Below are 85,248 nucleotides of genomic sequence, written 5' to 3' on the forward strand. Positions count from 1 at the left end.
AGGGGAGGCGTGGCCCAGCCATAGCCGCCCGGTGTCCGCGTCAGCACCTGCCCCGGCGTGCCACCCTCCGGCAGGCCAGCGCCGTCCCCGGCCAGGTGTGCGGTCAGGGGGTTGCTCTCGGTGCCGTCCCCGGTGATGGTGATGCCGTCGGTGCTGACGGCGTTCTGGAGTTCGATGCTGATCTGTTTAATGGTCATGTCACTGCTCCTGGGTGTAGGTGATCTGGAGTTTCGGGTTACCGCTGGCCGTGACCGCCCGGAACGCCAGCAGGTCAGTCCTGCCGCTGACCTCCCACACGCTCCCGTCCGGCCAGCGCTCGCCGTCTGCAGGCGTCGGGTCGGGTGCGGCGGTGGCGACGCGAGCCACACCCCCTTCCACGCTGACGCGCGCGCCGGTGGCCCCGGCAGGGATGTTGGGGAGGGCCTGGGCCTGGGCGGTCAGGGCCAGGGCGATGCGGGAGAGGGAGATGGTCTGGGTGGGGGTGCCAGTGCCGCCGCCTCCGGGGTTGCCGCCCACCACCCGGACAGGCAGGGGGGCGGTGTCGGAGACGGGCACGGCAAACTCGGCATCCTCGGGGTCCGCGACGCCGAGAATCGCGCGGTTGTAGCGCCAGAAGTTCAGTAGGTTGACTCTCCAGTTCATAAGCACCTCAATCAGCCAAAGCGAGCGCCCCCACACGCGGGCTGAAGCGCGGGCGGGGGCGAGGGAAGGAAGATCAGGACCAGGTGGCGGTGAGGGTCACGCCGCTGGTCGGCTCGAACGCCGTCAGCAGCACGTGCCAGGTGCCCGCCGCCGGGGTGGGGAGGGTCACCGTCTCGGCGTTGCCCTCCTCCCAGCCCCAACCGTCGGCCACCGGGTCGCCGTCCTCGGGGATCACCGGCGGCTCGCCGTGCCTCACGTACAGGTCCACCTCCCCCGTCCCCCCGCTCGTGGTCACGGTGAGTTCACCGATGCCCTCGGGGAGCGTCAGGGTGTACAGGCGGTCCAGGCCCGGGGTGAGGTCCGGCACCGTCACCGGCACGCCGTTGTCGAGCGTCAGCACCTCCGGTTCCGGCGGCGCTTCCTCCACCGGGGCCAGGGCGCGCAGGGTGGTGAGGGCGGGGCTGTCGTCGGTGCGGGTCCACCGGAGCGTCTCGCCTGCGGCCAGGGTGTGGGGGTAGGTCACGGCCTGCCAGCTCGCGCCGCCGTCCGTGCTCACCTCCACGGTGGCGGGCGGGCCGTGCTGGCCCAGCAGGAGGTAGCCGACGAGGCCACCGCGGCCCTCGGTCACGGGCAGGGTGAGGCCGCCTGCTGGCGTCACGTCCAGCAGGAGGGGATTGGGAATCAGCATGTCTCTCCGTTCAGCCCTCAACGCCGCCGCCCGTCTCGCCCAGCCCGATGCGGGCCAGCAGCAGGCGGGTCATCGGCGCGGAGCAGGTCAGGGTCAGGGGCGAGGCCGCCACCGGCGCGTAGAGGGCGCCCCAGGTGGCGAGGTACGGGTGCCAGCCCCGCGTCCCGGCGTTGCGGCCCAGCGGGCGCACCGTCGCGGCGAGGCCGTTCACAGTCAGGGTGGGGAGCTGGCCCGCCGGGACCTTCGCGCGGAACAGCAGCGCCGCCCGCAGTTCGCGCCGAGTCCCGCCGTCCGGCAGGCGTTCCCCGGCCCAGGTCACGCGCAGGGTGCCCCGCGCGCTGGTGGTGTCGTCCAGCCGCTCCTCCTGTCCCCCCGGCGGGTAGAGCATCGGTTTGGCGAGCGCGGCCAGGGCGGCGGCACTCGGCGTCCAGCCCTCCCCCTGCACCTCCACGGTGGCCGGGACCTGCCAGGGGGGTTGCCGCCGGCCGTCCCTGGCCTTCAGCGGTTCCTCGCCGCGCGGCACGCGGCCGGTCGTGGCGAGCGTGACCCCGAGCGGCGGGCGCAGGGCGGCGGGGGGGCTGAGCGCGTGCCCCGGGGGTGGGCGGCGTTTCGGGCGGCCCGGCCACTCGCGTGGCGTGCTGTCCCGCCAGGCGTCCCAGGCGGTCAGGGCGCGGGCCTCGTCCTCCCCGGTGACCGCCCAGGCCCACTGGGGCGGCCAGACGTTGCTCCCCAGGCCAACCGGGCTGAACTGCCTGAAGGCCCCCGCAGCGCAGCGCAGCCCCCCCGCCTCGAACGCCGCCCGCGTGCCGCTCTCCCGCCGCCCGCCGGGCCACAGCGCGGTGACGGTGCCACCCCGTTCGTGCAGGACCACGGCCTGCCCGGGATCGGGAAGCGCCCCCCCCGGCGTGACCGGCGGACTCAGGCCCGCCCAGGTGCCGCCCGCGAGCGTGTGCCCGTAGGCGCTGAGGGTGCCCGCCTGCGTTGCCGTGCCGGGCGTCCACGTCACCTGCCCGTCCGGGGTGGCCCAGGTGCGCTCCGACCAGGGCAACTCGGGCGGCGGGACCGTTTCGCGGGGCATGGAATTGACCCAGGAACAACTGTAGTCGTGCCAGGGGTAGGGGTCGCCGGAGGTGCGCAGTTGCAGGACGACCCCGACCTGCCACTCGGCGCCCTCCACCCACTCCGTGCCCGTCACGCCCACCGTCCAGTAGCGCGTGCCGCCCTCGGCGCTGGGCCGCTCCTCGCGGTACACCTGGAGGCTGGTCACGTCCCCCGAGCCGGGGTCGTTCGCGCGGGCCTGGAGCACCCCCCGCGTGATCGGGCCGCGCCGCTCGGTGACGATCTCCGGCCCCTGCGCCGGGACTTCCGGCCATGTCCCCACCACCACCCGCTCCCGCCAGCGGGTACCGATCGCGTCGAAGGCGGGCCATTCCTCACCGGTGCTGAGGAACAGGGCCGCGTCGGGGAGCCGCTCCCATTCGAGCAGTGGCGCGGCGGTCTCGCTCCCCCGCGCCCCGGTCCGGAAGCGGATCGCGGGGAAGGTGAGCGGGAGGGTCGCCCCCGGCGGCGGCACCAGGAGGCCCGGCAACGCCCCGAACGGGGAGAGGGCGTCCGGGGTGGGCTGGATGTCGCCGCGCGGGTGGTACACGCCCAACTGGTAGGGGCCGTATGGGTCGTAGGCATAGGCCCAGCCCGCCGGGTACAGCGTGCGCGGCGTGAGGTCCACGGCCAGCGCGCCTTCCCCCACCCGGACCCGCAGCGGCCCGCCGGGGAGGGCCACGCTGGTACCGTCCGGACGCTGGAACGTCGGCGGGAAGAAGGGGCCGGAATCGGGCAGGGGGTCCGCCTCGCCCACGCGCTCGTGGGTGAAGACGCGGGGGGACGGGCCGTCCAGCACGCCGGGGATGAAGCCGGCGCCCCACGCGCCGGGGCGCTGGGGCGAGTCCCAGGAGGGGACGGGGGGGACGAACGACTCATCCAGCACCGGGCGCAGCTTCAGAGGCGGCATTTCCAGCCGCCCCGTCTGCGCGGTGCGTCCTGGCGGCGAGAGCGGCAGGTGACCCGCCAGTGAGGGCACCCCCGTCCGCGACCGGGTCGCCGGCTCCCCCTCCTTGTCACAGCAGCAACAGCAGCCCTCACCCACCAGGTCCAGCAGGGCGCGCATCGTTTCCTGGTCCATCCTCACCCCCCCGCGATCACGCTGCGGCCCGCGTTGTTCGTGGCGATCTCGACCACCCCGCCCACCTCCGGCTCCGAGAAGCCGCGCAGAAGCGTCGCCAGCCGTGGGTGGTAAGCGACGTTGCTTCCCGCCAGATAGGGCACATTCACCATCACCTGTGCTCCCGAGACGCTCACCACGAAGCCGCGCTCGCGGTCGTTCTCGGCGGCCCAGGGGAGGTCGGTCAGCGGCGGGGCGGTGACCTGCGCCGCCGTGAGGCTGGCCGTCCCCTTCGGCCCGTCGGTGCTGATGCTCAGGCTCTCCACCACCCCGCTCACCGGGCTGCTGATCAGCGCCCCCGGCAGCAACCCGCGCGGCACGCTGAGCTGCGCCTCCTGCACGACGCGGGGACCATTCGCGTGGGCGATCAGGGCGGCGAACCAGGGCAGCTTGGTCGGGGTTTCCAGCATGCCGAAGGTCTGCTCGGCTGTCCCGGTTCCCCCACCCTCGACCCGCCACGCCGCGTGCTGCGGCAGGCTGATCTCGTTGCGCAGGCGGCCGTCCGGATCGGTGTCTGCCCCTTCGCCTTCCTCGGGCGTCTGCCCCCGCTTCGGCCACTCCACCCGGGGCGGCTCGTTGCGCATCACCTCGCTGCCCGTCTGCAACGCCCCGGTGCGGACCGTCAGGCGCACGGCCTCCTGCGAGTCGAGATCGTAGAGGGGCACCGTCGCCCCGCCGGTCGTGCCGTAGTGGCGGTGCCAGACGGGGCCGATCTTGCGGTAGACCTCCCCGAGCGTCTGGGTCACGTACTCCCGCGACTGGAGTGGGCCGCGTTGATCCGGCTCATCCTCCGCCCGCGCCTGCTCCACGCTGACCAGCCGCTTCCCGGCGGTGCGGCGGCTCTTGAGGTATCCCGCGAGGTCGCCTTCCTCGTACCAGGCCTGGGTGATGATCTCAGTCTGGTTCTCGACGAGGTCGCCGCCGGGCAGGCTGGCGCTGAACAGGGTGCCGGAAACGCCCACCATGCGGGCCTGGGTGCTCAGGGTGTACCCGAAGCCCCGCTTGGTGGTCTGCTGGCGCACCAAGGCCTCCGGGCAGTCCGGGTGGTAGCTGTAGGTGGTTTTGGTGTCGCTGATCAGCACGCGGTCGAACGTGCGCGTGACGCTGTAGCTGGTCAGCGCCCCCTGGCTGCCGTCCTCGTTGTGGGCATAGATCGGCACCGCCCGGTAGCCTCCGGAGAGGCCGTAGCGGTCGATCTGGTCCGGCGGCACGCCCTCCGTGACCTCCACCCGCCCGATCTCCACCTGCTGCTCCTGACGCAGCAGACCATTCCAGACGTAACCGGTGGAAACCGTGAACCCGTTCTCGGTGGGGGTGGTTTCCTTCCAGGACCGCCGTTTGTCCTCCTCGGTCTGCTCACCCTCCTCCGCTTCCTCCGGGTCCGAGTCGGGATCGCGGGGCACGACCGGCCCCAGCACCGTGCGTTCAGCGGCACTGAGCCGGATGCGGCCCGGCACCTGCGCCCCCTCACCCCGCTCGGTCAGGCTCTCGATCTCGCAGCGCGTGAAGGCGTCGCCCTCGCCGGTCAGGCTCTCGCCCGGGGGCACACCGTACAGCGCGTCTCCCCGCACGATCAGCCGGTAACCCAACGCCCCATAGGTGTCCCCGAACAGGTCCGCCGGGGTGCGGCCGCCCGTGCTGTACTCGCGCCGCTTCTCCTGCCAGGTCTCGCCTGCAAAAGGGTCGGGGCCAATCAGGGAGAAGGGAACACCCGCCGCCGCGCAGCCCCGCCGCACCAGATCGGAGACCCCGACGCGCCGCAGCGGCGGCAGGGGCGGGGGGCTGGCGGGCAGCAGGCCAGGCTGCGTCACGTAATCGCCGGGGTAATCCAGGCGGGGCGAGCGGACCCACTCCACCAGCTCAGGCAGCGCGAACGTCCTGGCCCGCTCTGCCGCCGCGTTGTAGGCGCGGATGACGGTCGTGGTGCCCTCGGTGCGGCTGCGGGTGATCTCGTACTGGCGCCGATCGACCGTAAGGTGCCGGGCGATGGCCGGGGCGTCCCCTAGCGAGGCAAAGACCTTCAGGGTCTCTCCTGGCCGCGCGTCCGTCTTCAGCGTGAGGGTCACCGTCTCCGTCTCGCCGTCGTGCTGGTAGCTGGAGCGCACCGCACGGCCCAGGGGGCACGATAGCTCCCAGCGCTTCGGGATTGCGCCGGGGATAACGTTCACCGGGGTGCCGGGGGGCAGGCCGGGCGAGCCGCCGCTGCTGCCCGGGCGCAGCCCCGCGTAGCTCGTGAAGCGCACCGCCATACGCGCCGTCCGGAGACGGATCAGCGACCCGAAGGCGAAGGGGACATTTTCGGGAGGGCGCACATAGGAGCGGAAGACGAAGGCGGTGCGGCGGGGAGTCAACCGGATTCGGCTGCTGAACTCGAACGGAGCTGCCCCGGCCTGCCTCCTGCGGCCCAGCAGGATGATCGGCATCAGCTCACCGTGCCGACGATGGCCCCGCTGTCCTCACCGCTGATCAGCTCCGCGCCCGCTGTCCATTCCAGCAGCAGCGGCAGGCTCTCGCCGGGGGCCAGCGGCCCCGTGAGCACCTCCCGCTCGGCTTCCTCCAGCAGCACCCCGCCCACGGTCACGGTCAGCGAGGCGGGCAGGGTAGCGGTGTTGCTGACCCGCAGGCGGATGCTGGTCAGGGGCACGTCCCCGGTGTTTTTGAGCAGGCCGGTCTGGAGCAGCGTGCCGTTCTCTGCCAGCTCCCCGGCGTAGGGGGGCAGGTCGGCCGTATCGTCGTCGGTCCTCAGGGTGATGCGTTTCACGGACTCCCTCCCACGATGAGCACGTCCAGGGTGATGTTGTAGAACTCCCGCCCATTGGCGTGGGCCAGGAAGGGCCACACGGGGGGCGACTGCACCACGGCGTTCGCCCAGATACGGAGTTCTGTACGGTCGGTGTAGTTCTCGGCCACCTGCACGACGTCGCCCACCTTCAGCCTGGTCAGGGGCCGGATCAGGCTGAATTCTGCGCCGTTCTCGGTCTGAATCTTCAGGGTGACCCCGCCCTGACGGCCCGGCTGGGCGTCCTGGCGCGTGCTGGTGCTGCTGACGCCGTTTTTGGTCACGGTCGTCTCGGTGGTCACCGAGCCGTCCGGGTTGACGGTCTTCTTGACGTTGGTGACGGTCGTCTCGCTGCTGCCGTCGGCCTTCACCACCGTCTCGGTGGTGCTGGTCTCACTGTTCTGGAGGTCGGGCGGTGGGCACTCGGTTCCGGCCTCGGTCACGCGCGTGAAGGTGGTCCCGTTCTCATCGGCGAACTCCTGCACCTCCTCCGGAGGGACGTGCTGGAGGGTCACGCCACCACGCCGGGGCAGTCGCGTGGCCAGGTCCACCAGCCCGCCGGGGGCTGTAATTCGGCAGACGAGGGGGAACAGCAGGCGGGGGTCAGGACGAAGCATCCTGACCCCCGGACTTCTTGATGATTCCTAGCACTTTTTGACCCCCCAGGTCTTGTGGAGTTTGGCGTCATGGATCAGCTCCCCAAAGACGCGGCGCGCCGCGCGCTCCATGTCGGGGGCTTTGTCGCTTGGCGCGTTGATAGTGGCCTCGAAATTGTAGGTCACGCTCTGGGGCGCGGGCTGAGTAGTGGCGATCGGAGTTGCGGTCGCTGTCGGGATTTTCGCGCCCTGGAGCAGGCGCTCCAGCCGCTCAGTCCCGGCGACGATGGCCCGCGAGGCGACCTGGGCATCTGCAAACGCCGAGAGAGCCTGGGGCAGTGGTTGGGTTCCCTGCACGAGTTTCCCGGCGATCCGGTCCAGGTCCTGCATATTGCCGGCCACACTGCCCGTTCCCCGAGCGGTATCGGATGCATCCTCCTCGCGGCGCAGGTTCTGGCGAGCGCGGTCCTGCGCCGAAGTGGCGTAATCCTCCGCACGGCGGCGATCCTGCCTTGCCGCCTCGGTATCCCTCTCGGCTTTAACGCCCCGCAACGCGGTTTGCAGGTCGCCGTAGGCCCTCTCCAGCGCGCCCACGAGCTGCGCCGTATTTTCCGCGAAGCGGTCAACTCCGTCCGAGAAGGTGATGGCCGCCTGGGCTTCCTTGTCCACCGCCTGAGCACGGCCTTCCAGCAGCGCGGCCTCACGGTCGTACCCGACGCCCAGGTCGTCCAGCTTGTCGGTGAGGGCTTTCACCTCCTGCTGGCCCGTGCGGCTGAACTTCACCCCGTTTTTCTCCAGCAGGTCAGCCTGTTTGCGGTACCGCTCCTCCTGCGCCGCAAGGTCCTGGGTCGCCTGCTGGATGGCCGCCCTGTCCCCACTGTCGATAGTCGCCTGAAGCCGCCGTATGGCCGCGTCACGGCGCGCGGCGATGGCCTCCAGACGCTCCCGCTCCCGGCGGCTGTCGAAGGTGCGCCCGCCCTCGCTATAGACGACCTGTTGGAGCCGTTCGTTCGCCTCCCGCACACCGTCCATCTGGCTGATCGTCGTGCGGTACTCGCCCGCGAGCGCCCGCAGCTCCTTCCGTTGCTCGCGGATGGCCGCCGTGAGCCTGTTCGCTGCGGCGTCGAGCGCCTCCGAGTTCTGGGTGGTCGGGGCCTTGGCCCACATCTCACGGGCGGCGGCATAGGCCCCCTCAGCCTGGGCCAGGCGGGCGCGTGCTGCGCCAACGCGGCGGGTGACCTCTTCGAGCTGTTCCAGGCCAGGGACGCCGCCCTGCACCTCGGCCATGAGACGCGCCTCCGCGCTGCCCAGTTGCCGCGTGACCTCTTCCTCGGCCGCACGGACTTCGGCCACCTTGCGTTCCTGCTCCGCCACCTGGGCCAGCAGTTGGATGCGCTCCCGGAGAATACCTGCCCGCTCTTCCGGGCCTTCAACGAAGACGAGCTGCTGCTCACTGAGGGCCAGTTTCTCGCGGGCCGTCTGCAATTCCTGTTGGGCAGACAGCACCGCGTCTTCGGCCAGTCCCCTGATCTGGAGCAGGGCTTTCGCGCGGGCCTCCGCCGCGTCCAGCAGACCGTTTTCCAGTTCCAGTTGTCGCTTGGTCGCCTCCCGGGCGGCCTGGCGCTGGGCGAGGACGAAATCCTCGGCTGCGCGTGCAGCCTCCCGGGCAGACCCCGAGCGAGCTGTGTCGAGGTCCTCTGCCTGCCGCGCCCGTTCCCGTCCGGCCTGCATCTGGGCGGTCAGTGCCTGGGCAAACGTTCCCCGGGCCTGCGCCTGCCCGACCAGTGCCGCCTGCAACTCCAGCTCCGTTCGGGCAGCCGCGACGCGCTGGTTTGCCAGCAGGAGTTCACGGGCCGCGATCTCGGCGGTGAGGTTGGCTGTGGCCACCCGGTTCTCGCCCAGGCCACGCAGGGCCAGTTCGGCCTGTGCCTGCGCCCGGTAGAGGTCGAGGCGGCGCTGTTCGGCGTCGAGGGGGGCGCTGTTGATCTTGTCCTGAAGGTCCGCGATCTGCCCCAGCAGGCCATACCGCTGACTGATCAGGGCATTTCGTTCCTTCTCCCTCCCTTCCCCCGCGATCTGGTCGTCAAGGTCGCGCACGCGCAACTGGGCCGTCGCGAGCTGCTGGCGCTGCGCCCGTACCCGGTCAGCCTCGGTCCGGGCCAGCCGTTCGGCCAACTGCGCCTCGGCATCCAGGCGGTCCAGAGCGGATTGCCGGACCTCCCGCGCCAGATCGACCTGCTCGCGCAGGGCCGCCGCCTGATCGTGCTGAAGGCCCGCAAGCTGCTGCTCCACCCGCAGGCGCTCCTCAGCAGTGAGGCGCACGCCGTTCAGGCCGTCGAGTTGCCCCTGAAGAGCCGCAATCTGCCCGGCCCGCTCGGCGCTGATCTGCTGGTTGATCCCCAGAATCTCGACATCCGAACGGCTGAGGTCACGCGACCACTCCAGTTGCTGCTGGCGGTTCTGGCTCTGCTCGACGGGGCGATTCGCCTCCTGAATGCGGGCCTGCCGGATGGCCTCGGCGGCGGCCCGCTCCTGCTCCTCCCGCTGCTGGAGGCGCTGGGTGGCGTCCGCCTGGTGCTTGCTGTCCAGGCCGGAGAGGTCGGCGTAAAACTGGGTCCAGATGGCCTGGCGCTCGGTGGCGCTGAGCTTGTCGTTGTCCAGCGCGAGGTCACGAGCATCCGCCAGGCGCTTGCGGTCCTCCGTGTACTGCTTGTCTGCGGCAACTTTGGCGAGTTGGTAACGGTGCTGCGCCGCCTCCGCCTCGATGCGGGCGGCCTCGACCGTTGCCCCGGCCACCCCCGCCCGTACCCGGTCCTGGGCCTGGGCCAGCTGGCGCGACACGCTCAGTTCGTACTGCGCGGCCTGCTGGTCACGGGCCGCCTGCTGCGCGGCGAACTGCGCCGACTGCGCGTCCTGCCAAGCTTTGGCGATGCGCTGGGCGCGCTCTTTCGCGTCCTGTTCGTCCTCGTTTGCCCACTGCTGCTGTTTGGCGCGCTGCTGCTCGCGGGCGGCCTGCTGGACCCGTGCCTGTTCGGCTGGGAAGTCTTTCAAGGTTTTGAGACGCTCACGGGTCTGCTGTTGCAGATCCACGAGTTCGGCGTTACGTTCGGCCCGCTTGCGCGCCTCCTCATCTTTAATGGCGGCGATCGTGGCGTCTCGCGCTGCTTTTTCCGCGTCCAGAACGCTCTTGAGCACATCTTCTCGGGCCTTCCGGCGTTCCCGCGCCTGCTGCTGCTCCAGGGCGAGAATCTGGCGGTTGCCCTCCTGGATGATGCGGGCCTGCTGATCGGGGTAGCCCTCCAGTTCCTTGACCTGATCGCGAAGGCTCTGGCGGAGGTCGTCGAGCGCTGCCCGCCGGGTCGCCTCTTCCTTCGCGTAGCCGTCCTCCATAGCGGCGATTCGGGCATCGCGCGTGCTGCGCTCGGCGTCGAGGATGCGCTTCGCGGCGTCCTCTGCCGATTTCTCCCGTTCTCGGTCCTGCTGCTGCTGGAGGGCAGCCAGCTGCCGCGCCCCCGCGTCCCGGACCCCCGCCTGGGCGGTGGGGTCACCTTCCAGCGCCCGAACCCGCTCGGCGATATCCGTCTTCAGGTCTTCCAGAGCGGCGTGCCGGACGGCCTCTTCCTTGGCGTACCCGCCCCGCATGGCTCCGATTACGGCGTCGCGGGCTGATTTCTCGGCTTCGGCCACACGACGAGCACTTTCGCGGGCGAGTTGCTGGTCCTCCCGCACCCAGCCCTTGCGTTTGGCGGCGATCTCGCGCCGTGCCGCCGCCTCGACCTCCTTCTGCCGAGCGGGGAAATCTGCGAGGGCTTCAACCTTTTCTGCCGTCTCGCGGTTGATGTCGTCGATCTCGGCCTGACGCTGGGCACGGCGCTTGGCCGCGCCCTCCTGCATCGCTTCCAGCTCCGCGCGCTGGGCGGCCAGGGCGGCGTCGCGCGTGGTCTTGACCGCCTCGTCGGCGTACTTTTTCCGAAGCGATGCCTCTTCCGCGAGCCTCTGGGCGTCCAGCCCCGCCAGCCCTTCCCGCAGGGCCGGGGTCTGGGCAGGGTCCATCAGTTTGCCGTTGACGACGAAAGGCTTTTTGAACTCCTGGCGCAGCTTGTCAAAATCCTTCCCCAGCCGCGCCAGGTCGGCTTGCAGGTCCGTCATTCCCGAGAGCTTCAGGTCGAAGGACCGCCCCTCCAGTTCCTCGCGGAGGGCCTTGACCGCCTTGGTCTGGTCCTCCGTCAGGATGACGTTCGTGCGCCCCCGTTTCTCGGCTTCGGTGTAGAGGACGGTCATGTTCTGCCGGGCGGCCACCAGGTCTGCCTGGAGCTTCTTGATGCGCGCCTCGTCGGGCTTGCCGTAGATGCGCTCCCCGAAGATGTTCACGCCCTTCAGTTCGCCCTGCTGTGCGTCGGAGAGTTGCTGCTGGAGGAGGAGCACCTTGGCCTTGGCCCGGCTGAGTTCCGACCCTTCTTTGACCAGCGCCTGGACACGCTGCATTGTCTTCTCGAAGGACTTCTGGCTGGCCTCGTCCGCCTCTTCGTAGATCGCCGTGGTTTTCTTGACCGAATCCGCCCAGTACAGCCCCAGCGCGAGCGCGGCGGTGGCGGCGACCGTATAGATGCTGATGGCCCCCACAAAGGTTTTCAGGGCTGTCCCCGCTCGCATGGTGGCTCCCGCAAAGACGTTGGTCACAACGGCCCCACTGGCCAGACTCCCCTGGTACAACATCGCCTGGGTGTTCGCCTTGGCGTACAGGGCACCCACGTCCATCAGCAGCACCCGCTTGAGAGCCGTGACGACGTTCAGGCGGATGGTCGAGGCCGTCATCGCCCCCTCGACCGCAACCCCTGCCGTCTCTGCCACTGTGGCGGCAGCGCGCGCGGTGGTCAGCGTCTTTACGCCGCCAATCAGGGCACTGACCGGGGCGTACAGGATGCCGACGGCTACCCCGGAGGCCAGCAGCAGCCCCGTGACCCCCTGAATCGGGTCCGGTAGGGCATTGAAGGCGTCCGCGAAACCGACCAATAGGCGGGTACCCAGATTCACGGCGGGCAGGAACGCCTCACCCAACGCGAGCTGCGCCTGCTTGATGGACAGCTCCATGTCGGCACTGCTCCCGGTCAGGCCGTCCTGGCCCTGCTTGTACAGGTCCAGTTCATCGCTCGCGGCGGCCAGCACCAGGTTGTAGGCGGCCTGGGCCTTCTCGGCCTTGGTCAGATCGTCAGACTTCTTCCCCAGGCTCTTGGCGAGTTTGTCGTAGTACGTGCTGAGGTTCTCGGAGATGCCGATGGAGGCCAGCATGGCGCTGTCCCCGGCCTCCACAGCACTCACGAAGTTCTCTGCCCCCTCGGCGGTGGAGCGGCCCGCTAGCTTGGCAGAGGCGCCCGCCCGCACCAGGGAGGCGGCGGCCTGGTCAGCGGTCATGCCCTGGCGCGCCAGGCGGCCCACAAAGCCCTCGGATTCCGCGCTCGTGAGCTTCAGGGTGTCGGCCACTTCGTGGGCAGCCTTCTGCCCCGCGTCCAACGCCACGTTGTTGTTCTTGAGCTGCGTCTCGAACAGCTTGCTGCTGACGCGGGCCTGGTCAAAGCCACGAGCCAGCCCGATGAAGCTATTGGCGGTCGCGCCCGCCTGGGGGCCAAACTGCCGCAGGGCTTCCCCGGCCCCCAGCTTGACCTGCGAGGCCAAACCGAGTCGGCTGAATTGACCATTCGCCGCTGCCGCCGTCTGCTCAGCCGTCCGGGTCGCCATCGCGGCCTTCAGCGCCTCGTTCGACCACTCCCCGAAGGTCTGCTTGGCCTCAGCCCCCAGTGCCTCCATCTCCCCCTTCAGACGGCGCATGTTGGTGGTGAGTTGCGAGACCTCCTCCGGCGTCGCCTCCCCGATACCTGCCTGGAACTCGGCGCGGGTCAGGCGAATCGCGTTGCCGACCTCGTTCAGCCGCGCTCGAAGGGCCGCCCCCTGGGCCTCGAAAGCGGAGGCGGACTGCTGCGCGGCATTGGCCCCGAGCTGGAAGCCGCCGAACATGTCGCTGATGCGGCGCTGCATGGAACTGGGCACAGCCTCTTCGACGGCGTCTCTTATGGCCCGTACGGCCTTTTGAACGTCCTTCCCCGCACTGAGGTCAGCCGTGATCTTGAGGGTACCGACCTTTTTGCTCAACTCCTGAATAGCCCGGAGGTCGGAGAGGATTTCCTGCACGCCTTTGCGGAAGGCGGCATTGTTCAGGACGGCGTCGCCCTTTACGGCGGGCAGGCTGGGTCCGGTCATGTTGTGCGGCTCCTGTCAGGGCGAGGGGGTACGGTAGGGGTGTATGAAAAAAGCTGTTCTTTTGTTGGTCGCCGCACTGCTGTCTCTGGCGAGCGCAGAGAGGCGCACCCTCACGCCAGCTCGGCTCGGGTCAAAGGACATTCCAACGACCGACGAGGCCTTCCCGCGAATGGGTTGGGTCCGCATTTCAAAGGAATGGGTCTACAGCGCCCCTGTGAAGGGACTCCCGACTCAGGCGTTTTTTCAGAAGCAGTGTCGGAGCGCCGTTCTGGAAATTCTGAAAAGTCCGGCCAGTGCCCGGTTCTCCAAGCCCCTCACGACCGACTACAACCTGAAGGGCGGGTTTTATACGAGCAGCGGCACGGTGGACTCTGCAAACAGTTATGGTGCGCTGCTGCGCCGCGACTACATCTGTTTCTCGGTCTTCGAGGGGAACGCCCAGGGCGGGAGGGTGTACTTTACGGCCGATCTGCTTGGCGACCGCTAGCGCAGTGCCGCCCGCACCTTCTCCGCAAACAGCTCCTGCATGCGCCGGGCGGCAAACACCTGCGCGCCGATCACGATGGGACCGGCAATCGTCCAGTTCACCCCGCTGCGGCCCAGCGTGAATGGCTCATGCGGGTTCTGGCGCATCATCGCCATGACCTGCAACATGGCGAAGCTCAGGCCGTCCCGACCGCCCTCAATGGCGGCCGCATAATCCACGTCGTTCCGCACAGTGACGGTGGCCGTGTTCTTCGTGCTGCGGCTGCGGGCGTCCAGGCCTTGACGGTAGTGGCCGGTCCGGACGTACTTCCCTTTCGGCGTCTGGTAAATGTTCGCCTCGCTCCCGATGATCATGTGCCCCAGCGCTTCTGCTCTCGCCTGCGCAGCGATCTGCGGCGTCTCGTCGCACACGCCTTCCAGTTTGACGAGGGCATCCGTCAGCGCCCGCATGTCGAATTCGATCATGCCCTCAGCCCGCCCATCGCCCGCTCGAAGCGCTCGAAGGCGGCCTCCTCCTCCCGCTCACGCCGCCGCACCTGCGCCGTCTCCGAGTAGTGCCAGGGTTCCGCCAGCCGTTCCAGGCGCTCCACCGTTCGCTGGTATGGGCGCAGGCTGTAGTGCGGCTGGCTGGTGTCGGTCTGCCCGTCCGGATGCTCCGGGTCCACATACTCACGGCCCTGGTCCATCCCGTCAGCCACGGCCTGGAGGCGCAGGTGGGCCAGTTGCGCCGCCGCCTCCCGCTGCCGCTCGATCACCACACCGCGCAGGATCAGCCGGTACGGCCAGACGATCACGCTGGCATAGGCGGCGGCCCCGAACTCCCGGAGGACGAGTTCGTCGAGTGTGCTGTCATCCGGCCCCGAATCCTCGTCAGCAGTCTCGCCGCCCGCTGACCCAGGGCCTGAAGTTTTCCCTCGGCCTCCTCAATGTCGTTCAGCACGAACATCGCGTCCAGCAGGCTCAGACGATCTGCCCAGGTCAGCGGGCGCGGGAGCACGCTCCCCGCCTCCAGACTGTGGCGCACCAGTCGCCGGAAGGCCGCCCAGACCTCCAGCTCCACATCCTCGCGCTGGAACTCCGGCCACTCCTCGCGCATGGCCCCCAGGGTGGCCGTGACGGTCAGCAGGTCGGTGAGGTGGGCGTCGGCCACGGTCGCGGGCCACGCCCGCAGGACCACGGTGCCGCGCGTGAGTCGAACCGTCTGGCGAACAGGAATCATGCAGCCTCCAGGGCAAAAAGAAGTCTCGTGTTAAAGGGGCCTCCCCGGAGGAAGGCCCGAAAAGGAGGTCAGGGGGTGGGGGCGACGGCGTCCAGCTTGGCCGCGTCCTTCAGCACATCGAGCAGGGCGTCCAGCTTCGAGGCAGGAATCGTGAAGATGCTGCCCATGCTGCCCACCTGGGTTTTCACGCCCTGCAGCTCGGCGGGGAGCTTGGCCTGATCGAGGAAGCCCTGGATGGCGGCCTTGAACTGGAGCGTCTCCTGGTTCTGGTTGTCCCCCTCGCCGTTGTTCTGGAGGCCCACGCGGGGGTGCCAGTAGACCTTGTACAGCGGGTCGGACTCGCCCGCCGTGGCGCGGTGACGACGAATGACGATCAGGCGGCCCTGGATGCTCATGCCGGGAGCGAAGGGGCTGATAGAAGCGCCCGCGAGCGCCCCGGCCAGCGCCACCGGCACACTGCCGACGTGCAGGGCGCGGATCGTGGTGTCCGGCGTCAGCACGGGGATGTTGTCGTAGCTGGCCGTCACGTCGGTCACGTCGGTTTTCAGGATGATGTCCGGGCCGCCGTAGGGGTCCTGCGCCTTGATGTCGGTGCTGGTGACGTTGGTGTTGATGGCGAGCTTCTCGGCGGGCGGGAACAGGCCGAAGTCGGCCCACTCGTCGGCGGTGAGGATGGCGCCGAAGTCCTCCAGGGGGCTGAACAGGGCCTGCCGACCTTCCTTGTTGAGGTTGGCAGAGAGCTGCGCGGTGGCCGCGTTCTTGGCGTTGAGCATATTGGCTCCTAGACGGCGAGAACGCCGTCGATACTGAGGATTTGGTAACTGGGGCGGCAGAGGGAAACACCCGGGCTGACGAGGCGGGCGGTGTCGGGGAGGGTGGGCGTATAGGGGCCAGGGCAGCGCGGGGAGCCGCACAGGAGACGACGCACCTGCCCTGCCAGCGCGTCGGACTGTTCAGCGGTGGGGGCCAGAGCCGCGACAGGAACCCACCACACGGCGGTCACCCCGTCGTCGCTGATCCCCTGCGCGTCCTCCAGCTGCACGTACCCCCCCGGATGCGCCGCGAGATACCCGCCCAGCCCCCCCGACTGCCCAGGCTTGCGCCCGGCGAGAGGGAGTTCGCGCTGTTCGGGGAGGAGGACGGGGCAGGGCAGGGCGGCAGTGAGGCGGGTGTGGAGGTCGGTGATGATGGCGCGCATCAGAGCACCCAGGAGCAAGCGGCGATTGCCTCCCCGCTCATGGGGTCCAGTTGCGCCCAGAAGTGCAGGGTGAGCCTGCCACCGTCGAAGGGAATGATCGCCCTCTCCCCCGGCGGATCCTCCCCAGGCGCGACGGTCAGGAAGCGCACGTCCTGGGCGGCGAGGGTGGGCATCTGCTGGACCGCGCGGGCGTAGGCGCTCCCCCGCACATCGGCTGCCCAGACGTTGCCCCGGAAGGGGATGCCGGGGGTCGGGGTGAGGGGGTAGGGGTAGAAGAACCCCGCCTGCTCGCTGAAGCCCGCCTGGAACTGCGCCTGGATGGCCCGCATCTCCGCGCTGAGGTCATCCATCAGAGGTCCACCTCCGGCTGGAACACCACACCGCGAGGGCGGGTCAGGGTCCTGCTGGAGGAAGCCAGCCCGCTCAGGGCGAGTTGCTCGGCCTGCTGCCTGCGAACCTCCGCGAGACGGGTGGCGAGGCCCTGTTCCATTTCAGCCCCTGACGCGGCCTTCATCCGCTCGGCCTGCCGCGTGAGCTGCCGCAGTTGCGCCCCCAGCAGCAGGTAGCGTGCCCCCGCCTCCTGCTGGGCAGGAGTGGCGTCGGCGCGGGCCTGGGCCGCCGTGACGATGTGGCCCAGGCGGGCGTCGAACTGGCCGGGCATGTCCCCCAGGTCCTCGGGGCGGAAGTCGAGGCGCAGCAGGGCGGCGAGGTCCACGGCTTACCCCCCCAGCGCCTTGAGAGCGTCGTCGGCGTACTTCTCCCCGATGCCTTTCACGGCGATGAGGCGGTCGCGGGCATCAGCAGGCAGAGAGGGGCGCTGGCGCAGCTCCTCCAGTTCGGCGGTGAGGGCCTTGACCCGCTGCTCGCTCTCGACGGAGAAGGTGGCGTAGCCTTCCTGTGTCTTGTCCATCTGGGACTGAAGCTGGTCCCGTTCCGCCGTCACGCGGTCCAGGTCCGCCTTCAGGTCGTGGTTAGCCTTGAGCAGCTCGTCCGCTTCCGCTACGTCCTCCGCCGGGGCCGCCGCCTTCACCTCCCCGGCCTCGTCCACTTCCTGCCCCTTGCCGTTCACCAGTTGCCCGCCCACGTAGAACACGGGGCGGGTGCTGAGCTTGTTGTCCTCGGACATGGCTTACTCCTCCACGAGCGCGGGCGCGGCGTACACATCTGCCGGGGCACCCTGGGGCTTGGGGCCGAAGTTCAGGATGGCCGCCGCGCCCCGGTTGCTCGCGCCGAAGCCGTGCGAGGCTTCCCAGGTCTGCGCCTTGAGGACCGTGTTGCCCTCCTGCCCCTTGAGGCGCAGGCCGCGCAGCACCGCCTGGGCGGGCACGCGCATCTTCAGGGCGCGGGGACCGTTCAGGTTCAGGCACAGCGCGTAGCCGGGGATCGCCCAGGGCTTGGTCCAGACCGGGATACCCGACGCGGTGAAGCCGATGTGGCGGTCATCCGTGCGCGACACGTCCAGGGCCACATTGGTCTGCACCTGGTTGTTCGGCCCGATCACCTGCGCCACCGTGTTGCTGGCGAAGCCCGACAGAGCGCGGAAAGCGGCGGCATCCGCCTCGTTGATGTAGATCACCAGACTGTTGCCGGTGCTGTGCTCGCCCACCGTCGTGGTGAGTTCGTCCACCGCCGTCTCGCCCAGCCCATCGCTGGCGAGGTAGTGGTTGTGGCCCGCCTCGAACCGCTTGCCGTTCGGCCCCAGCGGGGGCACCTCATCGTCCCCGTTGTAGAGGGGCTTCACCTTGACGTTGGCGAACACCTCGGGGCGCACGAACGGCCCCACCGTCAGCGTCTCGGTGACGGGCCGCTCCTGGGGGTTGTAGAGCGCGCGGGCGAGGTCCTCGCGGATGGCGGTGGTGTGGGCAAGCTGCGCCTGGTCATTCATCTGCATGAAGTCGCGCACGCTGCCCACCAGCCCGAAGTGCTCGGTCCAGCCAGTGGCAACCTGCATGGTTTCCAGTGGGAAGCCCCGCCCCTCGGTGGTCCCGCCCTTCTGGGTGGCCGCGTTGCCGTACTCGTCCGTCCGCACCATGCGGAGTCCGGCGGGGACGGGCGCGGCCTCCACGCGCTCGGTGGTGACTTCCACCAGGCGGGCCAGCGATTCGTTCATTTGCGCGTTGTAGGCCACGATCTGCGCGGTGAGGACCGCCAGCGCGTTGGGGATGCCGAAATCGCCCAGCGTCTGGTCATTGGCGCGCAGGTCGGCGAGGTTGTAGGTGCCGGTCTGCCCGACGCGGGGCAGGTAAAGAGCCAGGGAAAGAATCTTCTTCATGGGGTCTCCTCAGGCCACCGCAATGACTTGCAGGTCGGTCTTGCTGACCGCGCGGAACACCTTCACGTGGGCCGCGCTGTCCACCTCGCGGGCATTGACCGTCAAGCCGTAGAGGCCAGGCGTCAGGGCACCCGCGTCCGAGGCGTGGAAGCGCATGCCGACGCCGAAGACAGTCACGGGCTGGCCCGCCAGCGTCTTCTTCGGGCTGCTGATGCCGTCACACACGTCCCCCGCTTTGGCGACGGTGGCGCGGAAGTTGCCGTTGGCGTCCGCAACGATCTTGACGGGCGTGCAGGGATCAAGGTCCACCAGGGCCTTGAGGCCGGTGATCTGGACGGCAGTGTGCCCCTTGGCGTCGATGTCCGCCTTGGGGCTGATGGTGACTTTGGGCATACGGGAAATCCTCCTGTGAGGGGAATCAGACGGTCCCGGCGCCGACGGCAATCGCGCCCGCGTCCACCTTGAGGGTGGGCTGGACGTTGCTCGTGGTGGCGGGCTGGGAGACGAACACGGGCGTGGTGGGCACAGAGGGGGTCACGGGGGCCGGGCCGTCCGCCTTTTTCAGCGCGGCCTCGAAGCCCTTCACGTCGGCATGATCGGCAAGGGCGGTGAAGCCCGTCTCCGTCCCCTTGTCGTCGCGGGCGGCGATGCCCCAGACCTCCTGTTCCTGCTCGCTTTCCGTGCCGCCTTCGGCCTTGACCTTAACCTTCACCTTGCGGAGTTCCGGCAGACCGCGCTCGTCGCGCAGCACGCGCTGGAGCCTGTCGCTGTCGAAACCAAGGGCACCAGCGGCCTTGCCGTAGGCCACTTCGCGCTCCAGCTTGCCCGCTTTGTCAGCCTCGCTGAACTTCAGCTTGGCGGCTTCCACGCCTTCCTTGAGTTTGGCCGGGTCGATGCCGAGGTCACGCAGGGCGGCCTGAGCCGCTTCAAGCTGCTTGGCCGCGTCGCCGGAACTTCCGGCTTGCGTCTGCAACGTGTTCACGGCGGTATTCGCCTCGCTGGCGGCGGCCTCGGCGTCTTCCGGGTCGGTGCTCAAATTGAGCTTCTTGACCAGCCCTTCGTAGGCCTGCTTGAAGCGGCGGGCGGCGCTGTTCTGGCGCTCGCGCTCCACCAGATCGGCACGCGCCTTTTTCCCAGCGGCGGCAGCGTCCCCGTCCGAATCGGACAGGTACTCGTCCCAGGTCTTGGCGGCGGCAGTGGCGAGGTGGACGGTGAGGAATCGGGTCATACGGACCTCCTGCCCGCGATTCGCAGGCATAGGCGAAAAGGCCCCGGCGAATCGCGGGGGCGGGCGGAGCATCTGGGCTTACGGGGAACTTCCCCCGCCACATGCAGGTCAGGGTTGCGGCTTGGGTTGGGGCGGGGAAGTGCCCCGCTCCCGGTCGATCTGCTGCTGCTCGGCGTCGGGGTCCGCGATGCCCGCCAGGCCGCGCAGGGTTTGGAGGCTGATAACCCCTGCCTGCTGGAGAGCCTGGTAGGTGGTGATGGCGTCGGCACTCGGCTCGAAGACACGCTGACGGCAGGTGACCACCGGGCGCAGGCCGTCGTACCTCCCCGGCCTCCCCTGCACGATGGCGCTCACCCGCGCGGCCAGCATTAGCAGGGCGCGGATAAACGCCTCCACCGTCACCCCGTAGCGGGCCACCGCCCGCAGATAGGAGCCGGTGGCCACCTCGCGGCTGCGACCCGACACGGTGGCCTGGTCATCCATCAACATGAAGCGCTGGCGCAGAATGGAATAGATGTTGGCGGTGGCCTGGTCAATCGCGGCCTGGATAGCCTTCGGCTCGGCGGGGTCGAGTTTGTTCACGCTCGCGCCGGGGTACATCCGCTCGCGGGAGACCTCCACCTGCTGTCCATCTGGCCCGGTTTGAGTCTCCACCTCGCGGGCCACGCTGGGTTGCAGGTAGCTCTCCGCGCCGGGGCCGGTGAGGGGCTTGATCCGCCCGTCATCGTCCAGAGGCGGGTCCACTCCCAGCAGGATCGTTTTCTCGAAAGCGGCCCAGCGTGTGTTGCGGCTGAGGCTGGTCAGACCCACGTTCAGCGCGTCCTGGTTGGCGAGCACGTCGCGGGTAACCGCGCCCCGCGCGAAACGCAGCTCCAGCAGCCAGAGCTGCCCGCCCAGATCGAGTGCCCCGCTGTCGGTGCCGTCCCCGTCCGGCGTGATGCTGCGGACGATGGTGCGCCCGTCCTCGTCGAGCCGGGTGAGTTCCCAGCCGTCGCGGGTGCCGCCGCCCGGCACGGGAAGACTCAGCCGGGTCAGGCCGTAGTCCTCCAGGGTATCCGGGTCGGTGTAGATGCCGCTGTCGGCCACGTCTGGGAGGGTGAGCCACAGGCCGTCCAGAGATTTCTCCGGGGGCTGCTGTTTCAGCCGCCCCTCGCTGTCGCGGAAGCGGTCCGGGATACGCGGGCGAACCGGCTGCCGCCCGTGGGCGATGGCCGTAACGAGTGCAGTCTGGAGCAGGCCGGGCAGGTCGCGCCGGTCCCACCAGGAGGTCAGGATGCCTTCCAGTTCCCGGATCAGGGCCTCTTCGTCTTCTGTGGGCTTCTCGTCATCCCCCAGCGGACGGGACACCGTGAAGCCCCAGTCCGGCTCATCCGCGCCCACGCCGTCCGCCAGCATCTCCACGCCCTCAAGCGTCACGTTGCGGAAGACGAAGGACTTGCGGAGCGCCTGCACCTGTTTGCCATAGCGGGGGTCGCTGGAGGGCAGCAGATCACCCGTCCAGTAGCTCACCTGGCCCTCGAAATCCGTGGAGAGGGGCTTCCCGTCGGCGCCCAGCACCGCCAGGGGATTCTCCGGGCCGAGCTGGTGGCCGCGCAGATAGTCAGTGATGCGGCGGGTGAGGGGATTACTGAAGGTGACCACGAATCTCCGGAGAGTGGCAGACGTCAGGTTGTCGATGTCCACGGCACCTCCTCCAGATCGCCGCCTCTATGCAGCCGCCAGGCGCGCAGCACGCCGCCTGTGATGATGGGAAAGTCGAGAAAGGCTGCGCCGGTGGTCTCCAGCGCGGCGTGCCAGTCGGTCAGGTCCACCTCGCTGGGGTGCTGGGGTGTCCCCGCCGGATGGGAATGCCAGTAGCCGAGGTAGCCCCAGCCCTGAGCAGCAGCACACTCGGCAGCAGCCAGGTGGCCGGGATCAGCCATGACGAGAGAGTGGGTGCCGCGCACATCGCCAGGCAGAGGGCCGGTAGCAAGGCGCACCTCACCGGGGGGGCCGAAGAGCAGGCCGCCCTGCTCAAGTGGGTCATCGAGACAGTAAGGCAAGGGAACACGCAGGGTGAGCATCAGGCCACGCTCCGCGGGCGAGTGGTGGTGCGGGTAATGGGAGCCACTTTCCCAAACCCATCCGCGTACCGGGCGGCATACCTCAAGCCGTCTTGCCCGTGGTCGTTCTCCTTCACGGGATGCTCCTTCAGCGTCTCCCCGTTCGCGCCCTTCGCCCACACGTACCCGTCAATCTCCTCTTCGGTGCAGGTGGGTCGGTCACTCAGCCCCGTCTCCTCATCGACGAGCAGCGGGTCACGCTCGACCAGAGCGCCCTTGAACAGGAACAGACGGGGCCGACCATCATCGGCGGGCACCAGGCGGTCGTTGACACCCTGAATACCCCGGCTCACCGCCTTGTCCGCCGCGATAGTCCGAATGCCCAGCTCCTGTTCCAACGTTGCGCGGTCCTCCGCGTCGTGGTCGCACACCCACGCCTCGATATGTTCACTGCCGGTCAAGGCCCTGATCTGGGCCGCGTGGTCCCGGACGGTGCGGCGCGTCCGGTACAGCTCGCGGTAGCGGTACATCCGCCCGTCGCCGTCCAGTGCCCACCACTGGCACACGAACGGATTGGTGAACCCGAAGTCAATGACGACGAAGCGCCGCCACTCCGGCGGAACCGTGAACGGGTCGATCAGATGCAGGTCGTCCCGCCAGGCGTCGTAGACCATGCCCTCAGCCGCCGCCCACTTGCCGTTACGCAGGCGGTCACGGCGCGGCCCCGTGAGCTTGTCGAGGCGGGCCAGGTAGGACGTGCCGAACGGGGTTAGCTCTCCCCTGCTGGTGAAGAGCCGGGGGTTGTCCTCGTGGCGCGACAGGATACGCAGAGTCAGCCCCGCGTCCATCCGCTTCTTCAGCCAGTGGCTGGGCGGCCCAGGGTTGCAGTCTCCGAACAGTTGCTGATACGGCACGACGCCGTTGCGGAGGCGGGTAGAGAGGAACTCCCAGTCATTCAGGCTGAGTTCGGTCGCCTCCTGCACGTAGATGGCGTCGAACTCGGCGGACATGAGCTTGACCGGGTTGTCGATTCCCGCCACCACGATCTCTGAACCGTTGGGGTACTGGTAGGACTGCCGCACGCGCCGCTGCTGGTTGGCTGTATCGCAGCGCGGCTTGACGTGCTGCTCGAAGGTCACCAGAGCCGTCTCGGTAATGGCCGCGCGGAACTTCCGCACGATGGCGAGGCGGCAGCCGGGGTACTTCTCGGCCAAGGCGTTGAGTTTTTCCAGGCAGACTCTCGATTTTCCCGTGCCTGCCGGGCCATCCAGCATCCACTCGTCGGCCTTGCAGCGCAGCACGTCCAGGGCCGAGCCGCGCGGGAAGTACACGCGGGCGCCGGGGGGGAGCTGGGCCGCAGTCACAGGTCGTCCTCGGTCAGACCCGCGATGTACTTCACGCCCAGGTCCACACTGCCCGAGTGTTCGGTGCGCTCTGTGAACAGTTTGTGGTGCTTGCCGATCAGCGTCAGCGCCTCGACGCTGCTCACCCGTTTCCACTTCAGGCCGTGCTGCCCGTACTCGATGCTCTCCAGAGCGAACAATACGCCGTTCTCGGCTGCGGCCTCTAGCGAGGGCACGATGCGCGTCCTGGTCTTGCTGCCCACCTGCTTCTGGTAGGTGGCGTCGGGGTTCTCGGCCAGCTCCACTTCCAGCTCAGCAATTTGCGCGTTGAGACTCTCGATCTTCCCCTTCAGCAGTTCCGGGTCAATCCGCAACATCTGCTCGACGCGGTTCTGGAGGCGGGCCATCTGCTCCGCGAGGGGACGCGCCTCGTAAACCGGCACCTCGTACTCCTCCTCACAGGTGAACTGGTCGCCGGTGACGCGGGCGTAGGCGCTGAGGCGACCCAGCACCTCGTTTGCGGGCATGCACGCCTCGGACATGCGGGCCTGAATGTAGGCCTGTACATCCAGGCGCTTATAGACACGGTGGGCGCTGGCCTTATCGCTGTACCCGGCCTGGCGGCCGGCAGCGGCTACGGTGAAGTTTTGGAGGAACGCCTCGACAAATGCGCGCTGCTTCGGCAGGAGGGCCGCGCCCAGTTCCTCGGCGGTCGGTGGTTGCTTTTCGGCTTCGGTGGTCATGGACGCAGGTCACCTCCCTTCGGCAGTCAGGTGTCGGGAAAACGGTGGGCGCGGATAATCGGCACCGGCTCCCCCCGCGCCGGGCAGGTCTGCCAACACTCGCGGGTCAGGCCGAGGTCGGGGAGGTACCACGGCTGGGGATCACGCTGGCGCCGCTTCCGTGTTCTGGCCTGCGCCTGACGTTCCTGGTGGGCGCGGTAGTCGCGTCGGGCAACAACGAGACCGCACCCCTGCTGCTGTCGCCTGCTCATCTCAGAACACGCCCAGCGCGTTCAGGATCGCCAGTTCGTCACCCGGGTTGAGGATGTACTCCTCCGGCGGTTCGGGGGGAGGCTCCGGCAACTCACATTCGTCAGGCATCGGGGCCTCCTGGGGGAAAGAACGTCTGATGTTGTGGTTCGGAAAAAGGACCGTGCCCGCCCCGGAGGAAGTGGGTAAGCGGGCGCGGCCAGGTCCAAAAGAAGAACCCCCAGCACTTGGCTGGGGGCACTGCTCTGAACTTAGCAAAAGCTTAGCTTTTCCTAGCTCTCAACGCAACTGGATTGCGCCTCCTGTCGCCTCAGAACGGCCTGGGCATAGCGCAACGGTCCCTCTGCCTCAGCGTCCCCCAGCGTGACGGCCAGTGTCAGCACGGCGACCGCATAGCCGGCCGTACGTGCTGCGGGATAGCTCCAACCGCCACCCTCCCGCAGCAGGGAAACGGGAGCCGTGAGACTGCCCCGCACGCGCTCCAGCAGCCCCCCGGCAGCGTGCCGGTCAGGAACGGGTGAGGCGACCATGCTGCTGATCGCGCGCGCCACCTCCGTCTCTCGCAGCTCCCCGATGGGCGTGAGGAGGGCTGTGGGCAGGTCGGGGCCGCCTTCTCCCATCGTGCTGATCGGCTCGAAGCCCCGCGCGAAGGCGTAGCTCATGCGGGGCACCGGAACGGTGTGCTGCCGAACGTCCCAGCCGCGCAGGGCGCGGTACCACACCTCAGCGTAGGCGCGATAGTCCTGCGCCTGCTGGCGAGCCTCCTCGCGCTGCTGACGGGTGGGCAGGCGGTCACGGGGGACGGGACGGGTACGGCGAGGCTCGTCAGGCAAGGGGAACACCTCCAAGGGCGAGAGGACGGCGGGCAGCTCCCTACAGCTCTCAGGAGCGGGGCGGGTGAGGGTGAGGGTCACAGCGTCGCCTCCAGTTCGGCGAGGACCTGCGCCTCAATGGCGGCGGAACGGGCCTCACGGGCTTGGTACCACTCGTGCCCACCGAACACCAGATCGAGCGAGACGGGCGGCGCGGCCTGGTGCAGCTCGCAGAGCCGGGCATTGGCATAGTCCCCGGCCTGCTCGAACGCCTGCTGCCAGTCGTCCGTGCCGCACCCGGACCAGCGCGCCAGGTGGGCGCGGCCCTCGGGCGTTCGAGAGAGCTGGCGGATGCGGGTGTGGAGGCTCACGGCTGGGCCTCGAACAGCGTGCTGGTGATGGGCGTGATCTGCACGACCGCGCGCCCACCGCGCTCCACTGGGCCGCGCGTGATGGTGAGCCGGTCAATCTGGGAGTCGTCGCCGTAGACGCCCCCGTGGGTCAGCAGGTCGAGACAGGCCTTGACGTAGTTGTCGATGTCGCGGCGGCGTCGGTCAGGCGGGCAGACGGTCAGGACAACACTCAGTCTCACGCTGTCGGGCCAGAGCGTGTGCGTCTGGCCTTCCAGGGCCTCCAGTCCTGCCTTACGGTACGCGCGGCCCGCTGCGCTGAGGATGTTGCGGCCGTTCACGCTGCGCCAGAGACGGTTCGTGCTGGGGGGGAAGGGCAGGACAATCACACCTCCCCCTCCCCGCCCGCCTGGGCCTGGGTGGGTGGAGCGTAAGCATTGGGGTCAATGCCGTTGAAGGTAAAGAACATCTCCGCCAGGCCGTATCCAGCAGCCTCTTCATGCCATTCGCGCATCGTGCGCCAGCCGGTAGCACGGAGTTGCGCTATCGGCACACTCACCCTATCCACTCCCGCCTCAGCCTGCGCTGGCGCGGGGGACTGGAGGAGGAGGATGGTGAGGTCGTCATACTCGCGCAGGGCCGCAGGGAGGTACTTCTCTTCCAGGGCGTCCTCTTGCCAGTTATTCAGGTCCACCAGCGTCTCTCGGAAAGCAGCCAGACCCGCTCGCAGCCCATCAGCCGGTACCGGGGCAGCAGGCTGGGCGAGGGCAGCGGCGAGGTGGCGGCGCACCGCTCCGACGAGATTGGTAGCCGCGTCCCGGCGCTGACCATCGGCCAGCCGGAACTCCGGTCCAGTAACCGCCTGAGTGCAGAGTGCCTCGGCGTGGTCACACATCTCCAGGTAGTGCGCCAGTTCAGCAGCCGGAGCGGGGGCGGGAGCAGCAGGGTGGGGGGTGGGAGTGATATCAGCCCACTCCGTCACCCGCACCCCGTTCTCGCGGGCGTAGTTGATCTCCCGGCGCGTGCTTTCGCCCGCCTGAGCTTCGCCGCCCACGATCACGACCTCATCCGCGATGTCAATTTTCCGCAGGTGCAGTTCGTCAAGGTGCCCTTTCGCCGCCTGCGCCATCTCGGGGTCGCCTCTGAACACGCCACAGGACAGGACAATGCAACCTGCGAGGGTGTAGTGAGCATTGGCGCGGCGGTATCCCTCCCTGAACCGGGTAGGCCCGCACAGGCAGATGATGCGGGGGTTGTCCGCCACAGCAGCAGCGGGCGCAGGGCTACTCACGGGACACCTCCGGGGCGAGAAAGTCAATCAGGGTCGTGAGGTCCGCAGGATTCAGCGCCTCCAACGCCTGAGAGGCCAGATAGCGTCGTGCAATGGCCTCTTTCAGGTCGTCGTGCCTGAACGGCCCGCGACGCACGGCCGCTTCCACGGTGTCGAGGTGCGCCGACGCCTCCACGAACTCCCGCAGCAGGGTCAGGTGATGGACAGCACTGCTCAGGAGGGCGTCCCGTCCACAGGCCGCGCACCAGACGTAGTCGCCGTCCTCGCTATAGACGGCGCAGTCGGTGCAGGTGACCTTCCCGCAGTCCTGGCAGGTCTGGGGGTCGTCAATGGGGCGCTGGCAGGTGGGGCAAAGGGCAGCAGCGGGGGCGGTCGGGTCAGGGGTATTCGGCATGGTCAGGGGTCTCCTTGCGGGTGAGGGGCTTGAGGCGGGACGGGTGGACAGCAAACTCTCGCCACCGTCCGCTGACATTCACAGCGATGAGCAACCGTCCCTCAGCGCTGGCGCGGCGCAGGACGCGCGCAAATCCACGCGGCTCGCCCAGGAACTTCACCAGCTCGCCGGGCTGGAATCCGTACAGGTCGTCCATCAGCGGGCCTCCTGGGGGGCGAGGGGCTTGAGGTTGCTCTCTCCGCACACGGGGCAGTAGTAGACCGGGCAGTACGGGGCGCTTCTCCGCGAGCGGGGGGAGTCAATCACTGGCATGACCTTGGTGTGATCGGTGAAGCTCGTCTGCCCCCAGCGGATGAGCTTCACCTCATCACCCAGCCAGCGCATGTGTTCGCACATCTCGTCCGGGGTCTTGAACATCATCTGCTCACTCATCACTCCACCCCCTTGCCCTGGGCGCTGGCGAGGGCGGCGCGGGCCTGCTCAGCGCACCGCTTCAGCGCATGGGCCTCGCTGATCTGACACTGGGCCAGGGCTACGTTCTCCGGCGTGGAGTCATCGGGCAGGTTCCAATACAAGCGCTCTGCCTCGGCACTCCATGCGCTTGCCAGTTGCCGCATCGTCTCCTGTGTACGCCGGAAGTTATTGGCCTCCTGGAAGGCCGCTGCCACATTGGCCTTGAAAGATTCGGCAGGCACATAGCGCACCCCCGAGTTACCGTGATGCTTCGCTTCCTCCCCCAGCCCCCGCACCCGCTCTAGCGCCGCCTGCTCCCGCCGTTCTGCCGCCTCAGCGCGGGCCAGCTCGGCGTCCACCTCCTCCAGCAGGCTCAGTTCCTCCAGTGTGGCCCCGCGTGCGGTGCGCTGGCGGCGGTAGGTGGCGAGGCGGGCCGTCAGATCGGCATTTTTGGGGGTGGGGTCGTCATTCGTCGGCATGGTCAGTTCCTCCCGTCATCGGTCTGGTGCGGGTAAAGGTCGGTGAGCGCGTATCTGAGCTGCCTGTTCAAGAAAAGGACCGCCAGCGCCGCCAGGTGAAAGTCGGCGCTCTCTTTGGTTGCAAAGGCTGGCAGGAAGTTGATGCGGTAGTCGTCAGGCCCGTCGCCGTTCCACCCGGTCTCAATCGCCGCCCAGGTGAAAGGCGGGCACTCCAACTCCATCGGGCTGAGACCGTTGGGCACGTCGTCCGGATTCAGCTCGCGGTAGGCAGGCCATACGGCGCGTAGCCCCGCGAGGTTGCGTTCACGTGCCGCCTTGACCTGCTGGGCATCCGCCCCTTGCAGGCTCTTCAGGTACCCGCACAGCTTTGCCAGCCGCTCACGCTGATAGCTCTCGGGGAACGCGAACGTGTAGGGGTCGCCCGCGACCCAGTGCAGTGCCGGGCGGACGCAGGAGTGGTAGTAGGCCAGCAGCCCGGCGTCCTCACCGTGAATGGTGGGGTCGTCCTGCTTCAGCGTCGCCCACTCGCTGTCCAGTTGGTCGAGGATCAGGGCAAGATTGTTGCGGCTTGCGGCAGACTTAGGGGCTGCTGCCTTGGAAGTGCCCGCGAGGCCCATCAGCGGGCCTCCAGCGGGCTACCGAACGCATTTACTCGGGGAAGTTCAGTGTGTGCTTCAGTTCGGGCAGGTAAGCCCGCACGTACTTGTCGTAGGCTTGCGCCGCCAGTAGCTCGCCTTCTAACTGGGGCGCTGGATCGAAGCTGGCTATAGTCCGCTCCCTGCCCGCCTCGGTCACCAGAGCGACCCAGCGGCGGTTCTTCAGCGTGACCCCGTTGTATTTCGACTTCGGCATGCGTGGCTCCTTCTGACGATTCTAGCCCGTTACATTCCAGGGAGTAACCGGGGTTTTCGCGCTCAGAGCGGCAAAATACCTTCCCAAAATCCCGGTTACACTTTGTGGTCTGAGGGTGGGTCCCCCCTACGGCTCTGCGCGTGCGCATGTGCGTACGTACACCCTCAATATCTATAAAACGTAACTTATAGATATATAGATAAGAGAAACATGCAGCAGGACGGGGAAAAAGCCGGTTACATGTTCCCAGTAACCCCCCCGTAACGAGCCGTAACGCGGGTAACTTCATTGGCGTAGCCTCCGGTTGAACTCTTCGAGCAGGTCGGCGTCACACCGCTCAGGAACCTGGCTGAGGGTGACCCGCTTGGCGCGCACGGGATGGCCCTCGTAGCTTTTGTGCACATCGCCCGCAGCGAAGTAGCTCGCCTGTTCGGCGTACTGCTTCAATAGCGTCGTGTTGGCAATGGCGGCGCGTTCCCGGTAGTGCGCCTGCACGAGGTCCAGGCACGCCTTCGGGCGAATTAGCAGGTCAGTTGGGAGCGCACCGGGCACTACGTACATGCCAGGGCTGGGCACCTTCGTGAGCACGAAGGCGAGCTGCTCTAGGAACAGCTCCAGGTTTGTCACGCCTTCGCTGCCGCCCTCCAACGTGTTGTGGACGCCCTCGCGTAGCGTGTCGAGAATGGCCGTGTCCGGAATAACCTCCAGGTCGTCTTGCAGCACCAGCAGCCCGTAGGCGATGTACGTCAGGGCGTAGCGCAGTCGGGGGTTAGCGGTGCCGCCAATAGCCTGACCGGCCAGGTCAGTTGCACGCTGAATGCGCGCCAGGTGCTCCTTCTCTCCCGTCGTGCGCGCCAGTTCGTGAAGGTGCGCGGCGTAGGCCCACAGTGGGAGCTTCAGGACCTCGCTGTACCCGTCCAGTCCCCCCCGGTCCTGCTTCCGGGTGAAGTACAGGACGCCGCGCGACTTGGTGGCCGCGTCATCCGTGAAGCCTTCCCCCAGCACTACAAGGGGTGCGTTCAGCTCATAAGCGAGGTTCTTGGAGGCCATGCCGGAGCCGCGCCACTTGGTGCCGAGGTCATGGTGCTTGCGGAGCTGGCCGTCGTCGATCTCACCCGGCCGATACTCATCGAGCAGGGCCAGGCTGTTATTCGCGCTGCTATGGGCAATGTCGTACTGGTAGGCCGTCATACCACTCGCCTTAGTCAGGCGGGCGCTGTAGCCGGTCATCAGTTCCAGGGCGATCTGTGCCCCGGAGGTCTTGCCCGACTCGCGCTCCCCAGCCACATACACGAACGGGAGGCGGTTGCCGAGGTGGGGTGTAATGCGGGGGCTGAAGGCACTGGCTGCGCCGTAGCCCAGCAGGGCGTAGGCCACAGCGGGCGTGATCAAGCCAGGCAGCTTCACTATGGCGCGGCGAGCCTCGTCCACCTGTGCCGGGGTGGCGAGACGGGGGGCCTTGAATGCACGGCTACCAGGGTCCACGGGCGTGCCGCTGTAAAAGAGCGGCGGCGTGTCGCCACTGCTGATTGTCCGGTTCTCGAAGACCTCTACCCACTCGCCCTCGTGCAGGTGAAGCCCGTAAGACTTCACGCCACGGGCACCAGGCAAGTCGGGGTAGGTCGCGGCGATGTAGTCGCCAATCTTGGCAATGTCGCTGTTGTTCGTGGTGAAACAGCGAGCCTGATAGCCGCCTACTGTTTCCAGTAGGTCTTTGCGGCTGTTCCAGGCAGAGCTTCCCAGTTGCAGCTCGTGATGCCCTCCTCCCCGCACGATCAGCGTTCCCCGCTCGCCGTAAGTACCGTCGGGGTAGTGCAATTTCAGGTTTGGTTCCCATACCCAGTTGGTGAGCTGTTCGGGGTACCAGTCCACGACCTCGCCGCCTTTTTTGACCGGGCGGTCGATGTAGTAGACACCGTGCTGCACGTAGACCCCGCTCACAGGGGGACGGGGCGCTTCTAGACCCGGCACGCCTGCCGCCTCGCTGCGCACCCGGTCTTTGCCGATGGTGCCCTGCGCAGCGGGCTGCCGCTCAGGCTTCAGCCCCACCCCGCTCAGATCGCGCGGCTCGGCCTTGCCCGCCTCCAGACCAGAGTGCAGCGTGTCCCGGATTTCGCCCGCGTCCAAGCCGACGGCCTCGGCAGCCTCGCGCAGTTGCCGCTCAGCCTCCACCTCGTCCAGAATCCCGGCTCCGATCAGGGTACCGACCGCGAACGCGCTGCGGTTGAGCTGATCGTTGCGGCCCCCCTCTCCCGTCGCCCGGACGGCCTCCACCTCGCGCTGGAGCGCCGCCTGGGCATAGCGCTCCTGGGCCGTGCCGGTCAGCTCGGCGGGCTGGGAAACGGGCGCGGGCTTGGGCTTCTCGACGTATCGGTAGCCTTCCAGCGCGTCGCGTTCAACCCAGGCGTCGGGGTCCTGGTGCCACAGTTCGACAGGGAGCGGGCGCTCCCGATTTTTCAGGTTCAGGGAGCCGGGGAGGCGGAAGATACGCGCCGCGTCCACAGTTTTGGGGTCACCGTCGAAAGCGGCGGCGAGGCCCCGGTTGTACGCCTCGGTATCCGCGAGGTCAGACCGCGCCCGGCGCGCCCAGTACACCTGCAACCCGTGCCCGGTGTACACGACGGCGCGGGGCGGGAGATCGGCAGCCAGGAAGGCGGCGAGGTAGTGCCTGAAGGCGGCCTCGGCGCACTCGCGCAGCTCCTCCGGGGTCATGTTCTGCACGTCGAGCTGGCCGTGAACCCAGGGAGTGCCCTTGAGGTCGATGTCCAGCCAGACGAGGTGCGTGGGGTGGACGTTCTGCGCCGTGCCGTCCTGCTGGTCACGGCGCAGGCTGATGCCGAAATAGGCGTTCTGCTTCTGGGGGATGGCCGTGAACTCGTCGGGGTGTCCCTCGAAGGCGGGCCAGGGCATCCAGGCTCGCCCCTTGCTGGGCAGGAACCGGAACTCGACGAATCCGGCGGGGGGCGTGACCCCCCCGTACAGGAGGGCCACCCACTGGAGGGGTGAGGGTTGAGTCATGTCAGAGGCCCAGCCAATCCGCGCCCGTGCGCTCAGCAGCGATAGGGGGCCGCGTCACCTGCACCTGCTCGACCTGCCGCCGCACCTCGCGCTCGACAACCTCGGGCACCTCCCAGAAACCCTGAGCGCCCCGGCACTCCACCGGCTCGGGCAGCGCAACCACCTGGCTGAGCATCAGGTGGAGCTGGCCGGGAACCGCCCAGGAGCTGCGGCTGGCGCGGGTGGTGCCGCTGATCACGGCAACGGCGACGATGCCGGACACGAGGAACGCCTCCGGGGCGAAGGGGCCTTCCGGCGAGCGGCTGGCGAGGAACTGCGCCGCGCTGCCAGGCAGCTCGCCGCCCAGGTTGGCGCGCATGGCCTTCAGCCCGGCGATGAACTCGCGCCAGCCCTGATTCCGGCCTCGCTTGGGGCAACTGCCGGAGTGGATGGCGACGGGTTCCCCGATGATCTGGGGTAGGCCCATCAGGTCGGCCACGCGGTCATCCCAGTCGCGGTTTTCGATGTCCTTCCCGGCCCACCCAATAGCAAATCCCCAGGGGTGCCGGAGCGTGAGGGCCTTCATGCCACACCTTCCAGGTCCATCAGCCGGAAGGCTGCCTTGATCTCCTCGACGCGGGCCGCGCGGCTCAGCTCGTCCCACTCGCTGACCAGTAGCGGCTCCTGCACGCCGATCTCAGCAGCCAGAGCCTCCATCTCCGCCGGGATGCTGACCGGGTACTCGGGCCAGTACACGCCGTCCTCGGGGCCGTCCCAGGGGTCGGGGGCAGCCACCAACGGCACGCCCAGCAGCGCCTCGGCGGCCTCCACGAACTCCGGGCGGATGTCCAGCACCACCGGCTCGGGCGCAGGCTGCGCCAGTCGCCGCAGCAGGCTGGACGGCTCATCCGGTGCGTCGCTCGCCGCGTTCGTCCACCACGCCACGACGCGCAGCGTGCTGACCACACACAGGTGGTTCTTCGCGCGCGTGCTGGCCGTGTAGAAAAACTTCTTGGCGGTGTCGTCCCGCACCTTGCCCGGCTGCATCACGATCACGCGGGGCCAGTCGCTGCCCTGGGCCTTGTGGACCGTGATCACGTAGCCGAGCTGCACGAACTTCTCGACCTCATCCTCGGGGATGTCCACCTCGCGCCCAGTGATTTCCACGCGCAGATGCGGCATCAGGTCGCCCTGCTCGACTTCCCAGCCGCCGCCGGGTTGCTTGCGCTGGACCAGCTTGGGCTTGCTGACCAGGCCCACCACACGCCCCGTTTGCCCGTTGAAAATGTTCAGCAGGGTGCTGTTCTTGACGACGATGATCTTGTCGCCCTCGCGCACTTCCGCGTGGTAGAGGGGCCGGTTGCGCTCGCCGGTGCCCAGCTTCCACAGCGGGTACTCGAACAGCGGCGTGCCGTCGGGGTTGATGACGGCCTGTGCCCGGAGGTTGTAGCGCTCGGCGTTCTCGTTCTGGTAGGTGATGACCTGCCAGGCCTCGTAGTTGGTCCCGCCGTGCGTTCGCACGAGCTGGTCGAACAGCACGTCGAGGTTGCTGGGGTCCACGCCCAAGTGCATCTCCACGCACTCGGCAGGTGCAGGCCGGGAGCGGTTCAGGATGCCTTCCGCCATGTGCAGGATGCCCTGCTGGTCTGCCTGCCGGTAGTTGCGGGAGAGGTGCGCGCGGGGCGCGCCGTGGTTGATCAGGTCCACGAAGGGGGTTCCGTAGCCGATGGGCGGGAGTTGGTTGGGGTCGCCCACCAGGATCAGGTGCGCGCCGGGCCGCAGGCTGTCCACCACGGCCCACAGCAGCCAGTTGGGGAGCATGGACGCCTCGTCGATCACGATGAGGCCCTCGGCCAGCGTGTCCACCGTGAAGCCGCGTTTCTGGTAGCCCAGCGCCTTGTGGATCGTGGTCGCCTCCGCCATCACGCCGTAAGCGTCGAAGGCTTCCCGCATCCGGTCGGCCGCCTTGCCCGCGAAGGCCATGCCGCGCACGCTGCCGCCCGCGACGATCACGCACTGAGCGAGCGCGGCCACGACATGCGTCTTCCCGCAGCCGGCCCCACCGGTCAGGCACAAGACGCGGGTATGCAGGGCCGATTGCACGGCAGCACGCTGCACGTCATCCAGGCCCAGCCGTTCACAGATGTCGAACTGGGCCTTGGTCAGGGGGGGTAGGGTGTCAGCCAGCGGGGGGAGCTGGCGCATCCAGCGTTCCAGGCCCTTCTCGGCTTCCAGTTCCTCGGGGAGCCAGTACAGCCCTTCCTCGACTGCCACGCCCGCTTCCTTGTGGGTCGGGTCGCGGAGTTCCAGCTTCACGCGCTCGCTGAAATACTCGCGCTCGCCCAGCACGCCGCGCTGTTCCAGAATCCAGCGGTTGCCCGCCTCGTGGCGGCGCTCGTCGTCGGGACCGATGTCGAACTTCTCTTTGGCGATGCGGTCGGCCTTCTTGAAGCCGATGCCGTCCACCTCGACGAGGCTGTAGGGGTTGCGTTCGATCACGACCAGGGCCGCGTCCGGGTCGCCGTCGCCCAGGTCCTCGATGACGCGCTTGTAGAGCTTGGAACCAATCCCGGGCAGGTCCCGTATGGTCTGGCGAGGGTCAGTTCGGTACCACAGGGGACCTTGCTTGCCGTTTAACATGGTGGAACCTCCAGAAGGGGTTAAACAGGACTCGCGCGGATGCTGGCCGGCTCGCACGAGTCCTGTTTTCAGGGGTTAGTAGTCGAGGTCAGGGCTAGCACCAGCAGCCACAGGTGCGGGAACCGGTGCGGGACGGGCGGGGGCCATCTTCTGTTGGGGTGCAGCCGCCGGTGCGGGGGCAGCCTTCATCGGCTTTTTGGGGCCACCCGCCGCCGCGATCTGCATGACTTTGGCGATCTCGTTGCCTTCCTTCTCGCCGTTGTTCCAGATGCCCACGACCAGGCGGCACTTCTTGCCCAGCAGCTCCTGGCCGTCCACCGTGAGGCTCTTGACCTCGGCCTTCTCGGGCTTGCCCTGATCGTTCATGCCCTGGATGTGTTCGACCAGTTCGGCATAGCTCTGGATGAACTCGCCCAGGTCGAGGTCCAGCAGGCCGGCGTTCTCGTTGTTGAGAGCGAGGCCCGCGATTTCCCCGGCGCGCTTCCAGAAGGCGCTCTTCTCGTTCCACTTCATGTTCTTGGGGAAGCCGAGGTAGTCCACCAGCTCGAAGTCCTGGCCTTCGTCGTCGGTCCACTTCCAGATGAACATGATTTTCGGCGCGCCTTCGGCTTGAAATTTGGTGGGTTTACCCATCAGTACCAGAGCCTTGTCGAGCACCATGTCGTAGGTGCCTTCGGGGAAGAGAGTGCGCTCGAAGTTGCTGCTTTCCTTGCTCTGTCCGGTAAGTCCCATGGTGGTGTCTCCTGTGCTGGCCCGGTGCTTGAGGGTCAGGGGCCGTGTGAATGGAGGGGTGTCAGGTCTACGTGCGGTCTCGGCGTGGTAAGGTATGCGCCACCCACCAAACAAAACGCGCTATAATGCGTTATGCCCGAGAAAATCTGTTCTCTTTGCGGGGTTACTAAGCCGCTTGCCGAGTTCTTTGCCGATAAGCGCAAGCCTGATGGGAAGCAGTCTCGGTGTAAGCAGTGCGATACGGCGAAGTACGCCCATACCCGCGCTGGCAGTCAAAGAGCTTGGCGAGAGCGCAATCCTGACAAGGCCAAGGAAACACGCACTTACGAGAGCAGGCGTGAATATTTCGAGGCGCAACGCGCTGCCCCCGGCTACAAGGATTGGAAGCGGGAAAAGGACGCCGAGTACCGCGCTTCTGCCAAGGGTCGTGCGCGGGTGATCAGGAATCGCGCAAAGCGGCGATACCCCAATGGAGTTCACGAGTTCACTAAACTTGACTGGGAAGCTACTACGCGAGTATTTGGCCGCGTCTGCGCTTACTGCGGCGGTAGCGAAGAAGTGCATCACGATCACTTCATTCCACTGGCGCAAGGTGGGCAAACGGTGCGAGGCAACATCGTTCCTTGCTGCCTGACCTGCAATTCGCTCAAGGGGGATACTCCCCCCGATGAATGGTGTGCGCCCGATGTTTTTGATCGGATTTACGCCGCATTGGTGAAGCTCTGAGAGGCGGCTCATTTCTGCCCCCTCTCGAACATCCCCGCCGCTCCCGCGATCCCCGCGAGGAAGGCCAGGCAGCAGACCAGCAGCAGCAGCCGGAGGGCCTGCGGCATGCCGGCCCCGTAATCCGGGCAGATCAGGTAGGCCGTGAGGTAGGCCGGGAGCGAGAGGCCCAGCAGGTAGGCCGCGCGGTTCATGCCGTCACCTCGTACCGGAAGCTCCAGCCCCGGCCCCGCCGCACCTGTGGCCGCGTCAGCCGCTCCAACACCACCGCGAGCGCGACGATCAGCACCACGACGGCCAGCGCCCAGGCCGCGCGCAGCAGCCCGCTGGCATCCGGGCCGAGCAGTGGGGTGATCTCCCAGAGCGCGTACAGGCTCAGGAGCAGGGAGAGAGCAGCGCGGATCATGCGGCCCGCCTCTCGGCCCAGCGGCGGTACAGGGCCGCGTCGTGCCGTTGCAGGGCGTCCTGGCCCGCCCAGGTCAGGCGGTAGGTGTCCCCGTCACGCTCCACGTAGCCGATGGCGCGCAGGGCCTTGAGCCGCATATAGGCCGTCTCCGGGCGGCAGTCACCGGCGGCGGCGACCTCGCTCACGAGGGTGCAACCGCGACGCAGGGCACGCAGGGTGGTCACGCTGGGCTGGCTGAGACCGCGCATCAGCGCCCCCCCCGCATCCGGTAGTGCCGCGTGGGCACGGCGTCCACCTGCTGCTGGACGTAGGCGGCGTGGCGCTCACGGTTGCGGCGGTCGCGGGCCAGCGCGTCCCGGGTGTCCAGCCAGGAGGCCAGGGCGAGGAGGCCGAGGGCCACGAACGCCAGCACGGTGACCGCCACGGCGAGGATGAGCAGGGGGTCAGAGGTGGGGGTCACTGGGGGCCGCCTTCCGTCGCCACGCTTTGGGTGTGGTAACGGCGGAGGAGCTGGCCGCAGGCGTCCCCTGCGGCGGCCCGTGCGGCGTCCCATGCGGCGTCCCATGCGGCGTCCCCTGCGGCGGCCCCTGCGGCGCCCCATGCGGCGCCCCATGCGGCGGCCAGCTCCTCCGCCGTTACCACACCCAAAACGTGACCCCGCGCCGCTTCAATGGCCTTTCGGGGGCGGTCGTCGTTCGGGTAGTCCCGCTCGTACAGGGGCAGCACCATCTCGGCGCAGTCGGCGGCAAACAGGCGCAGCACGCGCTGACCATCCGGGTGGCAGGCGTCAATAACGCGCAGCACATCCTCCAGGGCCAGCACCTCCATCGCGCGGTCCAGAGTGACGACGTGTTCGGTGTCCGACTGGCGCACCTTCAGTTTCCGGAGTGCGGAGGCAACGCCTTCCCGGCACAGCTTGCCATCAGGGTTCTTCTCGGTCCGCTTCTGCGCGACAACTTGTCCGACCGTCACCCGCAGATCAGCCGTCAGGGCAGGCGGGGTTGCCAGCAGGCGGGCGTGGGCCTCAGCGATCAGGGGAGACAGGCCGCTCATGCCGCCCCTCCCTGCGCCCGGAACACGCCGGGACACTGGCCGTCCGGTGCGGCGTAGTCGTCGTTGTTGCAGGACCAGCCGGCCCAGTGGAGTGTCCGCACGTCGCCGCAGCAGGTGCAGGTGGCGTGGGTGTGGCCCTGAGCCTGGAGACGGGCCAAGCGGCGGGCATCACGGGCATCCTGGCGGGCCTCGAAGGCGAGGACGGGGTCAAGCTCGGGGCGGGTATCTGCTACAGTCATGGGGAACCTCGAACGTTCGTGAAGGGCCGCGTCTATCTCACGCGGCCATGCTTTTTGTCAGCCAGCCAGACGGCTGGGCTGCCGGACGCCCGAACGGGCGGGAACGGTGATGGGGAGCGTTACAGCGGCTGTAACGGCACAGGGCGCGGCTGAAGCGGCGTTTGCCCAGGTCTGAATTGCGTGGGTGGTACGGTACATGGGACTCCCCTTCAGCTCGGGTGCCCTGTACTGATCCGTCGTTTCCAGGCGGGTGGATCAGTCAGGTCAGGCGGTGGTCAGCGTGGTGCTGGGTGGTGATGGAGGCGCGAGGGGAGTGGTGCTGATGGCCTCGCGGGTAAGCCGTGCGGCGTGCATCCGGGCCAGCAGGTCAGCGGCCCAGGCCAGCCGGGACGCGGGGCGGATGGGGTGGGGGGTGGAGGTCATGCAGGCACCTGCTCAGCCTTTACCCGCAGACCCATATCCTCAATCGCGAAAAGCTCTTCCATCGTGATGCCGAGCGCACGGGCGAGCGGAGCGGCCACAGACACGTGTGTGTCGTGGTTTCTCCCCTGCTCGTGGGCCTGAATCAGGGCGGCAGACACGCCCGCCTCACGGGCCAGGGCTTCACGCGACAGGCCGCGCGCCTCCCTGTGTTCTCTGAGTCGTTTCATCTGCATACCCATAGTCTAAGGCTCTTCGGGTGATACGTCAATAACACTACGGGTCTGCCGTTAGACTATGTGGGAACCCATGAGGGAGTATTGACGTATGGGTATGCCGATATGCTCACTCACGTATCAGCAGGCAGACGGCTAATGCCAGAGGCGCGCCTCCCTCGCAGCCGCTCGAAGGCCAATCTCCCCACGTGGGCTGCCGCGTTGCGTGTCCGCCGCGCTGAACTGGGGAAGAGCCAGGAGCAGGTGGCGCTGGACAGCGGCATCCTGAACCAGACCACGGTGAGCGAGTTGGAGGGCGGACGGTATGACCTCGCCAATTTGACGATTGCCCGACTCGCAGGGCTGGCGCGTGGGCTGGGCTGGACCTTGGCGCAGATGGAAGTCGCGCTGGGGGTGGATTTTGGCCTGAGCAGCTACGAGGGAGCCATGCCCACCCCCCGCAGTCGCCCCCAACGCCCCCGAGCCTCTGCCGCTCTTTCCGCCGCTGCCCAGGGATACCACGCGCCCCCTGAGCCACTGCCTATCCCGGACGCCCTGCGGGAGGCAGCAGCGACGTTCGGCCAGCAGCCAGAGTTTGCCCCGCTGAGTGAGTTGCGCTGGCAACGATATCTGGCCGAGATTCCCTTCCGTCGCACCCCGACCACACCGGGGGAATGGCTGGTTGTGTACCTGAATCGCCGGGATGAGGTGGACCCACCGGAGCCGGAGCGTGATTGACGACGTGATCCATAGCCTGCTGCGCTACACCGAGGCACGCGGCACGGAAGCGGCTCCTAGCGCCGACATGCCCGCCCTGGCGGATGGACTGGGCTACACGCTGGCTCCCCATGAGCGGAGCTTTTTTGATCCCCTCACCGGCACCGCCTACATCAAGCGCACCCGCGACCCCCTCCAGTACAACAGCGACGCGGGGCATGAACTCGCGCACGCCCTGGCGCTAGAAGCGGCCCCTGGCTCGCCCAGCTATCGCGACGTGGTGCGCCGCTACCACGCCCAGGTGCCTGACCTGCTGGCCCACGAGGAACGCCTGACTGACCATGCAGGCGACGTGCTGACCATGCCTCCCGATCTCGTGCGGGTCACCCTGGACATCTGCGGGGTGAACGCGATAGCGGTCTGGGTGCTGCATCAGGCCGCCCAGGTGCGCCTGCACGAGGCGCTGCGCCGCGTGGTGCATTTCAACCTCGATGGCCGTGCCGGGGGGTTCATCGGCTACGGCGGCAGAATCACCCACGCCAGCTCGTACCGCTACCGCCTGCCCCCCTGGGTAGGTGATCCGGTCCCGGATGAAGACGAGTTCCAGGGCGAGGGCGTGAGCCTGTTTCAGGTGCCAGGGAGACGTAACACCGTCATTGGTCTGATCGTCATAGAGGAGTGATGTCATGAAGAAACTGCTTGCCCTAGCTATGCTGTCGGCCTTTCCTGCCTCCGCTGCTCCGCTCTATACGGTGACGGTCAATCTGTCCCCAAAGAATGTCAACGCTTCTATCTTTCTCATTAACGACTCCAAAAACGCACCCAAATCAGCCTCCTGCGCCAAAGAAAAGAGCGACAAGCTTGTCTGTAGACTGCCAGCCGGAAATTATTCGCTGTCAGTATTTGACCCTCTTGATGGCTCTGTAACTTTCCCAAAGGTAGAGAAGAAAATAAAGGTTACTAAAGATACTATTATTAACCAAATGGTAGCCGCCAAGTTTAAAAGTATCCGCCCAATGCCAGCCGAGGGCGCTGATGCTTTTAATTCAATAGCAATTTCTGTTAATGGAGAGGTGTACGACTGCAAAACATATGTCATGTCACGTCTATGTGCCATAACGCCGCTAGATGTTCAGAGCGTAAGAACACTCATTAGCCTAAATCAAAACGTAAAACAAATTACCGCTTGGGAGCGAGCGGATGTATTTGTTATGGGAAATTTTCTCATTGGCAACCGCACGTACCAGATTCTTCTGAGTTCTCGTTCAGATGATGGGACTTTGATCCAGTTCGCACTCCCATGACCCCGCGCGCCTTCTCCTATGCCCGCGTCTCCGGTCGTGACCAGGCCGACTCCGGGTACAGCCTGCCTGCCCAGCGCGAGCGCGCCGCCGCCTTCGCGCAATTCCACGCCCTGCCGGTCCCCATTCACTTCGAGGATCCCGCCGTCTCTGGCAAACGGGACGCCCGCCCTGCCTGGGTCGCCATGATGGGACAGGTCCGGGCCGGGGATACGGTGCTGGCAAAGGACCTCACACGCATCGCGCGCGGCGGCATCGTGCAGACGCTCACCCTCATCCGCGACATTGAGGCGCGGGGCGCGCGGCTGGTGTTGATCGACCAGAGCCTCGACACCAGCACGCCGTTCGGGCGCGTGGTGCTGAGCATCCTCGCCACGCTGGCCGAGTACGAACTGGAGCAGACCCGCGAGCGGTCCATGATCGGGCGGACCTTCGCGGCAAAGGCCGGCATCTGGCCCCAGGGCAGCGTGCCCTACGGTTACCTGCGGAATGCGGAGAAGCGCCTGGAGCTGAACCCCGCCACCCGTGAACCGGTGCGGGCGGCGCTGCTGGCCCTGGTCGGTCGGTCCTACCAGGAAGCCTCCGAGGAATTGCGGGGGCAGGGCATTCCCTCCCCCACGGGCAAGCCCAACTGGTCCCCGGCTCGTTTGCACGCCCTGGCGCAGCAGACCGCGTACATCGGGCGCGCGGTCTTCGTGAGCGGCGGGGAACGTATCGAGGTGCCCTGCCCGCGCCTGCTCTCCGATGAAGAGTGGGAGGCGCTTCACGCAGGCCGCCGTGCCTTCAGCGGTGGAGAGCGGCGGCCGGACCGGTACCCCTTGGTCGGCCACCTGCGCTGCCCCCATGGTGCGCCGATGAACGGGCGACAGGAGAGTCACCGGAACGCGGGCATGGTCAGCCGCTACCACGTCAGCGGGCGGCTGAAGCGGCACTACGGCTGCGGCTGCCCCAGTTTCCGGGCTGCCCAGGTGGATGATGCCGCCCGTGACCTGCTGGCCCGCGTGCTGACTGACCCGACCGACCCAGCCCACCTCGCCCTGCTGACTGGGGCCACGCCCCTCTCCGACGGGCGGGAGCAGGAGCGGCAGGAAGTTCAGGAGTCTCTCTCCAACCTCGCCCGCCTGCGCGTGCTGGGCCAGATCGAAGAGCGCGACTATCTCAGCCTGCGCGAGGAGCTGAAGGCCCGGGAACGCGCCTTGACCCCGAAGCCCCGCCAGGTGACTGAGGTGCCGGTGATGAATGAACTGGCCGCAGATGTGCGGGAGGCCAGCTCGGAACACCTGGCGGAACTACTGGACCTGCTGGATGTGCGGCTGCTGATCCAACCGGACGGGACGCTGGAACTGCTGGGTTTGCGACCGTTGGACACGGTACAGCAGGCGGTCTAGGCTGCCCGGAGAACCGTCCTGCTGTCGTTGGCGACCAGGATGCGGGGCCGGTCGGCGGGGTGGGCGTCAGTCATGCGGGCAGGGTAGCGCGGCCCGCCGCCCCCCAGCTTCCGGACGGGCGGGCGCTTCATGGCAGGCGCTCCACCCTGACGCCTGCGCTCTAGACTCTGGGCCATGAAGGCAGCGCGGGAGACGCGGGCGGCGTGGCGGGTGGCGCTGGGCAACATCATCTTCAACGCCGACACGCCTGCCGGGCGCGTGTTCGACCTGGGTCTGATCCTCGCCATCTTCGTCAGTGTGCTGACGGTGATGCTGGACAGTGTCGCCAGCGTGGGGCGGCGGTACGGCCCACTGCTGAATGACATCGAACTGGGCCTCACGGCGCTTTTTACGGTGGAATACCTGCTGCGGCTGCTCACGGCCCGGCACGCCAGACACTACGCCCGCAGTTTCTTCGGTGTGGTCGATATCCTCTCGATCCTGCCGAGCTACCTGGCATTGCTGCTGCCCGCCGCGCAGTTCCTGCTGATCGTGCGGGTCCTGCGCCTGCTGCGGATTTTCCGCATCTTCAAGCTGGTGCGCTTTCTCAGCGAGGCGAGCGTCCTTCAGCAGGCGCTCCAGGCCAGTCTGGCCAAGATCACGGTCTTTATCGCGACCGTCCTGACCCTGGTGACCATCATCGGGACCCTGATGTACGTGATCGAGGGGCCGCAGAACGGCTTTACCAGCATCCCCACCAGCATCTACTGGGCCATCGTGACCCTGACGACGGTGGGCTACGGCGACATTGCCCCGAAGACGGGCCTGGGCAAGACGCTGGCCTCGCTCGCCATGATTCTCGGCTACGGCATCATTGCGGTGCCGACCGGCATCGTGACGGTGAGCCTCGCCCAGGCCCAGCGCGGCGTGCAACCGGACCGGGTGTGTCCGCGCTGCGGCCTGCGTGGACACACCCGGGACGCCCTGTACTGCTCGCGCTGCGGCGAGAAGCTGCCGGGCAGCCTAGGCCAGATGCCGTAGACCCGGCACAAACATTTGCCGCACCGCGACCGGCGGCGGTCGGCTACAGTAGGGGTATCCCATGACGCGACTGTCTTTTCCCTTCCCGGCGCGTCCTCCGGCGCGCGGCCCTCTGGACCCGCCGTGACCCGTCCCCTCCGCCTGCTCCTGATCGACGACAGCATAATGGACCGCCACCTCGCCGAGGAGGTGTTCGCCGAGTACGGGCACCTGTGTACCGTGACCACGGTCGGCAGCGGTCAGGCCGCCCTCAACGCCATGCTGGCCCCCAAGGCCCCGCTCCCCGACGTGGTGCTGCTCGACATCAACATGCCGGGCATGTCGGGGTTCGAGGTCCTGACGGCCATGAAAAGCCACGCCCAGCTCAGCCGGATCCCGGTGGTGATGCTGACCACCTCCAGCCACGATCAGGACATCACCCAGGCGTATACGCTGCACGCCAGCTCGTACCTGATCAAGTCGGTGAATTTTCAGGACTTCGTGGCGCAGGTCGAGGGCTTCCTGGACTTCTGGACCAAGGCCCGCCTGACCACCTGGCCGGAGGCGCTCTCGCCCTGAGGCGGGGTCAGCCGCCACCTTCCTCGGCGCCGACCTTGCCCTCGGCCTTGGCACTGGTAGCCTGGGCGGCCCGCTCCACGTCCTCTTCGCGGATCTCGCGCTGTTCGGTGTCATGCTCGAAGAGTTCCCGGCGGGCGCGCAGTTTGGCCTCGGGCTGCTGAAGGTCGCCGCCCCGGCCCCGGTGGACCTGCTGGAAGAACACCAGGGCACCCCCGGCCAGCGCGAAAGCCCCGGCGAAATACAGCGTTTCCAGCGGATCTTCCCAGCGGATGAAGTGTTCCAGAAAGGTCACGCCCAGAATCACGACGACCACCGACACGACCTTCTGTTCCAGGTCCGATAGGCTCTCGACCCCCAGCGCGCTGGTCAGGTTCAGCGGCTTGATGAACAGCGAGTACAGGCCCACGCCGATGATGTAGAACACCACCGCCTTGAGCATGGTGCTGACCACCTCCAGAAACTGGACCGACAGCGAGCCGGTCTGGGTATCGCCCCCCGCCGCGAACAGGTCACGCCACGTGCTGTAGATGGTTTGCAGGGCCAGGATGGTGCCCTGGAGGAACAGGCTGAAGGCCACCAGCAGCACGGCGATCACCGCGATCAGCACCACGAAGCGGGTGCGCCCGATCAGATCACTGAACCACTCGCGCTTGCTGGATTCGGTGCTGGACTGGAAGCGGGGCCGGGTCACGCGCCCATCATGACGGGCCGGCTGGCCCGAGGAGGCGTGTATGAAGACGCTTCCCCATTCCCGTGAGTGGGCGGCCCCGCTGGCCCGACGGCCCCGGCCCGGAATCACCTTCGACGCACTGCTGGGGTCAGGGGTGCGGGTCCTGGAGGCGGTCAGAGTGCCCGCTGGGCCGCCCACGACCGCCAGACCGAACTTGCCGGACCTCGCCCGCTGGAAGGCACCCACACCGCATTCCGTCTGCGGGACGGCCACGGGAATGATTTCGCACCTTCCCGCTGCCACCGCGCCGAGCAGGTCATTCACCACGTGTCCGTGCGCACCTGGGCACCTACCTGGGAAGCCCGGGCCACAGCACTGGGCCTCCCCTCCCACGAGGAACGGCAGGTGATGCAGGCCGGAATGAGCAAAGGCGGAAGCACCCGGCCTCCGCCCCTGTCAACTGCCCTGGTTACTCGACCGTCACGCTCTTGGCCAGATTCCTCGGCTTGTCCACGTCCTTGCCCAGCGCCGTCGCGGTGAAGTAGGCCAGCAGTTGCAGCGCCACCGCGTTCACCACCGGGCTGACCATCTCGTGCGCCCGGGGCACGTACAGCACGTCGTCGGCGTGGCGGGCGTTCTCAGTGTCGCCGTCGCTGAGGAGGGCGATCACCTGGCCGCTGCGGGCGCGGACCTCCTGCACGTTGCTGATGGTCTTTTCGAGGAGGCGGCTCTCGGTGGCGACCACCACGACCGGCAGGTTCGCGTCGATCAGGGCGATGGGGCCGTGCTTCATCTCACCCGCCGCGTAGCCTTCGGCGTGGATGTAGCTGATCTCCTTGAGCTTCAGCGCGCCCTCGAAGGCGGTTGGTGCGTTCACGCCGCGCCCCAGGAACAGGTAATCGCGGGCGTGGGCGTACTTCTCGGCCACCCGCTTGATCTGCTCGACGCGCTCAGGCGCCAGCGCCTCTTCCACCAGGCGGGGCAGTTCGCGGGCGGCGTGCAGGAGGTCGCGTGCCTGCGTTTCGTCCAGCGTGCCGCGCGCGCGGCCCAGCCAGAGGGCCAGCATCACGAAGGCACTCACCATTGACGTATACGCCTTGGTGCTCGCCACCCCGATTTCCGGCCCGGCGTGGATATACAGCGTGTCGTCCAGCTCGCGGGTCATGGAGCTGCCCTTGGCGTTGATCACGCCGAGGGTCTTGGCCCCGCCCTTCTTGGCTTCGCGCAGGGCTTCGAGCGTGTCGATCGTCTCGCCCGACTGGCTCACCACGACGGCGAGGGTCTGTTCGCTCACGATGGGATTGCGGTAACGGTACTCGGAGGCCACGTCCACCTCGACTGGAATCCGCGCGAGCTGCTCGATCAGGTACTCGCCGACCAGCCCGGCATAGTACGCGGTGCCGCAGGCGATGATGCTGATGCGCTTGAAGCTCTGCGGGTCGAGGCCGATATCGAGGTTCACCTCGCCGGTGTCGTCATGCAGGCGCCCGATCAGGGTGTTGGTAAGGGCCTGCGGCTGCTCGTAGATTTCCTTGAGCATGTAGGTGTCGAAGCCGCCCTTTTCCGCTGCCTCAGCGTCCCAGTCGATGTGGTCGATGGGCCGCTCGACCGGCTGGCCCGCCAGATCGGTGATGCGGAAACCGTCGTCGTGCAGCACCACCATGTCGCCGTCGTGCAAAAAGACCATGTTGCGCGTGTAGGCCAGCAGCGCGGGCACGTCGGAGGCCAGGAACATCTCGCCCTCGCCCACGCCCATCACGAGGGGACTGACGGTGCGGGCCGCGACGATCTCGCGGTGGTCCACATGCGTCACCACGATGCCGTACGCGCCGCGCACCTGCCCCAGCGCCACGCGGACCGCCTCGTAGAGGTCGCCCGCATACGCCTCCTCGATCAGGTGGGCCAGCACCTCCGAGTCGGTTTCCGACTTGAAGGTGTGGCCGCGCGCGATCAGCCCTTCTTTCAGCGAGAGGTAATTCTCGATGATCCCGTTGTGGATGATGACGATCCTGCCGTCCTCGGTCGCGTGGGGGTGCGCGTTCGTGTCGTTGGGCAGGCCGTGGGTGGCCCAGCGGGTGTGGCCGATGCCGAGGGTGCCCGCGAGCGGCGACTCTGCCAGCTCCCCGCTGAGGTTGGCGAGCTTCCCGGCCTTCTTCTTTACCGCGATGCAGGCCCCGTCGCCCACCGCGACGCCCGCGCTGTCGTAGCCGCGATATTCCAGTTTGGCGAGGCCCGAGATCAGAACGTCCTGCGCCTGCCGGGTGCCGATATAACCGACGATTCCGCACATAGGTTCTCCTGACCCGCACCCGGCGCACAGGCCAGGGCAGGCGGTGTCTGGATTTGGGTTGTGGCACCGCGCGGCCTTATGTCCACGTCACCGTGGGGGTTATCGCCGCGCTTCCTTCCACCCGCCCGTTGAAGCGGGGGAAGTCGGGGAGGCCCGTGCCTGGGCCTGGAGGCATCCGCAGAAACTCGCTCACCTCCACCTCGTCTTCTGCTCTCCGCAGCACTGCTCAGGAAAGGGAGAACAGACCTTGCGCTTCCCGTTTTGCGTGAACCGGACACCAACGGCTCGGGGAGCAGGATAGCACCTCCGGCTTGAGTGCCGTGTGCAAGATGCTCACGCGGGCCGAGGGCCGTTCTCCGAATAGCGTGGGCAGATGACGTGGGCAGGGAACAAGAACCCCGCCCACACCCTGCTCCGTCCTGCTCGTTGAACTTCACTCGCTCCGCCCGGACAGAAGGTGCTTCTTCTTTTTTCCATTGCTTCAGGGCCAAAAAGCAGGGGCAGGAACCTTCTCAGCCCGCTGCCCCGGGCCTCCGGGTTACCTTCCCGCGCCCACCGGCACCTTTTCCAGCGCCCCCAGCACGTCCCGGATCAGATCTTCCTGATCCTCGACGCCCACCGAGAGGCGCACCAGACCGGGCGTGACGCCCTGGCGCTCAAGCGTTTCCTCGCCCAGCAGCTGGTGGGTGGTGCTGGCGGGGTGGCTGGAGAGGCTTTCCACGTCGCCCAGGCTGACGGCCTGCGTGAACAGCTGGAGGTGGTCGAGGAAGGCGAAGGCCGCCTCCTGCGAGCCGAGGTCAAGGCTCACCAGACCGCCGTAACCGCGCATCTGACGCTGGGCGACCTCGTGGCCGGGGTGATCCGGCAGGCCGGGGTAATGCAGGGCTTTGAGGGCCGGGTGGCCCCGCAGCGCCTCCGCGAGCGCCTGGGCATTGGCGCAGTGGGCCTCCATCCGCAGCGGGAGGGTCTTGAGGCCGCGCAGCAGCAGATACGCCTCGAAGGGGCCGAGAACCGAGCCGACGTGGCGCAGGCCGTGCAGGCGCAGTTCGGCCACCAGTTCCGCGCTGGCCGCCACCACGCCCGCGATCACGTCGCCGTGTCCGCTGAGGTACTTGGTGGCCGAGTGCATCACCAGGTCGGCCCCCAGGTCCAGCGGGCGGGTCAGGTACGGCGTGGCGAAGGTGTTGTCCACCACGACCAGCGCGCCGACCGCGTGCGCGACCTCGCTGGCGGCCTGGAGGTCCACCACCTTGAGGGTGGGGTTGGTGGGGGTTTCCAGCCACACCAGCCGCGTCCGCTCGGACACGACCGCGCGCAGGTCCTCCACGTCACGGGCCTCGTGGACGGTCACGCCGAAGCGGCCCAGGATGTCGCGCAGCAGCCCCTCGGTGCCGCCGTAGAGTGGGCCGACAAAGGCCACCTCGTCGCCCGTCTTCAGGAAGGTCAGGGCGACGGCGCTGGCCGCGCCCATGCCGCTGCCGAAGGCCACCGCGTCCCCGGCTCCCTCCAGGCTGGCGACCTTTTCCTCGAAGGCGCGCACGGTGGGGTTCGAGAGGCGCGAGTAGAAGTAGCCGCTCTCCTCGCCCGCGAAGAGGCGGGCGCCGCGCTCCGCGTTGCCGTAGCCGAACGTGGAGGTGGCGTAGATGGGGACGGCGTGTGCCCCCGTCACCGGGTCGAGGCCATGCCCCGCGTGAACGGCACGGGTCCGGAACCCCTGAACTTCCTGTTTAGACATGGCTTCCATTCTACCGCGCCTCCCCCTGCGGTGAAGCCCCCCTCACTCGCCGGGCAGCCGCCGCACGGGCAGGCGCACCCAGCGCCAGCGCGAGAGCCAGCGCAGCAGGATGACCGTCAGCGTGCCGCCGAGCTGGGCCTGAAAAGGCGGGAGATAGGGATGGAGCAGATAGACGGCGGCGGCTCCGGCAGCGGCGGCGGTGGCATAGAGCTGTTCGCGGCGGTACATCACTTCGGGCACCTCGTTGGCGATCAGGTCGCGGATGATGCCGCCGCCCACCCCGCTGAGCATCCCCGCGAACACCACGCCCAGCGGCCCCAGCCCGAAATTCAGCGCCCCGACCGCCCCCGACGCCGCGAACAGCCCCAGCCCCAACGTGTCGAACACGCTGAGGGTCCGCTCGAAGCGGGCCAGCCGTTCCCCGAAGGCAAAGGCCAGCACCGCCCCCGCGAGCGCCACCCACAGGTACGTCTCGTCACGCAGGAACAGGGGCGGCGTCTGCCCGGTCAGGGTGTCGCGGATGGCCCCGCCGCCAACCGCCGTCACGCAGCCCAGCACCAGCACACCGAACAGATCGAAGCGTTTGCGGACCGCCAGCAGCGCCCCCGACATGCTGAAGGCCAGCACGCCCAGCAGGTCGAGCAGGTGCAGCCCGGTCGCCAAGGTCACCTGGGGCACGCCGAGTTCATGCATCGGTCGTCATGCTACCGCGCCCTTCCTGACCCGCAGCTCACCGTGCTATACTCCCCGCTGTTGTCTCGCCCGACCCATGTGTCACCTTACAGGGGGCACGCCTGGGGGGCAGAGCGCGCCCCGGCGACCCAGCGCCAGAGAAACAGCACGCGCCGCGTGGCCCAAGGAGAGAAATCATGGCGAAGCACCCCGTTCCCAAGAAGAAGACCAGCAAGAGCAAGCGCGACATGCGCCGCAGCCACCACGCACTGGTGGCCCCCAACCTGAGCGAGTGCCCCCAGTGCCACGCCAAGAAGCTCCAGCACCACATCTGCCCCAGCTGCGGCTACTACAACGGCCGTCAGGTGCTGGCGGTCTGAAGACCGGCAACTGAAAAAGGCTCCCAGACGGGGGCCTTTTTTTGTTGGATTTTTGTTGGAAACGGGCAGGAAGACCGCCCACGCTCCGCCTATACGGATTCCGTTCAATTCCTTCCGGGACAGCGCCGGACGTCAAGCCCTCTCCCGAAACTCGTATCCCCTCCTTCTCGCGGCCGCCAGGATGGGAAGCACGCCGTCAACGATTCCACCGGAGTGCGTCTTACCCCTTGTCCCCCACATGGATCGCCGCGATGCCGAAGGTCAGCAGGCGGAAGCGGGTGCGGAAGCCTGTGGCCCGCATCAGCCCCGCCAGCCGTTCGGGGTCCAGAAAGGCGAGGGTGCTTTCGGGGAGGTACGTGTAGGCGCCCGGGTTCCCGCTGACGAGCGCCCCCACACGCGGCAGCACGTGCCGGAAGTAGAACCGGAACAGGCTCCCGAACAGCCCCGGACGGGGCGGCGGAAACTCCAGAATGACGAGGCGGCCCCCCGGAGCCAGCACCCGCCACATCTCGGCCAGGCCGCGCGCGTAGTCCGCGAAGTTGCGAAAGCCGAAGGCGCAGGTCACGGCGTCGAAAGACCCGTCCGGGTAGGGCAGGTTCAGGGCGTCGCCCTCCTCCAGCACCAGGTCGAGGTGACGGGCGCGGGCCTTCTCGCGGGCCAGGCCCAGCATCTCCGGCACGAAGTCGCTGCCGACCACCTCGGCCCCGGGCGCGCGGGCTTTGAGTTCCAGGGCAAAGTCCCCGGTGCCCGTCGCCACGTCCAGAAGGCGCGCGGGGTGCAGCGCCAGCGCCTCACGGGCCGCCTCCCGCCGCCACACCCGGTCTATCCCGAGGCTCAGCACGCGGTTGAGCAGGTCATAGCGGGGGGCGATGGAGGCGAACATCGCCTGTACCTCGCGGCCCTTATCGCGTGAACTGGGCTGGCGGTCGCCGACGGGGGGCATGTCTGGGGGCGGCGTCACGGGCGGGGGGGTCATGCCGACGATGATAGGCGGCCAACCTGGGACAGAGGCGGGACAGAAGGTTCAGGCCAGAAGATCAGAAGCTTCAGCCCAGCCGCAGCAGTCCCGCTGCCGATGCTCCCCACCGCTCCCCCTCATGGGCCGTGACCCCGCCTTGCCTGGGGGGGCTGCACGCGGCCTGTCGTCCCGTTCGCCCAGGGCGGCCGGGTCCACCCCGGCCCGTAGTCCTCGGTCAGCCACCGATGACACCCAGCGCCCGCCCCACCCGCTCATAGGCCGCCAGCGCCTGATCCAGATCCTCCCGGGTATGCTCGGCGGTCACGATGTTGCGGATGCGGGCCTGCCCCTTGGGCACGGTCGGAAAGCCCAGGCCGACGGCGAAGATGCCCTCGTCCAGCAGCCGTCGGCTGGCCTCGAAGGCGGCCTCCGGCTCCCCGAACAGCACCGGCGTGATGGGCGTCTGGCTGCCCATGGTGTCGAAGCCCAGGCGAGCCAGTTCGGCCTTGAAAGAGCGGGTGTTCTCCCACAGCCGCTCCATGAAGGAAGGGTCCTGCTGCACCAGTTCCAGCGCCGCCGAGAGGGCGCCCACGACGGCGGGCGGCTGGGCGGTGCTGAACAGGTAGGGCCGGGCGCGGTTGATCAGGAGCTGGCGCAGGTCGTGGTGCCCGGCGGCGTACCCGCCCACCACGCCCCACGCCTTGCTGAGCGTGCCGACCTGAATCACGTCATCGGCATGTTCATAGCCGAAATGGTGCACGGTGCCGCGTCCCGCCTCGCCCAGCACGCCCGAGCCGTGGGCGTCGTCCACATAGGTCACGGCGCCGTACTTGCGGGCCAGCTCGATCAGGCGGTCCAGCGGCGCGATGTCGCCGTCCATGCTGAACACGCCGTCGGTCACAACCAGTTTCAGGCCGTCCGTGTCGTTCTCGGCCAGGACCCGGTCGAGGTCGGCGGGGTCGGCGTGCTTGTAGATCTTCTTGGTGGCCTTGGTCAGCCGCAGGCCGTCGATGATGCTGGCATGGTTCAGCTCGTCGCTGACGACCAGGTCGCCGGGCTGGAGCAGGGTGCCCAGCACGCCCTGGTTGGTGGTGAAGCCGCTGCCCAGGACCAGCGCGCTGCCCGTGTGCTTGAAGCCGGCCAGTTGCTGTTCGAAGTCCTCGTGGATTTGCAGGGTCCCGGCGATGGTGCGGACGGCCCCGGCTCCCGCGCCCCACTCGCGCAGGTAGGCTGCGGCCTTTTCCTTGAGGACCGGGTGGTCGGCAAAGCCGAGATAGTTGTTGCTCGCCAGGTTCACCACGTCACGCCCGTCCACGCGGGTGCGGGCGCGGTTGGCGCTTTCCAGCACGCGCGGATGAATCAGCAGGCCGGACGCGCGCAGGGTTGCCAGTTCCGCGCCCAGGCGCTCAGAGAGGGAGGTTGCCATAGGGGCAGTCTAGAGGCTCTGTCCCCGGGCCGCCCCGGAGGGCCAGGCGCAAGGAACCGCCGGGCGGGCCAGGGCGGCCGCGTCCGGCCAGCGGAGACAGCACGGCTGAGACAAAAGTGTAAGCGGCGGCCTCCTATACTCTCCGCAGGTTTCCCATGACAAATGCCGTGTACACCCTGATCGTGCGCGCCCTGTCCGGCATCGTGTCCGAACGCGCCGCTGAAACCCTGCTGCGCGCCGCCCTGCGCGAACAGGGCCTGACCCCCGAGGGCGTGCAGGCCCAGGACATGCAGCGTGTCCTGTCCGGCCCGCTGCTGACCCGCCTGTCGGGTGTGCTGCCCCCAGAGCGCGCCCGGGCTGAACTGCAGACCCTGTCCGGACAGTTGCAGATGCAATATCCCAAGGCCCCCACCCTCTTTGTCGGTGCGCCGCTCGCCGCCTGGGACGAGACAGCGGGCATGACCAGCACGAGCTGGGGCGATGCCCAGCAGTTCAGTGCCGACGACTTCGAATTCGACGACCCCGAGTACACGGCGGCGCCCACCGAGCGGCAGTACGCGCTGGGCAGCGCCGCCGGGCAGGACGCCCTGATCCGGGACCTGGGGCGGATGCAGGGCGTGCAGGGGGTGATGGTCTGCCGCGCGAACGGCGAGGTGTTGCGCGAGCGCGCGCTCTCGGGGGCCACCAACCTCAGCAGCGTGATCGCCGCGACCGCCCTGCTGTTCCAGAAACGCTCGCTGAACCTGATGTCCGCCGACATGGGCGGGCAGACCGTGTGTATGCGCCCCCTGGGGCCGTACTGCGTGGCGGTGGTGGCGGGGCCAGGCGTGAATATCGGGCGGCTGCTCGCCGAACTCCAGCAGGTCCGGGAGGCGGCGTGAGACACGCGACCCGCACCCTGACGCTGCTCGCGGCGCTGGCCGCCGGGTCCGCCGGCGCACAGGACCTCGGCGCCTACCGCACGCTGGCGCAGAGCCTGGATGCCGCCGCGCAGGCCCGGCCCGCCAGCGCCGAGCGCGCCCTGACCGAACTCGACCGGGCCGAGGCCGCCTACGCCCAATTGGCACCGACCCTCCAGAACAAGCAGCTTCTGGGCGGCCTGCGTGACGCCCTGGACGGCGCGCGCGGCGCCCTGGCCCGCACGCCCGCCGAGGTGCAGGCGCAGGTGCTGCTCGCGCGCGGGCTGATGCGCCGGGCGCTGTACGACCAGACCCTGAACCAGCTCGCGCAGACCGCCGGGACGCCGGCAGCGGGGGGCAGCGCCGCACAGGTGAAGCTGCTCGCCCGCGAGTTCGGCCTGACGGGTGCCCCGGCCGCGGCCCTGGTGGGCGACGCCGGGGCCGGGCACCTGGAGCGCGTCGCGTGGCGGCTCCAGCGCGCGGCGGCGCAGAAGGTCGGCGCGGCGCTGAACGTGGTCCGGCCCGAGCGCAGCCCGGCCTCCTACGTGAACCTGGCGCGGGCGACCGGCTGGTTCACGGTGGTGCAGGATGCCGGGGCGCAGAATCTGAAGGTGGCGCAGTTCACGGCGGCCCTGGGACAGCTCACGGCGGGCGATGTCCCGGCGCTGACCGCTTCCCTGGGCACCCTCCGGCAGGGCGCGGCGGCCCTGAGCCGGTCGCTGTCCACGCCGCCCGCGTCGGTCGGCCCAGCGAAGGCTGCGGGGGCGGCACAGTCCCCGGCCCCCCGGCCTTCGGAAGCCCAGACGCCCGCAGCCCAGACCCCTGAAGCCCAGACGCCCGGCACCCAGACACCAGACGCGCAGACCCCAGAGGCGGCGTCGCCGGGCACCGTTTCCACGCCTGCGGCCCCCGCCTCGGGCGGTGTGGACGCCGCCTATACCGCCCTGGGCCGGGCGCTGACCGCCGTGGGCCACGGCGATCCCGAGGCCGCCCGCAGCGAACTGGGCCGCGTGCCCGCCGCCCTGGCCTCGGCCCCGGCGGCCCTGCGCCGTGCGGGCGGCTACGACACGCTCACGCAGCATCTGGCCGCCGCGCAGGAACGCCGGGGCTTGCGGCCCGGTGACGTCCAGGCGCTGATCGCGGAACTCGGCGGCCTGGAGCGCAGCGTAGCCGGAGAGGGGCGCAGTACGGTGGACACCCTTTCGGCCGGGGTCGCACGGACCTTCAGCGGGGGGCTGCGGGCCGTGGTGTTCCTGCTGCTGGCCCTGCTGGGGCTGGTGCCGCTGTACCTGCTCAATCTGGCCTTCGGGGGACGCAATCCCTACTGGCGGGCCATCACCGCCGCGCTGGTGCTGTTGCTGCTGCCGGTGTTCCTGGAAGGCGTGTTCGGCTTCCTGGGCTGGGTGGGCGACCTGAGCGGCGTCACGTTCCTGCGTGCCGCCCCCAGCCTGACGCTGTGGCAGGGCGTGTACGGTCTGCCGCTGCGGGCGCTGTTCACGGCGCTGGCCATTGCGCTGGCGTCCTACGGGTTCCGGGGGCTGTGCGTACAGTTCGGCCTGCTGGGCCGCCAGAGTGCCGCCCGGAGTGCCCCCCAGCCCAGCCTGGACTGGGACGAGGAGCCGTCATGAGCCGGCCCTGCTCCCCGAGCCTTGACGCCGGAGGCCGCGCGTGACCGCGCCTGGCCCCTCCTCCGAACCCCTGTACCGCCTGCCCGTGCGGCTGCTGGGCGACCTGGTCTCGCCCCGCGCGCTGGAACGCATCCTGCAAGACGCGGCGCAGGCCCGGGGCCGGACCCCGGAGACGCTCGACGCGCCCACGCTGGAAGACATCCTCAAGCGCGAGGTGTTCAAGCGGCTGCAACTGAGCGTGCCCGCCGCGCTCGCCAAGCGCCGGGTGTCGGACGTGATCCGGGAACTGCTGGAAACCACCCCGGCCCCGCCCACCCAGGGCGGCGGGGAACAGCCCCTGAGCGTGCTGGAAGACGGCGCGCGGCGCTTTACCCTGTACTTCGACTGGCCGGAAACGCAGCGGCTGCGTGGCGTGCTGGGCGTGGCCCGGCAGCAGCAGCAGGCCGGACAGGACATCACGCCGCTGGTCCGCGAGGGCCAGGACCTGATCGCGCTGATGGAGCGCCGCCTGCAAGAAGGGCTGGTCGCGCAGGCGCAGGACCTGGCCGAGTTGCAGGCCGCCTTCCGGCGCGTGCAGGGGATGGGCGGCAAGGACGTGCGCCGCCTGGAAAGCCTGATCGCACAGATCGACGAGGCGCAGGGCCAGAGCGTGCTGCTCCCGGCCGAGGTGGAGCGCGCGCGCAACATCACCTTCACGCTGCGCAAGCTGCTGGAATCGTCGGTGGTTCAGCCGCTCGCCTCCGGCGAGGCCCCCACCCCGCTGGACCCCGAAGCCCAGGCGCGGGTGCTGGCGCTGGAACAGGAACACGTGGCCCGGCAACTGGCCGACCTGGCCCGCGAGTTCGGGCCGCTGCTGCGCGCCCGCCCCGACCTGGAAGGCCAGGTGCAGGCGGTGCGCGCCGAGCACGCCAGTGGAACGGTCCGGGCCGACCGGGTGGACGCCTGGCGCGCCGAACTCGAAGCGGCCCGCGACGCGGCCCTGACCGAACAGCGGGCGGACCTGGCCGCCATCGAGGCGCACCTGGGGACCCTGCCCGACAGCCCCGAGCTGGCCGAGGCGCGCACGGCGCTGGACGTGGTCCGGCTCACGCTGGCCGGGGGCGGTCTGGCGACCGACGAGCTGCGCGACCTGCACGGCACGCTCGCGGCGCTGGAAGCGACGCCGGAAACCGCCGCGCGCCTGCTGGCCGGACAGCGAGAACTGGCCGAGGTCGAGCGGGCCGCCCGCGACGTGCCCGGGGCCAGCAGCGACCTCGCCCCGCAGCTTGCCGCCGCCCGGGCCGCCCTGGGCCGGGGCGAGGACGTGGACACCGACGCGCTGTGGGCCGCCCTGGAACGCCGCATGGGCGAGGCCGCGCAGCAGCGGCAGGACTTCGATGCCCGCGCCGACTTCGTCATCCGTGAGTACGACACGGTCCGGCACCTGGCGGGCGAGACCACGCAGAAGCTGGGGCGGCTGGCCGAGACGCTGCGTGCCCAGCGCCGCCTGGGGGCGATGTCGGCCGACGCGCGCGAACGCTACGCCCAGACCCTCACGGACGCCGAGGCCCTGCTGGCCGAGGCCCACGCCGAGTACGAGGCCGCCCAGGAAGTCACGGCCAGCTTCGGTGCCGACGCCCTGAGCGGCCTGCTGGACGTGTTCGACTACGGGAGCGGCGCGGGCGGCGACCTGTTCGGCGCGGCGGCATCTGCCGAGCCGCCAGCCACCCAGAACGACTTCCCCGACGACACCTGGCAGGTGCGGGGCGGCCGCGTGACGGCGGGCCGCGAGGAGCCGGCCGCCCGTGGTGTGGCGACCCTGCTGGAACAGGCGACGCTGCTGGGCGCGCTGTCCCTCCGGTTCGAGGACGAGCGCGGGGCGTGGGCCGCCCGGCAGGACGGCGCGGGCGGCTGGCGGGTGGCGCGCGGCCCGAACGCCGGGACCCTCGACGACCGGTTCGGCGGGTGGCTGGCGACGGGCGAGGTCCGGCAGTAGCCTGCGGGCGTGACCGCTCCTGATCTGCCCCTCCTTCCCGGCGAGACGCGCCCGCTGCACGGCCCCGGTGAGCAACGCGCCCTCGGGGCGGCGCTCGCCCACGCCCTGCCGGCGGGCGGGGTGCTGTTTCTGGAAGGCGAACTCGGGGCCGGCAAGACCACGCTGACACAGGGGCTGGTCGCCGCACTGGGCTTTAGCGGCGCCGTGACCAGCCCCACCTACGCGCTGATGCACCCCTACCCCACCCCGGCGGGCCGCGTCCTGCACGTGGACGCCTACCGCGTGCGGGACGTGCGGGAGCTGTACGACATGGACCTGGAGGACCTGATTGCAGGCAGCCGCCTGAGCGTGATCGAGTGGGGCGCGGACCTGTATGCCGACTACCCGGACGCACCGATTCTGCGGCTGGAGCATGTGGCGGGCGAGCCGGAGGTGCGGCAGGTCACGCGGCTGCGCTGATACGAATTCCGGTTGAACAGTGACAAAAACTGTTCAACCCGAGCGGAGCGAGCCGGAAAGAACCGGTTGCCGGGAAGGCGTTATCGAAGCGGCGCTTTACCGATTTGAGAACGGATTGGACGGAAACCGTATGACCCGTGCGCCCACCCGGGGCGTTCTCCCCTGCCTCCCGCTCCCGCTTGCGCCACAATGGCCCCCATGTGGACGCTGGTGGTGAACTGCGGAAGCAGCAGTCTGAAATTTGCGCTGCTGAATCCTGCCTCGGGAGAGCAGCCGCTCTCGGGCCTCGCGGAGCGGCTGGGGTCGGACCTGGCCTCGGTGCGGGTGGACCGGAACGGCGACCCAGTGACCGTGCCGCTGCCGCGCGGCAGCTACGCGCAAGCGTTCGGCGTGCTGCTGGCCGAACTGGACGCGCTGGGCCTGCGCGGGGCCATCCGCGCCATCGGTCACCGGGTCGTTCACGGCGGCGACCGCTTCAGCACACCGGTCCTGATCACGCCCGAGGTGGTGGAGGTGATCCGGGCCTGTGTGCCCCTCGCGCCGCTGCACAATCCGGCGAATCTGGCCGGCATCGAGGCGGCGCTGGCGACCTTCCCGGACCTGCCCCAGGTGGCGGTCTTCGACACGGCCTTTCACCAGACCCTCCCCGAGATCGCCTATCGGTACGCGGTGCCGGCCAGTTGGTACACGCAGCACGGCGTGCGGCGCTACGGCTTTCACGGCATCAGCCACGCCTATGTGGCCGGCGAGGCGGCGCGGAGGCTGGGCCGCCCCCTCCCGGAGCTGAGCCTCATCACGGCGCACCTGGGCAACGGGTGCAGCGTCACCGCCGTGCAGGGCGGGCGCAGTGTGGACACCAGCATGGGCCTCACGCCGCTGGAAGGGCTGGTGATGGGCACCCGCAGCGGCGACGTGGACCCTGGCCTGCCCGACTACCTCGCGCGGCAGGCGGGCCTGAGCCTGACGCAGATCACGGCGGCGCTGAACCGGGAAAGCGGGCTGCTGGGCCTGTCGGGGCTGACCAACGACATGCGCGAGCTGGAGGAGGCCGCCGGGCGCGGGAACGAGCCGGCCCGGCTGGCCGTGGACATCTTCGTCTACCGCCTCGCCAAGACCATTGCCGGAATGGCCGTCGCGCTGGGCAGGCTGGACGCCCTCGTCTTCACGGGCGGCATCGGGGAAAACAGCGCCGGCGTGCGGGCCACGACCCTCGCGCGGCTGGGGCTGCTGGGCTTCCGGCTAAACGAGGCGGCCAACGCGCGCGCGGTGCGTGGCCAGGGCGGCCCCATCACCGCCCCGGACAGCCTGCCTGCCCTGGTGGTAAATACCAACGAGGAATTGATGATCGCCCGCGAGACGGCGGAAGTCGCAGGGGAAGTTGTGGGGCGTGGGTTGTAGGACAAGCGGAGCGGCAGCCCGGGCAGGTGCCTTGGCCCCCACACTCCACACCCCGTAGCCCACCCCCTCCCCGAAGGAGAACCCATGAAAACCCTCTTCGTCGCGCCCACCCGCAACGGCGTGGGCCTGACCAGCACGGCGCTGGGGCTGCTGCGCGCGCTGGAACGTCAGGGCCTCAAGGTGGCCTTTCTCAAACCCATCGCCCAGACGCACGAGGCGGCCCCCGACGACTCGGTGCATTTCGCGCGCACGCTGGCGCACGCGGTCACGCCCGACCCGATCGGGCTGGCCGCCGCCGAGGAGCAGCTCAGCCTGGGCCAGGAGGAGGAGCTGATGGAGGGCGTGATCGCCCTGGCCCGGCAGGCCGCCGCGGGGGTGACGGGCGGCGCGGACGTGCTGGTCGCGGAGGGCCTGGCCCTGAACGAGCGCAACGGGTACGCCGGGCCGCTGAATGCCAGCCTCGCACGCAACCTGGAGGCGGACGTGGTGCTGGTCAGCAGCCTCGCTGGGGTCACGCCCGCCACCCTCGCGGACGAGCTGGAAATCGCGGCGCAGGCGTTTCGCCGCTCGGACGGCTCGGGCCTGGCCGGGTACGTGCTGAACTTCGCCCCACGGGAGCTGGACTTCGGGGGCCTGCTGGCGGAGCTGCGTGCCCGCAGCCGCGTCCTGGCGAGCGGTGATCTGCCGCTGCTGGGCGTGATCGCGCAGTCCCCGGCCCTGGGCGCGCCGCGCACGCTGGACGTGGCCCGGCATCTGGGGGCCGAGATTCTCAACGAGGGCGAGGCCACCCTGAGGCGCGTCGTCAGCACGGTGGTCACGGCGCGCAGCGTGCCCAAGATGGCCGACCTGTTCACCTCCGGCGCGCTGGTCGTGACCCCGGGCGACCGCGAGGACGTGGTGATGGCGGCGGCCCTCTCGCACCTCAGCGGCGTGCCCCTGGCGGGGCTGCTGTTCACGTCCGGCAGCGCCCCGGAACCGTCCATCGAGAAACTGTGCCGCGCGGCCCTCGGCAGCACCCTGCCCGTGCTGCGGGTGGAGACCAACTCCTACAACACGGCCTCGCGCCTCTCGCGGCTGGACGCCCGCGTGCCGCACGACGACCTGGAACGCATGGAGCGCACGCTGGACTTCATCGCGGACCGGCTGGACACCGTGCCGCTGGGCACGCGCCTGCGGACGCCCGAGGTCGAGGGCGAACGCCGGTTGCCCCCCAGCGCCTTCCGCTACGAGCTGATTCAGAAGGCCCGCGCCGCCAACAAACGCATCGTGCTGCCGGAGGGCGAAGAACCGCGCACGGTGCGCGCCGCGATCCGCTGCGTGGAAAAGGGCATCGCCCGCTGCGTCCTGCTCGCCAACCCTGAGAAGGTGCGGCAGGTGGCCGAGAGCCAGAGCCTCACGCTGCCGCAGGGCCTGGAGGTGCTAGACCCCGCGAGCATCCGCGCGAATTACGTCGCGCCGATGGTGGACCTGCGCAGGAGCAAGGGCCTGACCGCGCCCCAGGCGGAGGCGCAACTGGAAGACACGGTGGTCCTGGGCACCATGATGCTGGCGCTGGGCGAGGTCGACGGGCTGGTGTCGGGCGCGGTCCACACCACGGCGAACACCGTGCGGCCCGCCCTGCAACTGATCAAGACGGCTCCCGGGGCCTCGCTGGTGTCCTCCATCTTCTTCATGCTGATGCCCGAGCAGGTGCTGGTGTACGGCGACGCGGCCATCAACCCCAACCCGGGCGCGGAGGAACTGGCCGATATCGCCATCCAGTCGGCGGACAGCGCGCGGGCCTTCGGCATCCCGCCACGCATCGCCATGCTGAGCTATTCCACGGGCGAGAGCGGCGCGGGTGCGGACGTGGAGAAGGTCAAGACGGCCACCCAGCTTGTGCGTGAGCGCCGCCCCGACCTCCCGGTCGATGGCCCCCTGCAATACGACGCCGCCTCGGTGCTGAGCGTGGGCCGCCAGAAGGCCCCAAACAGCCCCGTCGCGGGCCGCGCGACCGTCTTTATCTTCCCGGACCTGAACACCGGCAACACCACCTATAAGGCCGTGCAGCGCGCGGCGGGCGTGGTCGCCGTCGGGCCGATGCTCCAGGGCCTGAGAAAGCCCGTGAACGACCTCTCGCGCGGGGCGCTGGTGGACGACATCGTCTACACGATCGCGCTGACGGCGATTCAGGCCACGCAGGAGAGGTTGTAGGGCATGGGGCGCGGGGTAAGAAGCAAGAGAGGCCCCGGCTCCACTTGTTTCACCCCCGCCAGCCCACCCCCTTCAGCCGTACAGGTCCGCCCGGCTCGGCGGCAGCGTCACGTGCCCTGCCCCGTCCGGTTTGGCGAGTAGGCTCTGGAAAATGGAGAGGTGGCCGTCCCGGAAGTAGGGGACGCAGGCGGCCAGATACAGCCGCCACAGCCGGAAGCGCGGCTCACCCAGCATGGCCCGCGCCTGCTCGCGGTGGGTTTCCAGATTCCGTGACCAGCAGGCCAGCGTCCGCGCGTAGTGTTCGCGCAGGTTCTCCACGTCGCGGACCTCGAAGTGCGCCTTCTCGGCGTGCTGGAGCGTTTCCCAGATGGGCAGCAGCTCGCCGTCCGGAAACACGTACTTCTGCATGAAGTTGCCCGAATACAGCGCGACCAGCCACGCCGGAAGGTTCGTCTTGTGGGTGCCTGCCGCGATGGCGTGGTTCATCATCAAGCCGCCGGGCTTGAGGGCCGCGTAGGCCGCGCGGAAGTAGGTGGGCATATTGCGCCGGCCCACGTGTTCGGCCATGCCGACGCTGCTGATCTTGTCGAAGCCGCCCTGGCCCCCCGCCAGCACGTCGCGGTAGTCGCGCAACTCCAGCGACACCCGGTCGCCCAGGCCCGCCGCCTCCACACGCGCGCGGCCCTCACGCAGCTGCGCTTCCGAGAGGGTCACGCCCAGCACCTCCGCGCCGTAGTGCTGGGCGGCGTGGATCGCCAGCCCGCCCCAGCCGCAGCCGATGTCCAGCAGCCGTTCGCCCGGCTTCAGGCGCAGCTTGCGGCAGATGTGGTCCAGCTTGGCCTCCTGCGCCTGGTCGAGGGTCTCGGTTCCGGTCGGAAAGTACCCGCAGGAGTACACCAGACGGCGGTCCAGCCACAGTTTGTAGAAATCGTTGGACACGTCGTAGTGGTAGGTGACGGCCTGCCGGTCGCGCTCCCGGGTATGGGCCTGACCGTCCAGCCGCGCCTCCACTGGGTGGGGCGCGGGACCCGCGTTCTGGCGCAGGAGCCGCGCCGCGCGCAGCAGCCGCGCCGTCCGGCCCGGCGTGAACGGCGCATCGAAGCCCTCGGTGATGCCCGCCACGGCACTCACGTCGCCCTCAATCTCGAAGTCGCCGCGCAGGTACGCTTCCCCCAGGGCGAGGTCCAGCGGCAGCCGCAGCATCCGGCCCAGGGCATGCTCGCTGGTCAGCACCAGCCGCGCCGCCGCAGGTTGCACCGGGGCAGGCAGAACCGTCCCGTCCCAGAGCTGCACGTCGAAGGTGCGCCGCTGCGGAAGTGCGTCTTCCAGCACCTCCAGGGCAGCGGCGCGGAGTTGCCCCGGCGCAGGTTCCGGGGAGCGCCTCTGGCGGGCCACCAGCGCGGCGACGGTCAGGCCAGCCGCTGCCGCCCAGGCCACCCGCCGCCCGGGCTGCGAAGGAAGTTCATGGGACCGACCACCGGGGAAGGAGTCAGACATGATACCGGGAGCATAGGCCGGCCCTTCCGACCACAACTTGTGAAATCGGTGACAGAATCTTTATCTGCGGCCCGCCCGCCACAGCAGAACGGCCCCGACCAGCAGCGCGACCAGGTCCGGCGCGTAGGCCGCCAGCACGGCAGGGAGCGCGCCGTTCTCGCCCATCACCTTGAACACGCTCCAGGTGGCGTAATACGCGAAGCTGAGGAGCAGCGCCCACACCAGCCCCAGGTTCTGCCCGCTGCGGAAGGCGAACACGGCCAGGCTCACCACGAAAAAGGCCAGCGCCAGGGCCGCCAGCGGTTCGGCGAACTTGCGGTGGAGCGCGGTGAAGTCGCCGGGCGCGCGGATATGCTGCTGGCGGTAGGCCTGGGTGCGGGCCAGCAGTTCGGGCAGGGGCAGATAGATGGGCTTGAGGGTGCCCTGCCCGCCGTCGAAACTGGCCTGCACGTCCTGCACGGGCAGCGTGCCGTGCTGGAAGGTCAGCACCGTGACGGGTCGGGCGTCCTGAAAGGTGACGCGGCGCCCGTCTCCGAGTTCCAGCACGTTGCTGCCCGGCTCCAGGCGGCCCCGGCGGGCGGTGATGACCTCGCGCGGGGCCTGGCCCGTCTGCATGGTCACGATCCGCAGGTCGCGCAGCTCGCCGCCCGGCAGCGCCTCGCCCACGCTGATGGCGCGGTTCAGGGCGTCGCGCAGCACCAGGCCGCCCCGGCCTCCCGCCGCCGCCTCGCCCAGGCCGATCACGCGCGGGTTGTCCAGCACGATCTCGCGCTGCACGTTCTGGGCCTGCACCTTGGCGCGGGTGACCAGCAGTTCATTCAGGCCGAAGGCCAGCAGGGCGACCAGCGCCGCGAGCAGCAGCACGGGCCGGAACAGCCGCGAGGTGGGCACGCCGCTCGCCAGCGCCGCCTTGATCTCGGAGTCGGCGGCCAGGCGGGACAGGCCCAGCAGCGCCGCGAACATCAGCGCGATGGGCAGCGCCCCGGCGAGCGCCTCGGGGATATTCAGCGCGACCAGCCGCGCGACCAGCAGGGGGTCGGCGCCCTTGGCGAGCAGCGGCGCGACAGCGCCCTCCAGCAGGGCCAGCAGCAGCAGCACGATCACCACAGCCAGCGCGCCCGCCAGCGGCGGCAGGATTTCGGCCAGCACGTAGCGCTCGAAGCGGGGCAGCGGGGGCCTCACCGCAGCCTCCAGGCCAGCAGCGCCGCGACCAGCACAAAGGCGAGGTTCGGCAGCCAGGCCGCCAGCGTGGGCGGCACCGCGCCGACCCGCGCGAGCTGCGGCACCGTGACCCACAACACGTAGAACGACCCGACGAATACCACCGTCGCGGCGAAGGCCGCCGCCCGGTTACGCAGCAGCAGCCCCAGCGCCCCCGCCGCCAGCGCGAACACGACCGCCGTGACCGGGTCGGCGTAGCGCTTGGCGAGCTGGAAGGTGTCGTCACGGCTCTCCTCGGGGGTGCCGCGCCCACTCGCCAGCCGCGCGCGCAGTTCCGGCGTGCTGACCTGTTCCCCGGGCGGCCGGGGCGGCTCCAGCGTGTCGGTCTGCGCGAACACCAGCGGCGTCTGCACCTGCCGGGGGTCCTCGCCGGGGCGGGTGACCCAGGCATTCTGGACGGTCCAGGTCTGCTGCCGCGTGTCCCAGACGCCGGACTGGGCCGTGACGGTTTCCGCGCCGCGCTGCACCAGCACCCCCGACAGCTGGGCCACCTGCCCGCCCGTCTCGTTGGTCACGCGCCCCGCGTAGAACAGCGCGCCGGGGGGCGCGAAGGTGTAGTTCTCCTGGCTGGGCGGCGGCGGCGTCTGCCCGTAGATGCCGTACCACGCCCGGTCCCAGTGGCCCAGCCCGGCGGGGACCAGATAGCCCGCGTTGGCGTAAGCCACCGCGCCGACCAGCACGAACGGCAGGGCCAGCGGCCACACTAGGCTCAGGGGCCGCACACCCGCCGCGAACATCGCCTTGAGTTCGCTGTCGCCCTGCATCCGCCCGAAGGCGAGCAGCACCGCGAACGGCACCGCCAGCACCAGCGAGCGGTTGAGCTGGTTGGGCGCGATGGCGGCAAACGCGGACAGCGCCTCAGGGAGCGTCGCACGGTACAGCAGCAGGTAGCTGACGGTGGTGCTGAGCGCGTCCGTGAGTTGCAGGATCAGAAAGAGCGCCAGGCCCGCCGCATACCAGCGCAGCACCTCGCGCAGCACGTAGCGGTTCAGCGTGATAGGCACGCGCGGCATTCTAGCGGGACCGGATGAGGAGCGAGAAGAAAGCCGGGGGCGAAAAGCCGCCGAACAAAGCTGAGCAAAAGGGCCGGAGCCTGCGCCCCAGCCCGCCCGCGCTTACCCTGGCTGCACTTACCCCGCCTGCGCCGGGTTGTCCCACAGGTGCCGCTCGCGCCGGGCGACGCCCTCGTGCAGCCTGAGGATCGCGGCGTTGCCGTGGGCGCCCCGCTCACTGATGGCGCGGGCGGTGGCGGTGTCAAGGTAGGCCAGGCGCAGCAGTTCATCGGTCCGCAGGCCGTCGCGGGTCTGCTTGACGCCGCGCTCGCGGCGGATGGTGGCGCTGTCGGTGCCCAGCACGCTGCGGTTGCTGATGCTGCCCAGCTGCCCGTACACCGGCCCCTCGCCGCCGTGGCGGGCGACGGTACTCATCAGGGTGCGGCGGGCATCGGTGCTTTCCAGCCGGGCCGCCAGCCAGCGCCGCGCCCCAGGATCAGCACTCCGCTCGGCAATCTCGGCGGCCAGCCGCACGTCGCCGGTCAGGGCACGGGCCAGCAGAGTCTGGGCGCGCTTGCGCCAGCGCCTGGCTCCCGGCGTATCCAGGGTAAAGGCCAACCGGGCAAACTCCGCCGGATCGAGGGTGGCCTCGGGGCCGACGCCGAAGTCACGCTCCGGGCCGTGCAGGTCGTGGTCAGCGGCAAAGGCGGCCCAGTCGTCCGGCATGGGCAGACCGAGGGCCAGGAGGGCGGTGGGAGCATGCAGCAACCCGTCCGCGCTGGCAGGCAGACGCTGGGTGCCGAATTCCAGAGTGACAGGAGCAGTCTTCATACGTATATTTTAGCATGATTTACGCCAAAAACATAATCAGCCAACCGAACTGGGTATGCCAGATTCCACGTCCCATGAGGTTGTTGACCCCTTCGGGAGTTCTGGCGGCCCCGGAAGGTGGGGCCAAACACAGGGGCCACTCGCCACCCTACTCTGGGCGACAATAAAAAAGCCGCCTCTTGGGCGGTGATAGAACCAAGATAGCGTGGAATGCAGGGGAAGTCAAATTATGCAGCCGGATAATCGTGGCTTCAGGGGCACAACGCCCAGACACCCTGGCAGGGGGCCTCCCTGGAGAGGGGCCAGAATGACGGAATGGAGACGCGTGCCCTGAAATCGGAGGCCGTTCGGCAGGCCAGACTGGGGCAAGTCTCTGCGCCCCATGTCGAACCCCTCAACCGCTGGGTCGAGGAGCAGTCGGGGGAAGGGCGCTGGCTTCCCTACTTCGACCCGGCGGATGGCGGCCTATCTGCGCGGGTCCTGCTGCTGCTCGAATCGCCCGGACCGGCCGTGAGCCGCACGCGCTTCGCCTCAATGGACAACCCGGACGGCACGGCCGAGAACCTGCGCTGTCTGCTTCACCTCTCGGGCCTGCGGCGCGCGGACGTGGCCCTGTGGAACGCCGTGCCCTGGCAGATGAGCGAAGGCGGCGTGGTGAGTCCCCGGCCCGCGCAGTACGCGGAGGCAGCGCCGCTGACCCGGCAGGTGCTTGAGCAGATGCCCCACCTGCGGGTGGTTGTCCTTGTCGGTCGCCACGCGGAGCGGGCCTGGCCCCTGGTCGGCTCGCCGCTGCCCACCCTCGCCTGCCCGCACCCCAGCCCGCAGAACTTCGTCTCCCGGCGGGAGGCGGCGGTGCGGGCGCTGGGCGCGCTGGTGGAGGCCCGGAAGATGCTCTCTGGTCAGGAGAAAGGGGCCACCCCCCTTCCGGAGAAGTAGCCCCTTCCCTTTCCGCCTGCCTCAGCTGTGCGTCATGTCCAGCGGCACGACCCACTGGTTGAACTCGTCTTCCGTGACGTAGCCCAGGGCCAGCGCCGCTTCCTTGAGGCTGGTCCCTTCCTTGTGGGCCTTCTTGGCGATCGCGGCGGCCTTGTCGTAGCCGATGTGGCGGTTGAGGGCCGTCACCTGCATCAGGTTCTTGTCGAGGTTTTCCCGGATCCGGGCCTCGTTCGGCTCGATGCCTGCGGCGCAGTTGTCGTTGAAGGCGAGGCTGGCGTCGGCAATCAGGCGGATGCTTTCCAGCACGGCGTGGACCATCACGGGCTTGAAGACGTTGAGCTGGAAGTTGCCCTGCGTGCCCGCAAAGGCGACGGTGGCGTCGTTGCCGAACACGCGGGTGGCGACCATCGTCATGGCTTCGCTTTGCGTGGGGTTCACCTTGCCGGGCATGATGCTGCTGCCGGGTTCGTTCTCGGGAATGGTGATTTCCCCGATGCCGTTGCGGGGGCCGCTCGCCAGCCAGCGCACGTCGTTCGCCATCTTCATCAGGGCGCCCGAGAGGGTCCGCAGCGCCGCCGAGGTCTGCACCAGGGCGTCGTGGGCGGAGAGGGCCGCGAACTTGTTCTCGGCGCTGCGGAAGGGGAAGCCCGTCTCGGCCTCGTACTTCTGAGCGGCGAGGTCCCCGAACTGCGGGTGGGCGTTCAGGCCGGTGCCGACCGCCGTGCCGCCGATGGCGAGGTCGTAGAGGCCCTGCTCGGCGTGCTTGACCTGCTCCAGGGCGTAGTCGAGCTGCGCGACCCAGCCGCCGATCTCCTGGCCCAGCGTGATGGGCGTCGCGTCTTGCAGGTGCGTGCGGCCCACCTTCACCAGATCGCGGTACTGTTCGGCCTTCGCCGCCAGCGTGTCCCGTAGCTTGCCCACGCTGCCGTAAAGCCGCTCGTTCAGCTCCAGCACCACCGCGATGTGCATGGCGGTGGGGAAGGTGTCGTTGCTGCTCTGGCCCCGGTTCACGTGGTCGTTGGGGTGAACGGGCTTCTTGCTGCCCAGCTCGCCACCTGCCAGCTCAATGGCGCGGTTGGAGATCACCTCGTTGGCGTTCATGTTGCTCTGGGTGCCCGAGCCGGTCTGGAACACCACCAGCGGGAAATGCTCGTCCAGCTTCCCGGCGATCACCTCGTCGGCGGCCCGCACGATCAGCTCCGCGATGTCCTGCGGGAGTTCGCCCAGTTCGGCGTTGGCCTGCGCCGCGCCCTTTTTCAGAATGCCCAGCGCGCGGATGACCGGGCGGCCCCACACGAAGGTGTCGCGGCCAATCGGGAAGTTGTGGATGGAACGCTCGGTCTGCGCGCCCCAGTACCGGCTGGCGTCCACGTCCAGCGTGCCCATCGTGTCGGATTCTTTGCGGGTCTGCCCCTGAGAGGTCTGGGTCATGCCCTGAGTCTAATGGGCGGCGGTGGTCACTCCCGGGGGAACGTCAGGTCTGGCCTCCCGGCCCGTCAGCCCCTGCCCCCGGCGCTCCTCTTCGTGGATGTCGCGCAAAACCATTCCGGGCGCACCCTTTCTGACAAGCACCGGCCACCCCCTCAGTCACGACCAGAGGACGACCGGTGGAGCCGGAACCGCCGAAAGAGGCCCAGGCTACTTTTCTAGCTGTTTACTTACCGTACGGTAAGCCAGTGTACTTACCGGTCGGTAACTACCAGGAGGTTCCATGTATCTCGCCCTGCGCGAATTGCGTCATCACCGTTTCCGCTCGCTGCTTATCGGGGGCATCGTCGCCCTGATCGCCTTCATGGTCTTTATGCTCACCGGCCTCACGCGTGGCCTGGCCCACGACAACGCGGCCCTCCTGATCGAGACGCGCGCCGCCGCCTTCGTGACCAGCAAGGACGCCGAGGGGGTCTTTACCCGCTCCTTTCTCACGCTGGACGACGTGCGGCGCGTTCAGGCCGCCGCCGGACAGGACGCCACCCCCCTCGCGCAGAGTTTCGCCAGCTTCAGCAATGGCTCGCGGCAGCTCAGTGCGGTTCTGGTGGGTGTGGAGGCGGGCAGCTTTATGGCCCCCGAAGTCGCGGAGGGCACGGCCCTCAGGGCGAGCAGCGTCGGGGCCGTCGTGGACGAGTCGCTGCGGGAAGATGGCGTGGCGCTGGGCGACACCCTCACGCTCAAGCCGGGGGGCGACACCGTGCAGGTCACGGGCTTTACACGGGGCGCGCGCCTGAACCACCAGCCGGTCGTGTTCGTCACGCTGGACCGCTGGCACGCGCTGAATCCCCGTACCCAGGGGACAGTCAATGCCGTCGCGTTGAAGACGGCTGCCGCCGCCGACCGCCTCGCGGGGGTGGACGGCCTGGGCCTCCTGACGCGAGCGCAGACCCTCCAGGCCCTCCCCGGTTACAGGGAGGAACAGGGCAGCCTGACCATGATCCAGGTCTTCCTGGTGGTCGTGGCCGCCTTCGTGATGGCCGTGTTCTTCTATGTGCTGACGCTGCAAAAGACGCCGCAATTCGGCCTGCTGAAGGCCATCGGTGCGAGTACCCGCACCCTGGCCGGAAGCCTGATCGCCCAGATGCTGCTGCTGACCGTGCTGGCGGTCGCCGCCGCCGCCCTGGTCACGCTGGGGGCCACCGCGCTGCTGCCCGCCGGCCTGCCCTTCGCGCTCACGCCCGCCACGCTGCTCGGCGCATCGGCCCTCCTGACCCTCGTCGCGGCCCTCAGCAGCCTGCTGAGTCTGCGCAGCATCGCCCGCGTCGACCCTCTGATCGCCATCGGTGCGTCGGCATGAAGCCCAGTCCGGAAGTCTGGGGGCGGGGGGCCTCCAACCTCCCCAGCCTCTTTTTCCTCTCCCGAAGGAGCCTGCCATGACCGCCATCCTCGAAATGCCCCGCCCCGTTCCGTCCACCGAACCCGCCGCCCCCATCCTGTCACTGCAACACGTCAGCAAGACCTACGGTGACGGCGAGGGCACCATCACCGCGCTGCATCCCGCCACACTGGACGTGCGCCCCGGCGAACTGGTGGCCGTCAGCGGGCCGAGCGGCAGCGGCAAAAGCACCTTTCTGTCCATCGCGGGCGCGCTGCTGCGCCCCACCTCGGGGCGGGTGGTCATCGCCGGGCAGGACGTGACGGCGCAGTCGGAAGCCACGCTGCCCGCCTTCCGGCTGAGGCACCTCGGCTTCGTGCTCCAGAGCAGCAACCTGATTCCTTACCTGACGGTCCGCGAGCAGCTCACGCTGGTCCCGCATCTGGCGGGGGGCAACGCCCGCGAGGCCGCGCAGCGGGCCGACGAACTGCTGCGGACGCTGGGTCTGGAAAGCCGTGCCCGCCAGTATCCCGGCGGCCTGAGCGGCGGCCAGCGCCAGCGCGTCGCCATCGCCCGCGCCCTGATGAACGACCCGGCGCTGATCCTGGCCGACGAACCCACCGCCAGCCTCGACAGCGTGCGGGGCCGTGAGGTGGTGCAGTTGCTCGCGCAGGAGGTTCATGGGCGCGGCAAGGCCGCCGTGATGGTCACGCACGACGAGCGCGTGCTGGACCTGTGCGACCGGGTGGTGCAGATCGTGGACGGCCGCCTGAAGGGTTGACCTCACCGTGTGGGCCGCCTTCCCGTGACACACTTTGCCGCATGAGTGAGATGTACGACGTGGCGATTGTCGGCGCCGGCCCGGTGGGGCTGGCCGCCGCCATCGCCTGCAAGCAGGCCGGGCTGAGGTATGTCGTTCTGGAAAAAGGCTGCGTCGTGAACGCCATTTTCGAGTATCCGACGTACATGACCTTTTTCACCACCGCCCCCGAACTGGAGATCGGCAACCACCCGATGGTGACCGGCCACGACAAGCCTGACCGCCGCGACGCGCTGATGTACTACCGCCTGGTCACGCAGCGCGAGGAGCTGAATGTGCGCCTCTACACCGAGGTCAAGCGGGTTCACGCGGCCCCGGCGGGTTTCACCCTGGAGGTGGAAGCGCAGGACGGCACGCCGGGCGTGATGGAAGCGCGCCGGGTGGTGGTGGCCACCGGCTACTACGACAATCCCCTTCATCTGGGCATTCCCGGCGAGGACAGCGAGAACGTCAGCCACTACTACACGGAAGCCCACCCCTTCCTGGGCCTGAACGTCACCGTGATCGGCGCGGGCAACAGTGCCGCCGACGCCGCACTGGACCTCTGGCGCGGCGGGGCGAACGTGACCCTGGTGGTGCGCGCCCCCGAGTTGAAGTCCACCATCAAGTACTGGGTGCGGCCCGACCTCGAAAACCGCATCAAGGAAGGGAGCATCCACGCGCACTTCAACTCGCAGGTGGTCGAGATTCATCCCGAGCAGGTGCGGGTGCAGCGTGCCGACGGCACGACCTGGGACCTGCCGACGCACTTTACCTTCGCGCTCACCGGCTACCGCCCCGACCTCTCCTTCCTGGCGGACCTGAATCTGGCGCAGCAGGCCGACGAGTGCCTGGTGCTGACGGAGAACTACGAGAGCAGCGTACCGGGGCTGTTCGTGGTCGGCTCGGCGGGCTTTGCGGGCAAGACCAATCAGGTCTTTATCGAGAACGGACGGCACCATGCGCTGCTGGCGGTGGCGGAAATCGGGCGGCAACTGGCGGCCCACCGTGAGGTGGCCCCTCTCCCCTCCCCCGTCTCGTGAAGGCCGGTCATCTTCGCGCCGGGGGGGCGTGGGATACTGCCCGCATGGTTTTCACGCGCACAAGGACCGCCCGCAAGGGTGCCGCCCTGCTGTTGAGTGTTCTGCTGGGTGCAGCGTCCGCACAGGTGGAGATTCCCGCGCTGCCCCCGGCTCCTGCTCCCGCCCCGCAGCCGCTTCCGACGCCGGCCCCCACCCCCGAACCGTCCGTACCCACCCCGCAGCCCCCCACCCCACAGCCCGTCCCGACGCCGGCCCCCGTGAAGCCGGCGGCACCGGCCAGGACCGCGCCCCTGTTGATCACGGTGCAGGCGGCCTGGCCCGCGCTGGTGGACGGCAAGAAGACCACCGTGCCCTTCTCGCGCACCCTGACGCTGCCGGGCGACCGGGTGGCGCAGCTCCGGGCACGCGGCGGCATCACCGAGAGCCTGGACGCCGACCTGAAGAAGTTCCTGGCGGGCCTGCCCCGCGCAGCGCAGGACGCGCGCTTCGAGAACCTCTGGGACGGCTGGGGGGTCGTGCAGCGCAATGGCCTGAAGGTGGACGAGGCCCAGACCCGCGCGAACGTCCTGGCGGCCCTGCAAGACCCGCAGGGCGTGAAGGCGAATGTGGTGGTCACCGGGCAGGTCGCGCCGAAGCGCACGCTGGACTTTTTCCTGTCGCGGGGCATCACCGCGCACCTGGGCACCGGCGAGACGAACTACTACGGCAGCAGCCCGGCGCGCATGACCAACATTCACGTCGGCACCCGCAACTTTCAGGACCGGCTGGTCGAGGGCAAGGTCGTGTCCTTTAACCAGCTGATCGGGCCGGTCAGCACGCGCGCCGGGTACGTGACCGGGCTGGTGATCGCTGGGGAACGCACCGCCGATGGCGTGGGGGGCGGCATCTGCCAGGTCAGCACCACCGTCTTCCGCACGCTCTACGGCGCGGGGCTGCCGGTGGTCGAGCGGCAGAACCACTCCTATCAGGTCCACTACTACGATCCGCAGGGCCTGGACGCGACCATCTACCAGCCCAAACTGGACCTGAAGTTCGCCAACGACACCGGGGGTGCGCTGTGGTTCCAGTCCGAGTGGAACGACGAGGAAGCCCGCCTGACCATCAGTGTCTTCGGCAAGGCGCGCGACTTCACCGTGGAGATCGGTGCCCCGAAAACGCTGAGCACCACGCCGTCGCCCGCCGACCGGCTTATCCGTGACGCCAGCCTGCCCGCCGGTCAACGCAAGCAGGTGGACTGGGCGGCCCCCGGCGCGGTGATCGAGGTGACGCGCCGGTTCGTGCGCAGCGGACAGACCTTCAAACAGGACACCCTCAAGAGCAGTTACCGGCCCTGGCCCAACATCTTCCTGGTCGGCACGCGCGGCTGAAGGTCCAGGGAAGGTCAACAGGGAGGGGGGGAGAGCGGCGGTGCTCTCCCCCCCTCTGCTGCGCTGGCTTACTCGCCCTCGGCGTACCCGAGCAGGTCGAGAATCCGGTCGAGTTCCTCGCGCGAGGCGAAATTGAGTTCCACCCGGCCCTTCTCCTCGCCGGTAATGCGGACCTTGGTGCCGGTGCGGCGGCTGAGGTGCAGTTCCACCTGTCGGTGGGGCCGGGGCGGATTGACCGGAATGGGGCCAGTCGGGGACCGCGCCTCCCGTTTCAGCGCCTCGGCCTCGCGGACGCTCAGGCGGCGGGTGCGAATCTCGCCCAGCGCCCAGGCCCGGTCGCCCTCGGGCTGCGCCAGGACGGCACGGGCGTGGCCGGCGCTGATCTCGCCGGTCTCCAGCGCGCGCAGGGCCGGCTCGGGCAGGGTCAGCAGCCGCAGCGCGTTGGAGATGGTGCTGCGGCCCTTGCCGACCGCCTGGGCCACGCCCTCCTGGTTGAGGCCCTGCTCCAGCAGCGCCTGATAGGCCCGCGCCTCCTCCAGTGGCCCCAGGTCCTCGCGCTGGAGGTTCTCGATGATGGCGATTTCCAGCGCCTCGCGGTCTCCGAGGTCGCGGATGATCGCGGGGACTTCCGCGAGGCCGGCGAGTTGCGAGGCCCGCCAGCGCCGCTCGCCCGCCACGATCTCGAAGTTCTCGCCGCGCGGACGCACCAGCAGGGGTTGCAGCACCCCTTTCTCGCGGATGCTCTGGGCGAGTTCGGCCAGCGCCTCCGGCGCGAAGACCTGTCGGGGCTGGTACGCCGCCTGCACGATGCGCTCCACCCGGACCGGCTGCACGGCCGTTCCCGCCGGGGCGTCCGGCGTCTGGGGCCGACTGAGCAGGGCGTCGAGGCCGCGCCCGAGGCTAGATTTTTTCGACACGCTGCATCACTTCCTCGCTGAGGCGCTTGTAGGCCGCCGCGCCGCTCGACAGGGGCGCGAAGGCGTTGATCGGTTTGGCGAAACTGGGGGCTTCCGAGAGCCGCACGTTGCGCGGCACCACCGACCAGAACACCAGTTCCCCGAAGTGCTGGCGCACCATCGTCTCGACCTCCTGCGCGAGGTTGGTGCGGCCGTCGAACATGGTGATTGCCACGCCCAGCACCTTCAGACGCGGATTGAGGCCGCCCTGCACACGTTCGACGGTTTCCATCAGCCCGGCCAGGCCCTCCAGCGCGTAATACTCGGCCTGAAGGGGAATCAGCAGGGCGTCGGCGGCGGCCAGCACGTTCACGGTCAGCGGTCCCAGGCTGGGCGGCGCGTCCACCAGGGCGAGATCATAGCCCTGCACACTGGCGAGCAGCCGCGCGAGGGCGTCTGGATCGTCCGCGAGTTCCACGCCCGCCCCGGCCAGATCGGGCGTGGCGGGCAGCACGTCCAGGCCCGGCTGGGAGGTCGGCTGCACGAAGTCGGCCACGCGGCCCGGCTCCCCGAGCGCCTCGTAGAGACCCTGCTGCGCGCCGCGCAGGCCCAGGCCACTGGTCGCGTTGCCCTGGGGGTCCATGTCGAGCAGCAGCACCCGGCGTCCACCCGCCGCGAGGTAGGCGGCCAGGTTGATGGCGGTGGTCGTCTTCCCCACCCCGCCCTTCTGATTCACGACTCCGAGGGTCTTCACGTCGCCTGCCAGAATAACGGCTTGCGGCCAGGCACGCCCTCCCGGCGGGGATACCGGTCGGGGGTGGGCGCCGTCTTCTCCATCACCACGAGGGTCCGGGCATCGTCCGCGACCGGCAGGCTGAACGGCTCCACTGCCCGCACGGCTCCCCCCACCTCGGCGGCGGCGCGCGTCCCCGCCTCCAGTTCCTCCGGCAGAATCGGCCCCTTCTGGGCGATCAGCAGGCCACCGGTCCGCAGGAACGGCAGCGCGAGTTCGGCCAGGACCGGCAGCGCGGCGACGGCGCGGGTCACCACGCGGTCATAGCTCTCCCGCTGCTGGGGGTCGCGGCCCAGGGTTTCCGCCCGCCCGACCAGCGGGTGGACCTGGGCCAGCCCGAGCGCCTGAGCGGCGCGCTCCACGAACTCGACCTTCTTGCGCGTGGCGTCCATGGGCACCATCTGGAGGTCGGGGCGCACGAGGGCCAGCGGGAGGGCCGGAAAGCCCGCCCCGGTTCCCAGGTCCAGCACCCGGAGTGGCCCCCCCTGGGCCGGGCGGTCCAGCCACTCCCCCAGCAGAACGGTCAACGAATCCACGAAGTGCTTCAGCAGGATGTCCCGCTCTTCCCGCAGCGCCGTCAGATTCATCTGCGCCGAGGACTCGGTCAGCAGGGCCAGCAGGCGGGCAAACCCGCCGACCTGCTCCGCCGTGAGCTTCAGCCCCAGTTCCGCCGTGCCCTCAAGCAGCAGGGCCTGGCCTTCCGGCGTCACAGTCCGTACTTCACTTTCATCGCCTGATACCGCTCGAACACGTGTTCATCGATCTCCTCCAGCGACAGGGTGTCCAGCAGCGGCAACAGCCGCTCGCGCAACACGTCCCCCCGCGCCATCCACTGAAAATAACTGCGGCCCCCGTGATGATAGGGACCATACAGCCGCGATCCCGGACACCACGCCAGCAGGCGACCGAACAACCGCTCGTGCCGCAGGTGCATGCGCACCGTGACCTGCGGCTGTTTGCCGTCGCCCCCGAAATGCCCTTCCCCGATCAGGACACCCAGAAAGACGCCGGTTTCAAACGCTGACAGCTCCAACCCCGGCCTCCTGTTTCACCGTCAAGTTTCCCGTGAAACGGGGAGAACGTCAAGCCAGCCGTGCTCAGCCGGACTGGCCCGCCTGTTTCACCGTCAGGTTTCCCGTGAAACAGGCGGGCTGCGCCGCAGGTAGACCAGCAAGGCGCTAATGTCGGCGTGGCGGACACCGGGAACACGGGCAGCCTGCTCGACGGTGGTGGGCCTGACCCGCATCAGCTTCTCACGGGCCTCGGTGGACAAGGCCCCTATTCCGGCGAAATCCACACCGGCCAGATTCAGGTCACGGGCCTTGCTCTCGGCGGCCAGTTGCCGCTCGGCGCGCTCGATATAGCCCGCATACTTCACCCGGATGGTCACGGCCTCCCGTTCTTCGGCCAACAGGGCCGGGAGGGTCAGACCCAGCGCCTCGACATCCGCCAGCGTGAATTCGGGACGGCGCAGCAGAGCGTCACCGGGCTGCCCCTGGAACCGCTGGGTTTCCAGCGCCCGGATGCCCTCTTCCACCCGCGCGTACTTTTCCCGCACGCGCTGGCGGGTGGCCCCGTCCACCAGGCCCAGCTCGAACCCCAGAGCGGTCAGACGTTCGTCGGCGTTGTCCTGGCGCACGATCAGGCGGTGTTCGACGCGGCTGGTCATCATGCGGTACGGCTCGTCGCTGCCCTTAAAGACCAGATCGTCCAGCAGGACGCCCAGATAGCCCGTTTCACGTGAAATCTGGAGTTCGCTGAGGCCGGCGGCGCGGCGGGCGGCAGCGGTTCCGGCCACCAGACCCTGGGCCGCCGCCTCCTCATACCCACTGGTGCCGTTGATCTGCCCCGCCGTAAAGACACCCGGCAGCCGGCGCGATTCCAGATTCAACGTCAGCTCGGTCGAATCCACCACGTCATACTCCACCGCGTAGGCATAGCGCTGGATCACGGCGCTCTCGAAACCGGGCAGGGTCCGCACCAGCCGGTCTTGCAGGGCCGGCGGCAGGCTGGAACTGAAGCCCTGGAGGTAGACCTCACTGGTCTGGGTGCCGTCGGGTTCCACGAACAGCAGATGACGGTCATGGTGGGCAAAGCGCACGACCTTGTCCTCGATGCTGGGGCAGTAACGTGGCCCCAGGCCCTCGATATCCCCCGCATACATCGGGGACTCGTGGAGGTTTTCCTGAATCAGGCGGTGGGTTTCGGGGGTGGTCTGGGTCTGCCAGGTGGGCGACTCCGTGGCGCGGGGGCCGGGCTGGCCGGTGAAGCCGCGCGGCCTTGGATCGGCGGGAATCTCCAGCAGGTCCGCGAAGCGCACCGAATCGGCCCGAACCCGTGGGGGGGTGCCGGTCTTGTACCGCTTGAGAACATGACCCCCCCGGGCCAGCGGTTCACTCAGGAAGCGGGAAGGCGGCTCGCCCTGACGGCCCTCGGGCCGCGAGTGGCGACCGTACCAGGTGACGCCGCGCATGAAGGTCCCGGCGGCGACCACCACGCTGCGGGCCTGAAATCTCCGCCCATCGGTGGTGACGACGAACCAGCCGCCCCGTCCGTCCGGCTCCAGATCGGCCGCCTCGCCCCGCAGCACGTCCAGTTCCGGGTGGCCCAGCAGCACGTCCTGGGCGCGTTCGGCGTAGGCGTCGCGCTCGTTCTGCACGCGCAGGGACTGCACCGCCGGACCCTTGCTGGCATTCAGGACGCGGGTATGAATCGCCGTCTCGTCGGCCAGGCGGCCCATCAGCCCGCCGAGCGCCTGCACCTCGAAGACCAGCTGGCTCTTGCCGGGGCCACCCACCGCCGGGTTGCAGGGCATCCGGCCGATGGTGGCGGGGTTGCCCACCAGCAGGGCCGTCCGGGCCAGCTTTGCGGCGGCCCAGGCGGCCTCCAGGCCCGCGTGGCCCCCACCGATCACGATCACATTCCAGCCGCTCATCTGGCGGGAAGTGTAGCAGTGGGGGAGAGCCCCGCATTCCGTCCGTGATTACGGTACCCGGCCGAGCAGGAAGGGGAGAGAGCCGTTAAGCTGCCGGCATGGACTTCGAGACGCTGCGGGCCGACCTGATCGGCACGGATACGGTGATCCCCACGCCGTTCGGGCGGCGGCGCGTCACCTACGCGGACTACGTGGCCTCGGGCCGCGCGCTGCGCAGCGTGGAGGAGCGCCTGGCCCGACTGGCCCTGCCGATGTACGCCAACACCCACACCGAGGACAGCGCCACCGGCGCGCACTCCACCCAGCTCAGCCATCAGGCGGCGGAATACGTGAAAGCGCAGCTGGGGGGCGACCACACCTGCAAGCTGGTCTTCTGCGGGTCGGGCAGCACCGCCGCCGTCCGCCGGGTGCAGGACATCCTGGGGCTGACCGTGCCGCAGGCCCACCGGCAAACCGTGCTGGACGCTCTGCCCGCACGGGACCGTCCGGTCGTCTTCGTGGGTCCCTACGAGCACCACAGCAACGAGGTGAGCTGGCGCGAAACCATCGCGGAGGTGGTGGAGGTGCCGCTGTGCCCCCGGGGCAACCTCGATCTGGAGGCGCTGGTGCGGCTGCTGAAGGACCCGGCCTACACGGGCCGCCCCAAGATCGGGTCCTTCAGCGCGGCGAGCAATGTTACCGGCCTGCTGACCGACACGCGCACGGTCGCGCGCGTTCTCCACGCGCACGGGGCCTCCGCGTTCTTCGATTTCGCCGCGAGTGCCCCCTATGTCCAGATCGACATGAAGCCGGGCCAGCCCGACGGGTACGACGCCGTCTTCCTGAGTCCGCACAAGTTCGTGGGGGGGCCGGGGACACCGGGGCTGCTGTGTTTCCAGGAACATCTGTACCGGCTGGCGGTCCCCAGCGTGCCGGGGGGCGGCACCGTGCGCTATGTCAGCCGGACGGGTCACGCCTACGTGAACGACATCGAGGCGCGCGAGGACGCGGGAACGCCCGCCATCCTGGGCAAGCTGCGGACCGCGCTGGCGTTTCACGTGAAAGAACAGCTCGGCGTGGCCCGCCTGACCGCCCGCGAGCACGAGCTGTTCGCCCGCGCGCTGACCCGGCTGGGCCAGCATCCCCGGGTGCAGCTGCTGGGCAACCCGGATACGCCCCGGCTGGCCTTCCTCTCCTTCCTGATCCGGGCGGGGGAGCCGGGCACCTACCTGCATCCCCGGCTGGTCGTGCGGCTGCTGAACGACCTGTTCGGCATCCAGGCGCGCGGGGGCTGCGCCTGTGCCGGGCCGTATGGACACGCGCTGCTGGAGATCGACGACGCCCGCAGCGCCCGCTACCAGCAGTGCATCCTGGGGGATCTCGACGGCCTGAAGCCCGGCTGGACCCGGCTGAACCTCGCCCCCTGGGCCACCGACGAGGAGGTGGAGTTTCTGCTGTCGGCCACCGAGTTTGTCGCCTCGTTCGGGGAAAGGTTCCTGCCGCTCTACACCTTCGACTGGCACAGCGGCGCCTGGACCCACCCGCAGGATCAGGCCCCCGCCGACCTCTTCGGGCAGACCTTTCCGGAGCGCGAGGACGGCCCGGTGCCCTATGCGGCCTATCTGGCCGAGGCACACCGCCTCGCGGCCGGCCTGCCGGTGGGGGAGAGGCGGCCCCTGCCGGAGAACGTGCCGCAAGACCTGGTGTTTTTCGCCTACTGAACCGGGTTGTTCAAAAAGGATCTGTGCGCCCCACAGGATGCCGCGCAGGGCAGGCGAGCCGTTAGAATGCCTAACGAGCGTTAGCCAGACAAACCGGCCGAGGCTGCCCCCGGGCAGCACCCCGCCCTGGCGCTCAGGAGGCCCCAATGATTCAGCCGTTCACGTCTGACCCCCTCCAGTGGGTCGCAGAAGACGGCCGTCCAATCCGGGAACTGCCCGCACGCTTCACGCCCGACGTGTTGCGTGACCTGTACCGCGAGATGGTGCGGGCGCGGGAGTTCGACAAGAAACTCGTGACCCTGCTCAGGCAGGGCCGCACGACCTTCTACGCGCAGGCGAGCGGGATGGAAGCCACCCAGGTCGGTCTGGCCCGCTCCATCCGCGTCGGACACGACTGGGTGTGGCCGTACTACCGCGACCACGCGCTGGCGCTGGCGCTGGGCGTGCCGATGCTCGACCTCGTCAGCCAATGCCTCGGCACCAATTCCGACCTGTGCCGGGGCCGCCAGATGCCCCACCACTTCGGCGCGGCGCGGCAGAACTTCGTGTCCATCAGCTCCTCCATCGCGTCTCAGGTGCCGCCCGCCGCCGGCAACGCGATGGCGCAGAAGTACCTGGGCGTCGACGAGATCACCGTCTGCACTTTCGGGGACGGCGCGACCAGCGAGGGCGACTGGCACGCGGGGATGAACATGGCGGGCGCGGCCGGGGCACCCTGCCTCTTCGTCTGCGAGAACAACCAGTGGGCGATCAGCACCAACCTGCGGGCACAGACCGCCAGCGAGAACATCCACATCAAGGCCAGGGCTTACGGAATGCCCGGCTACTACGTGGACGGCAACGATATCGTGGCGGTCATGGAGGTGCTGTCGCAGGTGGCGGGGGACATCCGGGCCGGGAACGGCCCCGCGCTGGTCGAGTGCCTCACCTACCGCGTCGGCTCGCACAGCAACGCGGACGCGGACGCCGAGAAGAACTACCGCACCCGCGAGGAAGTGAACGCCTGGCTGGCCCGCGACCCGATTGTGCGCGTCGAGCGCCTGCTGGACCACCTGGGCACACCCGTGAGCGCCGAGGAGCGCGCCGAGCTGATCAGCGCCACCCACCGCGAGGTGGACGAGGCCGTGCTGAAGGCCGAGGCCACCGGGCAGCCCGACTGGCAGATCATGTTCGAGGACGTGTATGTGGACACGCCGGTGCATCTGCGCGAGCAGGCCGCCTTCCTGCGCGCCGAGCAGACGGTGCTCACGGATGGGGGGGTGCAGGCATGACGGCCACGCAATCCAAGCCCAACGCGAAGGGCGCTGCCGGTGAGGCACGCACCCTCACCCTGATCCAGGCTATTACCGAGGCCATGCACGAGGAACTCGCCCGCGACGAGCGCGTGGTCGTGTTCGGGGAGGACGTGGGCGCGCGCGGCGGCGTGTTCCTGGCGACGGCAGGCCTGCAAGAACAGTTCGGCCCCCGGCGGGTCTTCGATACCCCGCTGAGTGAGGCCAGTGTGGTGGGCGCGGCGGTCGGAATGGCGGTGCGCGGCCTGCGCCCCATCGCCGAGATCCAGTTCGCGGACTACATGGGGCCGGGCTTCGATCAGATCATCAGCCAGGCGGCCAAGATCCGCTACCGCTCGGGCGGGCAGTTCACCGCGCCGCTGGTGATCCGCACCCCCTCGGGCGGCGGCGTCAAGGGCGGGCACCACCACAGCCAGAGTCCCGAGAGCTACTTCACGCACACGCCCGGCCTCAAGGTCGTGATGCCCAGCACGCCTTATGACGCCAAGGGGCTGCTCAAGGCCGCCGTGCGTGGGGGTGACCCGGTGATCTACTTCGAACCTAAGCGGCTTTACCGCGCCGCGAAGGGCGAGGTGCCCGCAGGGGACTACACCGTCGAGATCGGCAAGGGGGCCGTGCGCCGCGAGGGTAGCGACCTGACCATCATCGGCTACGGCGGCGTGATGCCCGACGCCGAGAAGGCCGCCCAGGCCCTCGCCGCCGAGGGCGTGCAGGCCGAAGTCATCGACCTGCGCTCGCTGGTGCCCTGGGACCGCGACCTGGTGCTGACCAGCGTGGCCAAAACGGGCCGGGCCGTCTTGGTCAGCGAGGCCCCCCGCACCTCGAACTTCATGGGCGAGGTGGCCTACGTGATCCAGGAGGAACTGTTCGATCAGCTGCTCGCGCCGGTCGGGCAGGTGGCGGGCTTCGACACGCCGTACCCCTACGTTCAGGACAAGGTGTACCTCCCCGGCGCGAACCGCATCGCGGCGGCGTGCGTGCGGGCGCTGAACTACTGACCCGTGCGCCCTGACCTCCCGCGTCCCCTGATCAGTATCGTCGGTCTGGTGCTCGGCTTCACCGTATACGCCCTGGCCGGGCGCGCGCCGGAGCCGTGGCCGGGTGTTTTGATCGGTGGAATGTTCGCGCTGCTGGGCATTGCGGCCTGGTTCTATGGCCGGGGCGAGCGCTGGATTCAGGTCCTGGGCGTGCTGCTGCTGGTCTACGGCGTGGTCCGGATGGCCTTCCTCCACTGACGTTTTTCCACAACCAACGAGGTGCTCCATGAAAGAAGTGCTGCTGCCCGAACTCGCCGAGAGCGTGGTCGAGGGCGAAATCCTGAAGTGGCTGGTGCAGGAGGGCGAAACGGTCGCCCTGGAACAACCCCTCTGCGAGGTGATGACCGACAAGGTCACGGTCGAACTGCCCAGCCCCGTGGCGGGCGTGCTCCACCAGCGGCTGGCGCAGGAGGGCGACGTGGTGGCCGTTCACGCGGCCATCGCCCTCATCGCCGAACCCGGCGAGGCGGCGGGTGGGGCAGGGGAGGGCGTGCAGAACGCGGCGGCCAGCACTGCCCCCAGCGCCACCCAGGCCATCCAGGAGACGGGTGAGAATCCCACCACCACCGACGCGAACCTGCCCCCCCAGGCCGCCGAGGAGCGCGAGCAGGTCGGCGGGGCCGCCGAGGGTGGGAGCATCGTGGAGGCCGGGCACATCGCCAGCAAGAGCGACGACGATGCCAGCCTCTTCAAGGCCTTTTCTTCCGACGAGGCCGTCACCGTGCAGGGCCTCGGCACGCGGGGAGGCGGCACCGCCACCCTGCCCCGCCCCGCCCAAACCCATTCGGCACAGACCCCTCCGGCGCAGACCAGCGCCCCGGCCCGGCAGGATGGGCGCGTGCTGGCCGTGCCCGCCGCCCGCCAGCTCGCCCGCGAACTCGGCGTGGACCTCGCGCAGGTGCAGGGCAGCGGTCCCAACGGGCGTGTGCGCGTGCAGGACGTGACGGCCCACACGCAGAGCCAGAACGGAGCAGGCCAGACGACCGCCCCGGCTCAGGCGGCCCCGGCCCCGGCGCCCGCACCCCAGGCCGCCCCTCAACCCGCCGCCAAGAGTGCCGGCGGAATGCCCGTCGCGCCCGTGCAGTACCGCACGCCCAAGGGCTACGAGCAGCTGGAAGACCGGGTGCCGCTGCGGGGCATGCGCCGCGCCATCAGCAACCAGATGCAGGCCAGCCACCTCTACACCGTCCGCACCCTGACGGTGGACGAGGTGAACCTGACCAAACTGGTCGAGTTCCGCAGCCGCGTGAAGGAGGACGCGCAGGCGGCGGGCGTGAAGCTCAGCTACCTGCCCTTCATCTTCAAGGCGGTGGCCGTGGCCCTGCGCAAATACCCCAGCCTCAACAGTTCCTTCGACGAGGCGACGGGCGAGATCGTGATGAAGCGCTACTTCAACCTGGGCATGGCCGTGGCGACCGACGCGGGGCTGACGGTGCCGGTGCTGCGCGACGTGAACCAGAAGAGCATCTTCGAGCTGGCGCGGGAAGTGACCGATCTGGCGGGCCGCGCGCAGGCCGGGAAGCTCACGCCCGACGAACTGGCGGGCAGCACCTTCTCGGTCACGAACATCGGCTCCATCGGCGCGCTGTTCTCCTTCCCGATCATCAACGTGCCCGACGCCGCCATTCTGGGCGTCCATTCCATCGTGAAGCGCCCCATCGTGAACGAGCGTGACGAGATCGTCATTGCGCACATGATGTACCTCTCGCTCAGCTTCGATCACCGCCTGGTGGACGGGGCCGAAGCCGCGCGCTTCTGCAAGGAAGTCATCCGGCTGCTGGAAAACCCCGACCGGCTGATGCTGGAAGCGATGTAAACGGCGTTTCCCTCCGGCGGCCAGTCCACGGGGCTGGCCGCTTTGCTGGAGCGAGCAGGGTAAAACTCCAGCCAAGGACAGGTCATGCGTGCGTCAGCTTGGCCCGGTAGTGTGGTTGTTCACGGGACCTGCGCCGCAGTTGCGTCCCCCTGGATTGGATACAGTGACCTGATGACCCGCACCCGTACCCTCGCGCTCCTGACCCTGCTCACGCTCGCCGCTCCGGCGCAGGCGCTGAAGCTGATCGTCTGGGACCGCGAACTCCAGACCAAACTGGGGTACGGCGAGACCAGCGGGAGCCGAATGACCGTGCAGCTCGTGAAGGACTACACCGGCCCCGTGGTCGCGCTGTTCTCCCGCGAGGACGACGAGAAGGCCCGCGGCCTCTATCCCACGTTGCAAAGCCGCTACGACGGCACGCTCAAGGCCGGGCAGCTGACCCTGGACGTTCAGAACACGCCCGTGACCCTGCTCAAGCTCCTGGGTGGGCTGAAACTGACGCTGGTGCTGCAACCCACCAGCCAGGTGTTTGTCCTGCCGGGGCTGCGGAGCATGACCGACACTTCTCCCAACCATACCGATCAAGGAGGCCGCTGAATGCTCGCCCAGATTCTCGTGGTGGAGGACGATCCGCACCTCGGGCCACTGCTCAAGGAGTACCTGTCCGCCGATTACCTCGTTCAGCACGCCGCCACCCTCAGGGACGCGCAGGCCTGGCTGGGCACCCACTCGCCGCAACTGATTCTGCTCGACCTGAATCTGCCCGACGGCGACGGCCTGGATCTGGTGCAGGCGCTGCGGCAGTACTCCAGTACGCCGGTGCTGGTGCTGTCGGCCCGCAGCGGCGTGCAGGAGCGGGTGGCGGGCCTGAACGCGGGCGCGGACGACTACCTCACCAAGCCCTTCGCCATGCCGGAACTCGACGCGCGCATCACGGCCCTGCTGCGCCGCACCGCCGCCGGGACGGGCGTGAACCTGGGCAACACCAGCCTCAGCACCAGCAGCCTGCTGCTGACCGTGAACGACAAGAACGTGAACCTCACCGAACATGAGGCGCGCATCCTGGAGCTGATGATGCGGACACCCGAGCGGGTCTTCTCGCGCGCGGATATCGAGTCGCACCTGTACGGCTGGGAAACGCCCAACAGCAACAGCGTGGAGGTGCGGATCTCGCAGCTGCGCAAGAAGCTGGAACACGCCGCCAGCGACCTGAGAATCCGCACCATCCGCAACGTCGGTTATGTCCTGCAAGCGTAGGCCTGTCCGAACTACACTCCGGCCATGACCCCGACCTCGGCCCACCCTGCGCCCACCCGCCGGGGTGGGTTTCTGCGTTCCTCCCGGGGGGGCGGTTGACCCGGCCCGCCCCCCTCCAGACCGCGCGGGTCGCGTGGCGGCACAGCCTGCGCTTCCGGCTGGCGCTGGTCTATACCCTGGTGGCCCTGGCGCTGATCAGCGTGATCGGCCTGGGCGTGATGTCGCTGCTGCTGCGCCAGATGGACAAGCAGTTTCAGGCCCGGCTCGACGAGCGCGCCGACACGCTGGCCGAGGCCTTTGTGGAAAGGGGGCAGGGCCTCGGGAAGTCGCCGGGCGGGACGGGCATCTACACCATGATTCTCGACGAGGACGGGCAGGTGCTGGCGGCCACGCCCAGCCTGCGGCAGTACGAGAAAGCGCCCTTCCCCTTCGCGGGGCAAAACGAGGTGCCGCTGAACGGCTCCCCGGCCCGGACCACGACCCGCAAGCTGAAGGACTTCGGGACGCTGTGGGTGGCCCTGCCGGAAGACGCCCTGGTGGACGCCCGCCAGAGCGCCACCCGCGCGCTGCTGCTGGCCCTGCTGGTCACGCCCGCGCTGATGCTGATCGTGGGGTGGTGGGTGGGCCGCCGCGCCCTGGCCGACCTGGGCGAGGCTGCCGACCTCGCCGACCGCATCGACCCGACCCGCAGCGTTGCCACGCTGCCGCTGCCGGCGCGCGAGGACGAGGTCCACCGCCTGCTCGCCGCGCTCAACCGCCTGCTGGTCCGTATCGAGGCCGTGCAGGCCCGTGAAAAGCAGCTGCTGGGGCAGATCGTGCATGAACTCGGCGCGCCGCTGACCGTCCTGAAAGCCAGCCTGGCGCGGGCCAGCGAGCGCACGGCGGACCCCGAGGTCGTGCGGGCCGCCCTGGTCGCCGACGAACTCACCTTCACCACCCAGGACCTGATGCAGCTCGCGCGGGGCCAGCTGGAGATGAAGGTGGCGTGGCACTTCATCCCCGCGCGGACGCTGCGGGGGCGGCTGGACCGGCTGGTGCCGGGGATCACCTTCACGGGCGACTGGGGCGGCATGCTGCTGTGCGACCCCGACCGGCTGACCCAGGCGCTGCGGAACCTGCTCGCCAACGCCCGCCGCGCCGCCGGACCGGGGGGCACCGTCACCCTGAATCTGGCGGAAACGGCCGACCACGTGACCTTTACCGTGCGCGACAGCGGCCCCGGCCTGCCCCCCGAACTGGGCGAGCGGATTTTCGAGCCGTTTATCAGCGGCAGTGGCAGCAGCGGGCTGGGCCTGAGCGTGGCGCGGCAGATCGCCGGAATCCACGGCGGCACCCTCACGGGCGGCAATGCGCCGGAGGGCGGCGCACAGTTCATCCTGACCCTGCCCGGCGTGGCCCTGGGGGACGAGGAGGACGAGAGCCTGGAGACGGCCGATTCCGCCTCCTGATCCGGCCTCCGATTGAAAGGTTGACCTGTCGATCTGGAAATCCGACCGAAGAGAGCAGGAGAAACGACGGGTTCTGCGGTATGGAGCACCAAGCGGCGCTTGAGCGGCCCCGCCCCCGCTATCCTGCCGGGGTGACCACCACGACCGCCCAAGCGGAACTGCACGCGCTGCTCACCCTGCGTTTCACGCCCGGCCTGGGTCCCCGGCGCACCGAGAACCTGCGGCGGCACTTCGGCAGCGCGGAGGCGGCCCTGAGGGCACCCCTGACGGCCCTGCGGGACGTGCCGGGCCTGGACGCGAAGTCGGCGGCGGGCCTCGGCACGGCCAGGCCACGCGAGCAGGCGGAAGCGGAACTCGGCAAGGCGGCAAAGGAGGGCGTGACCCTGCTGGGGCGCGGGTTGGACGGGTATCCGGCGGCGCTGGAGGCCCTGGGTGATCCTCCGCCGGTGCTGTGGGTAAAGGGTGACCTCCCCGACTTTCCGGTCGTGCCGCGGGCGGTCGGGATCGTGGGGACGCGGGGGGCCAGTCCGCACGCGCTGGGCCTCACGCGGGCGCTGACGGCGGACCTGGCGCGGGCCGGCGTGGTCGTGGTGAGCGGGCTGGCCCGTGGCGTGGACACCCAGGCCCATCAGGCGAGCGTGGACGCGGGCGGCGTCAGTGTGGGCGTGTTGGGCAGCGCCGTGAACCACATCTATCCCAGTGAGAACGTCGGCCTCGCGCGCCGCCTGACCCTGGTCAGCGAATACCCGCTGGGCACCGGCCCCGCGCAGCATCACTTCCCGACACGGAACCGGCTGATCGCGGCCCTGTCGGCGGCGACGGTGGTCGTCGAGGGCGAGCTGAAAAGCGACTACTCAGCTATATCACCGGGTCCAGCGACACGCTCAGCCCCCCGCCGTTCCGC

92 protein-coding genes are annotated in these 85,248 nt (G+C 68.9%); 29 read left to right on the forward strand and 63 right to left on the reverse strand.

Translation table 11 applies throughout. From position 1 onward, the window contains the following. The 8 genes from DEIPH_RS14205 to DEIPH_RS14240 all read right to left on the reverse strand — a co-directional run. The coding region (locus DEIPH_RS14205; protein ID WP_034359300.1) for a hypothetical protein at positions 1-197 on the reverse strand (197 nt) is incomplete at its 3' end. A gap of 1 nt (position 198) precedes the next feature. Then, complete coding sequence (locus DEIPH_RS14210; protein WP_034359302.1) at positions 199-642, reverse strand: hypothetical protein; 444 nt, start codon at positions 640-642, stop codon at positions 199-201. A 73-nt stretch (positions 643-715) separates the two neighbouring features. Beyond that, a complete protein-coding gene (locus DEIPH_RS18885) occupies positions 716-1,330 on the reverse strand; it encodes a PPC domain-containing protein (protein ID WP_051517406.1) in 615 nt (204 codons plus the stop codon). Between the two features lie 10 nt (positions 1,331-1,340). Continuing rightward, positions 1,341-3,509: a hypothetical protein gene (locus tag DEIPH_RS14220; protein WP_034359306.1), complete on the reverse strand. Its 2,169-nt coding sequence runs from the start codon at positions 3,507-3,509 to the stop codon at positions 1,341-1,343. 2 nt (positions 3,510-3,511) lie between these two features. Next, positions 3,512-5,971: a hypothetical protein gene (locus DEIPH_RS14225; RefSeq protein ID WP_034359308.1), complete on the reverse strand. Its 2,460-nt coding sequence runs from the start codon at positions 5,969-5,971 to the stop codon at positions 3,512-3,514. Further along, the gene (locus DEIPH_RS14230; protein WP_034359310.1) at positions 5,971-6,309 is read right to left on the reverse strand and encodes a hypothetical protein; all 339 of its coding nucleotides are present in this window, start codon (positions 6,307-6,309) and stop codon (positions 5,971-5,973) included. The genes DEIPH_RS14225 and DEIPH_RS14230 overlap by 1 nt, the downstream gene beginning before the upstream one ends. After that, complete coding sequence (locus DEIPH_RS14235) at positions 6,306-6,944, reverse strand: hypothetical protein (protein WP_152544955.1); 639 nt, start codon at positions 6,942-6,944, stop codon at positions 6,306-6,308. Before DEIPH_RS14235 ends, DEIPH_RS14230 begins: the two co-directional genes overlap by 4 nt. A gap of 27 nt (positions 6,945-6,971) precedes the next feature. Further along, positions 6,972-13,178 (reverse strand): hypothetical protein, encoded by a 6,207-nt coding sequence (locus DEIPH_RS14240; protein ID WP_034359315.1) that lies wholly within the window; start codon positions 13,176-13,178, stop codon positions 6,972-6,974. 43 nt (positions 13,179-13,221) lie between these two features. Between DEIPH_RS14240 and DEIPH_RS19915 the strand changes: the two genes are divergently transcribed. Then, complete coding sequence (locus tag DEIPH_RS19915; protein WP_152544956.1) at positions 13,222-13,665, forward strand: hypothetical protein; 444 nt, start codon at positions 13,222-13,224, stop codon at positions 13,663-13,665. On the opposite strand, the gene DEIPH_RS14250 is transcribed toward DEIPH_RS19915, so the two are convergent. From DEIPH_RS14250 to DEIPH_RS20480, 30 genes are all read right to left on the reverse strand, one after another. Further along, complete coding sequence (locus tag DEIPH_RS14250; RefSeq protein WP_034359320.1) at positions 13,662-14,129, reverse strand: hypothetical protein; 468 nt, start codon at positions 14,127-14,129, stop codon at positions 13,662-13,664. The genes DEIPH_RS19915 and DEIPH_RS14250 overlap by 4 nt on opposite strands. Beyond that, positions 14,126-14,458 (reverse strand): hypothetical protein, encoded by a 333-nt coding sequence (locus DEIPH_RS14255; RefSeq protein ID WP_051517407.1) that lies wholly within the window; start codon positions 14,456-14,458, stop codon positions 14,126-14,128. The genes DEIPH_RS14250 and DEIPH_RS14255 overlap by 4 nt, the downstream gene beginning before the upstream one ends. Then, positions 14,455-14,883: a hypothetical protein gene (locus DEIPH_RS19920; RefSeq protein ID WP_034359322.1), complete on the reverse strand. Its 429-nt coding sequence runs from the start codon at positions 14,881-14,883 to the stop codon at positions 14,455-14,457. Before DEIPH_RS19920 ends, DEIPH_RS14255 begins: the two co-directional genes overlap by 4 nt. 68 nt (positions 14,884-14,951) lie before the next feature. Then, positions 14,952-15,656, reverse strand: a complete 705-nt coding sequence (locus tag DEIPH_RS14265) for a hypothetical protein (protein ID WP_034359324.1) — start codon at positions 15,654-15,656, stop codon at positions 14,952-14,954. A gap of 8 nt (positions 15,657-15,664) precedes the next feature. Next, positions 15,665-16,081, reverse strand: coding sequence for a hypothetical protein (locus tag DEIPH_RS14270; protein ID WP_034359326.1), 417 nt, complete (start codon positions 16,079-16,081; stop codon positions 15,665-15,667). Further along, positions 16,081-16,431 carry a hypothetical protein gene (locus DEIPH_RS14275; RefSeq protein ID WP_034359328.1) on the reverse strand — a complete coding sequence of 117 codons (351 nt, stop codon included), beginning with the start codon at positions 16,429-16,431 and terminating at the stop codon, positions 16,081-16,083. The genes DEIPH_RS14270 and DEIPH_RS14275 overlap by 1 nt, the downstream gene beginning before the upstream one ends. Then, entirely contained in the window at positions 16,431-16,796 is a 366-nt protein-coding gene (locus DEIPH_RS14280) for a hypothetical protein (protein ID WP_034359330.1), read from the reverse strand. The genes DEIPH_RS14275 and DEIPH_RS14280 overlap by 1 nt, the downstream gene beginning before the upstream one ends. A gap of 3 nt (positions 16,797-16,799) precedes the next feature. Further along, positions 16,800-17,207, reverse strand: a complete 408-nt coding sequence (locus DEIPH_RS14285; protein ID WP_034359333.1) for a hypothetical protein — start codon at positions 17,205-17,207, stop codon at positions 16,800-16,802. Between the two features lie 3 nt (positions 17,208-17,210). After that, positions 17,211-18,353, reverse strand: coding sequence for a hypothetical protein (locus tag DEIPH_RS14290; protein ID WP_034359335.1), 1,143 nt, complete (start codon positions 18,351-18,353; stop codon positions 17,211-17,213). A gap of 9 nt (positions 18,354-18,362) precedes the next feature. Beyond that, on the reverse strand, positions 18,363-18,746 hold the full coding sequence (locus DEIPH_RS14295; RefSeq protein ID WP_034359338.1) for a hypothetical protein: 384 nt from the start codon (positions 18,744-18,746) through the stop codon (positions 18,363-18,365). Positions 18,747-18,771: 25 nt separating this feature from the next. Further along, positions 18,772-19,581, reverse strand: coding sequence for a hypothetical protein (locus tag DEIPH_RS14300; protein ID WP_034359340.1), 810 nt, complete (start codon positions 19,579-19,581; stop codon positions 18,772-18,774). Positions 19,582-19,689: 108 nt separating this feature from the next. Further along, positions 19,690-21,264: a hypothetical protein gene (locus DEIPH_RS14305; RefSeq protein WP_034359343.1), complete on the reverse strand. Its 1,575-nt coding sequence runs from the start codon at positions 21,262-21,264 to the stop codon at positions 19,690-19,692. Then, positions 21,246-21,644 carry a Mov34/MPN/PAD-1 family protein gene (locus DEIPH_RS18890; RefSeq protein WP_051517408.1) on the reverse strand — a complete coding sequence of 133 codons (399 nt, stop codon included), beginning with the start codon at positions 21,642-21,644 and terminating at the stop codon, positions 21,246-21,248. The genes DEIPH_RS14305 and DEIPH_RS18890 overlap by 19 nt, the downstream gene beginning before the upstream one ends. Further along, positions 21,644-22,987, reverse strand: coding sequence for a phage terminase large subunit (locus DEIPH_RS14315; RefSeq protein ID WP_051517409.1), 1,344 nt, complete (start codon positions 22,985-22,987; stop codon positions 21,644-21,646). Before DEIPH_RS14315 ends, DEIPH_RS18890 begins: the two co-directional genes overlap by 1 nt. Further along, a complete protein-coding gene (locus DEIPH_RS14320; protein ID WP_034359344.1) occupies positions 22,984-23,709 on the reverse strand; it encodes a terminase small subunit in 726 nt (241 codons plus the stop codon). The genes DEIPH_RS14315 and DEIPH_RS14320 overlap by 4 nt, the downstream gene beginning before the upstream one ends. 26 nt (positions 23,710-23,735) lie before the next feature. Further along, positions 23,736-23,960, reverse strand: coding sequence for a hypothetical protein (locus tag DEIPH_RS19350; RefSeq protein WP_081790934.1), 225 nt, complete (start codon positions 23,958-23,960; stop codon positions 23,736-23,738). A gap of 270 nt (positions 23,961-24,230) precedes the next feature. Next, on the reverse strand, positions 24,231-24,791 hold the full coding sequence (locus DEIPH_RS14325; protein ID WP_152544957.1) for a hypothetical protein: 561 nt from the start codon (positions 24,789-24,791) through the stop codon (positions 24,231-24,233). A 77-nt stretch (positions 24,792-24,868) separates the two neighbouring features. Further along, positions 24,869-25,141, reverse strand: a complete 273-nt coding sequence (locus DEIPH_RS14330; protein ID WP_034359347.1) for a hypothetical protein — start codon at positions 25,139-25,141, stop codon at positions 24,869-24,871. Next, the gene (locus DEIPH_RS14335) at positions 25,138-25,509 is read right to left on the reverse strand and encodes a RusA family crossover junction endodeoxyribonuclease (RefSeq protein ID WP_051517410.1); all 372 of its coding nucleotides are present in this window, start codon (positions 25,507-25,509) and stop codon (positions 25,138-25,140) included. Before DEIPH_RS14335 ends, DEIPH_RS14330 begins: the two co-directional genes overlap by 4 nt. Further along, a complete protein-coding gene (locus tag DEIPH_RS20475) occupies positions 25,506-26,270 on the reverse strand; it encodes a hypothetical protein (RefSeq protein ID WP_200868182.1) in 765 nt (254 codons plus the stop codon). Before DEIPH_RS20475 ends, DEIPH_RS14335 begins: the two co-directional genes overlap by 4 nt. A gap of 133 nt (positions 26,271-26,403) precedes the next feature. Beyond that, entirely contained in the window at positions 26,404-26,805 is a 402-nt protein-coding gene (locus DEIPH_RS14345) for a hypothetical protein (protein WP_034359350.1), read from the reverse strand. Further along, positions 26,789-27,001 (reverse strand): hypothetical protein, encoded by a 213-nt coding sequence (locus tag DEIPH_RS14350; protein ID WP_034359354.1) that lies wholly within the window; start codon positions 26,999-27,001, stop codon positions 26,789-26,791. Before DEIPH_RS14350 ends, DEIPH_RS14345 begins: the two co-directional genes overlap by 17 nt. After that, the gene (locus DEIPH_RS14355) at positions 27,001-27,237 is read right to left on the reverse strand and encodes a hypothetical protein (protein ID WP_034359356.1); all 237 of its coding nucleotides are present in this window, start codon (positions 27,235-27,237) and stop codon (positions 27,001-27,003) included. Before DEIPH_RS14355 ends, DEIPH_RS14350 begins: the two co-directional genes overlap by 1 nt. After that, complete coding sequence (locus DEIPH_RS14360) at positions 27,237-27,737, reverse strand: hypothetical protein (protein ID WP_034359359.1); 501 nt, start codon at positions 27,735-27,737, stop codon at positions 27,237-27,239. Before DEIPH_RS14360 ends, DEIPH_RS14355 begins: the two co-directional genes overlap by 1 nt. Before the next feature lie 2 nt (positions 27,738-27,739). Continuing rightward, positions 27,740-28,354 carry a hypothetical protein gene (locus DEIPH_RS14365; protein WP_034359361.1) on the reverse strand — a complete coding sequence of 205 codons (615 nt, stop codon included), beginning with the start codon at positions 28,352-28,354 and terminating at the stop codon, positions 27,740-27,742. A gap of 31 nt (positions 28,355-28,385) precedes the next feature. After that, positions 28,386-28,589: a hypothetical protein gene (locus DEIPH_RS14370; protein ID WP_034359363.1), complete on the reverse strand. Its 204-nt coding sequence runs from the start codon at positions 28,587-28,589 to the stop codon at positions 28,386-28,388. Positions 28,590-28,874: 285 nt separating this feature from the next. Further along, on the reverse strand, positions 28,875-31,607 hold the full coding sequence (locus tag DEIPH_RS14375; RefSeq protein WP_034359365.1) for a DNA-primase RepB domain-containing protein: 2,733 nt from the start codon (positions 31,605-31,607) through the stop codon (positions 28,875-28,877). A 1-nt stretch (position 31,608) separates the two neighbouring features. Further along, positions 31,609-32,172: an ASCH domain-containing protein gene (locus DEIPH_RS14380; protein WP_034359367.1), complete on the reverse strand. Its 564-nt coding sequence runs from the start codon at positions 32,170-32,172 to the stop codon at positions 31,609-31,611. Then, the gene (locus tag DEIPH_RS14385; protein ID WP_034359369.1) at positions 32,169-34,226 is read right to left on the reverse strand and encodes an AAA family ATPase; all 2,058 of its coding nucleotides are present in this window, start codon (positions 34,224-34,226) and stop codon (positions 32,169-32,171) included. The genes DEIPH_RS14380 and DEIPH_RS14385 overlap by 4 nt, the downstream gene beginning before the upstream one ends. A 75-nt stretch (positions 34,227-34,301) precedes the next feature. Then, the gene (locus tag DEIPH_RS20480; protein ID WP_034359371.1) at positions 34,302-34,958 is read right to left on the reverse strand and encodes a hypothetical protein; all 657 of its coding nucleotides are present in this window, start codon (positions 34,956-34,958) and stop codon (positions 34,302-34,304) included. A 132-nt stretch (positions 34,959-35,090) separates the two neighbouring features. On the opposite strand from DEIPH_RS20480, the gene DEIPH_RS19355 reads away from it, so the two are divergent. Next, positions 35,091-35,684 carry an HNH endonuclease gene (locus DEIPH_RS19355; RefSeq protein WP_034359374.1) on the forward strand — a complete coding sequence of 198 codons (594 nt, stop codon included), beginning with the start codon at positions 35,091-35,093 and terminating at the stop codon, positions 35,682-35,684. 8 nt (positions 35,685-35,692) lie between these two features. Here DEIPH_RS19355 and DEIPH_RS14400 read toward each other — a convergent pair whose 3' ends face one another. The 8 genes from DEIPH_RS14400 to DEIPH_RS14430 all read right to left on the reverse strand — a co-directional run bounded on the left by DEIPH_RS14400 (position 35,693) and on the right by DEIPH_RS14430 (position 38,035). Next, positions 35,693-35,875 carry a hypothetical protein gene (locus tag DEIPH_RS14400; RefSeq protein WP_034359376.1) on the reverse strand — a complete coding sequence of 61 codons (183 nt, stop codon included), beginning with the start codon at positions 35,873-35,875 and terminating at the stop codon, positions 35,693-35,695. Further along, on the reverse strand, positions 35,872-36,087 hold the full coding sequence (locus tag DEIPH_RS14405) for a hypothetical protein (protein ID WP_034359377.1): 216 nt from the start codon (positions 36,085-36,087) through the stop codon (positions 35,872-35,874). The genes DEIPH_RS14400 and DEIPH_RS14405 overlap by 4 nt, the downstream gene beginning before the upstream one ends. Next, entirely contained in the window at positions 36,084-36,335 is a 252-nt protein-coding gene (locus DEIPH_RS14410; protein WP_034359379.1) for a hypothetical protein, read from the reverse strand. Before DEIPH_RS14410 ends, DEIPH_RS14405 begins: the two co-directional genes overlap by 4 nt. After that, the gene (locus DEIPH_RS14415) at positions 36,335-36,547 is read right to left on the reverse strand and encodes a hypothetical protein (RefSeq protein WP_034359381.1); all 213 of its coding nucleotides are present in this window, start codon (positions 36,545-36,547) and stop codon (positions 36,335-36,337) included. Before DEIPH_RS14415 ends, DEIPH_RS14410 begins: the two co-directional genes overlap by 1 nt. After that, positions 36,544-37,140, reverse strand: coding sequence for a putative immunity protein (locus DEIPH_RS20355; protein WP_051517411.1), 597 nt, complete (start codon positions 37,138-37,140; stop codon positions 36,544-36,546). Before DEIPH_RS20355 ends, DEIPH_RS14415 begins: the two co-directional genes overlap by 4 nt. After that, positions 37,137-37,379 carry a hypothetical protein gene (locus DEIPH_RS19930; protein ID WP_152544958.1) on the reverse strand — a complete coding sequence of 81 codons (243 nt, stop codon included), beginning with the start codon at positions 37,377-37,379 and terminating at the stop codon, positions 37,137-37,139. The genes DEIPH_RS20355 and DEIPH_RS19930 overlap by 4 nt, the downstream gene beginning before the upstream one ends. A 264-nt stretch (positions 37,380-37,643) precedes the next feature. Next, entirely contained in the window at positions 37,644-37,802 is a 159-nt protein-coding gene (locus tag DEIPH_RS20220) for a hypothetical protein (RefSeq protein WP_161636074.1), read from the reverse strand. After that, positions 37,799-38,035, reverse strand: coding sequence for a helix-turn-helix transcriptional regulator (locus DEIPH_RS14430; protein ID WP_161636075.1), 237 nt, complete (start codon positions 38,033-38,035; stop codon positions 37,799-37,801). The genes DEIPH_RS20220 and DEIPH_RS14430 overlap by 4 nt, the downstream gene beginning before the upstream one ends. A gap of 201 nt (positions 38,036-38,236) precedes the next feature. Here DEIPH_RS14430 and DEIPH_RS14435 point away from each other — a divergent pair, with 201 nt between their 5' ends. Genes DEIPH_RS14435 through DEIPH_RS14445 form a run of 4 tightly spaced genes read left to right on the forward strand, consistent with a single transcriptional unit; the run spans position 38,237 to position 41,420 of the window. Next, on the forward strand, positions 38,237-38,752 hold the full coding sequence (locus tag DEIPH_RS14435) for a helix-turn-helix transcriptional regulator (RefSeq protein ID WP_152544959.1): 516 nt from the start codon (positions 38,237-38,239) through the stop codon (positions 38,750-38,752). Next, positions 38,745-39,413, forward strand: coding sequence for a hypothetical protein (locus DEIPH_RS14440; protein WP_034359391.1), 669 nt, complete (start codon positions 38,745-38,747; stop codon positions 39,411-39,413). Before DEIPH_RS14435 ends, DEIPH_RS14440 begins: the two co-directional genes overlap by 8 nt. Positions 39,414-39,417: 4 nt before the next feature. Then, positions 39,418-40,035: a hypothetical protein gene (locus tag DEIPH_RS19935; RefSeq protein WP_152544960.1), complete on the forward strand. Its 618-nt coding sequence runs from the start codon at positions 39,418-39,420 to the stop codon at positions 40,033-40,035. Next, positions 40,032-41,420, forward strand: a complete 1,389-nt coding sequence (locus DEIPH_RS14445) for a recombinase family protein (RefSeq protein ID WP_034359393.1) — start codon at positions 40,032-40,034, stop codon at positions 41,418-41,420. The genes DEIPH_RS19935 and DEIPH_RS14445 overlap by 4 nt, the downstream gene beginning before the upstream one ends. Here DEIPH_RS14445 and DEIPH_RS20850 read toward each other — a convergent pair. Beyond that, positions 41,417-41,551, reverse strand: a complete 135-nt coding sequence (locus tag DEIPH_RS20850) for a hypothetical protein (protein WP_267134656.1) — start codon at positions 41,549-41,551, stop codon at positions 41,417-41,419. The two genes, DEIPH_RS14445 and DEIPH_RS20850, sit on opposite strands and share 4 nt — an antisense overlap. 43 nt (positions 41,552-41,594) lie before the next feature. Between DEIPH_RS20850 and DEIPH_RS14450 the strand changes: the two genes are divergently transcribed. Together DEIPH_RS14450 and DEIPH_RS14455 are read left to right on the forward strand one after the other, a co-directional pair. After that, the gene (locus DEIPH_RS14450; protein WP_034359396.1) at positions 41,595-42,440 is read left to right on the forward strand and encodes an ion transporter; all 846 of its coding nucleotides are present in this window, start codon (positions 41,595-41,597) and stop codon (positions 42,438-42,440) included. 123 nt (positions 42,441-42,563) lie between these two features. Next, positions 42,564-42,998, forward strand: coding sequence for a response regulator (locus DEIPH_RS14455; protein ID WP_034359398.1), 435 nt, complete (start codon positions 42,564-42,566; stop codon positions 42,996-42,998). Between the two features lie 7 nt (positions 42,999-43,005). Here the strand turns inward: DEIPH_RS14455 and DEIPH_RS14460 are convergent, their stop codons facing one another. From DEIPH_RS14460 to DEIPH_RS14475, 4 genes are all read right to left on the reverse strand, one after another. After that, positions 43,006-43,689: a YqhA family protein gene (locus DEIPH_RS14460; RefSeq protein WP_034359400.1), complete on the reverse strand. Its 684-nt coding sequence runs from the start codon at positions 43,687-43,689 to the stop codon at positions 43,006-43,008. Positions 43,690-44,137: 448 nt separating this feature from the next. Further along, on the reverse strand, positions 44,138-45,958 hold the full coding sequence (gene glmS / locus DEIPH_RS14465) for a glutamine--fructose-6-phosphate transaminase (isomerizing) (protein ID WP_034359402.1): 1,821 nt from the start codon (positions 45,956-45,958) through the stop codon (positions 44,138-44,140). Positions 45,959-46,496: 538 nt separating this feature from the next. Beyond that, positions 46,497-47,702, reverse strand: a complete 1,206-nt coding sequence (locus tag DEIPH_RS14470; RefSeq protein ID WP_407636514.1) for a trans-sulfuration enzyme family protein — start codon at positions 47,700-47,702, stop codon at positions 46,497-46,499. A gap of 33 nt (positions 47,703-47,735) precedes the next feature. After that, on the reverse strand, positions 47,736-48,386 hold the full coding sequence (locus tag DEIPH_RS14475) for a trimeric intracellular cation channel family protein (protein WP_034359405.1): 651 nt from the start codon (positions 48,384-48,386) through the stop codon (positions 47,736-47,738). A 176-nt stretch (positions 48,387-48,562) separates the two neighbouring features. Here DEIPH_RS14475 and rpmF point away from each other — a divergent pair, with 176 nt between their 5' ends. After that, positions 48,563-48,745, forward strand: a complete 183-nt coding sequence (gene rpmF / locus DEIPH_RS14480) for a 50S ribosomal protein L32 (protein WP_034359407.1) — start codon at positions 48,563-48,565, stop codon at positions 48,743-48,745. A gap of 220 nt (positions 48,746-48,965) precedes the next feature. On the opposite strand, the gene ubiE is transcribed toward rpmF, so the two are convergent. Together ubiE and DEIPH_RS14490 are read right to left on the reverse strand one after the other, a co-directional pair. Next, positions 48,966-49,688, reverse strand: coding sequence for a bifunctional demethylmenaquinone methyltransferase/2-methoxy-6-polyprenyl-1,4-benzoquinol methylase UbiE (ubiE, locus tag DEIPH_RS14485; RefSeq protein ID WP_407636515.1), 723 nt, complete (start codon positions 49,686-49,688; stop codon positions 48,966-48,968). Between the two features lie 250 nt (positions 49,689-49,938). Continuing rightward, entirely contained in the window at positions 49,939-51,129 is a 1,191-nt protein-coding gene (locus DEIPH_RS14490; protein WP_034359412.1) for a glycine C-acetyltransferase, read from the reverse strand. A 155-nt stretch (positions 51,130-51,284) separates the two neighbouring features. On the opposite strand from DEIPH_RS14490, the gene DEIPH_RS14495 reads away from it, so the two are divergent. From DEIPH_RS14495 to pta, 6 genes are all read left to right on the forward strand, one after another. Continuing rightward, positions 51,285-52,010, forward strand: coding sequence for a roadblock/LC7 domain-containing protein (locus tag DEIPH_RS14495; RefSeq protein WP_034359414.1), 726 nt, complete (start codon positions 51,285-51,287; stop codon positions 52,008-52,010). Continuing rightward, complete coding sequence (locus tag DEIPH_RS14500; RefSeq protein WP_051517412.1) at positions 52,007-53,656, forward strand: hypothetical protein; 1,650 nt, start codon at positions 52,007-52,009, stop codon at positions 53,654-53,656. Before DEIPH_RS14495 ends, DEIPH_RS14500 begins: the two co-directional genes overlap by 4 nt. A gap of 40 nt (positions 53,657-53,696) precedes the next feature. After that, the gene (locus DEIPH_RS14505) at positions 53,697-55,631 is read left to right on the forward strand and encodes a coiled-coil domain-containing protein (RefSeq protein WP_034359416.1); all 1,935 of its coding nucleotides are present in this window, start codon (positions 53,697-53,699) and stop codon (positions 55,629-55,631) included. A gap of 9 nt (positions 55,632-55,640) precedes the next feature. Then, positions 55,641-56,090 carry a tRNA (adenosine(37)-N6)-threonylcarbamoyltransferase complex ATPase subunit type 1 TsaE gene (gene tsaE, locus DEIPH_RS14510; RefSeq protein ID WP_034359419.1) on the forward strand — a complete coding sequence of 150 codons (450 nt, stop codon included), beginning with the start codon at positions 55,641-55,643 and terminating at the stop codon, positions 56,088-56,090. 198 nt (positions 56,091-56,288) lie between these two features. Then, positions 56,289-57,488: an acetate kinase gene (locus DEIPH_RS14515; protein WP_034359421.1), complete on the forward strand. Its 1,200-nt coding sequence runs from the start codon at positions 56,289-56,291 to the stop codon at positions 57,486-57,488. 84 nt (positions 57,489-57,572) lie between these two features. Beyond that, a complete protein-coding gene (pta, locus tag DEIPH_RS14520; protein ID WP_034359424.1) occupies positions 57,573-59,681 on the forward strand; it encodes a phosphate acetyltransferase in 2,109 nt (702 codons plus the stop codon). A 72-nt stretch (positions 59,682-59,753) separates the two neighbouring features. On the opposite strand, the gene DEIPH_RS14525 is transcribed toward pta, so the two are convergent. From DEIPH_RS14525 to ddrC, 4 genes are all read right to left on the reverse strand, one after another. Beyond that, positions 59,754-61,178 (reverse strand): SAM-dependent methyltransferase, encoded by a 1,425-nt coding sequence (locus DEIPH_RS14525; RefSeq protein ID WP_034359426.1) that lies wholly within the window; start codon positions 61,176-61,178, stop codon positions 59,754-59,756. Between the two features lie 60 nt (positions 61,179-61,238). Next, positions 61,239-62,348 (reverse strand): LptF/LptG family permease, encoded by a 1,110-nt coding sequence (locus tag DEIPH_RS14530; protein ID WP_034359487.1) that lies wholly within the window; start codon positions 62,346-62,348, stop codon positions 61,239-61,241. A gap of 8 nt (positions 62,349-62,356) precedes the next feature. Further along, entirely contained in the window at positions 62,357-63,412 is a 1,056-nt protein-coding gene (locus DEIPH_RS14535) for an LptF/LptG family permease (RefSeq protein WP_034359428.1), read from the reverse strand. Between the two features lie 117 nt (positions 63,413-63,529). Beyond that, the gene (gene ddrC, locus DEIPH_RS14540) at positions 63,530-64,222 is read right to left on the reverse strand and encodes a DNA damage response protein DdrC (protein WP_034359429.1); all 693 of its coding nucleotides are present in this window, start codon (positions 64,220-64,222) and stop codon (positions 63,530-63,532) included. Between the two features lie 315 nt (positions 64,223-64,537). On the opposite strand from ddrC, the gene DEIPH_RS14545 reads away from it, so the two are divergent. Then, positions 64,538-65,158 carry a uracil-DNA glycosylase gene (locus DEIPH_RS14545; RefSeq protein ID WP_051517413.1) on the forward strand — a complete coding sequence of 207 codons (621 nt, stop codon included), beginning with the start codon at positions 64,538-64,540 and terminating at the stop codon, positions 65,156-65,158. A 21-nt stretch (positions 65,159-65,179) separates the two neighbouring features. On the opposite strand, the gene fumC is transcribed toward DEIPH_RS14545, so the two are convergent. Continuing rightward, entirely contained in the window at positions 65,180-66,589 is a 1,410-nt protein-coding gene (fumC, locus tag DEIPH_RS14550; protein WP_034359431.1) for a class II fumarate hydratase, read from the reverse strand. A 280-nt stretch (positions 66,590-66,869) separates the two neighbouring features. Between fumC and DEIPH_RS14555 the strand changes: the two genes are divergently transcribed. The 4 genes from DEIPH_RS14555 (at position 66,870) to DEIPH_RS14570 (ending at position 71,170) form a co-directional block, all read left to right on the forward strand. Next, entirely contained in the window at positions 66,870-67,943 is a 1,074-nt protein-coding gene (locus tag DEIPH_RS14555) for an ABC transporter permease (RefSeq protein ID WP_034359434.1), read from the forward strand. A gap of 76 nt (positions 67,944-68,019) precedes the next feature. After that, positions 68,020-68,742 carry an ABC transporter ATP-binding protein gene (locus DEIPH_RS14560; RefSeq protein ID WP_152544961.1) on the forward strand — a complete coding sequence of 241 codons (723 nt, stop codon included), beginning with the start codon at positions 68,020-68,022 and terminating at the stop codon, positions 68,740-68,742. A gap of 41 nt (positions 68,743-68,783) precedes the next feature. Further along, a complete protein-coding gene (locus DEIPH_RS14565; protein ID WP_034359436.1) occupies positions 68,784-69,803 on the forward strand; it encodes a YpdA family putative bacillithiol disulfide reductase in 1,020 nt (339 codons plus the stop codon). A 44-nt stretch (positions 69,804-69,847) separates the two neighbouring features. Further along, on the forward strand, positions 69,848-71,170 hold the full coding sequence (locus DEIPH_RS14570; protein WP_034359438.1) for a VanW family protein: 1,323 nt from the start codon (positions 69,848-69,850) through the stop codon (positions 71,168-71,170). A 68-nt stretch (positions 71,171-71,238) separates the two neighbouring features. On the opposite strand, the gene DEIPH_RS14575 is transcribed toward DEIPH_RS14570, so the two are convergent. The 5 genes from DEIPH_RS14575 to mnmG form a co-directional block, all read right to left on the reverse strand. Next, positions 71,239-72,087, reverse strand: a complete 849-nt coding sequence (locus tag DEIPH_RS14575) for a ParB/RepB/Spo0J family partition protein (protein ID WP_034359441.1) — start codon at positions 72,085-72,087, stop codon at positions 71,239-71,241. After that, a complete protein-coding gene (locus DEIPH_RS14580) occupies positions 72,071-72,820 on the reverse strand; it encodes a ParA family protein (RefSeq protein ID WP_034359443.1) in 750 nt (249 codons plus the stop codon). The genes DEIPH_RS14575 and DEIPH_RS14580 overlap by 17 nt, the downstream gene beginning before the upstream one ends. Continuing rightward, entirely contained in the window at positions 72,817-73,569 is a 753-nt protein-coding gene (gene rsmG, locus DEIPH_RS14585; protein ID WP_034359446.1) for a 16S rRNA (guanine(527)-N(7))-methyltransferase RsmG, read from the reverse strand. Before rsmG ends, DEIPH_RS14580 begins: the two co-directional genes overlap by 4 nt. Then, positions 73,566-73,892, reverse strand: coding sequence for a hypothetical protein (locus DEIPH_RS14590; protein WP_034359448.1), 327 nt, complete (start codon positions 73,890-73,892; stop codon positions 73,566-73,568). Before DEIPH_RS14590 ends, rsmG begins: the two co-directional genes overlap by 4 nt. 93 nt (positions 73,893-73,985) lie before the next feature. Continuing rightward, positions 73,986-75,794 (reverse strand): tRNA uridine-5-carboxymethylaminomethyl(34) synthesis enzyme MnmG, encoded by a 1,809-nt coding sequence (gene mnmG / locus DEIPH_RS14595; protein ID WP_034359450.1) that lies wholly within the window; start codon positions 75,792-75,794, stop codon positions 73,986-73,988. Positions 75,795-75,892: 98 nt separating this feature from the next. On the opposite strand from mnmG, the gene DEIPH_RS14600 reads away from it, so the two are divergent. From DEIPH_RS14600 to DEIPH_RS14640, 9 genes are all read left to right on the forward strand, one after another. Further along, entirely contained in the window at positions 75,893-77,494 is a 1,602-nt protein-coding gene (locus DEIPH_RS14600; RefSeq protein WP_034359452.1) for an aminotransferase class V-fold PLP-dependent enzyme, read from the forward strand. Between the two features lie 146 nt (positions 77,495-77,640). Further along, positions 77,641-78,765, forward strand: coding sequence for a thiamine pyrophosphate-dependent dehydrogenase E1 component subunit alpha (locus DEIPH_RS14605; RefSeq protein WP_034359454.1), 1,125 nt, complete (start codon positions 77,641-77,643; stop codon positions 78,763-78,765). After that, on the forward strand, positions 78,762-79,784 hold the full coding sequence (locus tag DEIPH_RS14610) for an alpha-ketoacid dehydrogenase subunit beta (RefSeq protein WP_034359456.1): 1,023 nt from the start codon (positions 78,762-78,764) through the stop codon (positions 79,782-79,784). The genes DEIPH_RS14605 and DEIPH_RS14610 overlap by 4 nt, the downstream gene beginning before the upstream one ends. A 3-nt stretch (positions 79,785-79,787) precedes the next feature. Beyond that, positions 79,788-80,021: a hypothetical protein gene (locus DEIPH_RS14615; RefSeq protein WP_034359458.1), complete on the forward strand. Its 234-nt coding sequence runs from the start codon at positions 79,788-79,790 to the stop codon at positions 80,019-80,021. A 28-nt stretch (positions 80,022-80,049) separates the two neighbouring features. Next, a complete protein-coding gene (locus tag DEIPH_RS14620) occupies positions 80,050-81,639 on the forward strand; it encodes a dihydrolipoamide acetyltransferase family protein (RefSeq protein ID WP_034359461.1) in 1,590 nt (529 codons plus the stop codon). Between the two features lie 171 nt (positions 81,640-81,810). Beyond that, the gene (locus DEIPH_RS14625; protein WP_034359463.1) at positions 81,811-82,236 is read left to right on the forward strand and encodes a hypothetical protein; all 426 of its coding nucleotides are present in this window, start codon (positions 81,811-81,813) and stop codon (positions 82,234-82,236) included. Continuing rightward, a complete protein-coding gene (locus DEIPH_RS14630; protein ID WP_034359465.1) occupies positions 82,237-82,896 on the forward strand; it encodes a response regulator transcription factor in 660 nt (219 codons plus the stop codon). It begins immediately after the preceding gene. Between the two features lie 95 nt (positions 82,897-82,991). Then, a complete protein-coding gene (locus tag DEIPH_RS14635) occupies positions 82,992-84,344 on the forward strand; it encodes a sensor histidine kinase (RefSeq protein ID WP_034359467.1) in 1,353 nt (450 codons plus the stop codon). Between the two features lie 131 nt (positions 84,345-84,475). Beyond that, positions 84,476-85,248, forward strand: a 773-nt coding sequence (locus tag DEIPH_RS14640; protein ID WP_051517415.1) for a DNA-processing protein DprA, incomplete at its 3' end; no start/stop codon positions are given.

The sequence above is a fragment of the Deinococcus phoenicis genome (assembly GCF_000599865.1).
Taxonomy (GTDB): domain Bacteria; phylum Deinococcota; class Deinococci; order Deinococcales; family Deinococcaceae; genus Deinococcus; species Deinococcus phoenicis.

Coding starts and splice junctions, on each gene's coding strand:
- DEIPH_RS14210 (WP_034359302.1), bottom strand. CDS start 642: ATGAACTGGAGAGTCAACCTACTGAACTTCTGGCGCTACAACCGCGCG.
- DEIPH_RS18885 (WP_051517406.1), bottom strand. CDS start 1,330: ATGCTGATTCCCAATCCCCTCCTGCTGGACGTGACGCCAGCAGGCGGC.
- DEIPH_RS14220 (WP_034359306.1), bottom strand. CDS start 3,509: ATGGACCAGGAAACGATGCGCGCCCTGCTGGACCTGGTGGGTGAGGGC.
- DEIPH_RS14225 (WP_034359308.1), bottom strand. CDS start 5,971: ATGCCGATCATCCTGCTGGGCCGCAGGAGGCAGGCCGGGGCAGCTCCG.
- DEIPH_RS14235 (WP_152544955.1), bottom strand. CDS start 6,944: ATGCTTCGTCCTGACCCCCGCCTGCTGTTCCCCCTCGTCTGCCGAATT.
- DEIPH_RS14240 (WP_034359315.1), bottom strand. CDS start 13,178: ATGACCGGACCCAGCCTGCCCGCCGTAAAGGGCGACGCCGTCCTGAAC.
- DEIPH_RS19915 (WP_152544956.1), top strand. CDS start 13,222: ATGAAAAAAGCTGTTCTTTTGTTGGTCGCCGCACTGCTGTCTCTGGCG.
- DEIPH_RS14250 (WP_034359320.1), bottom strand. CDS start 14,129: ATGATCGAATTCGACATGCGGGCGCTGACGGATGCCCTCGTCAAACTG.
- DEIPH_RS19920 (WP_034359322.1), bottom strand. CDS start 14,883: ATGATTCCTGTTCGCCAGACGGTTCGACTCACGCGCGGCACCGTGGTC.
- DEIPH_RS14265 (WP_034359324.1), bottom strand. CDS start 15,656: ATGCTCAACGCCAAGAACGCGGCCACCGCGCAGCTCTCTGCCAACCTC.
- DEIPH_RS14270 (WP_034359326.1), bottom strand. CDS start 16,081: ATGCGCGCCATCATCACCGACCTCCACACCCGCCTCACTGCCGCCCTG.
- DEIPH_RS14275 (WP_034359328.1), bottom strand. CDS start 16,431: ATGGATGACCTCAGCGCGGAGATGCGGGCCATCCAGGCGCAGTTCCAG.
- DEIPH_RS14285 (WP_034359333.1), bottom strand. CDS start 17,207: ATGTCCGAGGACAACAAGCTCAGCACCCGCCCCGTGTTCTACGTGGGC.
- DEIPH_RS14290 (WP_034359335.1), bottom strand. CDS start 18,353: ATGAAGAAGATTCTTTCCCTGGCTCTTTACCTGCCCCGCGTCGGGCAG.
- DEIPH_RS14295 (WP_034359338.1), bottom strand. CDS start 18,746: ATGCCCAAAGTCACCATCAGCCCCAAGGCGGACATCGACGCCAAGGGG.
- DEIPH_RS14300 (WP_034359340.1), bottom strand. CDS start 19,581: ATGACCCGATTCCTCACCGTCCACCTCGCCACTGCCGCCGCCAAGACC.
- DEIPH_RS18890 (WP_051517408.1), bottom strand. CDS start 21,644: ATGCTCACCCTGCGTGTTCCCTTGCCTTACTGTCTCGATGACCCACTT.
- DEIPH_RS14320 (WP_034359344.1), bottom strand. CDS start 23,709: ATGACCACCGAAGCCGAAAAGCAACCACCGACCGCCGAGGAACTGGGC.
- DEIPH_RS19350 (WP_081790934.1), bottom strand. CDS start 23,960: ATGAGCAGGCGACAGCAGCAGGGGTGCGGTCTCGTTGTTGCCCGACGC.
- DEIPH_RS14345 (WP_034359350.1), bottom strand. CDS start 26,805: ATGCCGAATACCCCTGACCCGACCGCCCCCGCTGCTGCCCTTTGCCCC.
- DEIPH_RS14350 (WP_034359354.1), bottom strand. CDS start 27,001: ATGGACGACCTGTACGGATTCCAGCCCGGCGAGCTGGTGAAGTTCCTG.
- DEIPH_RS14355 (WP_034359356.1), bottom strand. CDS start 27,237: ATGAGTGAGCAGATGATGTTCAAGACCCCGGACGAGATGTGCGAACAC.
- DEIPH_RS14360 (WP_034359359.1), bottom strand. CDS start 27,737: ATGCCGACGAATGACGACCCCACCCCCAAAAATGCCGATCTGACGGCC.
- DEIPH_RS14365 (WP_034359361.1), bottom strand. CDS start 28,354: ATGGGCCTCGCGGGCACTTCCAAGGCAGCAGCCCCTAAGTCTGCCGCA.
- DEIPH_RS14370 (WP_034359363.1), bottom strand. CDS start 28,589: ATGCCGAAGTCGAAATACAACGGGGTCACGCTGAAGAACCGCCGCTGG.
- DEIPH_RS14375 (WP_034359365.1), bottom strand. CDS start 31,607: ATGACTCAACCCTCACCCCTCCAGTGGGTGGCCCTCCTGTACGGGGGG.
- DEIPH_RS14380 (WP_034359367.1), bottom strand. CDS start 32,172: ATGAAGGCCCTCACGCTCCGGCACCCCTGGGGATTTGCTATTGGGTGG.
- DEIPH_RS14385 (WP_034359369.1), bottom strand. CDS start 34,226: ATGTTAAACGGCAAGCAAGGTCCCCTGTGGTACCGAACTGACCCTCGC.
- DEIPH_RS20480 (WP_034359371.1), bottom strand. CDS start 34,958: ATGGGACTTACCGGACAGAGCAAGGAAAGCAGCAACTTCGAGCGCACT.
- DEIPH_RS19355 (WP_034359374.1), top strand. CDS start 35,091: ATGCCCGAGAAAATCTGTTCTCTTTGCGGGGTTACTAAGCCGCTTGCC.
- DEIPH_RS14400 (WP_034359376.1), bottom strand. CDS start 35,875: ATGAACCGCGCGGCCTACCTGCTGGGCCTCTCGCTCCCGGCCTACCTC.
- DEIPH_RS14405 (WP_034359377.1), bottom strand. CDS start 36,087: ATGATCCGCGCTGCTCTCTCCCTGCTCCTGAGCCTGTACGCGCTCTGG.
- DEIPH_RS14410 (WP_034359379.1), bottom strand. CDS start 36,335: ATGCGCGGTCTCAGCCAGCCCAGCGTGACCACCCTGCGTGCCCTGCGT.
- DEIPH_RS20355 (WP_051517411.1), bottom strand. CDS start 37,140: ATGAGCGGCCTGTCTCCCCTGATCGCTGAGGCCCACGCCCGCCTGCTG.
- DEIPH_RS19930 (WP_152544958.1), bottom strand. CDS start 37,379: ATGACTGTAGCAGATACCCGCCCCGAGCTTGACCCCGTCCTCGCCTTC.
- DEIPH_RS20220 (WP_161636074.1), bottom strand. CDS start 37,802: ATGACCTCCACCCCCCACCCCATCCGCCCCGCGTCCCGGCTGGCCTGG.
- DEIPH_RS14430 (WP_161636075.1), bottom strand. CDS start 38,035: ATGCAGATGAAACGACTCAGAGAACACAGGGAGGCGCGCGGCCTGTCG.
- DEIPH_RS19935 (WP_152544960.1), top strand. CDS start 39,418: ATGAAGAAACTGCTTGCCCTAGCTATGCTGTCGGCCTTTCCTGCCTCC.
- DEIPH_RS14445 (WP_034359393.1), top strand. CDS start 40,032: ATGACCCCGCGCGCCTTCTCCTATGCCCGCGTCTCCGGTCGTGACCAG.
- DEIPH_RS20850 (WP_267134656.1), bottom strand. CDS start 41,551: ATGAAGCGCCCGCCCGTCCGGAAGCTGGGGGGCGGCGGGCCGCGCTAC.
- DEIPH_RS14450 (WP_034359396.1), top strand. CDS start 41,595: ATGAAGGCAGCGCGGGAGACGCGGGCGGCGTGGCGGGTGGCGCTGGGC.
- glmS (WP_034359402.1), bottom strand. CDS start 45,958: ATGTGCGGAATCGTCGGTTATATCGGCACCCGGCAGGCGCAGGACGTT.
- DEIPH_RS14470 (WP_407636514.1), bottom strand. CDS start 47,702: ATGGAAGCCATGTCTAAACAGGAAGTTCAGGGGTTCCGGACCCGTGCC.
- DEIPH_RS14475 (WP_034359405.1), bottom strand. CDS start 48,386: ATGCATGAACTCGGCGTGCCCCAGGTGACCTTGGCGACCGGGCTGCAC.
- rpmF (WP_034359407.1), top strand. CDS start 48,563: ATGGCGAAGCACCCCGTTCCCAAGAAGAAGACCAGCAAGAGCAAGCGC.
- ubiE (WP_407636515.1), bottom strand. CDS start 49,688: ATGCCCCCCGTCGGCGACCGCCAGCCCAGTTCACGCGATAAGGGCCGC.
- DEIPH_RS14490 (WP_034359412.1), bottom strand. CDS start 51,129: ATGGCAACCTCCCTCTCTGAGCGCCTGGGCGCGGAACTGGCAACCCTG.
- DEIPH_RS14495 (WP_034359414.1), top strand. CDS start 51,285: ATGACAAATGCCGTGTACACCCTGATCGTGCGCGCCCTGTCCGGCATC.
- DEIPH_RS14515 (WP_034359421.1), top strand. CDS start 56,289: ATGTGGACGCTGGTGGTGAACTGCGGAAGCAGCAGTCTGAAATTTGCG.
- pta (WP_034359424.1), top strand. CDS start 57,573: ATGAAAACCCTCTTCGTCGCGCCCACCCGCAACGGCGTGGGCCTGACC.
- DEIPH_RS14525 (WP_034359426.1), bottom strand. CDS start 61,178: ATGTCTGACTCCTTCCCCGGTGGTCGGTCCCATGAACTTCCTTCGCAG.
- DEIPH_RS14535 (WP_034359428.1), bottom strand. CDS start 63,412: ATGCCGCGCGTGCCTATCACGCTGAACCGCTACGTGCTGCGCGAGGTG.
- ddrC (WP_034359429.1), bottom strand. CDS start 64,222: ATGAAGACTGCTCCTGTCACTCTGGAATTCGGCACCCAGCGTCTGCCT.
- DEIPH_RS14545 (WP_051517413.1), top strand. CDS start 64,538: ATGGAGACGCGTGCCCTGAAATCGGAGGCCGTTCGGCAGGCCAGACTG.
- fumC (WP_034359431.1), bottom strand. CDS start 66,589: ATGACCCAGACCTCTCAGGGGCAGACCCGCAAAGAATCCGACACGATG.
- DEIPH_RS14555 (WP_034359434.1), top strand. CDS start 66,870: ATGTATCTCGCCCTGCGCGAATTGCGTCATCACCGTTTCCGCTCGCTG.
- DEIPH_RS14560 (WP_152544961.1), top strand. CDS start 68,020: ATGACCGCCATCCTCGAAATGCCCCGCCCCGTTCCGTCCACCGAACCC.
- DEIPH_RS14565 (WP_034359436.1), top strand. CDS start 68,784: ATGAGTGAGATGTACGACGTGGCGATTGTCGGCGCCGGCCCGGTGGGG.
- DEIPH_RS14570 (WP_034359438.1), top strand. CDS start 69,848: ATGGTTTTCACGCGCACAAGGACCGCCCGCAAGGGTGCCGCCCTGCTG.
- mnmG (WP_034359450.1), bottom strand. CDS start 75,794: ATGAGCGGCTGGAATGTGATCGTGATCGGTGGGGGCCACGCGGGCCTG.
- DEIPH_RS14600 (WP_034359452.1), top strand. CDS start 75,893: ATGGACTTCGAGACGCTGCGGGCCGACCTGATCGGCACGGATACGGTG.
- DEIPH_RS14605 (WP_034359454.1), top strand. CDS start 77,641: ATGATTCAGCCGTTCACGTCTGACCCCCTCCAGTGGGTCGCAGAAGAC.
- DEIPH_RS14610 (WP_034359456.1), top strand. CDS start 78,762: ATGACGGCCACGCAATCCAAGCCCAACGCGAAGGGCGCTGCCGGTGAG.
- DEIPH_RS14620 (WP_034359461.1), top strand. CDS start 80,050: ATGAAAGAAGTGCTGCTGCCCGAACTCGCCGAGAGCGTGGTCGAGGGC.
- DEIPH_RS14625 (WP_034359463.1), top strand. CDS start 81,811: ATGACCCGCACCCGTACCCTCGCGCTCCTGACCCTGCTCACGCTCGCC.
- DEIPH_RS14630 (WP_034359465.1), top strand. CDS start 82,237: ATGCTCGCCCAGATTCTCGTGGTGGAGGACGATCCGCACCTCGGGCCA.